Origin of the sequence: Bacillus sp. FSL L8-0199, from assembly GCF_038005705.1 — a bacterium.
In the GTDB taxonomy this organism is placed as follows: domain Bacteria; phylum Bacillota; class Bacilli; order Bacillales; family Bacillaceae_G; genus Bacillus_A; species Bacillus_A cereus.
Genome location: NZ_JBBOTS010000002.1, coordinates 230686 through 346028, shown reverse-complemented (window position 1 = coordinate 346028; position 115343 = coordinate 230686). Strand labels below are relative to the sequence as shown.

The window sequence follows — 115343 nt, the reverse complement described above, 5'->3', positions numbered from 1 at the left end:
TTTCCATAAGTTTTTCTCCACCTAGTATTATTTTTTTCCATTCTTAATTCTTCAATAAATGAGTATTTAGAGTCCTACGTCTCTAAATGCTGCACGTACAGTCTGTGTTGTACCAAACGGCAATTCTCCATCTTTAGTAAGGATTTGTGCAGATCTAACTAATATTTGTACGGCATCTTTGAAATTTGCGTTTGTCCAAAGGTTTTGTAGTGCATGATACCATAGTTTAGCCGATTTTTCCGTTCCAATGTCCATTGCAACTAGATAAAAAGCTCTATTGAATATTCCACTATTAATATGTACACCATGATTGTCTGCAGGACCGTCAAAGTAATTATTCATGTGACTTGGTTGAGGGTCTTTCCCCATTAACGGATTATCGAAAGCTGTTCCGGGTGCTTTCATTGAACGTAAAGCTTCTCCAAATAATTTAGGACCCATAATATCATTTCCTATTAACCAATCTGCATCATCTGCTGATTGGTTATTAGAATATTGTTTAATCGCAGTTCCAAAAACATCAGAGAAATGTTCGTTTAAAGCTCCAGATTGGCCTTCATACATTAAATTTGCAGTATATTGTGTAACCCCATGAGTTAATTCATGACCAATCACATCTTTAGAGTTTGCGAAATTAATGAAGATTTGACCATCCCCATCTCCAAAAACCATCTCATCTCCATCCCAAAATGCATTTAAAAAATTCACACCATAATGAACATTTAAAATTAAATCTAATCCACGATTGTCAATGGAATTTCTATTTAAAACATTCTTAAAGTAATCACGTACAAGACCTGCATATTCATATGCGTGACTAACAATTTCATCTGCGGTATTAGGATCACCTTCAGCGCGAACCATTTTATGACGCAATTCCCATTGATTTTCACAATCGTATACTTGACGTTGCGCTTGTTCATTTGATGAAAATTCTAATGATGGATTTTTACTAATTCCAGCTTCAACTTCCAACACATGAATGTCTTTTTCTTTTCTCTTTAACCTAGAGTCTCTACTATTTTTAATTGTTAATTGTGTTCCATCAATTCCGGATCTAGCCATATTAGATAGAATAGATGGTGGAACAAAACTACATTTACACTTGCTGCGCTTTTGGCACATAAAACCAACTCCTTTTATTAGATAGATTCGTACATCATTCTAACCAATAAAAGGTAAATTATTCCTTTTCGGGTATTCCATTAATTATTTATCAATATATAAATTTTGAATTTAAAAAGATTAAAAAAATATATGTGCTCATAATAAAAAATCGAGTATTTTCTTAATATTTTAAGCTTTTTTTGCTATACGGTCTATAACTTAAAGGAAACGGGTTTAACTATCTCTAGTGAATAATTGATAAAGAAGGGAGCATAAAGGACATTCAAATCAGTAAAAAGAAGCAAGACTATCTGATTATCTATGTTTTTATGAAGGTATCCAGTGAAAACCTTTATGATGGTTTAGCAATATATTAGAAAAGCCTACTTTAAGGATTAACTAGGCTTATTCACTATATAACTGTGTCTTAATTATTGATAAAATGATCTAGAAAAATTTTTTCTTGTTGTTTGTACATGAAGAAGAATAATAGGAAAAATAATTAACTTAAATATATGAATTATTTAGGTATTAAATTAGGCTATGGAAAAGAATGGTGTTTTTTTTTGTATAATGAATTTATTCAGTACCCACATTTTAATAATAATTCTAATAGTGGTTATTCTTCTCAAAATGATAATTATAATAATTTTGATGATACGAAATCTATGCATACTGATTAACATCCTTCTAATTAAAAAATCGAGTTATAAAAAAAGAGGGGGATGGCATTTTTTATTGAAGTTTGTTTATAATAGCTTTTTAAGTTGATAGGGATGAATTTTAAAATCGATTATTAACCTCTTTGATAATTTTTATTTTCCTTATAGTATTTGGCATACTGTATTAAAAATTTAATATTTTGAAAGGAGAGTCAATCAATATAGGCAAGAAAAAATAATAGGAAATAAGTGGTTGCTTATCAAGGTAGAAATTAAACGAGTTTTTGTTCATATAAACTAAATAAAGGGGTGTTCTTTATGTGTACTAGTTTGACATTACAGACAAAAAACGGTCAGCACCTTTTTGCACGAACGATGGATTTTACATTAGATTTCAATCAAGAAGTAATAATCATTCCTCGGCGTTATCAATGGAACAATATAACTGGTGAAAATATCAAGGCGAAACAAGCAGTTGTCGGGATGGGGATTAACTATCAAGGAAGGGTCATTCTTGCAGATGGAGTAAATGAATCAGGTATGACATGTGCAACACTTTATTTTCCAGGATTCGCTACTTATAGTAACAGTATAGATGACAATAAAACAAATCTGGCTTCATTTGATTTTGTGGCATGGAGTCTCACACAATTCAATTCTGTCGAAGAGTTAAAGAAATCTGTAGAGAGTATTTCTTTTTTAGATATATCATTATCTGTTTTAGGAGTTACTCCACCGCTACATTGGATCTTAGCGGATAAGCGGGGAGAATGTATTGTATTAGAGCCCACAATTGAGGGGCTAAAAATGTATGATAATCCGCTAGGGGTAATGACCAATAGTCCTGAGTTTAACTGGCATTTACAAAATTTAAGACAATATATAGGTCTTAAATCGCAGCCATATGCACCAACCCAATGGGGGGATGTATCATTAAGTGCTTTTGGACAAGGTTCAGGTTCGATGGGACTCCCTGGGGATTTCACCCCACCATCAAGGTTTGTAAGGGCAGCGTATAGTAAACAAAATATTCAAGGGATAGATAACGAAGAGGAAGGGATATCGGCCGTTTTTCATATCTTATCAAATTGTGAGCTTCCAAAAGGTGGAGTGATAACGGAAGAAGGTACAATAGATAATACCATTTATACAAGTGCAATGTGTATGGAGTCTGGTATATATTATTATCATACCTATGATTGTAGACAAATTATAGCCATACATCTATTTAATGAAAATTTAGATACGGATGAAATTAAAACTTATCCATTTCAGCGTAAACAAAAGATATATTATCAAAACTAATTAGATTTGGAATAACATCAAAAAGGCAGACTTAATTAAGTTTGCTTTTTATAATAGGCCATACGACATATGGTATAACTTTTACACACTTACACTGATATTTATATATATAGTATTTTTTATTATATTTGTAATCATTTTAAGCGAAGGGTACGTGATTAAGATGAATAATACATATAATGAAAAGACACATACTCTCATTAAACAATTATTGAACAAATTTTCACCCAAATCCCCTGGCTTTGCATATATTGCTAGTTTTAATAGTGGAGTAACGTATAAAGGTGCAGTTGGCTTAGCTTCTATAGAGGAAAATCTACCGATAACCACAAAGAGCGTTTTTAATATCGCCTCAGTTTCTAAACAATTTACAGCGTTTTCTATACTACTCTTAGAACAAGAGGGAAGATTGGGTTTAGATGATTCAATTGTAAAGTTTGTCCCTTCTATAGGAACATATGCTGAACCAGTAACATTGAGACATCTAATTCATCATACTGGTGGGCTAGTTGATTATATGGCGTTGGCTGAAGCAGCAAATATTAAATTTACTGATACATTAACTGTGGAAGAATCTCTAAAACACCTAAATGCTCATCAAATTCCAAGGTTCCCAGTGGGCACAAAATTTGAGTATAGCAATACAGGATATTTTTTATTATCACAAGTGGTAGAGAAGGTAAGTGGCAAGTCTCTACGTCAGTTTACAAAGGAGCGTATTTTTGACCCTTTAAATATGAGAGACACAACAATTATAGATAACTACCCAACTACTATACCCATTACTAGTGGGTATTCGAAGAATGAGCAAGGAACATATAAAATCTATGAAAGTCCTTGGGAACATACAGGTGATGGGGCAGTACATGCAACAGTTGAAGACCTGGTAAAGTGGGGAGAAAATCTAACTACAGGTACTGTTGGTGGAAAAGAACTTGTTAAAAAAATGAGCGAACTAGGTCCGGAAATTTCTCCAACTGGGGAGACGATTATTGATAATGAAGAGTATGCTTTTGGGCTCAGGCTTGCAGAAGGTTTTAACTGTCGATACTTGGAACATTCAGGTAGCTGGGCAGGTTATCGTTCATACTTCATGCGGTTTCCAAAAGTATATTTGTCTGTTGTAGTACTAAGTAACTATGATGAATTTGACTCTAAAAAATATGCTAATGAAATAGCAGGAATTGTTTTAGAAAAATAAAAAATTGGGCTTAGAAGACAGTATCTGGATTTGGTTAATCACACGTTGTTTTAGGTGTAATTGATTTTGGAAGAAGAATAAAACTTCATTTACCGCATTTATAAAAATAATATAAAATTTTGACGAAAGGAACACTGGTGGACAGTCGCCTTTTGATATGTAGATAGAAGAGAGAGGTTAAAAATGATAGTGGAATTAGAATTTCTACATATGTCAAAGACGAGAGTATATGAAAAAGAAAGAGTCTATGATAATTTTGGAGGTCCTATTCTTGATGTAGGGAAATTGTATACATTGAAGGCTATGCATATAAGATAGATAGTAGAGGGTTTATATCTCCATATATTACGTGTGTTAATCTAAAGCTATCATTTTGGTGTGAACAAATAAATAAGTGAAAATTATAAAAGCATTCCTTATGGAGTGCTTTTTATTACGTAAAAAACGTAAATCAAGGCATAAATTAATAACTAACTTTATTTAATTCATGGTTACCCCAGGTAGGCTGTTTTCTTATAAAGAAGCCTTATTTTTGATTGATAAAGCACATTGATAATGATAATTAATATCATGAAAATTGTAAATATCAATAGGGAAGTGACTAAGTATGTATAATAATTATTGGAATCAAAATCCTGTTCCAGTTGTAGGGACTAATTATAATTTGTATCAAAACCCTGTTTCAAGTGTGAACTCTGATTACCAGTATTACCAAAATGATATGTCGACTGTTGAACAGGATTACCATCTATATTTAAATCCTGGTACTAAATATAAAGATGAACGATCTACAAGAAGAGAAATTCAGTTATCACCTGGTTCAGCGTCACAAACCGACCTTGGAAATGGTTTTATATCATTTAGATGGGCAGGCTATGATATTAATACAGACGAATATCTTGTTGCTTTTTTAAATGCGCCTGGAATGAAAGTTATAAATGGAGGATGGGCACCAAAGGATTACGCTCCTTTGTATGCAATGGAGAGTTTTCCTAGAAGAATAGATCAATGGGTAATTACTACGTTTAATCCAACGCCAGGAACAGGGAGTCCAAGACCAATTGAATTTTATTTAATTGCAAAAGCTTAAGGATATTAATTTCTGTAATTAAGTGCAGGATAGTATGCATTGGTGTAGTTTGAAAAGGTTACATGTAATTAATATGTGCTGTTAGTCTGAAAGAGTAAAAACACCAAGAGTTGACATTGAAAGACATAAATCACAATTTAATAAAAAAGAATGAAGATACGTCTAAAGTATATCTAAGCATCCATAATTGGGTGCTTTTTATTTTGGAGAAAATTAAGAGAGGAATGAGGATAATTAGAAAGTGTATTAAACGGTAAGATTGCTGCACTCGGTCTTATACCTATTGATAAAAAAGTATATATCAAATACATTAAACCTCATGAGAAAGCGTACAAGAAGTCTGGGATTGATGTTAATCAATTCAAATATTATAAGTTATATGAACAGAAGCCGATGTTTTATTCTGTAGAATATCTCACACAAACGCCAATAAAAGATTTATTGGAAAGAGATAGAGGGAATCGAATACGCTGGGTAAAGACAGATGAATATAAAACTAAACAACAGAAGCGTAAGTTCTATGACAGTGGTGACGGGAATAGTATACGTGAACAAGTAAAGAAACGTGACAAGTATGAATATCAAGAATGTAAACGTAATGGTCGGATTCGTTTTGATACGAATGAGTACAGTGAGAGTGCCCAGCGTAAGAAGATACAACTAGTTGTTCATCATATCAAAGAGCTTGCACTTGATATAGATAATTTCGAAACAATCTGTGTGGATCGCCATAATAAAGAACACGGTAGAATATTTAAAAAGAAAATCAACAAATGGGAACACTATGAAAAGTGGTAAAAATGATGAATTAAACCAAGTAATCGAAACATCTTGGCAAGAATTAAAGAAAGCCTGGTCAATGATAAAAACGGTGAAAGGTTCTAAGTACATTGAAGCTTCAGCTTCGCAAGCTAAAAAATTGAAAATAATTTGAGTCAGCTTTTTAATTACTATAATCTAGTATCTGTCTAAAAAAATTAATTTTCTGAATTTTCAATAAAAATGATTAGATTATACTAACTTAATGATAATGATTAAAAAGGCTACTATAGAACCCAAACATTAGTAGAAGAAAGACATATACAAGTATTATGAGTTTGAAAATTTCATAAACTCTAAAATCTTATAAAAAGAGGAGCATAAAACATGAGCGAACAATGTCCAATTAATGTACCATGTCAGGTAGCGGGACAAACCCAAACACCATTAAGTGATGAGACTGCAACACCAATTGTTACTCCAGGAGCACCTATTGTAAAGATTCCAGTTGTATTAGCTGAAAGAACGCTTCAAATTGTTGTAGAGTCCGATATTTCATTAGAGCCTCCAGCAGTCGAAATTAAACGCATCTTAAAAAACGTATTTTTAACACAATGTAAGTTAGTGCCTGTAGCATTCGTACCAGTACCAGGTACACCTTACCGAAGAGTTACAAGAGCGAAATTATTTGTACAAGGCTATATTCGTAAAAATATTGAATATGCAAATGACGAGTGTAATGGAGTTCTATATGATCGTATTGCAAATGTTCCATTTTCTGGTTTTGCAGATCTGACAGAAGGTGATTTTCTATCATTAGCTTTAGTAGCTTCTTCTTCGGACACTACTTCTCATTTTATAAATCCTAAAAACGGTGATTTACCACGTCTAGACAAATATTTCTTTGAAAATGCAGTTTTTTATAACGAACAACCATATTGTGAATTAGTAAGCGCTCAATTTTTTGAATTAGACTTTTCACCTTGTCCTACAAACCTAAACGAACCATTTGATACGCTTCGTGAAAAAATTGTACTAGATCTTACTTTAAAAGTTTTACAAGTACAACAAGTACAAGTAGCACTATAAAAATAAAAAGAAATTGTCTTTTTAACAAAGACAATTTCTTTTTATTTTTATACAACATATATAATGATGAAATGGTCACATACAAAAAACAAATTTTTTGAATTTCATCAGACGGGGGGATGGTGATGAAAAATCCATGGATTGGTAAGGGGATATGGGATGAAATTTACAAGTATAAAAAACTGAATATACAAGATAATTTACACGAAAAAAGAGGGGGAAAAGAAGAAATACCACCTGAATTAAAGGGAGAATATGTAGCATCAAAATTAGAGAAAGAAGGTAAAGCGTCTGGATCACAAATAGGGCCTTTAATACGCTCACTGGTGGTCAAAACTCCATTTTCTATTTTTTCAGAAGTAACTAGTTTTAAAATATTTCCAAAAATAAATGTTAAAAATCAAGAAGCATTTGTATTTAGGGATGAAAAAGGTGTAGAAGGGCGTGAATTAGATTGTAAGTTATTAACTACAGTGCAACAATATCATTCGGATAGTTATTGTAAATTAGTTTCTTTAAATCTTCATGAGAAGAGAATTCATTTTGAATTATATAACCAAAAAAATAAAGGGAATAAAGAAGAGAATAAGGTAGAGGCATCTTCATGGATTCCTATTCACAGTATAATATTAGAGAGTGAAAATGGGGAAGACGTAAATAATTTTATTACAGCGAAACTACCAATAGAAATAGGAAGATATAAAGGTGAAATTAGTTTACGAGAAAAGGTTGTATTTAAAGAAAAAGTCATAGGAATAAAAGAGGTTGAACAGGAGATTATTTTGACAAAAACCGAATTTTTAATACCAAAGGTAAAAAAGAATGGGCAAAATACACTTACAGTTGAAAAAGGGAGCTTATTGGTAGAAGGGTATATATATCAATGTATTGAATACATATCAGAACAAAGTACACTTCATGATAATGAGCATCAGTTAATACAAAATATTGTATTGGAGTTAATCATTCAAGTAATACAAGAACAAGAAGTACAAGTGCGAATTAAATAAAAATAATTATATTCCCTCGATTAGCTGATTATTTTTATTCGTAGTGTATCGATGGGTATTCTTTTGTAAATCATTCAGTGCTGCAAACTATTTGTTAAATGGTTTATCCATGATAAATTTAATTTTACATTGTTACTAAATAGTAGGAATCTCCTCTGGTTTATGTTTTAAAAAAGTGCTAACGTACAACATATTGAGAATAAACGAGTATTTAGTTTTATTATGAGTATTAAAGTAAACAGAATAACCTTAGAATTAATTCCGAATAATATGAGATAGATCTAAAGAATTAGTTGCGACAACATACTAAGGTTATTCTGAACTTATTCTTATCTTAAATTCATTGATAGAACTAATATTTAAAAACTTAGATTTATGTTGAAGTTCTTCTGGTAAGGAAATCTTGATTCAATTATGAATCAGATTCCGTTGTCAGGGCGGCAGTTACTCCAATTTCTCACATATTGCACACTCTCAACATCCGTTCATCATTCCAATACATTTAAATATTAATCTATTTAAAAACAGAAAATTTCAAAACCATAGTGATTAGCATATATCACATACCTACAATGGGGATTATGATAAACCATGGAGAATTGTTTAAGGAGTTAAGCAATTATGACTTTTGGTTTTGGGATGCTTTTAACGATAGTCCTCTTCCTTCACTACCATTAAAAATAAAAATAATTTGAAATAATTATTTTTATTTCAGTATATCCAAAATTATTCGTTAAAAATGAGTTTAAAGTAACCAACAATTGTAGTAATCTAAAATTTTCATTTATAAATCCACAAGAGAGAGTCTTTATATACCAATTATAGAAGGATTCAAATTATATATTTTTTACATAATAAAATCAAATTTAAAACGAATAATAAATAGCTTTTAAAGCTTAACTTAAGTATGTAAAAAAATAAAAGTTCAACAATGCAAAATTGCTGAACTTTTATTCCTTATTCTTTCCTATTCTGCCTAAACTATCTTTAATAGTTGTTTCCCCAAGTTGTGTATATAGCAAAGCTGTATCTTGACTCGTATGTCCAAGTTGCTGCATGACTTGTAATGAGTCTTTCTCTTCCATATATAATTTATTTGCCAATGTATGTCTTAATTTATGAGGAGACATTCTTTTTCCATAAGCTTTAGTATATTTTTCTACTATATCTTGGATAGCCCTAACTGAAAGAGGCTGTGCAGTATGTTTATATTTTGATAGAAACACATTTTTCAATTCTTTCCCTGGAGCGTATTTGTTATCTCGAATTTCAATATATTTTTCAAGATCATTTAATGCAATTGGGGTAATCCATACAGAATCTTCTTTGTTTCCTTTTCGTATTACATCAATGAGTCTTTCTTTTAAGTTTATATCTTCCATACGAAGATCCGCCAATTCACTTACACGAATGCCACTGCCAAGAAAAAGCGAGAGGATTGCTACGTCGCGATTTTTATCTCTTAGGAAATAGAACAACTGATGTTTTGTTAAAGATTTTTCGTGCTCATACTTAACGTAATTTAAAAACTCTTGATCATCATTATTATGAAATATTTTAGATCTCATACGTTTTGCACGAGCATTTAATGTTTCTTTATCTTTATGTATTTCGATTTTAGCCATTACATTTCTATAAAAATAACATTCTCCATCTTCATTCTCTGATAGGGAGGTAAGGTATTTAAATAAGGATTTTAAGGCTGAAATTTTCCTGTTAACAGAAGAATTCTGCATGTTCTGTTGTAGTTTTAGAAATCTCATAAAGTTCTCAACATCTTTTTTCTTTAAATTCTCCAAATCAGCGAAGGATATGTCTTTAATGGGTTTTAATTCAATAACTTGTTCAGATAATAGCCAATTAAAGAAGACTCTAAAATCATATACATAATTCAGTAGGGTGGAGGGAGAGGCGTCATGCAATTCTTTGTACTCCACAAATTCTTCTATGTAAAAGGGCATTTCGTTTAGATTTTCGTATAATTTTTTACGATGTACGGATTTTTGACGTTGCTTGCTGTAGTCCATAAAAATCACCTCATATATAATATAACAGAAAACGGAATCGAACACAAGTTCGCGTTAAATTCAATTTTTACACAAACTTATTTACATAATTATATTATTAAATACAAAAATATACTCAAAATTGAATGGTATAGTGCAGTTAGTCAAATGAAAATTATAGCTAACTAAGTGATAAATTTGCATAAGACCATATAAATCAGTGTAAAACTACATATAAATGTACGTAAAATAAAACAATTTTTATATGTAAATTCATACGAAAAATCAATATATAAAAACAGTTTAAAATTCGTTATCTAGCATGAATTGGCTAATTTAATCATGATTATGAGGGGGTAATTAGATCAACATAAGAAAAAATCCTATATATTAAAAGGTAATTTACTATAAAAATTTTTAATGAATAGTTCAGTATTTAATGATTTCTATATAAAGCATGAATTATATAGGTACTTACGAATATACGGAGATTCATGCTATCGAACTTGAAATCCCTAAATACTGTATTAGATTTTTATTTATACTCTTTATTGTTCGTAAAATTGGTATTTCGTGCGAAGTTGTGAGTTTAAAATTTTTTCAATTCTTCTTTTACCCTATTTATGTTTATTTAAGACCATCTTTTGTTTTAGCAGTAAATAGTACACATAATTCTAAATGAAGTACACTGTACAAAGCAATAAATTTCGTGGGAATAAAGATTATAAGAAAGTTAAGTCGAAAAATGAGCATACTAAAACTCCTGAGTTCTCAAAACAAAGACGAATAAAATAGTGACTTTATTAATTAAAGGCAAAGCTAAATTCGTGCCAGTGACCATGTTATTGTTCAATATTAAGATACGTTCAAATTAAATCTAATATTATAAGTTGGTTCTATAATATTATCTTATTATCTTATATAAAATAAGCACCTCCCATGTCTAGTTTAAAATCGAGAAATGAGAGGCGCAATTTCTAGCTCTTCTTAACTAGCTTGCTTTTACATACCCTAACTGTATACTATCTATATTATTTGACTTTATAATTTGATAATATCTTGTTTCTTTTGTTGTCGAATTGAAAAATGAATCCCTTCCTTCTCTAGTAAGCTTATATCGTTCCTTTTCAGTAAACTCCGCTCGTACTTTATATTTTCCTTCTTCTGTCTCAAAATAGTAATGAGCTTGGCCATCTTGTAATCTAGAAACTATTTTTTCTTCTACTATTTCTTCATTTTCATTAATTAAATATAACTTTATTTCCCCCATTTCTGGTGCTATTGTTTGTTCTTCAGGATCAATCCAGCCATCCCCATTTTCATCAAACCAGATATAACCAGATATAGTCCCTTTCTCTGGATCCCAAACCTTATCCATTTCTTCTGCGAATGCTAAATTTTTTGGTAAAAACAATGTAAAAACAAACACTAAAATTGAAAAATATGTCATACGTCTAATTCTTTCCATTGATATCGCCACCCAACCTCAAAATGTTTAACAAGAATATATAAATTTTAATATATAATACAATATACTACAAGTCTGGTTTTATTATCCAAATGCAGTTATAATTATAATAATAAAACCAATTAATTAACAAAGTAAATATCTAATTCAATGAATTACACGCAAGATTACATTTTCTCTAATCAATACTGACTTACCTAATGTCTTAGGATTATGACAAAGCATAAGTAATGTGGGTTCTTCTGATGCAATGTTGTATTCTCCTAAGATGTTGACTTATAGAATTTTTTACGTATTGCCCACTAATCTATGCACTATTAGGAAATATTTTGTATAACTTCTCCTTTTGTTAACTAAAATACTATTGTTCATATTTTTTTATTGTTATATAATATTTCATGTCTTTACTTATATGCGATTAAGATATATCGGAATTAGAAAAAGGAATCTTGAAAGATTCCTTTTTCTATTTAAAATAAAAAATCAGTGAATTTGCTACCTATCCATCTTCCCCGCCTCACAGTAATTACTTTATATTATTTAATTACATCCTTCCCTTTTACATCTTTTTATTCAAATGTTATAATTATAAATACCCACTATCATTTTGAATCGAGGTGACAACCATGAGAAGTTTTGGTTCATTATTGATTTCTACTATTTGTTCAACAATTCTTTTAGTTTGGAATTCCCTTTCTTTCTATACTGGTTTCACAACAGGACATACATACTACTGGATTAACGGCATCATATCCTTAATTTTCCTTCTATTCTTTATCCTAAACATGCGAGATATTATTAAAAAAAACTACAGAATATCTGGAAAATAGGAGTTGATACATATGTGGAAAAAGATTAATAATTATAAGTTTCATCTAAAAGATTTAAAATTTATGACTTGGCTCTTCCCAATTATCGGTTTATTATACACTTATGAATTCTTCTCTGGTCTAATGTTCCACCACGAGGTTCGTTGGCTCAAGTTAATATGCATGACAATAATGATTATAGGATTTATTGATATTAGAAAGAAGCTTAAAAACAAAGATTATAGAGCGGCATGAATCAACAAAAATTTTTGAACTCATTTCTAGTATTTACATTATTTTTTCGGGACTTACTTAATTAAGGAATTATCAGGATAAACTGCATATCTGCAGTTTTTTTTGTAAAGCAAAAAAGCATCTTATCTAGATGCTTTTCAGTCTCTTTTTTTCTACATAATAACAAGACCATACACGATGCAGCCTACTCCTAATAATATGAAAAGTTGTGGAAAATTAAATTCTAAGGAAATAAGGTCGACAAGATGTTCGAAAGTTAACCCAACCTTTTCTTTTAAACTTCCACTTTCTACTTCCCTAATTTCATAAATGAAGGTCAAGCAAATGAGAAATATCCCTAAACCTATTAAGTATATACCCAAAATTAATACATCCTTTTTTATCTGATATTAACATAAAAGAATATATAATATGAGAAAACATTTTTTAAATATAAAATAGCGGTGGATTTTCTACTTTAATTTCTACATAACCCATTTTTCTTTTTCCTTCTTATAAAGAACTTTACGATTTACACCATTAACTTCACATACCTACTTAACTTTATATCTATTTTCTTCATCATTAACAGGCAGCTCAAAAACGTGCTCCATTTTAGGCTTTCCCTTATATACGCAAGTTGTTTAGCAAGGCCTATCCATTCTCGTTAGCGCATCTTAATTTTGTATTCGCTTGTTTTGATAATTATTTATCCACATATTATTTATTTCTTTGCTTCCATACCCCATTTTCTTTACGATAAGTATTCTTGCCATCCATAAAGTCAGCTGTATTACCCGGAATGCTATATTTCTTATTTTTTTTCTTAGCTTTCTTCTTCAACCTCTTCTCTTCTTGAACAGCTTGTAAATCCGCCTTCCATTGTTTCAACAAATCCTTTTCACGTCGCATCCAATTTGTACCCCTTGGTTTAAAATGTGTACCAAATAATTAGATTCTACCTATTTATATAGAATCCTTTAATCAAAATTTCCATTTTGTTCAAATTCACGTTTAATATGTATTTTCTATGTAACTCGGAAAATAGCGCCCGTTATGGATCCTTTCCTTATCTTACCTGCACAATTCCATTGTCATCTTTGCTACTGCCCCGTTACCAACGCTAAAATCATGCACAATGTAGAAATGAACCACAAAATTTTTTTCATCGTATTTCTCCCTCTCTTTTTTTTTCTTCCCTTACATCATAATGGGATTGGAATCATTGTTGGGAAAACTATCGATTTCTATGATTTAGCAAAGATTTATGTTTAAATCCATTGCTTAACGCCTGTACTCTTTCAAACAGGATTTTTATGATATGTATGCAGGATTCCCTCTTACATGTACCGAAACCTCAATAGGGAAACATTCCACTAATTACCAAACTCATTTTATACCATTATATTTTGGAGGTTAAACAGGATGAAAAAAAAGAAGTTACAAAAATCAGCACTTTCTTTTGCCTTACTCTTTTCTTTAGGTGCCTCTTTTTTCTCACTTACAACAAAGATTCATGCAGATACACAAGAGGTACAAACTGCAGAAAAGAAACCAGTCTCTTTAACGGAGCGTACGTCTTTATTTTTTGAATATCTCCAGCAAGATAAATATTCAGAGGCACTACAATTGACGTCTGCTGCTTTTCAATCCAAATTTACGGCAAACATATTACAAAATTGGTGGACACAAAGTGGAGGAAGTAGGATTACAAGTATGGGAACACCTGTTATACAAGAACGAAACTTGGTCCATCAAACAGTTAAAGTTCCAGGAGCTATCAAAGGAACTACTATTCCATTACTCCTTAAATTCACGCCTGGTGGCAAAGTTGATGAAATTGGCGTAAGGACTGGGCCAGAGAAATCTTATACCATCCCAAACCCTAGCTATGACCGACCTGATTCCTACCAAGAACGTGAAATCGTAATTGGAAATGCTACATACCCGTTACCAGCAACATTAACGGTTCCAAAACATACACCTGGCGAACAAGTACCTATTGTTGTACTTGTTCACGGTTCTGGTCCGCAAGATCGTGACAGTACATTTATGGGAGCTAAAATCTTTAGAGACCTTGCAGCTGGTCTTTCATCAAGCGGTATCGCAGTGTTACGTTACGAGAAACGTTCCTTAGAACACGGTTTTAAAATGACTGCAGAACCTGCTACGTTAGACCGAGATACTACAGATGATGCCATCTATGCAGCAAAATCAGCAGCACAGCAGGAAGGTATTGACCCAGATAACATCTTCATTCTCGGACATAGCCAAGGTGCTGGCACCATGCCACGTATACTAAGCAAAGCACCTTCATCACTTGTAAGAGGAAGTATATTAATGGCACCACCTGCACGCCCTTTTACTGACATGCTCCTTGATCAGTATCAGTACCTTGGGGCACCAAAGGAGTATATTGATGAACTAAAAAAACAATTCGCTTATATTGAGGATCCTACTTTTAATCCAGATCACCCACCAGCCGGTTATAATTATCTTTCTCCACATTTCATGTATGATGTGACCCGTTGGCATCCAGTTGAGGAAGCGAAATCACGAAAAGAGCCATTACTGATTCTACAAGGCTCACGTGATTATCAAGTAACAGTAAAAGAAGAGTTTACGAGATGGCAAGAAGGTCTTTCAAGTCGCAGTAATGTTCAGTTTAAAGAATATCCGAAATTGAATCACCTCTTCACGGAGGGCGACGGTGAATTAAGTCACCCTAGTGAATACGAAGTCCCTTCAAATATTCCAGCGTATGTCATCCAGGACATCGCTACATGGGTCAATGCGACAAAGAAATAAAAAAAACAACAAAAGCCATCATGCAATTATCATTGCGTGATGGCTTTTGTGATACTAATGATTCCATAAACGTGATACTGACATATCTTTTATTCTCTTTATTGTTTCAACAGAGCAAAAAAGATGCCACCTCTTTTGAAAGAAGGTTCAGATTCTAAAATATATCCAATTTCATCATTTTCTCGGTCGGAAGTATGCTGATTAATTTGGAAACTGCCTGTTGATTTTTTGTAACCATTAAACTATGCCATTTATGGCCGGTTACATCACTTCGATATTAAATAACGTCCCCAACATTCCCTTCTAATGCTTTCAGACTATAAGTCTCATAAGTTGGTACTCTAGAAGACCAGTAAGTGTAGAAGTTTTCAACTACAGTCCAAGTATGAGAGGTTTTAAGTACTACACGATTTCTATTCGCATTAACAGCTTATGAAACGAAATTCGTGCAATCTTCCCCGTCATTCCAATGCTGTAATTGCCAAATCTAGGATTTCGTCCCTTTGCTCATCATACTGCATAACTAGCAGCTGCACTTCCATTTATATAAAAAAATAATACTATGCTTGTTGCGAGAGATAAAAACAAACGTACGTTCCAATGTGATGTACTCGCTAGCAGGAGTCATAATCTAATTTCTACACGTAATGTATTTATTATCTTTTGTGTTTGTTTGCAAGTAAGTACATCCTAGACTTGATATTTTCACAGCTCTTATTGGCTTCACATCTTGCTATCTCTGGTCCATCAGTGCAAGAATACGAGATTTATTTCGATATGTAAGAATGCATATTATTTCTCTTGGATGTTATGATATACTCTCTTTGTGAGCTGATACAATATTTCTTTAGATTGGAAAACTAAAACCTCATTAACCCAAGTTGGGGGCGCCTTATGGCGTCTTTTTTTAGGTTCGACTACTAGTCTTCTAGAACAATTTATTTTTTCTTTATTATTAGATCATTTTATTATCAATCTTTTTTATTAATAAAACTATATTTCAAATCCTGATTATTTAATCGTGTACTTGCATATTAAAAAAATAAATCCCTTTGTTTGTCTTAAACAAATATTCTTCATAACAGCATGCATAATAACCTCCTGGATCTAAGTTAATCCAATAAACTTCTTCTGGTTCTTGTTTGAATACATTTAATAACTGCTCTATTACATATTCCTTCGAAGTCGATCCATTTAAATCATATCCGTGTGGTATTTTTCCAAACCAATAAGACTCCCCATTGGTATATTGGCAAATTAGGAATTCTTTTTTCCATTCTTTCAATTGTATGAGTTCTAATGTGTCATTACTAGTAGCGTGTGTCGCCTTTTTGGCAAGTTCAAAAATATTATCCTTTTTATTTTCTGACATAATACTAAGCCCATAATAATTACTTACATATTCGTCTGCATTTATTGCAGCAAAATCGCTTAAGATTTTATTGATTGTATTCATTTTTTACTCCTTTTAAATGTTGTTTTCAAATAATGTTTGTTCAAAAACCTCTTATCAACTCACATTATATGACTCATCCCTTTTATTTGCGGTTATTTAGATTCTTTCTTGAAAACCAATTTATTGTAATACTACTTTACTATATTCTTTACCTAGTCTCTCAGATGTTTCTACCCATAAGTTACCTGCTTCTGTTATAACCTCTATAGCTTTATTTGAATTTTTAGGGTCTGGTTTCTTTACATAGTCTATTTGATATTGAAAACCAGTACTGTACATCTGCATAGCTCTATCAATATCTTTATGCACCTCTGCGAACTCTTTTGGTACTTTTAACTCTCTAGCTTGTACTGACAAGTCTATTGATTCTTCTGCTAATTTTAAATACTTATACTTGCTATGTAATGGAAGGTCTTCACCTATAAGTAAATTATCCATCTCAGTTACCTTGTCTTCCATCTCTAAAGCTATGTCTGAAAGAGTATTAATATATTCTTCTATTGAATAGTTACCTACATCTACAGGTTTAACTTTATCTATCTTACTTTTTGATTCTGCCTTACTTTCTTCTAGTGGTTTGCTTTCTGACTTGATGTTTACTTTATCAAAGGAACAAGCACCAAACAATAATAGGATCGGTACAGTAAAACCTATTAGTTTCTTAATCTTCATTTCTCCTACTCCTTGAATGATAGTTTATTGATGCGGAAAACAGGTTACCTATTAACGAGTAACCTGTTAATATCATGACTATTTGCGTCTCTCTGCTGTTACTGTATTACCTTTTTTCGTGTCTACAATCTTTAGATAACCATTCTTAAATTCTTCAACTCTGTAGTCTACTGCTACTTCCATTGTAGTGCCATGTTCCTGTCATATGATTGTCTTCGTAAGAAGTCTTTCCTGAATCATCGTACATCGTGTATGTACCATCTTCTCTCAAGTTTAATCCTGTGTGGAATACAGATTCCCTGTAATTACCCCATTCTCCGAATAACTCTTTACCGTCTGATGCTATTTGTATGGAATCATTAGACTGAGAAGTTGTAGAACTATTAGATTTGTTTGGAAAAGGGTTAACTTTATCTTTTATAGCACCTTGAATTGGCTCAGAACCAGTCTTCCAGAGTTCAGTACCTTGTCTGATTAACTCTTTAAACTCTTTCGACTTCTCTTCATACTTAACTAAATCTTTTGAATCTGACTTGATTATCTCAGCTTGTAGCTTGTATGCTTTACTGTAACAATCTACTGCTTTTACAAGGTCTTTGTGAGTATCTTGATACTCTTTGGGTGGTTCTACCTTGTCAAATTTAACAATAACCTTCTGTAACTCAGCTTCTTCTTTTAGAAACTCTTTCTGAATTGCCTTAATATCTTTAGAAGTGTTTACAGCTACCTCAGTTATCTTTATAACCTGCTTCATTAACTCAGATGATAACTCTGACATATGAGCTGGATACTTCTCTTTAGTTAACTTCTCCTTAGTCTCTACTTTAGATTCAACTTTTTCTTTCGGCTTTGCTTCTGTTTTATCAGTTCCACAACCTATTAACAACATAAATGGTACTGCTAATGTGACTAGTTTCTTTGCTTTCATTATGTATGCTCCCCTTAGGAATTATTGTAATTAATTAACATATTTTACCGTAACATAAATTATATAAATAAGATATGAAGTTTTCTCATCCTTAAGAAAAATTTCAAATGTTTTAACAATATGAAGACATGTATTACGGTTGTAGAAAATCCCACTCCTTATGCTTTTTGAAAAAATCCCCTAGAACTAATAATTTATCCAAAAAATCTCAACTTCTATATTTCCTTATTTAAAGGAGATCATTGAATTAGATGGGGATTTTCTGTACCTGATCGTGCAGAATATGTATATCAAGAAGAGCATAAGAATTATGAATACAATGGATCATGCTTTTTGAACGGTTTACCATTTGAATATGGTTTACTGGATGGAACACTGAAGGTAGACAGCGAGATGATTAAATATAAAAAGGATGATAGAGTTTTAGTACAAGGCAGGAATGCCATTTAAATGTACGAAGAAGGAAAAACTCAATAGGACCAGTTTGCGAATGTACATAATTTCTTTTCAGCTGCTGTCAGGAAAATAAAAGAAATTCCCTTTAAAATAAATAAGATTAAATAAAATTCAGTTCATGTATTATTATAAAAGTATATGAATCTAGAAATTAATACTAATAGGTTCACTTACAAAAGATTTGTGTTTTTTTATTAATAATAAAACATGATAGCATGACGGATTTCCACGAAATTGAGGTACTCCTTATAATTGTTCGTTACTAAAATATCCAAAACGTTTGTCATTTTCTTCTTCCAGCTCTGTATTTTTTGCTTTTTCATTGCTTTGTTTAAGGGAAGCTATCATAACGCTACAACAATCTAAAAATAGTAAAGTTGAAAATGGAACTAGTATTATTTCACATAAGATAAAGCACTAAAAAAAACTGTGCACAAAAACTTGTATGGTAATAAGTTTTTGGCACAGCTCTATTATTTGATCCCTTTCATAAGTACCTGAATCTTTGGAGCCATAAAATATAAAATAACACTGAAAACAATTGATAAACCGCCAATTGCGCCAAAATAAATAATCTCTGTTTCAGGATTATATAATCGAACAAGCTGCGCATTGATAGCTTGTGCAGATGCACTGGTTAAGAACCATAGACTCATTGTTTGAGCAGAGAACGCTGCTGGAGCTAGTTTTGTAGTAATAGATAAACCTACAGGTGATAAACAAAGTTCCCCGATTACGACTAGAAGGAAACTAATGACTAACCAAATTGGGCTAACAAGAGATTCGGTACCATGGATATATGCAGGAATAATCATCACTAAGAATGATAAACCAGCAAATAATAAACCGATAGCAAATTTATTTGCTGTACTTGGTTGGCGTGAATTCAGCTTTACCCAAAGCCAAGCAAATACTGGTGCTAGTAAAACAATATAAATAGGGTTTAAAGATTGGAACCATGAAGATTGAACCTCCAATCCTGCAAAGTTTAACTGCGTACGTTGATCAGCATAACTAGCTAAGATGATTGCTCCCTGCTCTTGAATCGCCCAAAACATTGTAGCAGCGATAAATAGTGGTATGTAAGCAATTAAGCGAGATTTTTCAACTTTTGTCGTCTTTGGACTACGGTACATAAAGACAAAATAGCCTGTTGGAATTAGAATACCTAAGATACTTACAAGTAAAGTAAATCGATCAATCGTTAAAATACCTGTTGGAATTGTTAACACACAAACTAGTGCAATTGCGATAATACCAATGCTAAACTGTATAAGGACCTTTTTTCTTTCCTTGTCTGTTAAAGGATTTGGTACTTGCGCTCCTGCTAATCCTAGATTTTTCTTTTTCGTAAGAACATACAGAATTAATCCAAATAGCATACCAATTGCTGCCACACCAAAACCTAAGTGGAAGTTATACTTTTGACCGAGTGTTCCAATCACAAACGGAGATAATAGTGCTCCTAAATTAATACCCATATAGAAAATACTGAAACCTGAATCACGACGAGTATCTGTTTCACTATATAAATCACCAACAATACTAGATACATTCGGTTTTAATAACCCTGTTCCAAGTACTAAAAATACCATTGAGATAAATAATGTACTAACCGTTCCTGGTAGAGCTAAGATGAGATGACCAATCATTATTAAAACGCCACCCCAAAATATTGTTCTACTTGAACCTAATAGGCGGTCAGCAATCCACCCACCAATAATGCCAGACATGTAAACTAACGAACCATAGATAGCCATAATGGATGCAGCTGTGGCGTGATCCATCCCTAAGCCACCTTTAGAAATGGAATAGTACATATAGTAAAGTAATATTGCTCTCATTCCATAGTAAGAAAATCGCTCCCAAAATTCTGTAAAGAATAGGGTAAATAGCCCTTTTGGATGTCCAAAGAAACCATTTTGTGGAACGGTGCGAATGATATCGCTTTTGTTAAGCTTCTCCATACAAATACACTCCTAATATATAAATATAATAATTCATTGTTAAGTATATACCAAAAAATAGAAAATTTAAATAAATTTTTATTTGTGTAATAATTAGATTTTTAAGAAAAAACTAATTTATGTGTTGTTTTCGATGATAATTTTATGTAAATTATATAATATATATATAATAATTCTGATAGTGATATTGTACAAATATAAATACAAATATAGGAGGATTTATATATTGGCAATAAAAGCAGTTACGATAGAAGAAATTTATCAAGAAATATTGGATGGCAAAAGGAAACGATTCCCTCCAAATACTTGGAAAGAAGATTTGGATAATAAACTCGCCCGCAGAGTAATCACATATTTATTACACAGTATCTTAAAATGGGATAAGGAAGACATCAGAAAAAAATGGAACACTCAATTACTTGTAAAGTATAAATTACGAGGATTACTCAAACATAGATACGAAAATAGCCCTTTTAAAGCAATAAATGATTTATACCCAAGTGAGTTTAAAGAATGGGAGTTTGGTATGACTCCTTTAAATTTTTGGACGAAAGAAAAGGCATTAACGATTTTGAGATGGATGATTGAAGAAAAAAAAGGTTTATCGAACGAAAAGCTCTTACGCGTATACGGCAAAAAATGGTTGGAGAAAAACAAACTTAGTGCCCCTCTGGCTATGTACTGGAATAGTAGTCCGTTTGCAATGATTAACGATTTGTACCCTAGTCGTTTTAAAGAATGGGAATTTCTCATGACGCCCAATAACTTCTGGACAAAAGAAAAAGCATTAGAAGCATTGAAATGGACCATTGAAGAAAAAGAAAAATTAACGCCCGAACAAATACTGGATGTTTACAGTATAAAGTGGCTAAAGACTCACAGATTAGCGTCTCCATGTCAATTAATGTGGGGAAATAGTCCATTTAAAATGATAAACGAATTATATCCAGGTCGCTTTAAAGAATGGGAATTTAAAGTTACACCAGTTGGCTTTTGGTCCAAATGTAAAGCACTAGAAGCATTAAGATGGACCATTGAAGAGAAAGAAAAACTGGATGAAAAACAGCTATTAAACGTATTTAATCAACGATGGCTCATAAAACAAAAATTACGGACACCCTTACAACGCTATTGGAAAGGAAGCCCCTACGGGATGCTTATTGCTTTATATCCAAATCGTTTTTCTAAAGGTATGTTAAAAGGGTATTGTAATAATTAAAGTGGAAATGTAAGTATGCAGAGACGCCCTTTGGTGTCTCTTTTTGAAATCCTATGTAAGTACATTCTTATGTGCCTATCGCTTTATTTATCGAAGAAAGTGAACCTGTTATATTATTTCCCAATCCATCTCGTCAAAGCCATACCAAGAAACCCAGCGCCCATCCCTATCATCCACCCAGTTTTGGCGCCCCCAAACATAGATCCCACTCCCGCGCCAAGAAACGTACAGCCCACGAATACTATCCCCCGATGCCCCAGTTCGGTCGTTCCATGCTTCATCCCCACCCTTTCTTTACAACATATACTATATGCAAGCTAAAATTTCTAGCTTATGAACTGTTCATTTTCTTGACTATAACTATATGTTTCATATCCATTACTTACAGGTCCAAATGTCATTTTTACATCAATTCGTTACTTAACTTCATTGGTTACTTTTTTTCATCTTATAGAAGATTATTTCTCAACACATAACACATGGAATTATATTACCAGTAATGGTAATATAAAGGTACCTTCAATTGTTAACTGTTGTTCCCTTTTTGAAAGTCCTGTCAAAAGACAGGACTTTTTAAATTTACTTCCTACTAATTTGGCTTTTTCGTTAATATCCTTTTACCTTGTATTTATTTGTTTTGTTATCTTTCCTTAACAACAAATAAGACGTCGCCAAAATCAAGGCAGCGCCTACTATAATTCCTATACACTTAATCAAAATCATTTATCCTCAAATTATTAATTACTTTGCTTCAATACCCATCCATTCTCTTTACGAAAAGTATCTTTTCCATTCATGAAGTCAGCTGTATTACCAGGAATGCTATACTTCATATTCTTTTTCTTAGCTTTTTTCTTCACCCTCTTCTCTTCTACAACAGCTTGTAAATCTGCCTTCCATTGTTTAAACAAATCCTTTTCACGACACAGCGAATTTGTACCCCTTGGTTTAAATCTGAATCAAATAACTATATTTTATCTATTTATATAATCATTTAATATAAATATTCATTTTTCCAAAAAATAAAGAGCACCTGACGATTCCAGGTGCTCAAATATATGAAGTGGGGCTACCCCATTCTCTAATATATGCCTGTCCTTATTAAAAAGTGCAAAAAAAGGGTACCCTTCAACAAATAAATATGGTGCTCCAAAGTTTCATCTCATATGATAATTCGTCCCATGAATTCATCATATGCTTGTCTAATTAGAATGTTCACTGGTTCAATGCGGAATTTCTTTTTAACTTTTAACAAATTAAAAACATCCATTTTGGATACTTAATGTACACTAATATTAATATTGAATAGCTTTATTGATAGACTGTCTAGAACAAAAAATATACTAGCTGAAACTGATCTATATCCAATATTCTTTCCTGTAACATTGATAGTAATCTCCGCTAAATGGGTTCGCACATCATCTCTTTCAAAAAGTTTATCTTCGACCTTTTCGACTATTGCTACATTATCCACTTCTTTAAAAGTTTTCAGCAATTTTGTTTCAAGTAAAGTAAAATCGAAATTTTCACCTTTAACCACATCAAATTTAATCTACATTTTTAACTAGTAAATATATTTATATCAATATAATTTTTATATATTAACATTAAATAATTCAAAGGTCATTCTTTATTAAAATCCCCTATTGCTTAAATTTCTTCTTTATTTTCACATAAGGTACGTGAAATTTTATTATCTCATTATTGAATAGGAGAAACTTGAATAGCTAGTATGCCCCCAATCTACTCTGCATGGTTCCACTATCCATTAAGCCTTTAATAATTTACGTGTCTTTTCTATTTGATTAATTCTGTTTTTTTTTGCGATATTTTATATCTATTTCGTATGTGTGTTAACCAGTTCGTTTGCAAACTTGTTTAATCAGCTTGTAAAAGTTATACCCAATTTATTTACGATTGGAAATTTATTGTGCGGTGTTTTCTCAATCACCTTGAATATGAGTGAATATTTGGGAGTAGCCTCCATTTTCATTTTCTTTTCAGCTGTTTTAGATTTTCTTGATGGAAGAATTGCGAGAAAATTAAAAGTGAACAGTGAGTTTGGCGTAGAATTGGATTCCTTAGCTGATATTGTTAGTTTCGGCGTTGCTCCTGCGCTTTTATTTCATACGATAGCAACACCTTCTATTTTAACTTCTTTGGCATTTATCCTTTTCCCAACAATGGGTGCTTTAAGATTAGCTAAATTTAGTATTAAACCAACTATTGGATATTTTAAGGGATTACCTATTCCAGCTGCAGGATTATCATTGACTGTTATGGGATTGTTTTCATATAGCAATGCATGGATTACATTAATTCTGGCTCTCTTAATGGTTAGTCCCATTAGATTTAAAAAATTTTAATTGAGGTCACGCCCAACGTCATTAAGGGAGCATTTCAAATGAATTTAACGCGTCAATTAGTATAAAAAAGCGGGAAAATAATATTAAATTAAATGCCATTCTTAAAAATTGAAACCTTGTTTTTAAGACTATTGGGTTAATTCATCGATATGTTGTTCTGGATACTTTTAACAGGAGCTTCCTTTATCAAGAGAGCTCCTGTTCTTATTTCTTCTTCTTTTCTGTCGGCTGGCTTTGTTTAGCAAAATTAGATGAATCATCAAAATTTGGTTGATTTTTACCAGCATTATTACTTCTACCTTTTCCCATATGTAATGCACCTTCCCTCCCCCTTACTATTCCTAATAAAAAAATTCTCTTGCATCCAAGAGAATTTTAAATTGGGTTCTTATTGATAATACCTAAGTACTTCCAACACTGCCATTCCATAAAAGATGGATCCACTGTTAAATTATTTAATGCTGAAACAAGCATTACATTTTCATATTTAACTGGATAACCAATAAGTAATGTTTTTAAGCAAAATATTATCTAACATCTTAGCTGTTACAATAAGTATATTCGCATAATTCACACCTATAACAAGTATTACATATTACTTATGTTTCGTTACCTTTTTCTGTATATAATAATAAAAAATTGTGAAATTTTATCGCATTATGTAAGACACTTGATATCAAATATATTACTTTTACTATGAACTAAATGTATTTTATAGGATTTTTCTAGATAAACAAGGTGCTAAATTAATTCTTGAGAAGTCATTACTATTACATTTATCTAAAAATTGAAAAAATATGTGTAGATAGATATCATCTTAAATACATATATAATTAACTTTAATTTTCTGACACGATTTCACATTATTCTTAAACTGACTTTTACGTACATTATGAATAAAAATTGTACCGTGTCAATCTTTAAAAGATTATATATCATAACTTTAAGAGAGGAAGGAAAACTATGAAGATGAAAAGAAAAAGCATCATGACAACAGCCCTTGCAGCTACATTAGCTACAGGTGCAATACCTACTACCTCAGTGTTTGCTGCAGAAAAAGAGGTTCCTATTCAACAAAAAGAGGCACAAATGAGTATTCAACCTTTTGCACAAAACAATTTGGAAACAGCCGTTCAAGCTGCCTTAAACGGTCCAGAAGTCAAAAAAATCAAAGTATTTGAGCATGAATTTAATGTGAAAGAAATAGAAGTAGTAAATCTAGGTGCAGGAAAAAAATATGTTAAGGGGCAAATTTCTCATCATTTAAGTTTTCGTCCAGATGATCAATTTTATTATGAGTTTACCGTACAAGATGGAAAAGTACTAGATAAACCTGTATTTAATATTGATAGAGGTGGTTGGACACCATTTGCTGCTCCACTTTTATCAATTCTTGCTGCGTATAATGGAATTCCAGTTAATCCAAATGATTTAAATACACTTGGTCAGCAGATTGGTAAAGTTATAGACGGAAGCTGGGAACATGCAGCCCAATCAATCGCAACTGTAGTTAGTCTAAGTTTTAATGAGTAGGATTTCCCAATTTTTATTAGCATTGTTATAAGAGATTCTAAAACAGCTATTAATAAATTTTTACCACTCAGTCACATTATCTTGATTTGTTTACCACCTTATCATTCATTATATGTCACAAAATAGAAGTCTTTTTTAAGGCTTCTGTTTTGTTTGTATACAATACGAGCAACGGTTGGTTTTTGGAGGCTATATTTCGATTTTTCAAGAATACGTTTGGCTATTAGGTACAATTCATAAAAACAAATTATTAAAGTCTCAAATAACTTACTCCCCCTATTTTTAATTATTATCAACTCCAAAAATTTATTACCTTAAGAATGAAAAACAATAAATATAGTAAAAAATCATCTAGCGATTATTTAAAAATCAGGAGAGATCAAATGAAGAAAATAAAAATGAGAAATTTCATTAAAATTAGCATCCTCACTTGTATTACACTAGCAAGTTTAAGTACACCATCTACTATTTTAGCTGATAGTCATTCAGGTTATTCCTATGAATCCAATATAGGATATCAAAATCCAGCGTGGATGTCGAAAATAGAAGATTCTACAAAATTAAGTGAAATATCTATTCCAGGGACTCATGGTACTATGGCTTTACATGGAGTAAGCTTTCTTGATGAAAATTTGACAAGAAATCAAACTATGAGTCTATCCCAACAATTAAATTCTGGAATCCGATATGTAGATATGCGTGTTAAACGTGTAAAAGATTCTTTTGCAATGTATCATGGCATTGTAAATCAAAAAACTATGTTTGAAGATGTATTAAAAGAGACAATTCAATTTTTAAAAGATCATCCAACAGAAACAATATTAATGCGCCTAAAAGAAGAAACTACTCCTGAAAGCGGCTCTCTATCATTTGAGGAGATATTTTTAAAATATAAAAACGTTAATGCTTCATATTTTTGGAATCCTAATTCCGTATCAACTTCAGATAGAAATACCCCTACTTTAGGAGATACCCGCGGGAAAATTGTAATCTTACAAAACTTTACATCCACTCAATTGTACGGTATTGATTACGAAGGTTTGAATATACAAGATAAGTTTGAAATTGGAAGCGGACCAGATGAAATATATGCAAAATGGACTGAGATAAAAAACCATCTACAAAATGCAAATACTAACTTTAATAATGGAAAAATTTATCTCAACCATTTTAGTGGTACGGGAGGCGCAGCAGCATTTTTAAATAATGTATATCCTTGGTTTATTGCAAGCGGAAAAGAGAGCAGAAATACTGATAGTAGTCCTAAATTGATTCAAACGAATTCCACAAATGCATGGAGTGATTTCCCTCGCGATAGAAACGGACAAGTATACTATGGGGGAATGAATACACTTGGGACCGAACTCTTACAACAAGGCATAATTAAACATTCTGGTATCATCGCAGCTGATTTTCCTGGTCCAGGTTTAATTGATAGTATCATTAAATTAAATGGCATACATTCTAATGAAAAAGAAATATTAATTTCGCAAATTTCATCTGAATCTAGTCCATTATCCGGACAACAAAATCGATCCAGTCAAAACTTTAAAATTGATAGTTTACCTGTAGGTACCAAAGAATTAAAATGGGTTATTGAGCCTTCAGAAAAAGATTATTCTTCTACTATCTCTTTCAATGTAATGATTGATGTTTCCCTAGGAATAGATTCTACTCGTTGGAAAAACATTTCACATGGATCTAGGACTGAAGCTTACACAAATACTAAATATTATATTGCAAGTCCAATGGGTGCCACTAACAAATTCACAGTGAAAATATACGCTATTACAAATTAGAAAATAAAGAATCCCAATGAAATTCCATTGGGATTCTTTTTTAATTTCATTTCGTAAACATTAGGATGGGATTTAAATCTTATTGATTTATCGTTTTCCGAAAGAAGACTCCTTCCTCAAAAATGTGAAGGTGCGAAACACCAATTTTAGGTGGGAGATGAATGTCGGTTGGCATAAGTCAACATATTTGCTATCATTTACTTGTACAGATTGCTCTTCGAAAACTGAAGATATGAGGTTGGTTGCAGAAAAACGTTGCAACCGTAAAATCTTCAACGTTCTATCGCCCCACGCTTCTCAAAATCGCGAAAACCAAGCTAAAGTAGGGAGTGTGGTGAGTCAGCGTACAAGATACTTATGTTCTCACCGTAGGGACTGCGGGTAGAGCCTGCTAAGATAACTGATGGATACATCGGTGTTCGCAGGAATCTCCCACTTCAAACAGTCCGTTAGGACGTTAAGTGGTGAGTAGTTCAACATTTAAATCATAAGATAATTCATATTTGGAACAGCCCTTAATTTTTAAAAGAAAACCCAAAAATGTTAACTACCTTTTCCCACCTGTCACTTATTCAAAACTGGCTTCCAAAGCGATAAGGCAAAAATCCAATTTGAGTCGCCATTTCCTTGATGATCTTGAACTGCTTCATACACTTTTCCCTCATGTATTACTCTATCGCCTTTAGTATATGCTTTTCTTGCATCCCATTTTTCATATGTGGAATCCTCTGACTTTGTTGTTACATTCAAAACATCACTTCTACTAGATTCATTTCCAGCTAAATCAACCGCCGTCACTACATATTTATACGATGTATTAGCCTTCAAATCTTTATCCATAAAGGATGTATTAGCCGCTGTCCCAATTTTATTCATAACCCCAGCGCTTTCTCTATATACAATATAATGGTCAACACCTACATTATCTTCAGACGGACTCCACATCAAATCAACAGTTGTCGCTGTTGTACCCATACTATGTAATCCTTTTGGTTGAGTTGGAGCCTCTATATCTGGGATTGCATGTGTTGTCTTAACCTTTAGTTTTTCACTTTCTTTTGATATGTTTCCAGCAGAGTCTAATGCCTTTATTGTATAGGTATATTCCGTATCTGCTTTTAGTTTTTTATCAATAAAAGTTGTACCTGGTACCGTATCAATTACTTCGCCATTACGTAACACTTGATATTCTTTTACACCTATATTATCAGTAGAGGCCTTCCATGTTATTTCAACACTATTGGCAGAAACTTTAGAGGCATTTAATTCAGTTGGTTGACTTGGAGCTACTGTATCGGGAGTTTCATTATTTACTAGATTTACATCAATTACATTATAAAACGCATTTGACGTATCTGCTACATCCCATACAGCTAAAATGACATGATAACCATTGCGATCAGTTGGTACATTAATTGTATGTGTTAAATTATTTGATGCGGCAGAACCATCATGTTTCACAGTTCCAATTGGTTCTAATTCAGCACGTGTTAATGGTTTATTAGGATCCCATCCCTTTTTTGTAATGTAATAATGCCATTTACTTGTAGGATGTGCAGCTGTATATTTCCATGTAAAGGTATTTGCTCCACCCTTAATCGTGTTTTTGAACCAGCGATTTGATGTTTGTTGGTCAAGAATTCCTCCAAACAGTCCTCCTGCCGAAGCGATTTTTCCATCAATCGGTCCCCCATCTGGGAATCCTTTAGGTGCTTCTAGGCTTTGAGGTTCGTACATTATATTTCCACAATTTAAATTCAATGCTCCATAATTCTGACTACATAAAGCAGCACGGCTACTTGGCTTTTCAACAAATCCATGTGCATAAGCACTTTGAGGAATCATAGTAATAGCCGTTACCCCTGCAGCTAAAACACAAGCACCAATTCCTTTTTTACTTTTTCTTAATCTTTCCAATTTAGATGCAAATTTCAAATTCATTCTTGTCCCCCCAATATATTATTGTTATCGCTAATATAATAGCAATATAGAGATAAACGAACAAATTACTAATAAATATACTAATACCTCTCATACATTGGTACGTTTATTATTATTTTTAATCTCATATAAAAATAAAATAAATACAATAAGTCTATTTTGTAACATTATGTTTTAAAAAAAGTATAAAAACTTCGTTTAATTTCACAAAAAATTCAAATATTAAAACAGATAATTAAATCATGTAGGAAAAATAATTTTTTTATATTACAAAAAAGCAAAAAAAGTCTGGAAGAAACCGATTATATCCGTTTCTTCCAGACTTTCACTTCTTTTATAACACTCACAAATCCCTTAACCTTAAACATATACACTTGAGGTTAAAACCCACATAATCAATATAACCTATATGTTGACTAGCTGCTAAATGTTAAAATTCATAAATTAATAGTAACAGAACAATTAAAACAAGCCATTTAGCAAACACATATAATATTCTTACTAATTCAATCTAACGCTTAATTACTTATAAAATGACTTAAGGTATCTAGCTTAACTGTATTTTCTTTATTAATAACCATTGTCTATCCTGCATTTTCTCACTTTAAACAGATTATCAAGAGATTGTTAATATTTAAGGAGAAAAAGATTTGAAAACCCATTTTTCATTATCATATTCTAAAAATTTATTATATTATTTTTATCTAATAAGGCACAGAAACAACGGGTAAACTTCAGTGTGCTTGAGAAACGTTCTTAGGGTGAAACGTTTAAAGGGTACTTTAGTACTGAGTTTTTATTAAATGTTCCTGTACCTAATATTTAAATTAACGTATGTCAAAATATTTTACAATACGAGTGTTAAACGTTACATATTTCTATATAAAATGATACATTTCATCAGCACGCCTCCCTAATATTTATGCTAAATATAGAAAATTCAGCTCGTTAGGATTTAATTTTAAAATTCTCATAAAAGCATATGATAGATTAGGCACGTAATTGTCACAAATTAATAGTCTATCTACTTTTTAATTACCTATGAAAACTCTATTACCGCTTTATTATTTACTCCTAAACCAAAGCACATCTATACCTACAATTTCTTAAAACTCTTTTAGATAATATTTCAAAAGAGTCGATAGTTTTATTTTTTTTATTTTTTTATTTTTTTATTGTACATTTGTGCATTTGATGTTAGGATTATGCCTATTAAAATTGAATCCTAACGATTCTTCTTTATAATTTCCATATTTTAATTGTTAAATAAAAATATAGATTCTGATATATATTCAAAATCAGACCGAAAATATCTTTATTTTACAATGATGTCGTAGCATACCTTTAGAATGGAAAGATATATGCAACAACGTGTTAAGGGGTTACAGGAGGAACAAAAATGAGAGACTTTTTTGATGATAAGTACAAAAATATTGAATTAAAAAGGAGGTTAATCAATTTAATAAGTGAAATTAGCGAATTCAAAGGAAAATTAGCTGCTTATCAGGAACAAAACCCTGACATATTTAATAGTTTAGAAAAAACTATACCACTACATTACATAAAAAATTTCACAACTATTTATGAGGATATAAAAGTTCCTAATAAAAGATTAAAAGAACTTATTTTAGATGATATAGTACCTCAAAATATTTCTGAAGATGCTATTTTTTGTTATTATCAAACACTTTCTTTTGTACATAAAAACTCCTGTACTTTATCAATTAATCCAGCAACTATACAGGAATTACATTTTCAACTAATACATTACCTTACCTCTGACAGTGCCAAATGGCGTGAAAAACCTTTTATTATTCCAGGTATTCCTGAGCATGGAATGCACTTGAATAGTTACCGCATTCTTCCGCATGAACTCATTCCACAGTTTATGGAGCAATTATGTGATCAATACAACTCATTAAATACTAGTAAGGGGCTACATTCACTTTTATTAATAGCTCGTTTTATATTAAATTTTTATTGCATAGTCCCTTTCAATCAAGGTAATAACAGGCTGGCGTTTATGTTAATGCAATTGCTGTTAATTAAGAGTGGACATACATTTGTAAAATATGTATGTTTGGATAAATATATTAAGAAAAATGAATCTGATTATTACAATTCGATTTATAAATCTTCGGTCAATTGGTACTGCGAGGAACATAATAATAGCTTTTGGTTAAAAACGTTTTTATCAATTATATTAGAGGCTTACAAAGATCTTCATAACACAGTTCTAGATTCTATATGTAAACATACTAAAGTTGAGAGAATTCAAGATTTTATACTTAAACAAAAACAACCTTTTACTAAGGAGAGTATTCGTAACACTTATCCAGACATTGCAGAAAGTACAATCAGTAAGGCTTTAAATTCCTTGCAAGTGTTTGGCCATATTAAGCTAGTTACAAAGGGAAGAAACGCAAAGTGGATTAAAATTTGACCATACTTTCAATACACCTGAGGTTTAAAAATTCAATTATAATCTTATCATTGAATTTCATTTTAATTTTAAGCTAATATTACTTTTTTAGTTATTTCTAATTCCAACAAAACATTTTATAGGAAAAGGTCCGCTTCCCCCGCCTTTTCCTATAATAAAATGAAATATAAACATAAAATAATTGTCGAAAAAAGTCTTATTTTAATATTTTTTCTTTATTTTCTGGTTGTAAACGCTTCTATTTCGTGTTACCATCTTAATCAAACAATAGATGGTCATAAAAATGAAAGTATTTCTTTCCCTTAGAAACATATAAGCGTACGGTAATATCATGAAAATAAGGCCAAAGGAATATTTGATACCTACCAAAATAATTAATAAGAATTTTGCCGCGTTATTTTTCTGATTATTAAGAAAATACATTTTGTCCCTAAACAAAATTTGTTAGTGCGCAAGATTCAAATACACTAGAACACCCAAATAAATGAAATATCCTTTTTCATTGAGCATTAAGGTATGGAAAAAGAATTCTTCCTACAAAATTCAGATGATTAACTTAAAGGCATCTAAATTACTACCTTAATCGCCATCTATTGTTGATAACATATTTACCAACTATGAAAAAGAGCCTATCAATGGTTCTTTTTTGTTATAATCATTGAAATTTTAATTCTATCTTGAAACTTAGATTTTCACACAAATTACCTCTACTTTTTTCCTCTCAATTATTGAATTAATAATATAGCACATCAAATTTATCAATTCTTACATCCAATTCGATTAAATTAATGAATAAAATTCAATTATATAAAAATAATAACTACAACTAATCGGTATATATTAAAGAGGTGTCAATTTTGTCCTTAAATGAAGAGACCTTAGAAACTAAGACATATAAAACCATTGAAAAGATCGAAACAAATAACCTAAAACAACTTAAAAATACACTAGATAATATCTTTGATATTAGTGCAGATTTGATTGAACATCCTTTGCAATTAAAAACAAACACGAATATTTTACTTTATTATTTTGAAGGCCTTACAGATGGTGTTGCATTAAAAGCCAATGTTGTTACACCATTATTACAAGAAGTAAATGAAGACATTCAAATTTTTAATTCTAATATTATTGCTACTCATACAAAAATCGTATATACATGGAATGAAATTAAAGAAGGATTACTTGAGGGTCAATGTGTACTGTTTATGGAAGGAGAAAATCGGTCACTTCTAATAAATACAAAAGGCTGGGCAGAGAGAGCCATTCAAGAACCAATTTCAGAAGTTACTATTAAAGGCTCACATGATGGTTTTATTGAGAATGTCACAAAAAATATAGGCCTAATTCGTCGATATATTCCTTCTACAGAGTTAAAAATCAAAAAGCTGACGATTGGAGAACGAGCCACTTCTTTAGTCTATTTAATTTACTTAGGTGATGTAGCAAACGCAGATGTAGTCCAAGAAATAGAAACTAGAATCTGCAAAATCAAAACAGATGCGGTATTAAGTATTGGAGAGCTATCTAATTATACAAAAGATCAAAATTGGACTCCTTTTCCACAGGCTTATTTAAGCGAACGTCCAGACGCCATTTCAAACCATATACTTGATGGGAAAGTAGCAGTGTTAATGGATAGATCCCCTGGTGCTATGGTTGTTCCTATGAATTTGATTGGATTTTTTCAAACCCCAGATGACTATAATATTCATTGGCTCATTGCATCTTTTTTTCGCTTATTACGATTTGCAGGATTTATTATAGCTATTTTTTTACCCGCATTTTATATTGCTATAGTATCCTTTCACTTTGAGATCATTCCTATAGATTTATACACTTCTATTGCAACGTCAAGAGTTAAGGTCCCCTTCTCTCCCTTATTGGAAGCTTTTATAATGGAAATTACACTGGAAATGCTACGTGAAGCTGGTATTCGCTTACCACAACCTATTGGACAAACTATTGGTATTGTTGGAGGGATTGTAATTGGACAGGCGGCTGTTCAAGCTGGACTTGTGAGTAACGTTATGGTTATTATCGTATCTATTACAGCCATTGCATCATTTATTGTTTCTAATTATGATTTATCAAGTTCTATACGCCTTATTCGTTTTCCAATAATGTTATTGGCATACTTTTATGGGGTTGTAGGTATTGTTAGTGGATTAATGCTCTTATTTGCTCATTTTGTTTCACTGACTTCCTATGGTTCACCATACGGATTGCCAATCGCGCCATTTCGGCTTCAAGAGTTAAAAGATTCTTTTGTAAGGTTTCCTATTTCGATGATTACCACCCGCTCGAGTACTGGACAGCCGAAACAAGAAAAGAAAAAAGAAGGTGGTCCGCATGGGGAATCTTAAATTCAAAAATATAACTTTATTCGAATTTATTATTTTCATCCATTCGCTGCAACTTGCATCTGGTATGTTAATTATGCCAAGCCCACTTGCTACTACTGCTGGTACAGATGGCTGGATTTCGATCATTCTCGGATGGATAGTTACTTCTATAATCGGTGTAATTATTATATTAATGTTACAAAAAAATCCAAAAAAAAATTTCTCACAAATCTTAAAAACATACTTTGGTAAATGGATAGGAACAATTCTTTTTCTTGCATATGCCTCTTATCTATTTTTTGCTGGATTTAATACTTTATTAAAGGCAACTGATATTGTAAAAGTGTGGATATTCCCTTCCACTCCTGCTTATCAAATCACCATATTATTACTATTACCTTTTATTATTTTAGCTCTGAGTGGGTTAAGGGCTCTTACTAGTTATTCTATGCTTGTTTTCTTCTTCACTACTTGGATGCCACTATTTCTTCTTTTCTCACTAAAGACTAACTACAACCCTTTACACCTACTACCTATTTTTAAAGATGGATTATACCCTATTATAAAGGCAACAAAAGAAACCATTACACCTTATGCTGGCTTAGAAATTGCATATTATATATACCCGTTCTTACAAAAAAAACAAAAAGCCATAAAAGGGCTACTAATAGCGAATACTGGAACTATGCTTTTCTATCTATATGTGACTATTCTTTCTTATATATACTTTAGTCCAGAGGGGATAAAAGACGTAATCTGGCCAGTATTTCATCTGTTAAAAGGGGTTCGTTTTTCTTTCATGGAAAGATTAGAAATTATATATATCGCTTACTACTTGATTGTATTTTCCACTACAATATATCCGTATTTATTTTTCAGTTTTGAATCTGTGACCATTTCACTTCAAAAAAACGTTCGTAATTGGGCGCTACTTGCTTTTATGTTATTTATAGTTGGTCTATTTATTTTCCTAAATCCCGATGTGGATCAATATTTGTTTATATATTCTCTTATGGATATCTTAAATGTCGTTTTCTTTATTCTATTACCAATTATTTTTTTCGTTTACAGTATTCTTTTTACTTGGGTTACTAGGAGGAAACAACTTTGATTCGAAAATGGATATGGGTTTTAATTTGTTGTGTATATATAATTGGTTGTAGTCAAAGAATTCCTCTTGAGAAGGTTTCATTAATCCTGTTAATTGGCTTGGATAGAACCGCTAATGGAGACATAAAAGTTGGAACAAGTATACCACTCTTTCATCATAAGCAACAAAAAAGTACTATAGAACATTGGACAAAAGCATCAACTGTATATACTGGATTCAGTAAGATAGATACAAAGTTAACGGGCTTTATGACAGCTTCCAAAGCTGAAATCATTTTAATTGGGAAAAAATTAGCGCAAGAAGCAAATTGGTTACAGGAGCTTGATTCTTCTTACCGTGATCCTTACGCTACCATTAATGCTAAAGTAGTACTTGTAGATGGGCCTGCAGAAGAAATTTTTAAAATTTATAAGCCTAGTAAACCATCACTATCATCTTATATAAATGGTGTAATCGAATCCTCAATTCAAAATAACCAATCCGTCTCTTCTACAATTCAGCAATTAATGAGAGAACAAAATGAAGATGGAATGACGCAAACTGTTCCAATTATCAAAAAAACAAAGAATGAAATCGACACAGTAGGAATTGCATTTTTAAATCGAAAAGGGAAATATTTAACTTATATCCCTAAAAAAGATGTTAAATTTTTCAATCTTTTAAATAAGTCAAAAAGTAACGGGCGAATGATACTACACCTTGCACTGCCTCCTAAAAATTCCAACAAAAAAACAAATACTTCTATCTTCGTACAGAACGCGACAAGGAAGGTAGATGTTACTTTTCAAAACGGAAAGTTTGTATTTAATCTCGATATATATGCTAATGTAGCTTTAATAGAAAAAACCAATCCGAATTTAATTAAGGGGTACTATGATAATAAAAAAAATATATATCATTTAAAAAGTGCTATTCAAAAAGAAATTAATAATAATTTACAAAATATATTAAATGAAATACAACAGAATAAAATTGATCCAATCGGATTATCCCTATATGCTAGAGCTTTTCAATATAAAGAATGGAAAAAAGTAAAAGGAGATTGGTTGCAAGCGTTAGCAGAGGCTAAAATAAATGTAAAGACGCACGTCAAAATAAAAGATACTGGGACCATTAGAAATTAAAATAGACTAGTCTATATTTCTAAGTAGAAATTCCCTCTTTAATAATTATTATGCAAAAGATGCTAACTCGAAAAACTCTTTCCGTTCTCTTAAAAAGGCAATAATTTAACGAATTTCCCGAAAGAATTCTCCTTCCTCAAGCGTGTGAAGGGCGTAGCCCAACGGTAGGTGGGAGATGAATTTCGGTTTGGCGTAACCAAAAGGTTTTCCTTTTTATTTTGCCTCTGATATAAGCAGTCTTATCAATTATAAAGACTGGTATATAAATGAAATTAGATAGTAATAACCATTCAGTATTCTTGTTATATTATCACCTTGTGTTGGTCGTGAAATACAGAAGAAATGTGTTTGATGATGATATGTCAGACTATGCAAAAGATATGTTTGTTCGACTATCTGAAAACTATAACATCTCATTAGTTGAATGGAATCATAATGTAGACCATGTTCATATTTTGTTCAAAGCACACCCTAATACAGAAATGACAAAATTCATCAATGCTTATAAAAGTGCAAGTTCTCGACTTATTAAAAGAGACTTTCCACAAGTGAAAAAGAAACTTTGGAAAGAGATGTTTTGGTCAAGAAGTTTTTGCTTGCTAACTACTGGTGGTTCGCCAATAGACGTAGTAAAAACATATATTGAAAATCAAAGTGAAAAGTGAGGTGAAATGATATGACAAAGCAGAATAAAGCATATAAATTCCGTTTGTATCCAACAGGAGACCAAGCACATCTTATACGTAAAACCTTCGGTTGTGTACGTTTCGTGTATAACAGAATGTTAGCTGAACGGAAAGAAGCGTATGAAAAACATAAAGATGATAAGGATCAACTAAAGAAACAAAATCTTCCCACGCCTGCAAAATACAAAGCAGAATTTGAGTGGTTAAAAGAAGTTGATTCATTAGCTTTGGCAAATGCTCAACTAAACTTGCAAATTGCCTATAAAAATTTCTTTCGTGGTCAAAATGACTTCCCAACATTCAAAAGCAAAAAAGACAGAAAGTCTTATACAACGAATGTAGTGAACGGAAATATTATGTTGCTTAACGGTCATATCAAATTGCCAAAACTGAAAATGGTACGTATCAAACAGCATAGAGAAATACCACAAGGCCATATAATCAAGTCATGTACGATTTCTATGACACCTACTGGTAAATACTATGTGTCCATTTTGACTGAATACGAAAAAGAGATCGTACAAAAAGAAGTAGAAACAGTTGTTGGATTAGACTTTGCGATGGATCAATTATACGTCAGTTCTGAGGATGAGAGAGCCAATTATCCTAAGTTCTATCGTGAAATGTTAGACCGATTAGCAAAGGCGCAACGAGTATTATCAAGACGTACAAAAGGTTCAGGGCGTTGGAATAAACAACGTATCCGTGTAGCTAAGCTGCATGAAAAAGTAGCAAACCAACGTAAGAACTTCCTTCATCATAAGTCTAAAGAGTTAGCTACTCATTTTGATGTTGTCGCTATTGAAGATCTAAATATGAAGGGAATGTCGCAAGCACTTCATTTTGGAAAAAGCGTCGCTGATAATGCTTGGGGTATGTTCACCACTTTCTTAGCTTATAAACTACATGAACAAGGCAAACAACTTGTGAAAATAGACAAATGGTTTCCTTCCACAAAAACATGTAGCAGTTGTGGAAATGTGAAAAATATGTCATTGTCTGAGCGAATATATACTTGTATATGCGGTGTAAATCTCGATAGAGATTATAACGCAGCTATCAATATCAAAAATGAAGCAATACGCCTATTGGTGTTAGCATAGATAGCAATAAAATAACCCTTGGAACAAGGGATTTAGCTCGGCTGTCTTAGGACGAATTCGTTAGCTACCAAAAGTAACGACTAACCGAGAAGCCCCCACTTCAAACAGTCCGTTAGGACGTTAAGTGGCGGGTAGTTCACGAGGAACCATTTATATGCATAATAACTCAAATAAAATCGATACTATACTTAGGTTAGATCTTAAAATCTAAAAACCTTATTCCAAACTTAGACCTAATTGATTTCTCCTCTCCCTTCCCTGGAGCTAAGTAGCTAGCTTTTGCTAGCTGCTTTTTTATTAAACGGATAAAATTCGATATTCTAACAATACTACTCATAATACAACTTGAGCAGTTAACTTTTGGTAGCTGCTCTTTATTTGTACAAGGTACTCAATTGACTGGCGCACATATAATATCCTGAGTTCCTTTCTTTATAAAATAGTCGTTATAAAATGAGACTCGTCACGAGGGCACTTTACTAAGTGCTCTTTTTATACTCCAACTTAATACAAAATGAAAGTTTGATTAAGCTTATTTTTACTACCGCATAACATGTTTAATTCTGCTTATAATATAGTTGTAACTTAAAGTTACATATCTTTTACTTGTAGGGCCTAATTTTCTTTTGTACAACAAGCAGTTAGCTAATTAAGCTGGCTGCTTTGTTTTGCAAAAAGAAGTTTTTATACGATTTTAAACACATTTAAAAATAAATTCATATGATATTACGTATTCCTCTCTTTTACAAAATGGATTTTGGTCAAAAGAGCACTTTTACGAAGTGCTCTTTTCTCATGGAATTAAAGCTCTACAAAATAGCATTTTTGTTTAGTTTCACTCTAAAAGTAAAATTTTCATTTTTTCATTCCACCAAGTTCATAACATATTCTTTTCCCCCAATAAAATAATGATTAGGTGTCCCATGCGCATTTTATCCACTGGAAATAATACCTTTCACGTACTTACGTATTAGAAACTTCATTTCTGCTTCTTCTGCAATAGCAATTTTGTTCACTTTTTTGATACATTTATGAAACATTCACATGTTATCTTCAATATGTTCTATTCTTTTTGAAAAACCATGTGAGAATACCAAAACAAGAAGCCCTAGAGCCCTAACTCTAAGGCTTCTTGTTTTCAAATAAGGATTTTGTATTAAATCTGCACCAAGATTAAGAAGCATACATACCATATCTTGTGCACCTTTTTTACATAAATCTTGATCATTGGGCGCCTTTAAAAGCGCTCTTTTTTGTTGATAAACTACACAAAGAGAAAAAAAAACGCATACAATGTCACGTATTCTTTTTCATTGTAAGTTTGGGTGGAAGAGCGTCCTGGAGGACGCTCTTTATATTTGTTTATAAACAAATAATTTACTTAAAAATACTCACAGTTTGTATAAACCAAACATATATTTACATAGACAAGACATAGCTTTTTATTTAACAAAATAACTATTTTGTTAAATTCTTTATTAGTTCATTGCTTTCATAACTACTTTCTCTAGCTTTTTTAACAAATGAAATCTAATATTAAATTTCTAAATGTATACTGTACTAAACACCAGTTAACACTATATACATAGTGTTAACTATCTTAATTGAATATTAGTAATAGTAAGTATAAACATTATCAATTTACTATATATTACATTTATGTAAAAATAGATGTATGTTAAGCTTATTCAAAATCTTTCCCCTAATAAAGATTTGAAGTAGCATTTCATGATTCTCCTTACTGTTAATATGCCTTGAAAAAGAACCCTATAGGGTTCTTTTTCTTTTCATTATAACCTCAGTAAGTCCTTATTTAGCATGTAAAAAGGACTGCTAATTACCTGCAGCCCTTTACACTTCAAAGTTTAGAAGTATACAATAACAAATCTTTCCCAGCTTCCAGCTACATAACTAGTAGCCGTTAATTCTCTACCACCATTTGCTGATATATACCTACCATTACTGAGTGCTTGTAATACGTATATCCTATTGTCTCCACCATTATATAAGATAAACTTTTCCCATGTCCCAATTGATGTACGATCTGCTACTACTCTACCATTTGGCTCAAACGAAACATACTTCCCATTACTTTTGGCTTTTAAAGCGTACGTATATAATTCTCCAGTCGGAATTAATTCGAATTTCTCCCATTCATTAACTACATTACGATTTGCTGTTACATTTCCCAAAGGCTCAGCAGAAACATATTGTAAATTTGCTGCCTGTATAGCAACTGTCCAACTTCCATTAAATAAATTCACGCCTTTTAATGTAGCTGCTTTTGATAGGTTGGCTGCAGATACATCATTGGATGGTGTAATCATAAATATCATTAAAACCATCGACAACACCATTAAAACTAAATTTTTTGAGACTGTATTACCTCTTGCACGTGTTATAAACCTTTTCATTCCCATTCCTCCCTTAATATACATAGAACTCATTTACATCATATCAAATATGTAAAACATTGTAATATTTGAGAGGATTTATCAATAAATACCCTACTATTCTGTTTCTTTTTTCTCAAATCTATTGCACTTAAACATTTATTAATTCAAAAACATATTTATAAAAAAATGTAGCATTTGATGGCAACGAGAGTATATAAAAAAGAGAGCGTATTGTTAAATAAAAGCCAAATAGCCGTTCATAATGAACGACTATTTGCATCTAACTAATAATTAGAATGTTCTTCATATTAATCTATTTTGTTTAATCCCGTTGAAGTAACTAGATAGATTCTTTTTTTGCCTATATATTCTTGTTTATTATTCTCAAAGTTAATAAGTGTAGCGCGTGTCTTTTCCTTTACTGCTTCCCCTTCTATATGGGTCAACTCAATGTAATCTCCCACTTTTACCGGCACGGTTTGACTTTCAGCAGTTTGTTGACTATTTCCCACTATATCCTTATTGTATACAACACTACCGGTTGAATTCTTTACTGTAATACTTGCATACGTATTATTAAAGTAAGAATGTGGTACGCCTGCTTCTAAATTCACCTGCATTTTCTCTGTTGCCCTATTATAATCAACTTTTGCGATTTCTCTATCACTATATCCTTTTAAAGACCACCCAAAATGATTTCCATCTAAAACTGTTGTTTCTGGCATTTTTTCTACTTTCTTCAAGCCTTCTTTTGTAACTTGGTACATGACTTTTTTTCCAAAGCTTTCTTGTTTACTGCTGTCTACATTTATTAAAGTAGCTCTATGCACACCTTCTAGGTGTGTCAACTCAATATAATCTCCTACTTTAACTGGAACCTTTTGCGATTCAGCATTTTGTTGTTTGTTTCCATAAATGTCTTTATTGTATACTACTTTCCCTGTTGCATTTTGTACTTTAATACTCGCATACGTTTCATTAAAATAATGATGCGGTACGCCTGCTTTTAAGTCGATTTGCATTTCTTCTGTCGACTTATTAAAATTAACTTTTGCAAACTCGAAATCACTAATTCCTTTTAGGGACCATGCAAATTGATTTCCATCTAAAACTGTTGTTTCTGGCATTTTTTCTACTTTCTTCAAGCCTTCTTTTGTAACTTCGTATATGACTTTTTTTCCAAAGCTCTCTTGTTTACTATTATCTACATTTGTGAGAGTAGCTCTATGCACACCTTCTAGATGTGTTAACTCAATATAATCTCCTACTTTGACTGAAACTTTTTGCGATTCAGCATTTTGTTGTTTATTTCCATAAATGTCTTTATTGTATACTACTTTTCCTGATGCATTTTGGACTTTAATACTCGCATATGTTTCATTAAAATAATGATGCGGTACGCCTGCTTTTAAGTCCACTTGCATTTCTTCTGTCGATTTATTGAAATTAATTTTAGCAAACTCAAAATCACTAATTCCTTTTAGGGACCATGCAAACTGCTTTCCTTCTAAAATACTAGAAGAGTTCGGTATATCTGAATTAAAACCTAAGTTATCTAATATAGTTTTTAAATCAGGTAAAACACCTATTCTATCATTCCACGGATCTTGAGATTTTGTTCCTGTATTCGGATTACTTAAGATATTTCTTAATTCTACTGGTGTATAAGGAGAGCCTCGATGTTCTTTAGCAATACCTTGTATCGAAGTTGCTGCTCCAGCAATAATTGGTGAAGCACTTGATGTTCCACTAAATGTTGATGTATATAAATTTGTAGTATTTTGACTTGGATTTGCTGATGTTGTATCAACATTTTCTCCCCATCCATATACATCTAATCGACTTCCATAATTTGAAAACCATAAACGTTTATGTGGAACAGTTGATGATCCCGCCCCAACCATAATAGCACCTGAATCCTTGAAGTCTAGACTATTTCGATTTAAGATCTTTTTTCCATTACGATCTTTAAAATTATCTAAGTCGTTTGAACCATTTGCGCCAGCTTCTATAATAATAATCCCTTTATCTGCACCAACACGAATTGCATCAAAAATATCTGGATGTACTTCTACAGGTAAATATTTATCCCCATACCCATCATACGAAGCTTGTGCCTCTAATAAAAGAATATCTCCCGCTTGTAAATTATGTACAGCACTTAAAATAGCATCCGCCGTATTATAAATTTCATTATCCCTGATCTGGGATATTACTTTTACATTTGCTTTTGGTGCAATTCCAATATTTCCAATTTGATTATCTTCAGATGAAACAATTCCTAATACAGAAGTACCATGAGCTCTATGCTGGCTTATATTTTGTCCCGACATAAGCTTAATACTTTTATTGACTAAATCCTCATGGTTCAATAACCATCCATATTCCATATCCACAAAAGTTGTACCCTTCCCATCACCACCTTTAATGCTCCAAGCATGCGAGGCATTAATTCCCTTTGGTGCCGCTTCAAGATATCCTTGATTTTTAAATCTAGGATCATCGTACGGATTAACAGATAAATTTGGTAACTGTATTTCAGGGGGTGTCAAAATTTGTTTTTCTTGTATATAAGCCTCCTCTACGAGAGAAGATGTTTCAAATTTTTTCAGTAATAATTCTATTTCTATGTTATTAGGAGCTTGTACAATATAATAATTTAATAAATTATTAGCTGATTCATTAGCAACTGATTTAGATTGTACTGATAACTTTTCAATCTCTATCGGATTTACAGATGAGAACAGACGATTTAAAGTAAGTTCTGTATTTTCGGAAAATAACTGCTTTAAATTGTTATCATAATCCCCATTTTTTATTCGTTTCTCAATACCATCTTCATAAGGTAAGTCAATTTGATTTTTAAACTTTACAATTAATCTTTCTTCCTGTGAATCTCTTTCTTTGTATGTGACATTATTAGATTCAGCGTAAACTTTATTATGAATACTATCATTTTGTAGGATTAGATCTGTTCCTACAAATGTGGTCATTGCAATTGATGAAATTAGAAACCCTTTAAATATGTTCATACTATACCCGCCAATCTATATTCTCTTAAGCATTTTTTAATGCGTATAATGGTTAAGATTTTTATATAATATATAAATCTATAATTTAACTTTTGTATTGAAATCTATGGCTTTATTAATAATCCCATAGAGGTAACCTGATATATTCTTTTCTTTCCCATATACTCCTGTTTACTATTCTCAAGATTAGTAAGTGTGGCGCGTGTCTTTTCCTTTTGTGCTTCTCCCTCTATATGAGTAAACTCAATACAATCTCCTACTTTGACTGAAACAGTTTGGCTCTCAGCAGATTGTTGTCTATTTCCTATAATTTCTTTATTGTACAAAATATTACCGGATGAATTCTGGACTTTAATGCTTGCATACGTATTAGTAAAATAAGAATGGGGGATACCCGCTTCTAATTTAATCTGCATTTTTTCTGTTGCTTTGTTATATTCTATTTTCGCGATTTCTCGATCATTATATCCCTTTAATGACCAAGCGAATTGATTTCCATCTAAAACCGTTGTTTCTGGCATTTTCTCTACTTTCTTCAAGCCTTCTTTTGTCACTTGATACCTCGCTGTCTTTCCAATGGTTTCATTTTTGTTATTTTCAAGGTTAGTTAAAGTTGCTCGCGTTTTTTCCTTTGTTGCTTCTCCTTCTATATGGGTAAATTCAATGTAATCCCCTACCTTGACGGGCACAGTTTGGCTTTCAGCATTTTGTTGTTTATTTCCCACGATTTCCTTATTGTACAGAACGTTGCCAGAAGAATTTTGAACCTTAATACTCGCATATGTACTAGCAAAATAGGAATGTGGTACACCTGATTCTAGTTTTACCTTCATCTCTTCTACCGTTTTATCATAATCTACTTTTGCAATTTCTCTATCACTATATCCTTTTAATGACCACGCAAACTTGTTTCCTTCTAAAATTGTTGCTTCTGGCATTTTTTCTACTTTCTTCAGGCCTTCCTTTGTAACTTCGTATATAGCTTTTTTTCCAAAGCTCTCTTGCTTACTATTATCTACATTTGTAAGAGTAGCTCTATGTACACCTTCTAGATGTCTTAACTCTATATAATCGCCTACTTTGACTGGAACTTTTTGCGATTCAGCATTTTGCTGTTTGTTTCCATAAATCTCTTTGTTATAGACCACTTTACCTGATGTGTTTTGCACTTTAATACTTGCATATGTACTATCAAAGTAGTTATGTGGTACACCTGCTTTTAGATCTATTTGCATTTCTTCTGTTGATTTATTTAAATTTACTTTCGCAAATTCAAAATCTCCAATCCCTTTCAACGACCATGCAAATTCATTACCTTCAAAAATGTTTGGAGATTCATTTTTGATTTGTACCTTTTTCTCAACAGTTTGATCAAATATATCCGTTAATACAATTTTTGCATAAGCACTTGTTGGTAATGATATAGATTGACTGATTCCATTTTGATAAGATTTAATATCATCAATTACGCTAATAGGTTGGCCCGTCATATTTTCATTATTATAAATTTCAATTTTCCCCTTAAATTGCGGTGTACTATTTTCTTTTAGTTTCCAAGATACATTTAATTTTTCATCTTCATAATATATAGATTGGATATCATAATCTAGTTTTCCTATTTCAGGTTGAGTAGGTTGATTTAGCGTGAATATTTTTCCTGCCCCAATAGTAGACTGCGTATTACCTCCTGCTTTGACCCATACATATTCTGAAGTAGCTCCTCCATCATATTGATAAGTATTATCATGCGTTCCAGAAATACTTTGATTATTCCAAGAACTCCATTGTTTATCAACTAATTTTCGGCTATAACCATTTTTCAGGCGCGCTTCTCGAACATTCTGTCCACTATCAGCCCAGTCTTCTTGAAACATTCCTAACCCATGATTAAATGCAACATTAGCAACCGGAAAGTCCATAATTGCAATTTGATGCCATTTATTGTTTGTTACATCTTTCATCCATTGTCCAAATTTAGTATGACCATTTTCTTGCCATGAACGCATTGTCATTGTGTACCAATTGTAGTCTTTCCAACCATAAGTTGTTTGAACCTTCATTCCTGTTCCTTCTCCTCCAAAGGGTCCAGCTTGCGAATTCGGAGATAAGTATTCGGCCTTTATTGCTTCTTTAGAGGAAATTGGATCCCATAAGGCAAAATGTAAAGTACGTTTTCCATTTTCATCGAACCCACTTTGTTGTTGAAAACCAGCATATCCTCCAGCTTCACCACCTGCATTCCAGTTGTGTACAGCCCAGTACGTATAAGGTGGTGTCTGAACTGGTGACCAGTCTATACTAATAATATCTGAGGCAGATATATTTTTGGGACTCACATAAACTGCTGGAGCAGCTGAATGTGTTGCAGCTTTAGTGTGCAAAATAGACGTTCCAAACATAGAAAACATGCTACATGCTGCGGTCATTATAATAACTTTATTAAATCTTTTCTTCGTTTTCTGACTAATCACTAATCTACATCCTTTTCTAATTTTTATTGTTTCCCGACAGAAGACTCCTTCTTCAAAAATGTGAAGGTGTAAAACACCAATTTTAGGTGGGAGATGAATGTCGGTTGGCATAAGCCAACATGTTTGTTATCATTTACTTATACAGATTGCTCTTTGAAAACTGAAGATATGGGGTTGGTTGCAGAAAAACGTTGCAACCGTAAAATCTTCAACGTTCTATCGCCCCATGCTTACCGAAGTTGCGAAAACCAAGCTAAAGTAGGGAGTGTGGTGCGTTAACGTACAAGATACTTATGTTCTCACCGTAGGGACTACGGGTAGAGCCTGCTAAGAAAACCGGTGGATACACCGGTTTTCGCAGGAATCTCCCACTTCAAAAAGTCCGTAAGGGCGTTAAGTGGTGAGTAGTTCAATATTGAATAATAACTTAGTAGAGAAATCTATCAAAATTCAAGCAACATCCAGTAAATCTTTAAAATACTGCCCCAATTTTATGTTGTTCTATCTTTACATCTGATTCTTTCATGTTATTTGATTGTAATTGGTTTCCATAAAGATAACGCAAATATCCAATTCGGGTCCCCATTTCCTTGATGACTTTGAACCGCTTCATACACTGTCCCTTGATGTTCAACTTTATCGCCCTTTGTATATGCCTTCTTTGGATCCCATTTCTCATAAGATACATTTTGATCTTTTGTTTTTACCAGAAGAATTTCACTTTGAATTGATGTATTTCCAGCTGCATCTACAGCCTTCACTGCATATTTGTATTCCTTATTAACTGTTAAGTTTTGATCAGTAAACGTCGTTCCTTGTACCGTTTGAATCAATTGTCCATCGCGTAATACCTGATATTCTTTTACACCTACATTATCTGTAGAAGGATTCCATTTTAGCTCTACACTGTTAGAAGTAAGGTTGCTTGCATATAATCCTTGTGGCTGTGTTGGAGATTCTGTGTCCGGTTTCGGATTAACAATTTGATTTACTTTCTTCAGACCTTCCTTTGTAACTTCGTACATGGCTTTTTTTCCAAAGCTCTCTTGTTTACTATTATCTACATTTGTGAGAGTAGCTCTATGCACACCTTCTAAATGTGTCAGCTCAATATAATCTCCTACTTTGACTGAAACTTTTTGTGATTCAGCATTTTGTTGTTTGTTCCCATAAATGTCTTTATTGTACATTACTTTACCTGATGCATTTTGTACTTTAATACTCGCATATGTTTCATTAAAATAATGATGTGGTACGCCTGCTTTTAAATCAATTTGCATTTCTTCTGTTGATTTATTGAAATTGATTTTTGCAAACTCGAAATCACTAATTCCTTTTAGTGACCATGCAAACTGGTTTCCTTCTAAAATATTATTTACATTAGGCATATCTGGTTTAATTGGATTAGAATCCGTACCCTTCCAAATCTCTACTGTTAAAATCGGATATCCTAATGCAGCTACTTTTTGAATTGTATCGTTATTTGGACGTAATCCCCACTTCTCAAAGAAAGGAATTAAATTTTGTTTGGCTACTTTTGATGCTGAAATCATAAATAGTTGTTTTTTATTTTCATCAGTTTGTGGAAGTTCACTTGAAGGCATGTCTCTATACAATTGATGTAATTTAGGATAGAAATCCTCTCCATACGCTAACTGTAATTGCCAAAGCATAACAAGCTTTACAAAAACATCGCTAATTTCATCATAATTTTTATTCACTTGTTCTAGATATTGAAATGCTTTTGGATAAATTCCACTTTTCTCTAAGTTGGATGGTTGATTAAATGCTTTTTCTACAGAAAGGCTGTATATATTATTTTGTACTTCTGTCATATTATAAAACTTCCAGGGCGATTGTTGTCTCAAATGTCCTGCCTCATGCCAAGGGCCCCAGCCATCTGTTATAAATTTATTAATATCTAACACGTATTGGATTGCATCTCCTACATATGCTGTTCGATAAGAAGTTGCATACATATAATAATCAGGAGAATGATTTTCTTCTACGTAATGAACATAATGTTTATCTACTTGTTCTTCAGATAATCCAGCTACTTTGTCTTGAATTCGAGTAGCTTCATCCATCTTTTTTAAGAGTTGTACAGGATCTGTATTAGAACCCAACAAATATTTCTTAACACGTGCAGGGCTAGCCGTAATTAATACACGTTCTCCTTTTAACTCTACTGCATGTGCATTAGGATACTGGTCCAGCATGTTTATTAAATCTTGTTTCGTATGCTTTCCTAGTTCAAAGAAAGGCGTAGTCGTTCCACCTGTTGTAATTGTTGTTCGAATGCTACCACCTTGTTGTTTATTATAAAAATAAATCATCCCCCCATTTGGAGATTGGATTGTGTTTATACCAGGTTTTAATGTAAATGATTTTATCTTAGAATCTTCTCTCCAAGAAGCATCATACGAATACGTTCCAATATACACCTGAATATCTTGATTACCTTCTACATTAATCGTTATTTGTTCATTTGGCTTTGCATATAAACCAGTTGGTTCATATGGACTAAATGCCATACTTTTTCTTTCCTGTTGTTTCAGTACCTCAACATCCCCTTTTCCTGGGACTGTAAATGTTCTATTTTCTGATTTAACTGATTTTTCACTTTGCAGTGATGTCGATAAATTTTTTTGCTGCTGCGTTTCCTCTGCAAAGACATCTGATGAAGAAATCATTCCAGTCGCAAGCATAGTTACTGTAGCAGTAGCTGCAAGTATTTTTCTAGTTTTATGTTTTGAATTATTCCTCATATTATCTCCCTCATTTTTCCTTAGTACTCTTAAGGATTTTTTGTTTTCTTCTTCATGTTTTTACAATCTAAACTATTCATACTATTTAAGTTGTGTCTATTACTCTATATTTTTATATATATATCTCCTTTTCTTTATGTATTATTGTATATAAATGTTATTTGATGACACATTAAATAACAACTTTACGATAAACTCATCGATAACAGCCTATTATGTTTTGATTCTGTATTCTAAACTTCCATCCAATTGGAGAAATATATCCAAATGGAGAAATAAGTAAATAAATTTCAACATTTAAGGGTTGGAATCTCACAAAAAATTCATAAAACTTTTTTCACTTTAAAGGTTTAAACAATTACGACCACATTTTTTTGAAATAAAAAGCATCTAATTCTATTTGAATTAGATGCTTACATTTAGTCCTTAACCCTAACAATCTAAACTATTTATGCGTTTGTAGATCTTTTTTTATTACATCCCAGAGTGAATTATCTTGACGCATCGGTTTACCCTCTTCATCCCATTTTAATTTTCCTGTTCCCAATTCATAATTCATCCCTGTCCATGTGTCTTCACGGAATGCATAGAATGATTTATGCCATCCTTTTTGGTTAAAGATAGAAATAAGATCTTGCATGTATTGGGTAGCACCTGGAACAGTACGGTTAATTCCAAACTCCTCTGCGATAATTCGATTAGATGGTACATGATTTATCTTAGACCTAGGAAACTTTTACGTATAATTTACCTATAGTCCTAAAATTTCTACAATCTGACGAGCTTTAGTATTATCAATATAATAATGCATCTCTAGTCCTTTTCTTTCTGCACGGAGTACGATTCCTCTTAACTTTGCTAAGTGTTGTGAAACAGTGGATTGTGGAAGTTTTAATATTTCTGTTAACTGTGTAACATTGCACATTTTATGATGTATTAATTCACTTATGATTTTTAATCGAACCGGATGCGCCATTACCTTCAATACATCTACATCTTCTTCACGGATTTTAGCTAGATCATTATTAGATATTACTGTTAACATTTCGCATTCTCCTTTATTATTAATTTCTACTTTCCTATTATCCTTATAAGTAATACTTATAGATAATTACAATTTTTCCTGTTGAGAAAATACATTCTACTCAATACAAAAAGACACCTATTCCGAAAACAGTTTTTTACCGTTCCAATGAATTGGTGTCTTATAATTTTTTACCAGACTCTTTTTATTCATATCATAATCTCTACATAACTTTGAATAATGTTTTCTAAGCAAAAACAATACTTCCACTCCTCGTTTCAAGAAAAATTTAATTGAAATATTTACTTTCTCATATTGCTAAACCTATAAGAACCCTCTACTCATCTCACCTTTTACATCATATATTATTTATTTCTCAACATAAAAACATGGAATAAAAATTCCAATAATGGTAATATAATGGTACCTTCAGTTGTTAACTGTCATCCCTTTTTTTAATCCCTGTCTTTAAAGACAGGGATTTTAAATTTCCTTAACTAAAACTGTCTATTAATTATTAGCCTAAAACTTCAATAAGCTGCCATTATAGTAGAGAGAGGCTTTCATATTTATTCATTCCACTTTCATGCAAACATGCTATTTTCCGACTCACTTCAATCACATCACGTTTGCTTGAATTGTTAATGAGAGAACTATAAATCAAATATAATTTGGTTATCATAATTAACTTATTTTTCTGAATTTTATTGAAAAATAAATATAATACAATTAAACGAACTGGATACTTTGCTATAATGGTAATATATAACATTAGTAGGCTTTTATAGGATGGGGGAATATATAATGATGGTTTCAGCTAAGGGGATTAATGAAATTACAAAGCTATTAAACGATTGGTATCTTGAAATCCGCTCAAGGCGTATAGGTAATGCACATCAATTAAAAGAAATAATTGATTCTAAGATGCATAATATTGAAGTGGATCAAGATTTAATACTCTACTACTCACTACTAGATTTTAGATACCAATTTGTAATTGATAATTTAAGCGTTTCAAAAAGCAGTTTTGACAAAGTTGAGGCTTTTGATATGCCTACAGACAATTTCTTAGCTTATTATTATCACTTTTTCAAAGGGATTCATGCCTCTACTATTGGCAAATACCAAATCGCAAAGGAGAGTTATGAAAAAGCAGAAAAACTTTTAGACTGCATTCCTGATGAATTGGAAAAAGCGGAATTTTATTATAAAGTTGGAGCTTTCCATTATGACATATATCAAGGGCTATTATCTTATAAAAAAGTATCAGAGGCAAGAGAAATCTTTGCTCAACATGCTGGGTATGAGATCAATGTAGCATTCTGTGATAATCTTATAGGCTTAGCTTGTACTCATTTGAGAGAATGGGAACTCGCTGAAGAATATTTCACGAAAGCAATGGATATGTTCCAAAAAATAGACGAAGAACAATTTATTTTAATGGTGCGTCAAAATTTAGGGTTAATGTATGCTACTCAAAATCTTTCGCCATTAGCCATTAGATATCTTTCAGAAGTAAATCAAAAAATGCCTAACAATTATAAGGCTCTTTTTATTGAGGCAAGGGAACACATGAAGGAAGGAAATCACTCCGTTGCCAAAGATCTCATAGCAAAAGGATATTCCGTTTGTCAAGAGATTGAAAATATAGAGTATCTACACCATTTTAAAATATTAGATGCAATGAATGGAGGTTTTCCTGCCGAAGCACTTGAAATGACAGTGTTAAAAGGCGTATCATATTTTAAAGAGCAAGAACTTTTCGAATTCATTAAGGAATACGAAGAATATCTTGCTACTGCATTTTATAAAGAGAATAACCATATTAAAGCAAGTCATTATTTCTATTCATGTTCTCAAGCAGGAAAAAAAGTTATTGAGAAGGAGGCATTAAAATGAAAAAGACAATTCTCGGTTTAGTTGGTGTAATTACTATTTTTACTTTAATGTTTGGTGCCCAATCCCCTACAGAAACACATAAAGCTATTGATGTTATTCAATATGCTCATGGAAATCATGGTGGTTAAGATCTTAATTTAGCGAGGATAAAATCATACAATATGCTCGCGGCCATACTAGCCTAAATAAACAAAGGTCTTCACTTCATTGTGAGGGCTTTTATTTTTATTAATAATAAAAAAAGAATCCTTAGTAAAAGGATTCACTCCAGGAAAATATATAGAATGAGATACATCAATAAAAAGAATTGACTATATTATAATATGAAAATAAACGAAATATATTGAGAAACATAAAATAAGATTGAATATTCTTTCTTTTTAACATAAAATCAATATGAGTCAAGTGACAACATCTCTCTAACTCTTCTAAAAGAATCCTTTATGACATGGTGATTCTTTTGCTTTAGACAAATTATTCTTATTTTAACATTTGTAAAAAAACTTTTCTTACCCAACTACTCAACAAATATAAGTAAGGATTTAATTTTATGAATATTTTTATGATCTAAGCAACAGGTAATAGCCTTCAATATTTGTTGGATGTTATTATCAGAAAATAAATATCCTAAAAAATAAAAAGATGCTCTATCAATACTGTAAGAAGATTTGCTGCTAAACATGCATTTTTTCATTGTACCTTTTATAATCTGAGCTTTTTAACACTAAAGAATTAAGTATAGATTTATAGCCATGAATTCTTCTATTTGTACATATAATATTCTTTATATCTCTCAAAATTTGTTTTTTTTGTTCGTGTTGATGTTATGGGTGATTTTAATGATTTAGATACTGCTACCTGCTTTGGTGTTTGTAATGTGCCCCGTTTCTTAAGTTCTCTATACAAACTACTCACATTGCACCTCAGATTTTTTGCAATAGTTGGATATTCCTCTCCTTGATTAAATAATTGTACTGCTTTTTTACATTTTATGTCCCATTTTTCTTCTGACGTTTGAAATTTTTGAGTTTGTTTTTTAACTCTATTTTTTTCTAAATTAATACCCTCTCTTTCTATTTTACATCGCTTGGAAGAATACTGTTCTGCGTCTGCCTTACGCCCGGAATGCTCCTCCTGTAAACGTAACATTTGTACTTTTTTCGCAATTTCTCTCAAGTTAAAGTCACCTCATTTCGTTTAATAAATTCTACCAGTACTTGATCACCCTATTGTCTGTATCCCCCAATCATCGTTTATAAACAAGCTATAAATACTCAAATTCCCCTTATAATAGTTTTCAATCTAATATTTACGGAAAATTATAATCAATTCTATCTTTACATAATTGGAAACTATAGTAAATTGATAATGTTGACACAGAATATTCTAAACTTTAATTCCAACTATACAAATCAGTAAACTAAATATTTTCTTTGCTTAAAAAGTCAAAAATATCGTTTTCGCATAGCAAAACAAAATACTTTATCTATTGTAGCTATGGCACAAAGAAAAAGAATGCACATGTACTGCACTCTTTTTTAGTAACTCCTATATCAATTTTTCACCACAGTCAGCTCCTCCATTATTAGAAGGACTAAACTTTAAGCTTGTGAATTTATCATTCTGCAGTACATCATCTTTTGCAGCTATATTTAACAACACTCTTTCTATCATCCTATTTCGATGTAGAATTAAATACCTAATACTCCGACAATCTGACATGCCTTGGAATTCACAATATGATAATACATCTCTAATCCTCTTCTTTCTGAGCGAAGAATTTTTCCACGCATTTTAGATAAATGCTGAGATACGGTAGATTGAGGCACATCTAATAGCTCTGTTAACTGTGTTACATTACAAATTTTGTGGCGTTCTAGCTCTTTCACAATTTGTAATCTAACTGGATGGGCCATGATTTTTAATAGTTCTATATCCGCCTCTGGAATTTTGTACATTTCATTACTTACTTGCATTGTTGTCATTTTTTATTTCTCCTTTTTTAACTCTTTTTATTTTTTATCTATTTATAGGTATTTTGTGTTTATTCGAGCATATTGTTCATAATCGCTGTATTGTTTATTCTTTTGTCTCTCTCAGATTTAATATATAGAAGTATTATGATAGCTAAAAATCCAACAAAAGATAGCATAGGTATCGAGATGAAACCGAATAAATTTAAGTAATCTTTTGTGCAAGAAACTCCTACTGAACAAATCTGCATCTCACTATTAGGAAACGCTTGAATTGTAATTTGATATACAGATAACATTAAACCGATACACGCAAATGGAAATGCATACGTGCTTACGTGCGAATCTTTTCTATATATCCCTACCCCCAATATTAATACTAATGGATACATGGCCATTCTTTGGTACCAGCACAAATCACATGGCGGCAGCTTCATCCATTCACTAAAAAACAAACTAATTAACATTGCACTAGTAGCTATCGTCCAAGCAATTACAATGTGATACTTTTGAATGATCAACATCTTATTTTCGCCTCACCTATTTTTTAAAATACAAAACATTTGCTAATATATGACTAGTTTATTTCCGTGTTTCGAGTACCCTGTTTTAATAGAAAGTATCCAATCATTGATATCTTCCCAGTCGTATCCCCTCTCATTTAATTCTAGAGGGAAAAGATTTTCAAAATCACCACGCATTTCGTACATGGTTTCTAATGCTTTTTCTAGCAGACCAAATCTATATACCATGTGTGTATGTACTTTTTTGTTTTTCTTTTCTGCTACAACTAAATATACATACCGTCTTTCTTTCGCTAAAACAAACTTTAAAAATCCAGGTACTTGACTCACCTTTCACACTCCTTTTCGGTTTTCCTTACCAAACTTAAAAGAATATGAGTAAGGAAAACTATTTAGCTTTAATTACTAATTTAATAAATGTCCCGTTTTTTTGCTTTGAAAATACAAGAAAACGCTCATCATCACAATATTTATTACACCAGCTGCAGCACCAATTTTTGAGATAACATACACATATTCATTATTACTAACTGGCAATAGACTCGCGAAAATAAATAAAATTGAAATGATAAAGGATAAGAGCATATTTCTTTTGTTTTCATTCATTCAAAAAACCTCCATTTTGCACAAATATTTGTATTGCAATGGGTTAGGGGTTAATCTGCATCATTACGGTTATAATGCCGGTTCTTTTCATCTACAAAGCCTTTAATGCTCCATACACCAACCTTTGATTCTTTTGCTTCGTTTTCTGCTTCTTTCATTTCAGATAGAAATGTAGTATTAGGTCTAGAAATATAGGCTATAATCCCATAACCCGACTTGACCATTAATTCGTTGATGTGTATTCCATCGCAAAATACATAAGCCAATTTCCTACGGTATTTGTCTTCTTTTGGTCCCCGATCATAAACAAATGTTACACTTTTCCCTTCTAGCTGTTTCTTTAAAAAGGAAGATGCTTCTTTTCCCATCTTTTGTGGTGGAATTTTTTGAGATACAGACTCAGGGGTATCTAATAACAGTAACCTTACCGTCTGTCTCTGCCCCTTTACGTTTACGTCTATTGTATCTCCGTCTTTTATATGTAATACCTTCCCTTTAACGGTCTCTAAGTCTTTTAATTTCCCCTTATAATCCCTGGAATATCAACAATAGCTTTCCCTTCTACGTGCTGTTGTATTCCGTTTTGTACTGCTTGGGCAGGTCTCGAATCATTTTTTGTTTGCGTCGAATTGCTACATGCTGTCATTTGAAATACAAATAATGTTATACAAATAGCCTTAATTCATATTTTCATATCGGAATTTCTTCCTCCTAATCAAAATACGTAAATAGCTACATCTAATAAACAAACGGACTCTCTATTGTATTTACTTCTCGATAATTACAACATAGGCAAAACTGTATCCATTTTGGAGAATCATTATAAAGTGCTCTAAATGAGCGTTTCTTACAATTCGGACATATTGACACTATGTTTTTTCATTCTCTTCCTGACTTTTCAATTTTTCAAAAGAAACATTAGTAGATGCTATATTACTGGTACACAATATATATCCCCCTTTTGAGTCTTGAAATCTTAAAAATACATAAAAAAGGACACACCTACGGCATATTTATGCGTAGGTGTGTCCTTTTGCAAGATAGTTTTAGAAGTATTTTGTTACTTTTATCATATCATATTTCGCGTTAGTTTTATATATGAATTTTCCACAGTATTAAAATATTTTTTGGGAAGATAAATTGTCTGATCTAATTTTTTAGTTTTTTAGGGACTATTTTTTCAGTTCTGTCGTGAAGATGAATATAGATCGTGAAACAATAGACAAAGTTAATTTTGATAACTTCCTATATAAAAACCTTCCTACCGCTGTTAGCGATTATTGACAACATCCTGCTTTAGCAAAATAAATGAAAAAGACCACCACCACTAAGGCCGTTTTTATTTCTTATTCAATTTCCTTCCATTTCGTCCAACGCATGCGCCTTCAAATATAAATACACAGTTATTTCTTCTTTCGCCATCCCTCTATCGGCACACATGCCGTCTAACAGGATCCATTCGGAATCCCCTACGAATTCCCGAAACCGTTTCTTATCTTCCTCGACTACCAACATCATCGTTAACTCTTCCATACTTGTTAACACACGTTTCCGTCCTAATTCATCGATATAAAATACAGATATTATTTTATCCAATCGGTACACTTTAAATTGAAACGTCTGCTTTCCTCGTTTTACTTCGATAGGATACCACTTCAACTTTTCGTAACCTGGCATAGATAATTCGTATAAACCTAACGGTATATTATTATCTAACAGTTGAGTGCTTGTCATATTTTGGCTCCTTTTTCGTTATGTAATAATTACAAAACTAAGTTTACCAGAGTACCGTTAAGTCACCTTTAAGCTTAAGGATTGTAGCTTACGTTTATTCTAAGTCAATAATATTGTTAAATTTAAATATTTTTGTTGCGAAAAGCGTAGAATATTATCTCGTAAATTAGACCCAAAGTTTTAAAGTCTGTACGGATTTTGCAGGTGTCTGTCGAACAAAAATTCCGAATACCTTCCCCGCCCCTAAAGAAAAAAGCCGGTATTATTTTACCGACTATATTTTAAACGGTTTTTATTTTCACACACACATTTTTTTACAAATTCAGAAATTCATTTGAGGAATAAGCTCTGTTAAATAACAATTTTAATTAATTTCTTCATTCGGTTTAGCTCTTAGACTCAAGGACTGATAAATGAGCCTCAAGTTTACCTAAATTCGTATGTAACTTTCTACATTTGATTACTTTATAGTAATGCGGGTACTGGGCCCAAATAAGCTTTAATGTTGGAAAATTATCGAAGATATGGTTAAAATGGTTACATATACTAAGAGTTTAGAAGAGTTAGATATCCCACCGGCTGTTGTAACTACTGACATTTTGAAAGAGAAAAAGTTTCCTTTATACAAACGGTTCGATCGTAGAGGCAGTTCGAGTTAGTGTATCTGTACCGAGAGTGTTTGTCCCAGAAAAAACAAATGACCACTTATTAGAAGATACTGAATTAATTGAACACATTCCTGTATCGGTTGTAAAATATTTAGAGGTTGATATTGTAATCGCAGTTGATGTAACTCTGATTAAAGTGAATGGAGAGATTACATCTATTTATGGTGTAATTATGCAACACGAACTTGTTATAAATCGGTAAATAGCAGCAAATTTAATGGTGCGCCAGCAGTAGAACAATTTAGTTCGCCTGCTTTTACACATATTAAGGCCAGGCATTATTTGGGTCTGAGAAGTGGAAGGAGAAATATCATGTTTAAGCGTTTTCAGTTTATATATACAATTTTAATAGGGATTATATTAGCGTTACTACTTGTTTATGTGCGTTTACCATATTATGTGACAAAGCCAGGTATGGCTGCGAAATTAGATCCATACATTCAAGTGGTTGATGGAAAGAAGGCGTCTGGTGATTTTATGGTTGTCACTGTCGCGATGAAACCTGCAAATATGGTAAGCTTAATAGCCGCACAGTTTAATACATATACACACGTTTTAAAAACGGAAGAAATTTTGCAAAAAAGTGAGAGTGATGAAGAATATAAATTCCGCCAAAGGTATGCAATGAAAGATTCGCAAAATGCAGCAATTTATAATGCTTATAAACGTGCAAATCGCACTGTTTCTTTTGAAAATAAAGGTGTATTGGTTACTGGTGTAGCGAAAGGGATGCCGTCAGAAGGAATGCTTAAACTTGGAGATGTCATCGTAGCTGTCGACGGAAAAACATTTGAAAAGACGGAGGAATTTATTGAATATATGACAGGGAAAAAAGAAGGAGATACAGTAAATATTGAGTACAAGAGAAATGGAAAACAGTTAAAAGAAAATCTAAATTTAAAAACCATTCCGAATGGAAATGGACGTGTTGGTATAGGTGTATCTATCGTTACGGAAAGAGAATTAGTGGTAGATCCAAAAGTGAAGATTGATTCTCATGAAATAGGCGGACCATCGGCAGGCCTAATGTTTACATTAGAAATATATAATCAACTTGTAGAAGATGATTTAACAAAAGGACATGAAATAGCTGGAACAGGTACGATTAATGAAAAGGGAGAAGTTGGCCAGATTGGTGGTATTCAGCAAAAAGTGGTCGCTGCAAGTGATGCTGGTGCTGAAGTGTTCTTTGCACCAAATGAAAAAGGTGCGGAGAAATCGAATTATAAAGACGCACTTGAGGCTGCGAAAGATATTAAAACAAAAATGAAAATTGTACCAGTGGATACGCTGGATGATGCGTTAATGTATTTGGAAAAAATGCGTGAGAAAAAGTAAACCTCTCTAAAAAAGAGAGGTTTTTTTTATAAAGATTCTTTATTTATTACTTCATAATGCAATAAGTTGTTAGTTTTCGAACTCTTTTAGGGATACCGCTACATCGCTGTCAAGCTAACAAAACAAAATACCCCCTAAAATGAAAAATACCCTATTCTTTCTGTAGAATCATAGGTGGTCTGACCCCATTTGGTGAGACAAAAAAAACACCTAAATAACATGTTTCCTATAAGCTATAGGTGACATATTATCTAATTTTCTCTGAATCCGTTCATTATTATAGTAGTGGATGTATTCATCCACAGTTTGTATTACACTAACATTATTCGATTGTTTTATATTTTGCTCATAGAATCCTTCGGATTTCAAATGAGAATGAAAAGATTCTATGAGGGCATTATCATGGCAGTTTCCTGTACGAGACATGCTTGTGATAATATCTTTTTCTTTGGCATATGTTTGAAATTGTTTTGATGTATACACTTTTCCTTGATCCGAATGTAAAATCGTATCAATCACATTTCGCTTTCTTAAAGCCTTTTTAGAGTATCTAATATAAGAGAAACATCCTGTGTCTCAGCTATTTTATAACTTACAATTTCATTGTTAACCCCTTCTATAATAGATGAAAAATAAAGAGTCTTATTGCCGAACATCAAATACGTGATATCAGTGAACCATTTTTCATGAACCAGTGGTAGCTTTAAATCTCCGTTATATTCTATTTTTAGCTACCACTGGTTCATGACCGAGCACAAATATCTTTTTCTTTTTTCTAACACGAGATAATACGTTATATTTCTCATGATACGTAATACTTTTTTATGATTCATTACGATGTTAAATTGATCACGTAGACAAGCTGTAACCCGACGATATCCATACCGATATTTATGATGTTGACATATTTCTATTACGGTTTTTTCTTCATGATTAGTTACTGTTCTCTCCTGCTTTTTCCAACGATAATAAATAGCACGTGAAATATTAAATATGGAACACAGTTCTGCAATTGTAAAAATTGATTGCCATTTCTTTATCATTTTCATTATTTCTTCTTTTCCTCCCACCTCCTTAAGATTTCTTGGCACTTTTCTAGCAATATAATTTTTGCCTTTAAATAACGTATTTCTAATTCTTTTTGTTCAAGTTCTGTTAACCTTTTTAAGCCTTTTCCATGTGCAGATTGTCTTCCAATAGATTGTTCAAACCGATAGGTTTCGCCTTCACGATACCATTTCATCCAAGTTTTAATTTGAGCCACATGTCTAATTCCTAAGGCATCCATAATTTCTTTATTTTTGAATCCTTGGTGTTTCATTTCAACTACTTTCCACTTTATTTCGGCGGGATAATGCGCCTTTTTCCCCATACGAAAAACCCCTCCATTAAAATCATAACTGATACTTACGATTTAGAGAGGTGTTTTTTATCGTCCCATTCTCAGGGTTCACTCCAAATAGGAAAGGATGGCGTTTTTGTATGTCTACTTCTGTATCTGATGAATTACAACTATTCGCTCAAGAAATTCAAAGCTTCTTATTTCCAAATATCTTACGAGATTTTGCTAGAGGTATTGGTTTTGTTCAACGAACCAGTAAGTACCAAGCAAAAAATCTAGTCGCTTTATGTGTATGGATGAACCAAAATGTCGCTAAGACGTCTTTAACTTAGTTATCTAGCTGTTTGAAGCATCAACAGAAGTACTCATCAGTCCTGAAGGACTGAATCAAAGATTTAATCAAGCAGCCGTCCAATTTTCACAACACATACTAGCTGAACTACTAAACCAAAAATTGGCCTCATCTATACCGATTTATTCTCCATATACTTCTATTTTCATAGCGTATCCGTATTTTAGATTTAACCGCATTTCAACTCCCAAATCCTTTTTCATTCGTTATGCAGCTATACAACAGGAATAAAGATTCATACACCCAAGAGCTATCAAAGATTCTCATTTGTCTGTTTAACCTCCTACAGCAAAATGGGCGAAAATCTCATCGATATGAGAAGAAAACAGTCTTTGATATTTTAGGTATCGTTTACAATTTTACCATGTCTGATAATCAAGCGGCTTAATTCAAAAAAGGAAACCCATTAGGGTCTATTTCGTAAGCAAATCTTTAAATTCCCTACATGTATCCTCTAGAAAAAAAGAAATAACCTCTACTAAAGTGACGTTGTATGAGCTTAGCTTGATAGTGATGTGGCGGTACCCGATATTAAAATAAATGACTATCAGAGTGTTGGGAAACCCAAAGTATTTCCCAACACTCTGATTTATTTTGGTATACCTATTCTATCCAATGGATAATATTGAAATTTAACTTCTCCTATAATGGATTCCTTAGAAACAAATCCAAAAGAACGACTATCCTTACTAATTATACGATTATCCCCTAATACAAATAATGATCCTTCAGGTACTTTTGTTTCACCAGTTAATTCTTGTAGAGTGAAGTCACCTGTACGCATACCAGATGAATTATTATCTCCCTTAATTCCCTCCAAATAAGGTTGTTCTATTTCTTTTCCATTAATATATAGTACTTCGTCTTTCATTTCAATACTATCCCCAGGTAGACCAATAACCCTTTTAATATAATACTCATTTGCATCCGGTGCGTCGAATACTACAATATCAAATCGTTGTAAATATGATAATTTACTTACCATAACTTTATCTTTATTTTCAAAAGTAGGTAACATTGATTCTCCAATTACGTTCATAGGTGAGAATAAAAATTGACGCACAATAAAAGCTATGATTAATGCCAATGCTAATGATTTAATCCAAGAATAGATCTCATTTCCCACATTCTCTTTCATATATTTCCCATCCCCTTATTTGTAAATAATATTAATATTTCACAACTTTATTTCTTACTTTTTAGAAAATGAAGTCATTTTTATGGAAGTGAAGAATTTTTATATTAAGATTATATCCTACAAATTTTATCGCATTAATCGCTTCGATAATTTTAAAAATAGATATAAAATTAACACTGAGTAAATAAATACCCAAATAAAAGGAAAAAGAGAAAGTTCTAAGATACTTTTACCACTCCAATGAATCAGTGTCGTTTGTGTGCTCACTGCAGGGGGAATGACCCAAACTATATTCTTAAAGGTGGAAGGTAAAAGATCATAAATCCCTATTGCTCCTATTGAAGTCATTACGGTAATTGCTAACCCTCCATAAGAATTCACAGGATTATCTACTATCCACTTACTAAATAAGCTCGCAACACTAATACCTAATGTTGCTAAAGCAATATGATTTACTAAAGAAACTAAGCCAACAATTATAGTTACAGGTTCATTGAACATATTAAAAATAATTGGATATAGAAATGCAAAAACAGCAAGTACAATTGAAATAAGCCATACTGAAATTAATTTAGAAATATAGTAACGATTACTACTTTTGATATGTAGAGTCATTATTTGTTTCTGAACAGGTGAATCAAGGGATAAAAAACTTACACAAATCCAAGAAGATATAATATATAAAATCAATGCAGTTATTGCATAACTACTAATGACTGGGTTAGGTTTGTATGTATAATTAACAACAATTAATATGAAGAAAGTTGAAATAGGTGGAAAATATTTATGGGAACGGATATAATCTTGTAAACTATATTTAATAAATTCTTTCAAAACAATCTCTCCTTTTATATTATGTATAGATCATATTTAGTACAAAATAAAAATACATAGAATTGTAATAACACAGATTTACATGGAGAGACAAACATGATAGTACCAAATGCTTGTCATTACAGCGTCCCTAGTGTGTGAGTCATGCTTGTAGAAATTCCATATCCGACTGATATTGCACTGCATTTTTATTTTACAGAAAACATAGGTCATTATTAGTAAAAGGTTATTCAAAAAAATTAAAAGGAAGACGCTTCATACATCTCGCTCATTATTAATCTTCCTATCGAAGTCTATAGTTGATACACTATTAATACTTCCTTTTAATTGAAGGATTCTTGATAGTATGACATCACTATTTTTTAAATGAACGTAAAGTAACAAATTATTATCCTTCTTTTCCATAGAAATGACTTCATGCCATTGCTTAACATGGGAATCATCTATTTGTTTTACCTCCAATAACTTAATCTTTTCTTGTTCTATTTTTACAGAATTCACCTTAGAAATAAGACCATTATTTAAATCATAAGTCTTTTCTACTAAGCTCTCAAAAATATTAGATTCATGGTATGTCAATAAAATGGTAGTACCCTGTTCTTTTAATTCCTTTAATACTGTCAATAACTCTTGCTGTGCATGTAAATCAAGGCCAGAAATAGGCTCGTCTAAAATTAATAGTTCAGGAATTTGCAAAATAGCCTGAATTATTCCCACCTTTTGGATGTTACCTTTTGACAAATTCATAATCCATTGATTATTTAATTCCTTAAGTTGAAAACGATTTAGTAAATAAGAAATTCTTTTTGTTAAATATTCTTTAGAGAGGCCATCAATTTTTCCTACATAATTTAAATATTCACTTGGTGTAAAACGAAGAAGTTTAGAGAATCTTTCTGGTACATATCCAACCCTAATACTTTTTTTAGGGTAAATAACTTTTCCTGAACTAGGTCGTTCTAGACCAGCTATAATCCGTAATATGGTGCTTTTACCAGTACCATTTCCTCCTAAAATTGCAATGATTTCCCCCTCATCGATTGTCAGCGAAATATCACGTAGTACGTTTTTATTTGTGTACACTTTACTAATATTCTTAAGTTCAACAAGTTTCCCCATAAAATACCCCTTTCTTAATAAATAACGATGATTTGTTAATATGTATTAGATTCTAACGATAAGTTCCTCGAAAGTAATGACGGTTACATTGTCCGGTAATATTGAATTTGCACAAGCAGCCAAACTATAACTGGAATCAAAATGATATAACTTAAATGATAAATTTGGACTTAAAATATTATCATTTTCCATACATAAGATAGAAGATCCATTTATCCTTATCGTAAAAGAATTTAATGGACAGTTTAATCCAGTACCAATACATTTAATATAACTTTCCTTTAAAGTCCATAAATTGAAAAAGTACTTTGTCCTCATGGGTTCAGGCAAAATGATAAGATCTTCATACTCAGTTTGGCTAAAATAACTTTTAACAAGATCCAGGTTTACCTTATCCATTTGTTCAATGTCCACTCCTACTTCTTGATTACCAAATATACAAACTACCCAGTCTTTAGAATGGGATATATTAAATGAGAACGGAAAACCCAAATCGATTTCTGGCTTTTCATATTTATTAAAGGAAATCGTAATTTGATCATTAGGAATAAGGAATTTATCCCATATAAATACACGAACTAATAAATCACCAAGTAGACTTCTATATGCATCTCTCTTATTAAAATATCTACTTAATTTTTCTTTTTTACTAGCTGAAACACAATTAACCAATTTTTCATAATCAGCATCTACTATTTCCTCTGGCACCTTTATTGCATGAATTTGCGACATTAAACCACTCCAATTCAATGAAAACTAACAGTTTCCATAAAATGAAACATTCATCAGTAGGCTTTACCTCCTACTGATGTTATTCACTCCTCTAATGATATAGTCCTGCAGAAGCTATCATCATTAGAGCATTGTCATAAGACTTTACATAAAAGATTTCGAAATTAAGCTAAGAACGAACCCTTTCCTGTTAGTCAGCTAATTTCTTTGTATCTTCCACGTTTGTTACTGATTTCTTACGTAAGAAGAAAAATAATTAACAAACGATTGACTTAACTATAATGTTGTAAAAGTAGAAAATAAGAATGCCAAATAATTACGGTTGCCAATGGTATTTAATAATCACTGAACATTCTAGATTCTAAGGCTAAAGATCCTATTCCTACTACTATTATAATAGTTATCATAAAAATTGGTCTCATTCTATTTTTTCTTGCTTTCACTAATGCACCTTGAATAGAATAACCTTCTTTTATAAGTTAATTCGATCAATCAATAATATTGAGTTTTTTAATACAATTACAATTAGTGTGACAATACCAACTACACACAAGATGCTAAGCTCTATTTGCATGATAAATCATTCTATTAATATTTATCTCCTCAGGATGAACTTCAGTAAATTCATATGCATTCGCCTTTTATATTCGTATATATTTCTGAAATTGTCCCTAATCTATTAATTTCTTTTACTACTTCTCTTTCGTTATCGTGTATAAAAAAATGCCCACCTTCAAAAGCGATAATATTACATGCTCTTGTTGTATAATTTTTCCACTCTTGTAGGTTGGTAAAACTAGTAGAATCATCTTGCCTTCCGTAAAATATTACAACATCTATATCTAGTGGGTTATAATCTCCTGGAATAGAGGACTCAATTAATTGAAAATCATATCTTAATATAGAAATAAAAATTTCAGCTAACTCTTTATTAGAAAAAATGTTTTTTGGTGTACCACCTATCGCAAGAATTTCTTCTATGAATTCCTCATCGGGCAACGTAGAAATTACTTTCTGCTTTCGTAACTTTGGCGGTTCTGCCCCAGAGAAAATAATTGAAATTGGCATTTTCTTATTCGATTCTAATATCTTATATACTAATTCATAAACTAATAGACTACCCATACTATGACCAAATAATATGTACGGCAAATCATCTAGTTCATTTTTGATTGCCTCAAATATGTCATTCACCATTTCTTTATAATTAGAAATTAGAGGTTCATTTATCCTTCTCCCCCTACCTGGTAATTCTATTGGTACTAAATCAATCGATGGATGTAAATGGGTATTCCATTTACCAAATGCATAAGATGATCCACCAGCGTATGGTAAACAAAAGAGTCTTATTTTCTGCATACATTCACCCCTTAATATTGTTTGTAGTACTAACAATTAAAAATAAACTATTCCACTAGTACCATCTACAGTTACTTCATCTCCATTTTTTAAAATAGAAGTAGCTACTTTTGTTCCCAACACAGCTGGAACACCATATTCTCTTGCAATAATTCCAGCATGAGAGAGAATTCCGCCACTATCCGTTATAATTGCACCGACTATTGGAAAGAGGACCGTCCAAGGTGGTGTCGTCGTTTTACTTACTAAGATATCTCCTTTATTAACCCTATGAAAATCCTCCTGTGAATGAATGATTTTAACCTTACCTTTGTATAATCCTTTAGATGCAGCGGCACCTTTAAAAGATTGTTGTTGTTTGTTTATAGGCTCTTGTGGGAAACCTACGATTTGCTCTAACTCATACGCATTACCCATATTTGCAGGGTCTCCTACAAAAGGAACTGGAATATTCTTCATGTTCTCTCGATGCTTTTTCTTTCGTGTCTCGATTAGATCTCTCACATTATTGGGTTGTTCTAACAATTCTTTGACTTCATTTATATATAGATAAAAAATATCATGCTTATCTAAAATCATCTGTTGTTCTACTAAATAGTTACCAACTTCAAGAAAGAAGAGTCTTGATCTAGCTGGAAGCATAGCATCAATATAGAAATGATGATCTTCTTCAATACGCCAAATATGTAAAGTTGTTTGAATCATGCTAATAAACCTTTGTTTTTCTTTACTATCAGGTATCTCAGATAATAATTGATTAAATAATTTATTTCTTTTTGTATTTAATTCGATAAACTTCTCATTAAAGTCATAATTTATATTTAAATATGTTTTTACAATCCCAAGGATATACTTAGGATTTTCAACCCAAGTTTCTTCATTAAAATCATGAAAATTAGCACTTCTATACCCATATTCATTCATGACACGTTGTAAATCTGAAATAAATTCCTGACCCTTTTCTATACTTGCTAATTGTTCAGCAAGACTTTCGATATCTGTCTTTTCAAATACATAATTTAATTTAGTTGAACTCTTTACTTTCCTTGATAATTCCCAAATAGCTTTATCGGTCTCTAATGATTTATTCATTGTTCCAATTAATAAATCATAAATAACCGACTTATCTTCAGAGCTGAACAATTGGCTATACATCTCTTCCAAAATCCAACCAGCTGCTTGTTTAGGAGTTAGTACCTCATAATGGATAACCCAAGCTTGCATAAAAAATTGTTCTAACTCTTTTACAGCCTGAAGAATTAATTGACTGGATTTATTTTTGGTTTGAAATGCTGATAAATTCTCATAAAAAGGATTAAATATATTATCAACATAATCATCTAATTTTTTTGTAATATTTGGAATTTCGTTCATCATAATTGATTTATGTTTTTCATGACTATAATCTTCTTTGCTTCTAGGAACAACCGACTGATAATAGTAGCCATTTAAGGATTTTACATCAACTTTTTTTATTTGCATCTTCATTTTTTCATAACATACCTCTGTACCATTACTCATTGCAGGCATAATAAGGGATGTAAAAAGTGGTGTTAATGGTCTGGGAAAATGGACATCATTTTGTACCCAGAATGCTCTGTCCATATCATCATTAGACAACAGAAAATCTTGTTCTATTAGTTTATTTTTCAAAGTTGACACGCTCCTTTACAGTAGTTATAGGCCTTACTTGTAATACATACATTTCATTTTCATTTATTGCAAATTCAACATCAACTGGATATTGATAATAATTTTCTATTTTCTTCGTTACCTCCGTAATCTGTTCTACTTGATTATCATGCAAACTAAATAGTGCTTTTTCTTGCTCAGTCGTTGGTATTTCCTTTGTACCATCCACTGTTCCCACAACCTTAAATTCTTTAAGTCCTAACTCCTTATACAAAATGGTATTATCTTGTTTTGAAACAATAAACATATCTGGGGTTATGAGACCTGATACAATTGCCTCACCTAGACCATAACTGGCATTAATAATGATTTCATCATATAACGAGGTTACTGGATTCACACTAAATACCACGCCAGATGTATCTGCCTGTACCATCGATTGTACCAAAACACCAATTTTAACCTGTTTTATGTCAATATTGACATTATGTAAATATTGAAGAGCTTGATTAGACCATACGGAGGCCCAGCATTCCTTTATACTCTTCACTAAACCTTCAAAACTTCCAACGTTTAGAAATGTTTCATATTGTCCGGCAAAAGATGAATCATGTAAATCTTCTGCAGCTGCAGAAGATCTTACCGAAACTTTTGCTACTTCTGTTGAAGAAAGCAAGTTATCGTATGCATTTTTTACCTGCATTTCTAAGTCACTTGGAATTTTGTTAACATGAAACAATTCTTTAATACTATGACTAGGATTTTCCATCGTTTTTAAATAGTGATTAATTTGATTAGCTAGATTATTGATTTCAATAAATTCCCAAAAGGATTTGGAGGATATAATAAAACCATTCGGTACTTTTATTCCAGCCTCCATTAATTTCGATAGATTTCTTGCCTTTCCACCTACTAGTGATCGATCTTTACTATATCCTTCTCTTAAAGGAATAATCATATAGAACTCTCCCTTCAAAGTTAGGATGGGAATTTCATGCTTATTTCCCATCCTTTCCATCTAATAAAATCTTTTATTTCCCCTTAAGATACCCAACTTCTTTCATATGTTTAAGCAATTTTCCAATATAAATTGATTCAATAATTGGATAGTTAAAATTATCCAACTGTTGTAAATACTTTCTAGTAAAAGATGAATCAACATGAACATCCCATTTATACTGATTAGATTCCACGTTTATTAATTCAGTAATAATTGTTGATAATTCATCCTTTAGTTCATTGTTTCGATATATTGTATCGATAAATGTATTAAATTTATCTTCTTGAAGCACGTTAATCCTAATTCCTAGTGAATCTAACATTGCTTTGATATCAACCATTTTTACTTGATTGTGATTAAACAGATGAAAAACATTACCACATGATTCCTCTGTTTTTAAAATTTTAACAATAGCTTTACTACATATATCTACAGGCGTAAATTCAATTAATTGGTTTAGAAGATAATCTGGTATCGCTTTAAAATCAACTAAAAATTTAAATTTACGATAAAACGCATTTTCTTCTATATTCTCTTGGAAAACCCCATCAGTAAATCTTCCAGTTAAATTACCAACCCGATAAATACTAGCTTGTAACCCATTTCTCTGCGCTTCAAATATTCGTGATTCAGCTTCAAATTTACTATTAAGATAAACATTGTCAAAAATATCTTGTTTAATATAGAGGTTATTTTCCGTGAAATGCCTTTGATATTGATCCATCGTTCGAGTGCCCGAAATACTAATTGTAGAAATATAGTGAAAATAAATATCATGATTAGAACAGAAATCTATCATTTTTTCCGTTCCCTCAATATTTATTTTGTTAAACTCATCTTTATCGCCATAGTGTTTAACAATAGCAGCAGCATGAATTACTGTATCTATTGTATTACCAAGTTTTATATAGTCATCTTTTACCATCCCTAAATTATCTTGCTTTATATCACCTGCGATAATTTTTATTCTATGTTTGATATCATTCCAGTTTTCCAATAATGTATCATTAAAATATAACCTTATCTTATTTAAAAAGCGTTCTTCTGCAACCGGTCCTCGTACCAAACAGTGGATTGTTGCATCCGTTTCCTCTAGTAACTCTCTAATGATATGAATCCCTAGAAATCCCGTAGCACCTGTTACCAAAATATTATCCATTGTTTTTATATTTCCGCTAGGCATAATTTTCCTATTATTAGGTGAATTTATATTCATTATTTCAGGATGATGTACTACCTCAGCAGAATCTTCTACTAACTTAATTTTTTCAACTAAACTTCGAATTGTCGGCGTTGTGTAAAAATCTTTAACACTAATATTCCAGCCATGAAAATACATTTTAGTTAAAGCTTTCAAAATTGATATGGAATGACCACCCAGCTCGAAAAAGTCATTGGTAACTCCAATACGATTATCTTCAATTCCCAATACTTCTGACCATATTTGCACCAATTTAGCTTCCATTTCATTTCGTGGTGCTATGTATTCCTCTTGATTTAAGATAACTTCTTCTTTAGGTAATGCCTTTCGGTCTAACTTACCATTTAATGATAATGGCATGTTTTCCAAATGCACAAAATTAGTTGGAATCATATATTCTGGAAGCTTCTCTCTCATGTAGTGATGCCATACTTTATTACTCCATTCAACATCCGACACAATATATGCACATAAATATTTTCTTCCATGAGGATCTTCCCTATCAATAACAACTACTTCACGAACACCTTCACGTCGCATGATGCAATACTCTATCTCCCCAATTTCAATACGATATCCTCGTACTTTAATTTGGAAATCTTTTCTACCTAAATACTCAATATTCCCATCTGGTAACCATCTGACCAAATCACCTGTTTTATATAAGACAGTATCTTTTTTGTAAGGATGGGAGATAAATTTCTCCTTCGTTCGTTTCTCATCATTGAGATATCCTCTTGCTACCCCTTCTCCAGCTATACACAATTCACCAGGAATGCCTATCGGTTGTAATTTCCCTTCATTACTTAATATATACACGCCTGTATTATCAAGTGGTTTTCCAATCGGTAAAATTGACATTTCAAGATTATTGTCTAGCGCATACCCTGTTGTATAAATACTCGCTTCCGTTGGGCCATAGAGATTATATAAATCAGTATGCGATAATAACATTCTTGCCGATTTAGCCAATTTGGGCGATAATGCCTCACCAGCAATAAACATATATTTTAAATCTGTTAATTCCTGTAGCTGTTTATCAGGGACCATGTCGACAAATGCTTGAATCATAGAAGGTACAAAATTGACATGTGTCACCCGTTCTTTTTGAATCACCTTATATAGTTCCACTGGATCCTTTTCCATTTCAGGCTCTAAAATAACCAGCCTTCCTCCTCCAAGCATCCAGCCAAATAATTCTGCTACCGAGACGTCAAATATAAAAGGTGTTTTTAATAAATATGCATCCTCTTCTGTAATAGGAAATTTTCTCTGTAATCCGAATAATGTATTTAAAACATTTCGATGTTCAATCATAACACCCTTCGGCTTACCTGTAGAACCTGATGTATAGATGACATATGCTAAATTTTCAAGATTACTAACTCGACTTAAATTAGATACTTCTTCTTTGTGATCTTTTTGGTCATCCACAACGATAACCTTTTCATGATAGAAACTTAGTTTTTCTTTAAACTTATCTTGTGTTAATAATACGCACGTTTGACTATCTTTGATAATTGTTTCTATTCGCTTACTAGGATGATGAGGATCAATTGGTACGTATGCACCTCCAGCTTTTAATATCGCTAGTATGGTCTTAACCATTTCAAACGAGCGTTCCATTGCGACACTAACAAGAAATTCTTCTTCACCTTGTCTCTTTAATTTTCTTATTTTCCTCGCAAGTTGATTCGCTTGTTCATTCAATTCTTTATAAGTCATCGTTCGTCCAGCAAACTGGAGTGCTACCTTGTCTGGTATTCGCTCTACTTGTTTCTCAAATAATTCATGTAATAATGTATTATTATGATTGTCATATTGAGTTTGATTGAAATCATGAAGGAGTAACTTCTCTTCTTCACGATTTATCATCTCTATTTCCGCTAACTTTATATTAGATGATTCGGTAATTTTTTCTAAAATGGCTAAAAAATGTTCACTCAATCTCTCAATACTATCTTTCTTAAAGAGCTCTGTACTATATTCGAATTGTGCATGTAAGCCCTCTTCCACTTCGGTTATATATAAGGAAAGATCGAATTTAGAAGAATTTAATTCGATATCCACCGTTGAGAATTGTAATCCATCTATACTAATTTTTGAGTAACTGGAATCTTGAAATGTAAACATCGTGTCAAAAATAGGATTTCGACTAGTATCACGCTGTACTTTTAATTTTTCCACCAACAATTCAAACGGATAGTCTTGGTTTTCAAATGCATTCAATGTAGATTTTTTTACTTCATCCAAAAATTCCAAGAATGTTTTATCCTTTTTAGGGCGATTTCGAAGCGCAAGAGTGTTTACAAACATTCCAATAACATTTTCAACATCTAGATGATTTCGCCCAGAAATTGGAGTACCTACGATGATATCTTCTTGGTCACCATACTTCGAAAGTAATACATTATATGCTGCTAACAATAACATGAAAAGGGTCGTATCCTTTCTAGCAGCTATTTGATGCATATGACGGGTTAATGTTTTTCCTATATAGACAGAAATACTATCCCCTTTCGATCCTTTTACCGATGGTCTAGGATAATCCGTTGGTAACTGAAGTACAGGATATTCCTCTGAAAATTGACTTAACCAATAATGCTCCTGACTTTGTAATTCTTCAGATTTCAAAAAGCTATTTTGCCACGCAGCGTAATCTTTATATTGAATATGAAGCTCTGGTAATTCTTTTCCTTCATATAATTGAACAAATTCATTTACCAATAACTGAATAGATTGCCCATCTGCAATAATGTGATGCATATCAATTAACAATAAGTGTTTGTTCTCTTTAAGCTCTACAAGTTTTAATCTTATTAACGAATTATTGTATAAATCAAATGGTTCAACAAAATTTGCTATTAATTCAGATATTTTTTTATCCCTTAGATGAAGCAACTCAATTTCAATAGGGTTATAATCATGAATTTGTTGAACAGGATTACCATCCTTAACTTTAAAGGATGTTCTTAATGATTCATGCCTTTTCAATAACATTTGGAAAGTAGATTCAACCCGTTTTATATCAAGCGTCCCTTCAATAATCATTGCTTTTGGCATATTATAACTCGTTTGAAATTTATTTAATGCCTGTAACATATAAATTCTTTTTTGCGCAGAAGAAAGCAAATAATCTTCCCTTTCCTCTACTTTTTCAATTGCATATATCTTTTCACTTTTAATTTGAGAAATGTATGCAGATTGTTCCTTGACAGTTGATAGTTGAAAAATGATATGTATAGGAATAGAGATTTCAAATTCTCGATAAATTCTCGATACGAATGAGGCAATCTTTAATGAATGCATTCCTAAATTAAAAAGATTATCGGACATACCTATTTTTTCTTTTTCAATACCAAGGATTTGACTCCATATGGTAATCAATTTTTCTTCCAACTCATTCCAAGGTGCATGATAGGTTGATTCTCCACTTATTGCTTGTTTTGGTTCTGGGAGAGATTTTTTGTCTATCTTTCCATTTATCGTTAGAGGAAATTGATCAATCTTAACAAAGTAATCGGGAATCATAAAACCTGGGAGTCTTTTTTCAAGGAAATTTCTAAATGTTGACACGGGTATTTCTTCCGATGACATGTAATAAGCACATAAAAAATTCGATTCTTCTGAATCCTTAAGTGCTATAACAAGAACATCATCAATAGATTGATATTCTTTTAATTGATACTCAATATCTTTAAGTTCAATCCGAAAACCTCTAATTTTCACCTGTTCGTCTAATCTTCCTAGATATTCTAGATTCCCATCAGGCAACCAACGCGCAAGATCTCCCGTTCTGTACATTAAACTACCTGAAAAAAAAGGGTTAGGTACAATTTTTTCATTTGTTAAGGATTGATTATTAACATATCCTTTTGCAAGAGATTCACCGGAAATACATAGTTCACCAGGCATACCAATAGGTTGTAATTTCTGTTCATTGTCTAATATATAAACATAGTTGTTTGCGATTGGCTTGCCTATGGAAATCTTAGAATCGACCTTTAAATTTCGATAAACAGTAGTAACAACACTATTCTCTGTAGGCCCATATTCATTCGCAATTTCAACATCTTTCAATTTTTCTGAACTTTCCCTCAAAAGATTTGCTGTAACTTCCTCACCAGCTAACGTAATAATCCTTAAACATAACTGATCTTCATATTGTATCTCAGCCAACAGACTGCTATAAAGCGATGGTGTACTAATAAAATGTGTTATATTATGACGTTGAACAATATTATACAAATAGGGTGGGTTCTTTACATCATCATTTCCTACTAATATTATTTGTGCACCTGAAACAAGCGGTGTAAAGAAACTCGTTACAAATCCATCAAACGAAAAAGAGAAAAGCTGAAGTACACGATCCTTCTCTGTCAGCTTGTATTCATTTTTTCTCCAAAGAATGTTATTTGTAATACTTTTATGCTGAATCATGACACCTTTTGGCTTACCAGTAGTTCCAGACGTGTAAATACTATAGGCTAAATCTTCTCCTTTATTGATTGAAGGTAAATTCCCTTGATTTTTTGTATTCTTTTGTAACACTTCTAAATCAATTATCTCTCCATTGAAGTCTAATTTAGTTCTATCTTCCGTTTCTTTTAATAATAGACCTAAACCGCTGTCTTGGATAATTGCATTTTGACGTTCTAATGGATACTTTGGATCTATTGGTACATAAGCACCACCAGCTTTTAATATACTTAAAAGCCCAATAGCCATCTCTATACCCGGACTAATCATTAATCCAACGAACGTATTTGAAGATACCCCTTTTTGACGTAAAAGCGCAGCCAATTGATTGGCTCTTTTATTAAGTTCAGAATAAGTAATTTCACTTTCCTCAAATCTGATTGCAACTCTATCAGCACTTTTTTTGACTTGTTCCTCTACCAATTCATGTAGCAGTTTTTTATTACCAAAATTCACAGTTGTTTGGTTAAATTCCTCAAGTAATTTTTCCTTTTCTCTCTCTGTAACTAAATCTAAATCGCCGACTTTATATTCTGGGTTATCTATGAATTGTTCGATGGTCATGACAAACTGCGTAGCCAGATTACGTATAAAATCACTACTATATACTTTCTGATAAATAATTTCTCCTGTAATCTGATTATCATCATTTTGAGAAAAATGAAACGCTATTTTAGCTCGTGTATCACTTGTATAATTTTTTTCTCGAAGATTTTCAAAATTAATAAGTACAGGGAAGTAAATGTCCTCTGTCTCTGAATGAAGTAATCCCATGGATGATAATAGAGAACTAATATTTAATTTCTGATGATCAACAGCATCATTAACCGTGTTTTTTACGTTTAATAGAAGTTCTTTCCATGTCATATCAGGCGATACCGTATTTCTGAATAAAGTAAGATCATCCATACCGTTTTTTAATCCGGTTGTACCTATTAATATATCGTTATTCCTTGTATATTTTTGCAGAATAACATTTATAGACGTAATTAAAATTAAGAATGCTCCCCATTTCGAATAATTACTAATCTTATTAATTTTTTTGCTTACCTCTATTGGAATTGGGATGGAAAACTTCACTGTTCCCTCACTTTTAACTGTTTCTAGATCTGGCAGAAAACTACTAAACTCAATATCCCCTGATAATTTTTCTACCCAGTATTGTTTCTCTTTTTCAAGATCTTCATTTATGTATAATTCTGGCGTTAACGTGTTCGGTTTCATAACATTTTCCTTTCTTTTGCTTCTTAGTATGGCCTGTAAAAGGTCATACTAAGAAGTAGTTAATATTAAAATGAGAATGTTAAATCCTCTGGAAACGAAATCTCCTCAGATGCTTGGCTACCTTCTACTTTTATATCAGCGATCTTTATCATTGTGTCTACGGTAACTTGTTTTGCAATCAAATCTATATCTTCTGCAATTTTCTTTATCGTTTCTTGTTTATAGATATTGTCTTTGTATACGATATTTAGATTAAAATAATCTCCACTTTCGACTACATTAACAGTTAGATCAAATTTAGCCTTACCACTCTCATAAGGATATTCTTTTAACTTCAGACCTGCTACATTATAAAAATGATTATTGATTTTATCCTTTTTATAAATAAACATAGTGTTAATAATCCCTTGAGAACTATTCATATTACTAAATTGAAGGTAGTCCAACAGCATTTCATAAGGATAGTCTTGGTTTTCAAAAGCCAACATCGTATTATTCTTAACTTGTTGCAAGAAGTTGATAAATGTTAAATCTGCCTTTGGATTATTACGAATTGCTAACGTATTTACAAACATACCAACTATATTTTCTACATCTGTATGTGTTCTACCAGCAGTTGGAGTTCCAACAATAACATCATCAGAATTGGTATATTTAGAGACCAAAATTGTATACAGGGCAAAAAACATTTGAAACAACGTTATTTTATTTGCTTTTGATAGGTTAACTAAATTCTGACAAACTTCTTGATTTAATTTATAATTAAGAACTCTTCTTTGATTTGAATGAGGATTATTACTAGGATAATCAACCGGAAGCTTCTTTAGCAGAACATCCCCTTTATACAAATTGTGCCAATATGTTTCTTGCTTTCTTAATTGCTCCTGAAACTCGCTACTTTGCTGCCAAACAGCATAATCTTTGTATTGTAGTGAAGGTTCTGAAAGAATATCCCCTTTATAAAGTCGAATAATTTCATTCAATAATAATTGAAGAGAAAATCCGTCAGCAATAATATGATGCACATCAATACAAAGAACAAATTTTGATTTATCCACTTCAAAAAGTTTCGCTCGTATTAATGGTGCTTTCGTTAAGTCAAAAGGTGTTATAAACTTTTCAACATTTAGACGAATATCTGCTTCATTAATCACTTTGTATTCCAGTAAAAAAGGAATATTTGGATGTATCTTTTGTACAAATTCTCCATCTACAAACCCAAACGAAGTACGAAATGCCTCGTGTCGCTTTATAAGTTCATTCAATGTACCTTCTAAGCGATGTCTATCCAATTCACCTTCAATTTCCAATAATACTGGCGTATTATAGCTTGTCCCCATTTGTTTCGTTTGTTCTAAGATAAAGAGTCTTTGTTGAACATATGATAGCGAATAATACTCTTTCTTTTGAGCTTTTGGTATCGGCTTATGCATAAATTCTTTACTATTTATAAGGTGAACTGCTAAGGACTTGATTGTTGACATTTTAAATATATCTCTTAAACCAATTTCTTTATTAAACTGCTTATTTATTTTTGTTAATAATGTTACAGCATTTAAAGAATGACCACCCAACTCGAAAAAGTCATTGGTAACTCCAATACGATTATCTTCAATTCCCAATACTTCTGACCATATTTGCACCAATTTAGCTTCCATTTCATTTCGTGGTGCTATATATTCCTCTTGATTTAAGATAACTTCTTCTTTAGGTAATGCCTTTCGGTCTAACTTACCATTTAATGATAATGGCATGTTTTCCAAATGCACAAAATTAGTTGGAATCATATATTCTGGAAGCTTCTCTCTCATGTAGTGATGCCATACTTTATTACTCCATTCAACATCCGACACGATATATGCACATAAATATTTTCTTCCATGAGGATCTTCCCTATCAATAACAACTACTTCACGAACACCTTCACGTCGCATGATGCAATACTCTATCTCCCCAATTTCAATACGATATCCTCGTACTTTAATTTGGAAATCTTTTCTACCTAAATACTCAATATTCCCATCTGGTAACCATCTGACCAAATCACCTGTTTTATATAAGACAGTATCTTTTTTGTAAGGATGGGAGATAAATTTCTCCTTCGTTCGTTTCTCATCATTGAGATATCCTCTTGCTACCCCTTCTCCAGCTATACACAATTCACCAGGAATGCCTATCGGTTGTAATTTCCCTTCATTACTTAATATATACACGCCTGTATTATCAAGTGGTTTTCCAATCGGTAAAATTGACATTTCAAGATTATTGTCTAGCGCATACCCTGTTGTATAAATACTCGCTTCCGTTGGGCCATAGAGATTATATAAATCAGTATGCGATAATAACATTCTTGCCGATTTAGCCAATTTGGGCGATAATGCCTCACCAGCAATAAACATATATTTTAAATCTGTTAATTCCTGTAGCTGTTTATCAGGGACCATGTCGACAAATGCTTGAATCATAGAAGGTACAAAATTGACATGTGTCACCCGTTCTTTTTGAATCACCTTATATAGTTCCACTGGATCCTTTTCCATTTCAGGCTCTAAAATAACCAGCCTTCCTCCTCCAAGCATCCAGCCAAATAATTCTGCTACCGAGACGTCAAATATAAAAGGTGTTTTTAATAAATATGCATCCTCTTCTGTAATAGGAAATTTTCTCTGTAATCCGAATAATGTATTTAAAACATTTCGATGTTCAATCATAACACCCTTCGGCTTACCTGTAGAACCTGATGTATAGATGACATATGCTAAATTTTCAAGATTACTAACTCGACTTAAATTAGATACTTCTTCTTTGTGATCTTTTTGGTCATCCACAACGATAACCTTTTCATGATAGAAACTTAGTTTTTCTTTAAACTTATCTTGTGTTAATAATACGCACGTTTGACTATCTTTGATAATTGTTTCTATTCGCTTACTAGGATGATGAGGATCAATTGGTACGTATGCACCTCCAGCTTTTAATATCGCTAGTATGGTCTTAACCATTTCAAACGAGCGTTCCATTGCGACACTAACAAGAAATTCTTCTTCACCTTGTCTCTTTAATTTTCTTATTTTCCTCGCAAGTTGATTCGCTTGTTCATTCAATTCTTTATAAGTCATCGTTCGTCCAGCAAACTGGAGTGCTACCTTGTCTGGTATTCGCTCTACTTGTTTCTCAAATAATTCATGTAATAATGTATTATTATGATTGTCATATTGAGTTTGATTGAAATCATGAAGGAGTAACTTCTCTTCTTCACGATTTATCATCTCTATTTCCGCTAACTTTATATTAGATGATTCAGAAATTTTTTCTAAAATGGCTAAAAAATGTTCACTCAATCTCTCAATACTATCTTTCTTAAAGAGCTCTGTACTATATTCGAATTGTGCATGTAAGCCCTCTTCGAATTCGGTTATATATAAGGAAAGATCAAATTTAGAAGAATTCGTCTTTATTTCCCATGGCGAAAATTGTAATCCATCTATATTAAATTTGGAGTAACTGGAATCTTGAAATGTAAACATCGTGTCAAAAATAGGATTTCGACTAGTATCACGCTGTACTTTTAATTTTTCCACCAACAATTCAAACGGATAGTCTTGGTTTTCAAATGCATTCAATGTAGATTTTTTTACTTCATCCAAAAATTCCAAGAATGTTTTATCCTTTTTAGGGCGATTTCGAAGCGCAAGAGTGTTTACAAACATTCCAATTATATTTCCCACATCGGGGTGACATCTACCAGAAATCGGAACACCGACAATGATGTCCTCCTGATCACTATATTTTGAAAGGAGAATATTGTACGCAGCTAACAATAACATGAATAAAGTCATGCCTTTTTCCGCGGCTATTTGATGCATGTTATATGTTAATTCTTTTCCGATATGGACTGATATAGTGTCCCCTTCATAAACCTTTACAGAAGGTCTTGTATAATCCGTCGGTAACTGCAGCACAGGATATTCCTCTGAAAATTGGTTTAACCAATATTGTTCTTGTTTTTTTATTATTTCAGATTTCAGAAAGTTATTTTGCCACGCAGCGTAATCTTTATATTGAATATGAAGCTCCGGTAATTCTTTTCCTTTATATAATTGAACAAATTCATTTACCATTAAATCAACTGAATAACCATCTGAAATAATATGGTGAATATCAATTAAAAATAAATGTTTATTCTCATTAATTTCAATTAACATGACTTTAAAAAGTGGTGCACTTTCTAAATCAAATGCTCGGACAAATCTTGAAATAATAGTTGATAACTCATTTTCTGAAGCATAGATAAAATCAATTTGATAATCTACATTCTCATGTATTACCTGTTTTGCCTCAAATTCTACATATCGGAAGGATGTTCTAAGTGATTCATGCCTTTGAACAAGTGAATAAAAAGCCTTCTCAAATCGTGCTTTATTTAATAAACCTTCTATTAAAAATGCGCCCGGGATATTATAATTCACACTACTTTCATCCAATTTTGCTATAGATAACAATCTGTTTTGTGAAGCTGAAACAGGGTAATATAACTGCTTATTCAAAGGCTTTATTGACTCATATTCTTTTTTTCGAACAGTCTGTATATAAAACGCTAGATTTTTAATAGTAGGCTCCTGGAAAAATTCCCTTATCGGAATCTCCACTTGCAACTCCCTAAATATATTAGCAATTAATACTGTAGCTTTTAAAGAGTGGCCTCCTAACTTAAAGAAATCATCCTCTATCCCAATCACTTCTTCTTTTATTCCTAATACCTCGGACCATATTTTCACAAGCAATTTTTCTGTTGCATTTTTTGGTTTCACTTGGTGTTCTTGGTTACTTCTAACTAAGGTTGGCTTTGGCAACATATTATAATCTAGCTTCCCATTAACTGTACTTGGAAACTTATCCATAGCAATAAATTCTGTTGGTATCATAAACTCTGGTAAATACTCTCTCAAATAATTCTTTAGCTCTACAGTTGATAAATCATTGTTCAAAATATAATAAGCACACAATACCTCATTGCCTATGGTATTTGTCTGAATCATAACGATAGCTTCTTGTATGGCTGGATGATTTAGTAAGTTTTTTTCTATTTCTTCTAGCTCTACTCGATACCCTCTTATATTTACTTGATTTCCAATTCTTCCGATATATTCTATTGTCCCATCATGCATCCACTTTCCAATATCACCAGTTTTATACATTTTTTCACCAGGTATAAATGGATTATCAACAAAATTTTCATTTGTAAGATGCGGCTGATTTAAATATCCCTTTGATAAACCTCTTCCAGATATATAGATTTCACCTGGAATTCCAATTGGTACTAGCTTTTCTTTCCTGTCAAAAATGTATATATGTTTATCAGGAATAGGCCTTCCTATCAGGATTTTCCCACTATCTTCCTTTTTAACTTTATAAAAGGTTGCACACACCGTTGCTTCAGTTGGCCCATAGGTATTATAAACAGTAGAATATGTTAAAAGATTTGAAATATGTTCTTTTCTTAATACATCCCCTCCGCTTATAAACGTTCTTACCTGCTTTAACTCTTCTTGTTTATTAAATTCATTTAGAATTAATGGAGTACAACTTATAATTGAAACGCCTTGTGCTACAATTAATTTTTTTAAGCCTGCTATATCCATTAATTCTTCTTTGCGTGGAACAACCAATCTTCCACCGACCAATAATATTGGAAATAGTTGTTCAACAGATGCATCGAATGCAAAGGATGAATGCAATAGAACATTGTCGTCTTTATTCAACTGAAATTCATGTATAAAATGATTCACATATTGAACGACACTTTTATGATCAATGCATACTCCCTTCGGTGTTCCTGTTGAACCCGATGTATAGATAACATATGCAGGAGCATCTGGATTTGCTAGATTTAAGTCAGTTGATTCTCCCACATAAATATTTTGACTATCTAACAATACAACTTTATTGCTATAATCTAACTTATTCAATTGTTGTTTTAATAGTGATGAAGATAGTAATACACCTATATCACTATCATTCAGCATAAAATTGATTCTTCCGATTGGATATGAAGGGTCTATTGGCACATATGCAGCACCCGCCTTTAATATGGAAAGAATTCCAATGATCATTTCTATTGAATTGTCAATCATAATTCCTACGTAATCACGTTGCTTTACGCCTAAATCTTGTAATTTTCGAGCAAGTTGATTAGCTTTTTTATTTATTTCTTGAAAACTTATTTTTTCATTATTAAAAACTATTGCTATCTGTTCAGAATGATTTGCTACAGATTTTTGAAAGAGTTGATGTAGTGTCTGAGCATAATCAGTGATCTCTGATTTTTTATTAAATTCGTATAATAATTGATTTTTTTCCTCTTCTGTAATTAAATCCAGATTAGATATTTTATCATTTGTGTTTTCACAAAAAGCCTCTAAAGCAATAATAAATTGCTGAAAAAATCTCTTGATAGTTTCGGTACTATACAAGTCCGAACGGTATTGAATAGTCGATAATAATTGAATATCAGTAAGCTGGAAAGAAAAAATCAAATCCTGTTCCATCATATTGTGAATAACATTATGATGTAAATTTTCAAACCTCAAAAGTAATTTATATAGGGAATTATCTATGAAGTTTGTATCAGTGATTACTTTAACTACTTCTTCATAAGGAAAATTTTGATGCTCATTTGCTTCTTTAACGGATTGTTGAATCTGTGTAAGGAGCTCCTTCCAAGTTATATCTTCATTCAGTTTACTTCGAATGACTAGTCTATCATTTATATAATTGCCCACATCTTTTTGTTTAAAAACAGGAATGCCAATTACAATATCTTCGTCATTTGAGTATCGATATAAAATTGCATTCACTAATGTAGCTACAATTAAGAATACCCCAACCTCTGAACCGTTTGTTATTTGATAAATCTTTTTAAACATATGGTCCGGAATTTTAAATTGAATTTCTTCCGTTGTTGGTTTAACCTGTTTTGTATTCTTAAAATCTCTTGGCAACCTACTTGGATGAAAGCTCCCTGATAATTTTTTCTGCCAGTATGCCTTTTCTTTTTGGTATTTTCCGCTATTTAGTAACACTTGCTTAGAAAAACCCATTACCTTCCCTCCCTTATAAGGATGAAATAGAGAGAGGGAGAAAAACCTCTCTCTACTGTTTGCGAGTAAAACAAAATGAGGATTAATAAGATTTCACAAGAATTATTTTCCTAATTATTAAAAGAAAATTCTATGTCTTCCATACTCACTGGTTCTAATTCCTGAATTTCATTTTCTAATTGAACCTCAGCTAACAATATTTGTGGATTCTTAACCAAAATCTCTAAAATTTTCAAAAAGTCTTCTGCTACTTTCTGAATTGTGTCATTCTTAAATAAATACGTATTGTATTCAAACCTGAAAATAAATCTTTCATCTAATTCTTCCGTTTCTAAACTCAAATCAAATTTAGAAGTACCTCTATTAAATGGATACTTTTTGATTCTTAATCCATCCATACTAATCTCATGATTACTTACTTTCATATCAAACATAGTATTGAATAGTGGGTTTCCACTTTCAGATCTCTCAATATGAAGTTCATCTAGTAACTCTTCAAATGGATAATCTTGATTCTCATAAGCATCTAGAATGGAATCATTTAATTCTTCTAAATAATCTAAGAAAGTTTTTTCATTTTCAGGATAACTCCGAATGGCTAATGTATTCACAAACATCCCAACTAAGTTCTTCACGTCCGGGTGCCGCCTACCTGCAGTAGGAGTACCTACAACAAGATCCGTATTACCAGTATATTTTGATAAGAGAACATTATAAACACCGAATAATACTACATATAATGTTTTTTCCAATCTTGCAGCAATGGAGCGTAATGTTGAAGAGGTCTGTTTATCTAGTACTGTTGAAATTGTTTTCCCTTCAACTGTTAAACGGTTAGGCCTCGTAAAATCATATGGTAAATTTAATTGCAAAACTTTATTTTGAAAGACTTTTTTCCAATACATTTCTTGTCTATGCATTCTTTCTGTATTCAACAGATTTTCTTTCCAAAGAACATAATCTTTGTATTGCACCTCAAGCTTTGGTAATTCTGTATCATGATAAAATGCAATAAAATCACGAATCAGTATGTCTAATGAAATACCATCTGCAATGATATGATGCATATCAAATAACAATAGATACTCATTTTCTTCAAGGTTAATTAACTTAACTCGAAATAGCGGGGCTTTATTTAAATTAAAAGGCTTTATAAATTGTTCAATTAGTTTATCAATATCACAATAAGACCCCTTTTCTTCTATAATTTCAAATTTTTTGTTTTTGTGTATCACTTGAATGAGTTCACCATTTTTATAAGAGAAACTTGTTCTTAACGATTCATGTCTGTCCACAAGTCTCTGTAAACTCTCCCTGAACTTTTCTTTATTTAGCACTCCTTTAAGTAACAATACCTCTGATAGATTATAACTAGTGTCCATCTCATTTATCTGTTCTAAGATATACAAACTTTTTTGTGAAGAAGTAAGAGGATAATATTCTCTTTCTTTAGCAATTTCAATTTTGGCGTACTTCTCCCTATTATAATTTTGAAATAATATTTCTGCTTGTTCAATTATCGTTGGTGAATGGAATATATCTTTCAACGATAATTGAACACCAAATTCTTCATATATCTTAGAAATGATGGATACAGCTTTAAGAGAATGACCACCTAATTCAAAAAAGCTATCCGTAATTCCAATTTGTTGTGCATCTATATTAAGAAAATCAGCCCAGAGCTGTGTTAACCTTTGTTCAACATCATTCCTTGGTGCTACGTATTTTCTACTCTTCGTGATATCCTTCAACTGCACCAGGGCTTTGCGATCAACCTTCCCACTTGCATTAAATGGAATACTGTCTATACAAACGTACATAGAAGGCAACATATAATCTGGTAACATTTTAGATAGATAGTTTCGCAACTCCAAATTAGAGATGGGTTGATTTGCAATATAATACACATATAATTCATGACTACCATTTTCATCCTGTACTGGAATTACAACTGCATCCACTATTTCTTCATGTGAAATTAAGTTTGTTTCAATTTCCCCTATTTCCACACGATTTCCTCGTATTTTTACCTGATCATCAGTACGCCCTAAATATTCAATATTTCCATCAGGCAAATATCTCGCAATATCACCTGTTTGATACATTTTTGTTCCTGGAATAAATGGATTATCAATAAATTTTTCATCTGTTAATTCTTTTCGATTTAAATATCCTCTAGCAAGTCCAATTCCCGCTATATACAGCTCTCCTTCTACTCCAACAGGTTGTATTTGATAATGTTTATTCAAGATATAAAGAGACATATTTGATATAGGTTTTCCAATTGGAATAATAGATGTCGTAACATCATCACAATCATAATAAGAAACATCAATCGTTGCTTCAGTTGGTCCATATAAGTTCGTTAATCTCGTTCCAAACCGTTTATTTAAATATTCATAAAACACAGAAACATGAGTGTTCAATAATGCTTCTCCACTAGTAAATATTCTCCTCAAGTGACTAAAGTCATAATATCCTTTATAATTTTTTAGGTGTTCCAAAAACATAGTAAACATTGTTGGCACAAAATGCATAACAGTAATCTCATGCTTCTCAATTGCTTCACAAATCACTACTGGTTCTTTTTCACCATTTGGTGGAAGCATATATACTTTAGCGCCATATAAGGACCACCATAACAATTCCCATACAGATACATCAAAAGTAAACGGTGTTTTTTGCATAATAATATCAGCTTCTGTTAAAGGGTATTTACTCTGCATCCATTGAATCCTATTAATTAGAGATTGATGTTCAATCATTACTCCTTTAGGTTTACCAGTTGACCCCGAGGTGTAAATGACATATGCAAGACTATTAGGTTTTGTAACAAGATGAAGATTTTTGTTATCTAGTTGCTCAATTTTGCTATCATTCATATCTATAATTGATCCTGAAAATATAATATCTTGCTCCACAGAACCATTTGTTAATAAGATGTTTATTTTACTATCCTGAATGATGTAATTCATTCTTTCTAAAGGTAAATTCGGATTGATTGGTAAATAGGCTGCACCAGCTTTTAAAATCCCTAGTATTCCAACAATCATGTCGGATGATCGTTCTAGCATAATTCCAATAATACTCTCAGACGCTATACCATTTGACCGTAAATAGCGAGCAATTTGATTAGCTCTCTCATTTACTTCTTTATAAGTTAGGGAACGATGATTTTCAATTATCGCAACATTATTTGGCGTACGATTCACCTGTTCCTCAAATCGTTCATGATATCCTTTTGATATATCAATTAATTGTTGTGTGTTATTCCACTCATAAATTTGTTTATTTTGTTCCTCTTTGCTTAACAGTTGTATATCCGATAATAGTACAGTTGTTTCATTGGTAACTCGGTCAACAATTCCCATAAAATGCCTTTTCATTTTTTGTATTGTTTCACGATTAAACAGTTCTGTACTATATTCTATTTTCACTTCAAGCTCTTCCGTTTTTTCTTTCACCTCAAAACCCAAATCAAATTTTATATCTTTATTATTTACCTCAACAGGATGAATTGATAAATCTCCCACAGTTAGGGAATCAAATTTTGTATCTTGCATCGTAAACATAGTATTAAATAAAGGTGATTTACTTCTATCAAAAGGTAAATCAAGCATATTGATTAGATTTTCGAATGGATACTCCTGGTTTTCATATGCTTTTAGTAAATTATCTTTCACATGCCCTAAAAATTCTTCAAATTGCATCGTTGAATCTGGATAACTTCTTATAGCTAATGTATTTACAAACATTCCAATAACATCTTTAACTTCATTATTTTTCCTACCAATAACTGGAATGCCTGTCGTGATATCCTCTTGATCACTGTACTTAGCTAACAGGATATTGTAAATTGAAAAAACAACCATAAATAATGTTGCTTCCTGCTTTCTTGCAATCTCTTTTAATTTAGAAAGATATCCACGTTCTATCACGAATGTTAGATGGTCTCCTTCATATGAAGAAATGGATGGTCTTGCTCTATCTATTGGAAGATTTAATTCGGGTATCTCTTTTGAAAAAACATTTAACCAATAATCTTCCTGTTTCTTCATGGCATCTGAAAGTAAATATGTTTCTTGCCAATTAGAGAAATCTTTATATTGTACTTTAAGTGGTGACAAACTCTTACCTTCATATAACTGAATAAAATCTTCAATCAGAATTTTTATGGATGTACCGTCTGAGATAATATGATGCATATCAACAAATAACAACCATTTATCTTTTTGTACATGAATCAAGTACACACGAAGTAATGGTGCTTTCGATAGGTCAAATGGTTGAATCAACGAATGAATCAATTCTGTAGAGTCAAGGTTTTGTAACATTATTGATGTGACATGGAAATTTACATTACGATGAATTTCTTGTACTGTGATACCATCAACAATTCTAAAAGATGTTCGAAAAGCTTCATGCCTTTCAATGATTTTTTGGAAAATCTCATTTATTTGCTCTTCATTCACTTTACCATGGATTTCAAAAACGCCCGGCATATTATAATTTGTTGTATTGTTAGTTTGATTAATAATAAATAAGCGTTTTTGAGAGCTTGAAGCAGGATAATTACTTCTATACGCAACAGGCATTATTTTTCCTCGCTCTACAAGGGCTGAGGATTCTATATATTCTGATAATCGTTTAATCGTTGTATATTGAAATATATCTTTAATGTATAAATCGACCTGAAATTCTTTTTGTACACTAGTTACCAGCTCAATCGCTTTTAATGAGTGACCACCCAAATCAAGAAAATGATCGTTAATACCAATTTCCAAGAAGTTTTTATTAAAAATCCTTGCCCAAATCTTAGTTAATCTTATTTCAATGTCACTCCTTGGGGCTGTATAAACATTCTTCAATTGATTATTTGTATATGGAAGCGGTAAGTTTTTTTTGTCAACTTTACCATTTGGTGTTAACGGCATTTGATTCAGTGGAAAGAAATATGTTGGAATCATCGCACTTGGTAAATTGAACGTTAAGTACCCCCTGATTTCTTCCAATGAAACAGGTTCTTTGGCTATATAATATGCACAAAGATGTTGCTCTTCATTGTACTTTTTAACAACAACAACCGCCTCATCAATTTTTGGATGACTCATAATCTGATTTCGAATCTCTCCTAATTCCATTCGTATGCCATGAATTTTTACTTGATCATCATTTCTACCAATAATTTCCAGTTCTCCGTTAGGTAGCCATCTTGCTAAATCTCCTGATTTATACATTTTTTGGTTGGGTTTAAATGGATTCTCCACAAATTCAGATGATGAGACACCTTGATTTGAAAGGTACCCATTTGCGATTCCCTCACCTGATATACATAATTCACCAATCACTCCTATTGGTTGTAACTGTTCATTTTTATCGAGAATATATATTTCTTTGTTTGCAATTGGCTTCCCAACCGTTATCAGCTTAGGAGAAGCATCCATTTCTTTGACGGTTAACCATACAGTTGTTTCCGTTGGACCATAAATGTTATAAAGCTTCGCATTTGTTCTTTGTTTCAGCTTTTGAACTAGACTTTTTGTCAGCACCTCTCCGCCAACTAGTACCATTTGTAAATGATGCAAAGAATTATTATTTTCATCCTCTAGCAAAAGTTGTAAGCGTGACGGTGTAAGTTGGATAACATCCACTTCATGCTGTCGAATTAAATTCTTTGTTTTCTCCGGGTTTTTCCTTTGTTCTTCATCTGCAATAACAACTGTCATTCCTAAAGACAAAGGAAGAAAAGATTCCACTACAAATGGATCAAAAGACATAGAAGTAAGGGATAGAATTGTTTGATTTGACGAGAAATCTACTGTACGAGTAAATCCATGAATAAAATTATGTAAGGATTGATGGTCAATACTAATACCTTTTGGTCTCCCAGTCGATCCAGATGTATACATTATGTAAACAGCGTCATGAGCTTTCATTAAATTAGGTAAATTTTCTTCACTTTCTTGATCAATTCTCAAATCTGTAAGGTTTATTTTCCAACCATCAAATTCCACATTATGAATCTGCGAATTGATTAATAATAGTTTTATACAACTATTATTAATCATGTAATTAATTCTACCAGTTGGATAATTAGGATCAATTGGAATGTACGTCCCACCAGCTTTCATTATCCCAAAAATAGCGACCAACATTTCAATTGAGCGATCAACCATAACTCCGACACGTGTCAAAGGTTGGACACCTTTTTTTTGCAATAAACGTGCAAGCTGATTTGCCCGATTATTCAATTGTTGATAAGTTAGTTTTTGATGACCAAACACAACCGCAGTCTTGTTTGGTGTTTTGGTTACTTGTTCTTCAAATAACTGATGAATCGTTTTTGTTCTATCATATTCTGACTTCTCACCACTAAACGCCATTAACAACTGGTACTTTTCATCCGTTGAAATTACTTCTAATTCAGATATTCCTTCATCACCATAAGCAAATAAATTCATGATGATTTGAACAATCCTACTAAAATGATTTTCAATTTCCGTTTCCGTAAATAATTCTGTTAAATAATCAAAATCAAGCATCAACTCATTTTTTTCTTCACGATCACTGATATGAATACTTAACGAATTAATCTCATGTCCTGAAAAATGCCATTCTGTTTCATATTTTCCTTTTATTGCTTCGTTTTTATCGAGATGCAATTTTGAATTTTGATAGGTTAAGGATATATCAAATAATCGTTCAGTATGATTATATTTATCTCTTAATTTTCTAGTTAGTAAATCAAACGGATACTGCTGTCTTCGTAACAATGATATTTGCTTACGGCTTGTTTGTTTCATAAATTCCATAATTGTGATATCATCATTCAACTTCACCTTAAACGGCATGGTACTGACAAACATACCAAATGTTTTACGTTCCTTCGGATTAACTCTATTGAGAATAGTTGTACCTAAGACAAAATGATTTTGATCAGTTATCCTTTTTAGATAAATCGATAGAATCGATAGAAAAAATGTAAAAACAGATATCTCATGTATCTTACAAAATTGATATATTTCTGACGTAATCTCAGAAGATAAATTGAAGGTTCTTCGCTTTGCATTCGTACCTCTAAATGCTATATTTCCTTCTTTTAATCTTATTGGCTTAGGTATATCACGAAGTTCCTCCAACCAAAATTTCTCATCTTCTATAAATCGTTTGGAACATTTATAATTATTTTCACGGGTGATAAAATCCATGTAAGAATGATCTTTGTTCATACTCACTTCTAGACCATTGCATAGATCCATATAATCTTTCATAATTTTATCTCCCATTAAATGAATAGACCAAGCATCCGAAATAATATGATGAATTTTGACCATCAATCCACTTTCATTGCTACCATTTTTAAAAGTTATAAATTCAAATAAATCAGAACCCAATAAATTAAACGGTTTACTAGTTTCTTGAGCAATCCATTCATCAAACGTTTTATTATTTTGTTGCAAATCAACAATTCGAATTTTTTTCTCATGATAAGGTGAAATATACTGTTTTACTCCATCATCATTTTCTACTAACCGAATCCGGATAGCGTCATTTTTAAGTATAAATAGATTGATAGCTTGTTCAAATTTATTAAAATCCAATAAACCTTTGATTTTAATTGTTCCAATTAAGTTTGATATCGGAGAATGTTGAACAAACTTTTCAGTTTCCCAAACCCTTTTTTGTGGGTGTGTCAAAGGATATCTCTGTTTAGACACAAAATCCCCTCCCTTTATCAAAATGGTTAATTACTTTCTCTCCATTTAATAAATTTAATAATTAGCAAAATTGAAAATAAACTAAACACAATTAACACGATTAAATCCTGTATAACGGCGGTAGACCAAATACCTTGAAATAGTAGTCGAAGTGCTTCTGACAAATATGTTGTCGGTAATACATATGAAATATACTGTATAATCGAAGGTAGTGATTCAATTTCTACCATTACAGGACTCATAAAAGTAATAAACATCATTGCAACTTGTCCACAAATAGCTGCAACCTGTGGAGTTCTTGACCAAAAACCAATCAAAACTCCGACACCAACGCAACTTAGTATACCAAAAAGTATGACTGGGATTATTCCAATATGAAATTGGAGTGTAATGCCATACATTGATTGGCCAACAATTGCCAAGATGATAATAGAAGGTATAGCAGATAAAACGCCCTTTAATAAAACAGATAAAATAAACGTTATTCTAGAAATAGGTAAAGAAGCATAATAAATAAAATGTCCCTGATTTTTTTCATGGGAAATATCCTGTGCTACACTGGTTAAGCCCATAAGGACAATTGCAAACACAATGTTACCAACGATGATTCTCGTAATTGTCTCTAAAGAAGCATCCTCATTAAAAACTTTTAGAAAAAATAGTGATGTAAAAGGAAACATGGATGCCATAAACACAATCAAATACCAAGTATCCCTAATAATTCCCCATTGAATTCGTGCTAATATATAAAAATCAACAAAATGTTTCACAAACTTTTTGAATACTTTTGTCTTTTTATTTGGAATTTCGTAAGCATGAGATTTCGTATTCATATTAGTCTCTTCCCTCATAATGTAAATAAACATCTTCAAGGCTTGGTGGTATAATTCGATACTCTTCACACCTTACTACTTCTAAATATTGAATAATTTCACCTATAACACTTTTTAATTTTTCATTTGGAATCAACACTCTAAAACGATTTTCAGTTAGGATTTGTATCTCCCCATATTTCGACATATTTGTTTTCAGTTTATCTCCTTCCTCCAACATAGAGGATATTTCTAACTTATATCGTTGATCTACACTCTGCTTTAATCGCCCTACATAATCAACAGCGATCACTTTACCACGATTAATAACAGCGATACGATCAACTATTTTTTCCGCTTCTAGTAGGTTGTGTGTTACTAAAATAATGGTTGTACCTTCCTCACGATTCTTTTTTTGAAGCAAGTTCCATACTATATTTCGCTTAACCGGATCTAAATCATTAGTTGGCTCATCTAATATGAGTATTGGTAGTTTACCTGTAAGGCAAGTAGCAAAACCAACCATTCTTCTTTGACCACCAGATAAATTTTTCACATACATATTCCGTAATTTAGTTAAGTCCAATAGTTCTAGCAGTTCCTCAGTTTCATTTCTGGCCTCCTGATTTTTAACACCTCTTAGCATGGCAGTAAAATAAATTGCCTCATAAACCTTTAATTTATGTAAGGCAAATGTTTCTTGAGAATAATATGCTACATTGTTCATTACATAATAACTATCTTGTAAAACATCTTGACCATATAAATAAATCTTTCCTTTAGTTGGTTTTAATTGTCCTACCATTTGTTTAATTAGAGTTGATTTACCTGCACCATTTGGCCCTAGTAATCCAAAAATCTCCCCTTGGTGTATCGTAAAAGAAACATCAGAATTGGCAACTTTCTTTCCTTTTTTAAATTCCTTATAAATAGAATCAACACGATAAACTTCTTTTTTTAATTGCACTTCTTATACCACGCTATTCGCTAATTCTTCATTTATAATTCTAACAATATTATTATCCTCATCCATTATTGCTATATGTGAGCGAAATTTACCTAACTCATCTTGATGAACTTGAGCATAAGATATTATTATTACTACATCCCCTTTTTGCACAAGTCTTGCTGCAGCACCATTTAAGCATATATCTTTTTCCCCAGGTGGCCCAGGAATAACATAAGTTTCAAAACGTGCTCCATTATTATTATTTACGATTTGTACTTTTTCATTAGGTAAAATCCCCAGTGCATCAATAATTTCACGATCTATGGTGATACTTCCAACGTAATTAAGATTTGATTCGGTTACACGTGCACAATGAATTTTTGATTGCATAAACGTTCTATACATATTTACTCTCCAATCTTTTTATTTGATTTTTCCTTTTTGGAAATTTCTTAGTTTACTAGTTATCTAACTTCATAAAAGCAAGACTATACTTATTTTTATTGAATACAAATACATTACATTCAAATCTTTTTTTCTAAAAGTTCCAATGCTGCCCATATCTAATTCCGTATTTTTCTACAAGTGGTTTTCAGTTGATTATATATTTATTTTAGATTATAAAAATAAACGGATAAAATACACCTTCTATTTTCTCATTTTCTCTTAAATATGTCATTTGTCGGAGTAAGTTGATCCATTTACCCTCCTTTCTTTCTATAAAACTAACAGCCTAACCTATTTATTAATATAGCAAATCTCTTTCACTGAAATATTCAGCATACATTAAAGTATCCTCTATCGTTTAACCTCTTTAAAAAAATACGCCATGGAACTGAGACCCTTTCCCTACATACTCCCAAATGATAAAGTTATAATATAAAATTGAATATGGTAGTTGAAATACAAATCGTGATATTTTCCAATGCTTTTTTTATTAAAAAGTCATTTGTAAAATACTAAATCTTAAGAAAGAGACTACATATTCATGTTCTCATCCTCAATTATCTTTTAGACTTATACCAACCATAAAGTGTCACTGCTATAATCCTTTTTTAAAAAAATTATAATGTCACTATTAACAATAACTACAAACTATATATTCCCATATAAAGTATTAATTATCCATTATTTCTAAACGAAGGAAAAACTTAATATTCACTCTAAATTAAACATACAAAATAGTGTAATCTGTCTGAATTTAACCACATGAATGATTATACCAAAATTTACTAGTAAATATCCAGCTAATATCCAATTTTTAAAAACTTTTTATTCCGACAATAAACGACAAAATCTACAATTGAAGAATGTATCATATTCTATCCATTTAGCCTTTTGGTAAATTTAGATATCTATTAAAAGTATTTTCACACTTAAAGTTACCAAAATAGAAGAAGCTTTTATAATATAAAGGAGAAAACATTCGATTGAAATTAACCAACAGTTAATATACAAAGCTATTAATACGAGAAGTGGACCAAATACTATGAATCTCCCCTTAACCTTATAAACTGATAAAGAACGACCTAATTTAGCTTTAAAATAAAGTTTGATTAAAAATATTGGATGTAGCCTTATTTTGTGGAAAATGAAAAACAGCCATTTCGATCAATCTTTGTTCAAAATGGCTGTCTCTATTTTAATTGTTAATTTGATTTTCATAAAAAAAGATTGATTAAAACTTTTTCTCAAACATTGATCCAAAAGAATTTTTATTAAAATACATGCCATCCTTTTTACACAGTTCTGTTGCAAAGTTTCTTAACAGAGAAAAAGTTAGTATGATTGCAGATGGATTTTATGAAATCGTTAGTAATTGTTGTAATTCATTATACGTCGAAAAAGCGAAGTTTGGTTGTTGCAAACTTCGTTTTCGTTTATATATAGCATGAATGGTTTCAATACCTTTCAAAGTACGTGAAGCATAACGAATGTTTTGGGATCCAGAAGATTTGGTAAAGCGACGTTTTATATGTCGATGATCCTGTTCAATCAGGTTATTAAGATACTTAACGGTGCAATGTTTTGTACGCTTATAAAGGTCGTTCTTTTTCAGTTTTTTGAACGCACAAAATAAGGCTGAAGCCCTGTCTGTTGTGAGAACTGTTGTTTCTCCAAAATCTTTGATCAATCGCTTCATAAACGTATAAGTAGCTTAGTGATCGCGTGTTTTACTAAGTTGGAGATCCAAAGTATATCTATTTCCATACGTTAAAGTCAATTCAGCCCGACAACTATTTATTTACTAGTTTCACAAAATCCTTTGGTTCTCCTTTTAACTTGTAATACTTCATGTTAAGACGAATAGCTACTATGGAGATTACTAAAAACCCTATTACATATAACATCTCTCTTTCTCCATTTCTTATTGTTTAGCAAACTTATTCTGTAAATACTTCACATGTTTATTCTTAATATCCTTATCGGTAATATTGGCTCGCAAAATAGTTTGGTAGATATGCTCGACCTCGTCCTTTGTTAGTTTCACATCAATATAGGATTCGACACATTTTTTTAGATCGTTATAATATAGGACATGTTTATGTTTAGAATGAACATTTACTCTTTTTAGACTGCATTTTGAATGAAACGCTGCAATAGAAATACACGGCAGCTGTTGTTCCATCACCCATTCAATTGCTTTCATGTGTTTATAGTTTTGTCGAAATGGATTTTGAAAAGAGTGTTTCTTTCTAAAAATACCTTGTGTCCATCTTGCTGCCTTCTCACTTCCATAGATCCAGCCCTCATAGTTCTTCGTCTCTATAACAAATATACCTGTTTCCGCGATTATAATATGGTCAATTTGAGTTGTATCACCATACTCTGTATGAACCGTCACATCATGTAACACCCAATACCTTTCGTGATCTAATTTGCTTAATATACGTTTTACCATCTTTTCTCCGGCTTTCCCTTTCCATTTTGGTGCATGTTTTTGACCATAATATTAATCGGTATCAGAAGCACAATTAGAATTAATTCAAATATTAGTACTTTCATAATATAAGCCTTCCTTTCTTGTGTTTCTACGCATTAAACGATATACATGAGTTTCTAATCCTAAAATATAATATGAGATACATAAACCTTTTATCACCATCTCTATGAATCCTAATCCTAATGAAACAATGAGTCCGCCCCGAAATTGAAACGGTCTTGTCACCCTCCGATTCACTGGCTTTTCAATTACTCCAAAATTAGCCCAAGTTGGCAAACGCTTTTCTACATTCTTTATAGTGCCCATTAATCCGTATTTTAATGACAAAATGAAACATCCAATTAGTAAATATACAATAGAAGAAAAATAGATAGATAGGCCCATAGTGATAATTGTGAGCAGCCAACCTATCAAGATAGAATTTCGTAAAGCGGCATATTCTTGATTTCTTTTCAAAACAAGCAATCCTTTCAAAATAAATTAAGTCATTTTTAAACACGAGAAATACTTTTCTAAGTAAAATATTATTTTAGTTTCTATCTTCCTCGTCTGTTTTGTATGCATAACAGCTCTAATACAAGGAGTGTTCATTCTACAAAAGGAAATCCTTTACAACAAAAAACAATTAAAATTGAACGAATTATCCCCTATATCAGAGGAAATATTTGCAAAATACGAAAGGAAAAATCAGATGGGTTGATAAAAGGTACTGAATGTTCATTCAGTACCTTTTATATCTATATATATTTCTTTACATATTCGCAAATAACCATGGAGCCAGTACGGCTAACATACATAGTAAACAAGATCCCGTTATAACGCGATTAGACCAACGATAATACTCAGGTTGTTTTGTACTCTCATGAATTCTTCGTAAACGAATTCCTGCAATTAACATAAAGGGTGTAAAAATAAGTGCTGTTGATTTAAACAGGTCTAAAAAATCCGTAAAAATGTTCATAAACGAAAATACATCCGAACTAAATAAGAAATATACACTTAATCTCATCGCCATCATACTAACGAACGAGAAAATCATACTCCCTGTTGCCCATTTCATCCATTGACCATTCTTTGTAATTAACGCCATAACCATGACAATAACACCTAATATGAAAGAGATAGAAAAGATATTTACCCCTACTTTAAAAGCTGGTGCATACATACCCTCAACTTTTTGTATAATTGATGACCCAAATGAATCGTCTTTCTCTGTCGTTTTTGTTCGATTGTTTAATCCTTCGTTAAAAGATGAAGAAACATCATTTCCTTTCAATTCATTAAAATCCACTTTTACAGATGCATGAGCTGTATGTAAAGGTATGAGTACTAGGATCATAAAAACAAATGTACATAAAACTCCAATCATCCCTTTTTCTCGCTTCACAACACATCACCCGCTAATTTTGGCTTAATGCTCTTTAATTTGATTTCATTTCCTTCTGCAACATAACGGAGATCTGCGGAATAATAGATATTGGCTTTTGTATATGCCCTCATAATCGCATTTGCAATTTCTTCTTTTTCTACTGCTACATATGTTTCATTTTCATTATAAAACTCTATTTCAATTCGATTAATATTATTATTTAATACTGTTATATGTAACTCTTTTAAGCTATTCAAACGATTTCCTAAACCACACACTAGCTTAAATACCTTACTCGCAAGTGTAGGTGGCTTAACATACGTCGTATTAAAATGAATCGTTTCATCATCTATAACACCATCTTCCTCAACTGCGCACGTCATAATGAAAGAATGATTTTGTTTTTCAATTTCTTGTTGATTTAACTTGCGATCAATGACATATTTCAGACTTGTTGATAGATTTTCTATATATTCATCCAGTTCAGCATTTGAAATTTTAACCTCTGAGAATTCTGGGAAAATCATGTAAGCGTGCATATTAGAACTACTTTTACTTACACGTAATACCTGTACCTGTTTCTTTTCATAGCGCACCGTTTGTTCCAATTTTTTTACTACATTGTTGCTTATATGATCTATTATCATATTTCATCAGCCTCCAGTAATTTTAATAAAATAATTTTTACAATCTCATGTATATAAAGCATTGCAATATTTTGCTGAGGTCTCGAAACTCATATTTTATGACTAATAATCACTTTAATCTTAAAACATCTTAATATCACAATGACGTACAGTGTTTCATTATAGTCGAATATTCTTATATGTTGAATCGTTCTGTTTCACTCATTTTCATAAAAATAAAAGGCTATTTTATCCTTATACAAATGAGTGAGAACATACTGTATTTCATGCTATTTATCTAAGAAAATTTAACTGGGAAATGGATGTTATACACTCCCTAGTCATCTATTATTTGATTCAACTAATGTATAGAAATTAGGTGGATTCACCTCAAATTTTATATACATTTATATATTTTCTGGTATTATCCCTCCTTCTATATAAATCCGATAACACTTCTTATTAGATATCTTTATAAATAATGTTAGTCCTTGTTCTCTTTCTGTCACTTTTGCAGTCCACTTTAACGCTTGTGCCTCTTCTACTTCTGATTTTCACTATTTACAAAAAGCACAATTGTTCAAGTTCTAGAAATGTCATTCATGTTCTCACTTAGCATTTACTTCTCCATCCAAATTCTTTTAGACCGATGTAACAAATAAATTGTAAACACTGACAGACCCTTTTCTAATGTAATTTCCATTGTGAGAGTAGTAATACGCTCTTACTCTTTACTAATCATTCTGCATTCCCTTGGTCAGCAAGAAACAAGACGTTTCACCAATACATTTCCCCTTTCAATTATGCAAATGAATCGTACTTAAACTAGCCCTTTATGAATTTGTTTTTTCCTTTTTCTTCTATGTATTGAAATTAAATAAAATTTTTCCGCTAAATCATTTTTATATGCATAATTATTCCTACCAGATTTCTAATTGCAATAAAAAAGGAAGCTCCAAGTATACATATCACTTAGTTCTTCCTTTTCCCCTGTATAAACTACCATCACATGATTTATATCGTAGTTCTTCATTTGTACTCCCTAATAACTTATCTATATCAATCAATATATCATCGGGCTCTTTAGATTACTCTTTTAGATCAACTAATACTATTCAAACATTATTTTATATCTTTTTGTTATGAATCATAAATAATCCCACCTGCAACTTGAAAACAACATCAAAAGGACTTCTTCAAGTCGATTAAAAATGTGCATAACAAAATAAGCTATATATGCACTAATCGGCTCAAAGAAGCCCTTTCAAAATTGAAACAAGAACACAACTTGCTTCTGCAACTCAACCACAACACATAAGGCGTGGGAATAAACGGAATTCAACAAATAACAATATACCTATATATTATACAATTTAGATTTTTGTATCAAGAATTTTTTTATTATCTTTAGTCATTTGTCAGATGTTATACAATCAATAGCATTATCTAATAAGTTAATTCCAAGATCAAATATTATAATATTAATAGTAATCACCAGTGAAGTTTTACTAATAATGATAAATAAAAGACGCCAACTAGCGTCTTTTATTTACTCTTCCATATTTTGATTTTTCAATAATTCAAATTCCTATCTATGAAATATACTCCTCGTACCATTTAGCTTTTTTAGTTTACACTTTACACTCTTTTTCTTCATCTCACTCTTGTATTTCTTCGTACATACGCTGTCTTTCTTTGTTAAGAGCTCTAACTTGATCGTAATCGTAATCAACCGATCCCCTTTCTTCTGTTCTACGTTGTATTTCTTCGTAAATACGCTGTTGCTCCTTGTAAGCTGCATCCCCCTGATCGTAATCAATTAATTCCTGTTCTTCGCCCCTAATTTGTCTTTTTCGCTCTTCTCTCTTTTGTTGTAGTTGATATCTTCTATATGCCTTCTTATCAGTAATTTTTTCACAGTCGTGCGCTAGCTCCTTCGTTTCGTCATGTCCATGTCCGCAAAAATCGTTTGGAATTATAGCACTAGATTTCTTAACAGATTCAGGATTAGGGTCTTCATGTTCTTTGCTAGCCTTCTCATCTTTAACTGCAGTATTGCTAAGACCATTTTGCTCTTTGTTCGTTACATTTCTATTAGAATCAAACTTTATAGTCATCGAACCGTGTCCACCGTGACCTAAATATATATAGATAGAGAACAATTTAGTTGTTTCGCTGGATCCAGGCTTTCCTGCTATCTCTATGACTTTGTCCGCAGGCATTCCAACCTTGATTTGATTATACTGTTCTAGTGATACTGTTGATGCGTCCTCATGTACATCTTTATAATGCGGATATTTGTCATTAATTTCCTCATCTTTATTCTTAGATTCCTCCACTTGTTGTAGCTTTTTTTTCTTCTTAGGTTCTTCTGTATCCTCTTTGACCTTAGGCAGAGTGGACTTCTTCTCTACAATCTTAGGGGGATTAGACTTCTCCTCTTCGACCTTTGCGACTTCTATAGAGTCTTGTTCCTTATATGGCTTGTAATCCCCAACTTCCTTTGCAGAGCAGGCACTGAAAATTGATACAGACGTTGCACTTAATACAAGTAATTTCTTTAATAATTTCGTATTAAATTTCATAATATTATTCCCCCGTTACATATATTAAATTACCCCTCATGCTTCCTCCTATAAACGTTATCCTTTTCCTTCGTACATAGACTCACATATAACTTTGCGTAAGCCTCTTCGATATTCATTACAAATCACTTTTTGGCTGTAGTACTTGTACACCCCTATAACATTTCAAGTTGATTAGTGTAACCCACAAGTCAGCATCTTTCTCATTATTCGCACTCTATTTCTATCAAATGTCTTAATTACGTATCTTATGCTGCGGAAAGAATTGTATATTAAATGTACTTCGTTATTTACCTTACTCCATTAATCAACGGCTAAGCGTTAAATTAGTGATATGTAAATTTTTATCTTTCTATTATATAAATTTATGTATATATAATTATTATAATATTATTTTAGCAAATATTGTTAATCCATTCAACGTTGATTTATAGGTGTTAAAAAACGAATAAGTGGAATTCTTAACGAATAGAGATGAAATTTCGCTTGCTAATTCACGTAATTTTCACACATTAAAACACTGCATGTTAATATTTGTTATATAATGAAACCAAGCCTTAAGTAAGATAGTTTCCCTGTTACGAGTAATGAGATAGTTTGTTTCACCTTTTTATATTATCTAAAAAAGAACTTGTAGTGATGCCTACAAGTTCTTTTTGCATTTTTTATCATTTTAACCAAGGAGACACCTACCAAAATGAAGGTGAATCAAATGATGATTAATAAAGCCTATAAATTTTGAATCTACCCACATCTAGCACGAGCAATTCTAGGCAACAAAGTTAATGTTATCTCTTTTCTATCAAGCGAAGGTTTTATAGTACCCTCAGAACGAAATTTTGTGCTAACTTTTACCCATCCAGCTCATTTTTTCGTTTTAAAATATTTCAAAATATGGGCTGGATGGGTACGTATAGTGACCTCCACTTAATTATCAGAAAAACCTTAGCCTCTAATTGCATACACGCTAATTACGATGCTTTCCCAATTCCAGCACCATAATGAATCTCTCTTTCTCCTCTTTTCATCAGTATTGATAGGTAATAAAGGGGCCAGTCACAAAAACAGGTTGTGAAGAAAGTCTTCTTCACAACCTGAGTGTAAGTTATATATCCAAATATGACCTGTTCTTTTAAGTATTTAGTCTTTTATAATCTGTTATAATCGATATAACTAGAGTCATAATAAATCCACTGACCTGTTCCAATTCTTAGCCAACCATTCTTTTCTTCATATACTGTAACTTTTTCGCCTTTACTTGTCTTTCTAACAATAGAATAGTTTGTACCTGACCCGCTTCGAACATTTACCCCAATACCATTAATTTGAGCCGTTCCAACTACCTTTTCAACACTGCCATTTTCAATTACTTGTAGCATATTTAGAATGAATGTTGCTGTTTCACCACGAGTTGTTGTTCCTTTAGGGTCGTATTGATTTTCACCCTTACCTTTGACAATACCTAAGCCATACAATCTTTGTACATCTTCTTTATAGCTAATTTGGTCTTTGTCTGAGAATGGTAGGTTTACAACTGGTCCCCATATACCTTTATACTGTAAAGCCTTGTTTACAATAATTGCTGATTCTTCTCTTGTAATAGGTGTGTTTGGGTCAAAATAACCATCTCCTCTACCTTGAATGATACCTGCACTTGCAGTACGTTTAATACCATCTCGTAAAGTTGAATTTGCATCGTTTAGGTCTTTAAATGAAGCATCTCCAGCTGGCAGGTTTAGAGATTTAGAGATTAATTGAGCAAATTCGGCTCTTGTTATCGCTCTATTGGGTGCGAAAACTCCGTTTCCTTCCCCTATCATAATACCCCTTCTATTTAACTCTCGAATAGCTTCTTCATACCAACCTCCTGTAATGTCATCTTTTGGTTGATAAAGATTATTATAATATCCCTCAACGCTATTTACGAATACATCCCATTGCCCATTATTAATCATGTTAGCAGGGCAGATTTTACCGCTCCATTTTTGGTGTTTTACAATGTTATTTAACGGTACACCAGTTTCTTTCATTAAATAAGCTACAAGTTTCTTAGCGTTATCTACTGCTTTACTGTAGTTTCCGTCACTGTTAACTGCGATTTCAATTGCAATAGATTCTCTATTACCTGGACCATCACCGTCTCCTGCGTGCCATCCGTTCTCGTTTAATGGTAGATGTTGATAAATCTCTTTATCGTCTACTGTAAAATGCCACGATGCAGCTCGTTCCGTGTTACCTACTGCTTGGTTATATAGGTATTGAGCATGGTTTCTAGCACCTGCTCCTACACTTGTATTATCAGTCTCATGAATTGTAATATACTTTGGACTCATGTAGTTTTGAGGGCGAATATTATCGTTACCTGTTGGAACAATCCATTCAGTGAATGGAACACCGTTTATTGTACTAGAGGTGCTAGGTGATATGGGAGACAGACTACGTTTTGTTCTGTTTGAATTGTTAGGAACAGTTAATGTGCCTGTTTCTTCATGAATATCCTCTGAGCGTTGAAGACTATCTGCTTTCTTATTGTCGACAGTACCTCCACCACGTCCGTCTACCTCTTCAAAACTAGCTTCAATACTTTTTAAAGCCTGTTCATCTGTTGTTTGAATTTGGTCTGTGTTCTCTTGCACTTGAAGGCTTGTAGATTGGTTATTGTTTACTGATTGTTGTTCCTCTGCAAACGATACCAATGGTGAAGATAATACCGTTAATCCTGCCGTGAATGCTACTACTTTTTTATTAAATTTAATGTTCATTTCTAATTTGGTATACCTCACTATTTTAATAGATATACCTTCCTCCTTGTACTTCTTTTAGTGTGAATGTTAGTTTAAATAATGGTAGCCTGAACCTTCAAAATGACGGATTGATTTTACATTTCATATGTCAAACCGACATCTATAAGTCCTACATGAAATGTCAGTACTTTAGAATTATAACACAGCACGGTTGCAATAATTCCAAGACTCTTGCAAGTAATCTCCTAATCTTCGACATGCTGATACGATGACTCTAAAAAAGGACATTATCAGTATGAAAAAGGGAAATTTGTTTAAATGGGGCATTATCACAGCGCTATCAAGCTAAAGTTTTATACCACCCATAAAGCAAAAAAATGTTATCCTTTCTGTAGAATTATAGGAAGGGATAGCATTTCTTTATGAATCTTTAAATGCTTACGTTTACTGAAGAATTACAGCGGCATATGCCTCCCCAGGTTCTATAAAGGACGAAGCACTTGATTATCAACATGATTGATCGCATCTAGTTTCTCAGGATAACATTTTAAGAGTTCCTATTTCAAATGGTGAAGATTACACTATAGATGATAAATTTACAACTTCACTCTTATTATTCATCTGCATAGTTTATCATAATGGAATAGCATTCAAAAAATTCCCTAACAATATAAATCACCCTCTCCAATTCCTTGAATCTGAGCAATCGGTACATCCTTACTGGTCTTTTTGTTTTTATCGTCACCCTTTCAAATCATCTTCATATGTTGTATATAGATATCTCCTTTCGAATTGACAATGATGCCTCTTTCAAGTCCTTAATGGTACGCCTTACAAAGAGCACTTTTGAAAAGTGCTCTTTGTACTTTGTAATACACTCAATCTATAATAAAGTAATTTTAATGTATGAATAATTTACACCTGCCTCTTTGTATGAATTGTAATTATTTGTACACACTATAATTGGAAGGCTTGAATCATTGTCATTGAAAAATGTTCAGCACTTATGTTCAGCACTTCCGTTCCTTAAGAGAACAGTCTACGCAACTGTTCTCTTTCCTTTTTTAACAAATATAACAGGACAAGCATAGTTAACTATCCTACGATCGATTGCATTGCAACAGTCTCAACGTTTCCTCAACAATTTCTCAATATTTTTCATGGACAATAGCACACTTCCTCACCGTTATTAATATCTTAATATTAAATACTGAAAGGAGGTGCTAAAAAATGACTTGGTTCATTATTTTAGGATTTATGCTTATTTTAAGTATAGGCAGCTTTCATACACATAGTATTCATATCATTTTCAAAATAGATTCAGACATAAAAGCTATGCCAAGTTGGTCTTTCATTAATAAAATAAACTTTCAAACATTTAAAGAATTTTTAAAAAACCCAAACAGGAATAAACTCAAAAGCCTTACCATAGGAGAGCTGTTTATCCCTTTAAGTCTATTCAATAAATTATTTGGAAAAACATTAATTTTTCTACTCCTATTCTTCTATTCTCAATACTTCAATTAAATATAATATGAGTTGAGTAAAAGAATAGCAGTCGCCAACCATAACAAACAACAGAATAAGGACACTTTAAATATTCATTATATTCTTATTATTAACGAAAAAAATGGTAGTAATAAGTGCATTAGCATATAGCACGAATAGTTTACATGCACCTCAACAATCTTCTTCTAATGGTGGAGATACACCAGCACCACCAATTCCTAGTGTCTCTGTAGAAGTATCTATTAATTAATGTAATACATTTTTCTTAGTTATAAAATCAGAAAATTCATTTTTCACAAAAATGTTGCATACACTGGATAGAATATTGAATCCTTAGTCCGAAACAAATTTGTTTTGGACTATTCACGTTACTATAATTGTACGTAGAATGATAGACTAAAACTTCCACTTAGTCTTGTTCTGTAATTTCTTCTCTTTTTGAAGTAAGGCCTTTAACTTTTTTAAATAATCGATTTCCATACGTAAACATTCATTTTCATCTTTTAATGTCTCTATACCCCCTTCAATAGTTGCATTATTTAACTTTGATCTTGCCTTTTCCATAACTGCCCACCTTTCTTCTTTTTATATGAGAATTCCACGCCTTTTAAATCATATATTTCCCTTTACCTACTAACTATTTCAATAAATTCTTTAACACAAGCAATTCATTTATTTCATTTGTTTTTATTTTATTTCTCAGAATTTCAAATATATCTTTTGAAAAACCCTGGTATTCCATTCATATTTATCTCTCCTAAATAAATCGTAATACATATTATACCCAACAAATTTATAAGCTTTAATCTTATTTTTAACAAAACCTTCATAATTTTAAATAGACATAACACTTCATGCTGTCAACTCCCCCTATATGGATAAATATGAATAATCTAATTTATTTGACATTTCAATGACTTATGACAGGAAAATATATACATTTAATTAAACCTAATGTATCTTTGGTTTGTAAGTCTTATTTAGTTGGCCAACCTTTAATACAATTTAATAATTAAAAATAAGGGGGATTTAAAAATGAATCAAGTATTAAGGAAAAGTAAGAAAAAAATGATGTATCTAGTCGGTTCACTTCTAATTTCTCTATCAATGTTTTCAACTACAAGTTTTGCAGCTACAGAAGGTGCTGTAAAAAGTGTTACAAATAGTAATTATACTGGAATTGCAGCTGATATAAACCTACCAAAATCAGTTGTTGTTAAGGATGGATATGTGAATTGGTATTTAGGTATTGGAGCATCTAAAGTTGAAGGTGGTATTTCAAAAACACCAAGTGGATATAAAGTATTTCTTAATTCAGGATATAATGAATCAGGTCAAAACAATAAGTATTGGAACACACAATATGATACATCAATTAAAGATGGTGATCGAGTAAACCTTAAAATAATTAATAACGGCAATGGTACGGTTACTATGTATGTAAATGGAATGCCTAGATATACAAATCAGCCTGTATATGGCTCATTTTCTCAATACGAACCAGTAAAAATGGTTCAGGGCGTTGAAGATACTGGACGTAATTCTTTTAGCCAAGCTAGCTTTTCAAACGTACTTCTAAGAGCAGATACATCTGGATCTATCTACAAGAGTTGGAACAGTTCTATTTCTTCCACATTTTCTAAACATGGTACTTATAGTAACAATTTCACAGTTTATTCTCAAGTACCATTAAGCGCAAGTTTACGCTAAGGTTGTTCTTGTATACGAAATTTTTTAAAAAAGGTAGCTGTACTTTTATACAGCTACCTTTTTCATACTTTAATTGCAAAAAGCGTGTCAAAAATAAAAAGATGAAATTGTAAGTATGTTCACTTCTCAATTCCATCTCTTCTAAGAAATTGTATATTACCAATTCTCTTGTTCCTCACTATTCTACCAAATTAATAGCAACACATTATGTAGATATAGGTTTATACTATTCTACATTTAAATACATGTAATATTGCCTATACTTTGTTATTTTCATGTGAAACTAATTCACTATATATCTCTTTCTCTATATTTTTTAAGAGAATTTCCAACCTATTTTTTGTAGCTAGATTAAAATGTGGATTTAATTCTTTTATTATAAATTCAAGTATCTCAAAGCTTATGTAATCTCCTAATTCAAGTGAATATTGATCACCCAAGAAAGTTTTTAATTTTTTAGAGATCTCCACTTTATCTTTTTTGGTAATATTTACCCCATCCGATAACAAACCTCTCTTAGATTAGTCTTAAATACTAATTCAAACAGTTTTTATAACATAATAAAAATATTTTAGGGTTAATATAAATCATATAATGAAATTTTTACAAATAAATAAAAAATATACATTATAATCATTAAACAACATATTATGCATCATAAACATATATTGGCTCGTCATAAAGGCGTAAACATTTTGACCAATTTCCACATAACGTTTCCCATTCACCAGCAGGATATACTTCCGTACGCAATATATGAAGTGGTATACGCAAATTCAATAACCGACCACTAAGCGTCGTACGAGTAACTCCCGCTGGCATTAAAAATTTTGCTTCAATTACCTTTTTCAGTTCCATCAATGAGTATTCTGGATAACTCATCAATATTTCATTTGAATGAGGCCAGACCTCAGTATCATTTGAAAGGCGGCGTACCGTATACTCATGTTGATATAAGCCGACAATACGATGCCATATCTCTAAATGGTTAAATAAATCACTATTTAAATCCCTTGCATATAAAAAATGTTCTTGTTTATTTGCTTCTGTAATTTTTGCAAGCAAACGTTTATTAGCAATAATCTTACCTGACCAAATTATTGTAGGTTCTTTCTTTAAATTATTTACCCATTCCCCCATTGGTAATAAATGATTCCAAGCACGAATTTTTATTTTTTCATCAGGTACTACCTGTACAGCAACGCGTTTACAACCTAATGCCATCATAGCCTTCATACGATGGGCACCATCAAGTAACAGATAATTACCATCACTAAGCTCAGATACTAAGGGAGGGTTCCGTAAAACACCTTCGCTTTCCATTACACGACAAATTTGTTCCAATCGTTTGTGTTCATATGATTCATGAAAGCGAATTTGCTTGGGATGTAAGAGATCTAAGGCCGAAATAATTTCACTCATAAAAACAGCTCCTCAAATAATTCCATAAATTCTAAGCTTATCAAATAACTAATTTACTATAATGATTAGTCGTGTTTACCAATATTTAGCGGATATTAGACAATTATTTCAAACTGCGTTTTAATAATTTTACTAGTCTTCTAATAAAACACCAATTTCATTTTCCCTAGCCCTTTGATAGTAATAAGCAGCAATGGCTACATCAAATATGGCCATACCCATTGGATTAAATAATATTGATTTGTCATAAGGGAAGTTTTGCAGTGCTCCTCGGATTACAACGTCAGCAATTGATACTGTATCTTCTTTTTGTAAACCTCTTTCAAGGTGCATCCTTTCAACATCAGTTTTTTCACGACAGACTTCTTCCCAATTATCAACAACTAGGGATTTTGTATATTCTAAGATATCAGGCTTAAAGTCACGAAGAGAAACATTGAGTAGTAGCGCCCCATCTTTAGGTTTCTTATCAATATAACCTTCTGCAGAAACAGTACAAGTAATAAAAATATCAGCATCATTATAGGCTTCTTCATATGCATTAACCTTTTGAGTTTTAGAATAAATTTCCTCAGGAATTAATTCGTCTTTAATTCCATTAATATCATATAGGTAAACACTTTCGATTTTATCGCCTAATAGGGCAGTTACCATCTTTAAATGCATCTGACCAATAGGTCCAAATCCAATAATTCCAACTTTAACATTATTTAAATCTCTTAACTTGGCAAACTCTCGAATCATTAACCCTGTAACAGAAGCTGTTCGTATTACACTGACCATCGCTGTATTAAGTGTCGCAAATGGTTTTCCAGTCATAGCATCATTTAATATAGTAACTGAATGAGCACGTTGAATACCTTTCTCAATATTCTTCGGAAAACTAGCTATCCATTTGATTCCTGAAACCTTAAATTCTCCTCCAATATAAGCTGGCATAGCAATAATTCTATTAGCCGGATCATCGAAACGTAAGTATGGCTTAATTGGCTGAGAAAAATCTTCTGAATCAAGACTTTTTACTGCCTTTGAAATGACATTTATTGTTTCTTCCCAATTAACACCCATTTCATTGATATGTTTGGTATTTAAATACATCATAATTGCTTCCTCATTTCTATATCATTTTTATAAAGAAACTAATTGGTCTTCTACTGATTTTTGTGTATTAAGCCATTCTACCCATTCTACGTTGTAAATAGTTGATGTGTAAGCTTGTCCATTATCAGGACACAAGAAAACAACATTAGGTGTATTTTGAACATCCTTATTTTCAAAATACTTTTGGATTGCATAATATGAAGTCCCTGATGATCCACCAGCAAATATTGCATGTTTATTAAATAGCTCATAACAACCTGCAACAGTATGGACCTCCGGTACAATCATTACATCATCAATCAATGCTTTTTTAACCATACCAGGTATCATACTGGCACCAATTCCTGGTATGTACCGTTTACGAGGCTTATCACCAAAAATAATGGACCCTTGACTATCTACCGCAATAATTTTAATATTAGGGAATTTTTCTTTTAATCGTGTAGATACCCCAGCGATAGTTCCTCCAGTACTCACTCCAATGAAGGCATAATCTAACTGTTTAAAATCATTAGATATTTCTTCACCAATTCCTTGATAATGGGCTTCAAAGTTATCAGCATTATTATATTGATTTGTCCAGTATGCATTAGGAATAGTATTTAAAAGTTCTTCCACCTTATTTAAACGCGTTAATAAATAGCCACCTGTTTCATCTCGTTCATCCACTTTAGCTACTTGATAGGAAGTTGCTCTCAAAAAATTCTCATAACTATCATTAATATTTGGATCAATAACTGGTATGAATTTCAGGCCGATATACCTACAAAGAGTAGCAAGAGCAACCGCAAAGTTACCAGATGAAGATTCGATAATTGTAGAATTTTCAGTCACTTCACCGCGACTTATTGCTGATTTTAAAATATGGTGAGCAGCACGCACTTTAACACTATTCATTAAATTGTGATATTCTAGTTTTGCATACAGATTAATCTTTTCATGCTCTAATTTAATCATAGGTGTGTTGCCGATTACCCTTTCTAAACTCTCTAATTTCTTGAGCATAATTTGCTTCCTTTCTTGGTTAAAATCTAAAAAAATAATTAAAGATAAATAGTTGTAAATGTTCTTTCGAATGTATTTCAAATAGAACTTATACCTGAAAGACAATAAATGCTAGATTCTTTAGTATCGATAAGCTAAGCACCATTCAAGTACTGCCATAGCACTATTTAGCTTGTTTTCGGCCTGGGTAAATACAATACTTTTCGGTCCATCAATAACTGTTGCTGCTACTTCTTCCCCCCGGTGTGCTGGGAGGTCATGCATGAAAGTAGCTTCCGGATATAAAGTCAAAATTCTCTCTGTCACTGCAAATGGATTAAATGCATCTTTCCATAAAGGATCTATTTTGCTTGTCCCTGTTGTTTGCCACCTTGTTGTATATACAACATCCACTTCACTAGGTAACATTTTTATATCATGACATTCAATAACTTTAGCACCAGATAATCGTGCATATTCTTTTGATTTTTCAAGCACACTTGGAGACACTCCATAACCAGCAGGTGTAAAAAGATATAACTCCGTACCTGGAAAACGAGATAAAGAAAGAGCTAGAGCTGCAGCACTGTTATTACCTTCTCCCATATATAAAACCCTTAATCCAGCTATTTCACCAAATTTTTGTTTCATTGTTGTTAAGTCTGTTAGCGCTTGTGTTGGATGTTCTTCCGTACTCATTGCATTAATGACTGCCATACGACTTTGAGATGCCAGCTTTTCCATTTCCTTTTGACTATCTGCAGTTCTTGCTACTAGTGCATCCAGCATTCGCGAAAGTACTTGAGTAGTGTCTTCTATAGACTCCCCTGTATTTTCTTGCAAATCATTTGGACCATACGTTACAATTTGTGCACCCATCTTTAATGCTGCAACAGAAAATGCCGATCGAGTTCTAGTCGATGTTTTACGGAAGTAAATCCCAATTATATTTCCCGCTAATATTTGATTAGGTTGCGATTTACCTGTGGCAAAATCTACCCCACGAGTTACAATTTGGTTAATATCACTATCAGTAAGATCCTCAAGAGTAATTAAATGTTTTCGAATAGCCATTATTATATTACCTCCCTTTTGAATAATTGCATGTAACAAAAATGTATTTACATATGTATGTAAATACAAACTACTAAACTGCTACAGTAAAAATAATAGATTGGAAATATAATTCATGTGGATCCATTACCACACTTTTCTATATTTGTTTTTAAACTAATGTATAGCAGTTGATATATAGCCTATATGAACTCGAATACTATTTTTACTCAGAAATACTTACATATAATTCTATTGTTAGTCTATATTCCTATTTTTTATGATATAGCTCTGCTGAATATATTACACACTACAACGCCAAAAATATACTCAAAATACAGAATTTTCAGCTTTCTCAATTCTTTTATCAATTTTCTGTCAATTCATACTCAAATTATCTTTTTTACTAATAATATACATACAATGTTGGCTGTTTCTTTTATAGCCCACTTCTAAAAAATCCACCCATTCAAAAATATCGTTTTCCGGATTGTCAGTTAAGATACAAATTACTGCTGCAGTCATTAAAGAGCCCTCTTTAAAAGAGATATACTCCTTCTACTGGCTCGCTATTTTTAGTTATGATAACCTCTTAATTGTTACAGCTATAACGCTAACAATTGTTATTGCAACCATTGATCTAAGTAAACAAACAATGAATGACATACTAATATATACACAAAGTAATCTATTAAGCGTAAAATGATTGCATCTCCAGCAAGTTTAATTACTTATTCAGATCTTTGCTTTTATAATTTTCAAAATTAAATTTCCGAAAATTTTCTTTCCTTAAGGAAATATCGATCTAAACTATGTAAGAATGCTTATCTTCTATAAAGTAATTACACAAATCAACAAAGTCAATTTCAATTATGGATTCTGGAAAACTATCTAAAGAAGCACAACAAGAAAGCTTATAATCTTTACCAATAGTAAACTTTTTATAATAAACCTCATTAGATAGCATGTCACCATAAAATATTGTATTTTTTTTAATAACAAAAGAGTTTAAAGGTATAGTTAGTCCTTTCCCTATCCATTTAACAAAGCTTTCTTTTATAGTCCATAATTCATAAAACACATCTAATTGTTGTTCTACATTTAATGAGTTTAAATAATTAAATTCTTCCTCATTAAATATATTTGTAATCATTGTAGTATCTATGGGCCGGACTTTTTCTACATCTATTCCTACTTCTTCCTCATGAACAGCTCCAACAACCCAACTTTCGGAATGTGATATATTAAAATGAAAATTATTTAACTCATCCACATAAGGCTTTCCGTATTCATTGTATTTATATTTAATATCTTTATTTTCTTTTGAGAAATTTGTAGTAATTAAATATCTTATTATAATGTCTCCAATTAAGGCGCTATATTGGTCGGGCTTTCTTTTATATTTCTGTATTTTCATTTGCTTTTCTTTTGAGACCAAACTCATAAGTTTCTGCATAATATTATGTTCTATATTTCCCGGCACACGTACCGTATATATATTCATTATTTCCTTCCCACCTAACTTCTTATATAAATATAAAAAACTCTCAATGAATAATTCCTATTTATTTTTGATTAGTAAAAAACATTTTCAGAGGATAATATTCTATTTTACATTCATATTTTTGACTTATTTTCTAACCTCTTTATGTTTATTATTGAATGGGCTCAAAGAAAAAAGTCTCATAATATGTTATACACGATTTTATGAGACTTTTAGAAAACTAATATTGTACAATTTCAAATAATATTTCACCTATTTACATTTGCTAATAAGAGCATTTGTTTAAAACTCATTTTTATACTCTTTACCAATTCATGAATATGCGGTTTCTCTAACATACTCAGATGGGAACCTGGCACTTGCAAAGCATATACTTCCCCTGATGTATATTCATTCCATCTGTTATAATCTACTAGTGGGTGAATGTCATTAATAGATGCATTAAATAGAAAGATATCTGCTTTTATTTTTTGTTTACAATTATATTTTAGGTATGCATATCTATTAGCTATCATTACTTTTAACTTATTCATCATTGGATCTTCAAAATTTTGCTGACAACTATTTTCATTCAATGTAAATTTTTTCAGTAAAGATTCTATTAATTGTTCTTCACTCATTTGTTCAAAACTAATTTTCTCAATCCCTAACTGATCATTGAATTTTTCCAATACTTCAAATGCATTCTTAATATTTAAACTAAGAATCTCCTTACCTTGTTCAATAGGATGAACATCAAGTAAACCTAGAAAACTAACTTTATCACCTAGTTCTTCTAATTTTCTAGCCATTTCAAATGCAACTATTCCTCCAAAAGACCATCCTAATAAGGTATATGGCCCTTCTTTTTTTACTTGTTTAATCTCTTCTATATATCTTACCGCCATTTCCTCTACAGATAAGTTTGGAAATCTATTATCATCATATCCTATAGATTGTAACCCATATACAGTCTTATCCTCTCCTAATTCTCTAGCCAAATCATAATAGTTTAATATACCCCCTCCTTGTCCATGAACAATGAACCATTGACTATCCTTGTTTGTCCCATTTTGAATTGGAATTAAACACTCACTGTCTATTCCTTTATTCCTACTTATTACATCACTTAATTGTTCAATAGTAGCCTTTTGAAATAATAAACTTAATGGCAGTTGCACATTAAACATTCTCTTAATATTTTCGAATAACTTTAATCCCTTAAGAGAATGACCACCTAATTCAAAGAAATTATCATTTATACCAATACTATTTACGCCTAATATACTACTCCAAATATCAATTAAACTACTATCTATTTCATTTCTTGGTGGTACATAATTACTATTGCCCAGTGTATTTAGCTTCGGTAACTTACTTCTATCTATTTTCCCATTTTGTGTTAATGGTATATTGTGAATTGGTATGAGTTGTTGAGGTACCATATAATGTGGTAACTTTGTTGCCAAATATGCTCTTACCTCTGGAATAGGAATATCTTTTTCTGTAACTACGTATGCACATAAATACTTTTCCCCAGCTTCATCTTCTTGATCTATTACTACGGCCGTTTTGATTGTCTCATATTTTAACAAACTCGCTTCTATCTCACCTAGTTCTATTCGATATCCCCTTATTTTTACTTGATGATCGACTCGGCCCAAGTATTCAATGTTACCATCAGGTAGCCACCTTGCTATATCCCCTGTTTTATATAGTTTCTCACCTCGTTCAAATGGATGATCAATAAATTTATCTGCTGTTAATTCTTTTCGATTGATGTATCCTCTAGCTAACCCTATGCCAGAGATACATATTTCACCTGGAACACCTATAGGTTGTATCCTATGAAATGAATCCAATATATAAATTTTAGTATTTAACAATGGCGAACCTATCGGTACGTTTTGTGTTGTAATTTCTTTATTACTCTCATATCGATAAGATGTACAACAAACTGTAGCCTCTGTAGGTCCGTATCCATTTAATATTTGGAGGTTCCCCCTAAATAGATAATCGTATTTTGCGAGTAATTCTGTTTTAATGGGTTCTACTCCCACAAGTAGCTTATTTAACACTATCTTCTGGTTATCTCTAACAAAATAATCATATATTTCATTTAATAAAGTAGATGGAATATATGATAATGTAACCTGTTCCTCAAGAATGACTTGTACAAGTTTTGATACATCAAACTTCTCACCTTGATAAATAGTCATTCTTGCGCCATATATCAATGGGACAAATATCTCAAAAATTGTAACATCAAAAGAAATACTACTTGAGAATAGTACATTATCAGTTATCCCTATATCTTGAGAGAAATCTTCATACATTGCACACAAAAAGTTAGTCAAGGATCGATGTTCAATCATTACTCCTTTAGGTTGTCCTGTAGAACCTGATGTATAAATAACATACGCTAAGTTGTGAGGTTCTATCATCATGTGCATGTCTTCTCCTGGTTCTTCTTCAAAAGACATATCCATGAGATCTATTACATTACCTTGGAATTCTATCCCCTTTATAATAGAGTTTTGATGTACTAATACATGTGAACACCCACTGTCTGTCAGCATATATTCCACTCTTTGTTTTGGTAAGTCGGTATCAATTGGTAAATACGCCCCACCTGCTTTTAAGACACCTAATATACCTATAACCATCTCGATGGAGCGTTCCATCATCACACCAACAATGGATTCTCTTTTAACTCCTTGGTCTAATAACCTTCTCGCCAACTGATTAGCTTTTATATTTAATTCATTATATGTAATTCCTTTTTCATTACATACAACGGCTATTTGATTAGGGTTCTGTTTTACTTGTTCTTCAAACATTTTATGCACTAATAAATGATTAGAATTTGAATTCTCGTTTTTGTTAAATTCATTCATAATACAATGTTCTTCTTCTATAGATAACATATTAATATTACGCAATCGTACTCTAGGGTTATTAGTTACTTCCTCAACTATATTTGTAAAATGTACCATTAACCTTTCTATTGTCTCCGCTTTAAATAACTTAGTACTATATTCTACTTTTAAATGAATGTTATTATCTATTTCCGTTGCTACTAATGACAAATCAAATTTTGAAACTGACTGCTTAAACGGATACGGTGTAAATTCTAATTCACCAATAGATATTGGATTCATATCCATGTTTTGAAAAACAAACATGGTATCAAATAATGGATTTCTACTTGTATCCCTATGCAAGTCTAAACCTTCTAATAGTTCTTCAAAAGGATAGTCTTGATTTTCATAAGCTTCTAATGTATTGAGTTTTAATCTACTCAAAAACTCAATAAACTCATCGTCATTTTCTAGATAATTTCTCATTACTAAAGTATTAATAAACATACCAATCATATGATTAGTATCAGAATGAGACCTTCCAGCAATAGGCGAACCTACAATAATGTCTTCTTGACCTGTGTATCTAGATAAAAGTATGTTATAAATGGCCAATAAAATCATATATGGCGTGGTACCAGTTTCAGTTGCTAGTTTATTTACTTTAAAAGTTAAATCTGTTCCCAAATTAAAAGAACAAACATTACCTTTAAAGCTTTGTATAGTCGGTCTTTGAAAATCGGTTGGAAAATTTAAAACCGGGAGTTCTCCGTTTAAAGTTGTTAACCAATAATTCTTTTGTTCACTAATTAGATTCTTATAGTAAGGTCC

75 protein-coding genes and 12 pseudogenes (2 of these 87 only partly in view) are annotated in these 115343 nt (G+C 31.9%); 30 read left to right on the top strand and 57 right to left on the bottom strand.

What is annotated here, in order from left to right; genetic code table 11:
- Both NST86_RS29460 and NST86_RS29455 read right to left on the bottom strand, forming a co-directional pair.
- On the bottom strand, nt 1–7 hold the 5' portion of the coding sequence (locus tag NST86_RS29460) for a protealysin inhibitor emfourin (protein ID WP_086424147.1). 314 nt of this gene lie to the left of the window's left edge; the window shows 7 of its 321 coding nt (coding positions 1–7); its start codon is at nt 5–7; the stop codon falls past the left edge of the window.
- 59 nt (nt 8–66) lie between these two features.
- Nucleotides 67–1125 carry a M4 family metallopeptidase gene (locus NST86_RS29455; RefSeq protein ID WP_086424146.1) on the bottom strand — a complete coding sequence of 353 codons (1059 nt, stop codon included), beginning with the start codon at nt 1123–1125 and terminating at the stop codon, nt 67–69.
- A gap of 962 nt (nt 1126–2087) precedes the next feature.
- Here NST86_RS29455 and bsh point away from each other — a divergent pair.
- The 8 genes and pseudogenes from bsh (at nt 2088) to NST86_RS29415 (ending at nt 8223) form a co-directional block, all read left to right on the top strand.
- Nucleotides 2088–3074 carry a choloylglycine hydrolase gene (gene bsh / locus NST86_RS29450; RefSeq protein ID WP_086424145.1) on the top strand — a complete coding sequence of 329 codons (987 nt, stop codon included), beginning with the start codon at nt 2088–2090 and terminating at the stop codon, nt 3072–3074.
- A 163-nt stretch (nt 3075–3237) separates the two neighbouring features.
- Nucleotides 3238–4275: a serine hydrolase domain-containing protein gene (locus NST86_RS29445; protein ID WP_086424144.1), complete on the top strand. Its 1038-nt coding sequence runs from the start codon at nt 3238–3240 to the stop codon at nt 4273–4275.
- Between the two features lie 607 nt (nt 4276–4882).
- Nucleotides 4883–5365: a hypothetical protein gene (locus tag NST86_RS29440; protein ID WP_086424143.1), complete on the top strand. Its 483-nt coding sequence runs from the start codon at nt 4883–4885 to the stop codon at nt 5363–5365.
- A 258-nt stretch (nt 5366–5623) separates the two neighbouring features.
- Nucleotides 5624–5854 (top strand): annotated as a pseudogene (locus NST86_RS29435) (hydrolase); the annotation flags it as partial.
- Entirely contained in the window at nt 5831–6163 is a 333-nt protein-coding gene (locus NST86_RS29430; RefSeq protein WP_340935144.1) for an HNH endonuclease, read from the top strand. The pseudogene NST86_RS29435 and the gene NST86_RS29430, both read left to right, overlap by 24 nt.
- 4 nt (nt 6164–6167) lie before the next feature.
- Nucleotides 6168–6287, top strand: a pseudogene (locus tag NST86_RS29425) (phage head closure protein); the annotation flags it as partial.
- Nucleotides 6288–6511: 224 nt separating this feature from the next.
- Entirely contained in the window at nt 6512–7213 is a 702-nt protein-coding gene (locus NST86_RS29420; protein ID WP_001294982.1) for a CsxC family protein, read from the top strand.
- A 125-nt stretch (nt 7214–7338) separates the two neighbouring features.
- Entirely contained in the window at nt 7339–8223 is an 885-nt protein-coding gene (locus tag NST86_RS29415; protein WP_016077715.1) for a BC_2427 family protein, read from the top strand.
- Between the two features lie 950 nt (nt 8224–9173).
- Here NST86_RS29415 and xerS read toward each other — a convergent pair.
- The gene (gene xerS / locus NST86_RS29410; RefSeq protein WP_086424142.1) at nt 9174–10250 is read right to left on the bottom strand and encodes a tyrosine recombinase XerS; all 1077 of its coding nucleotides are present in this window, start codon (nt 10248–10250) and stop codon (nt 9174–9176) included.
- Nucleotides 10251–11220: 970 nt separating this feature from the next.
- Nucleotides 11221–11697: an SdrD B-like domain-containing protein gene (locus NST86_RS29405; protein ID WP_086424141.1), complete on the bottom strand. Its 477-nt coding sequence runs from the start codon at nt 11695–11697 to the stop codon at nt 11221–11223.
- A 626-nt stretch (nt 11698–12323) separates the two neighbouring features.
- Here NST86_RS29405 and NST86_RS29400 point away from each other — a divergent pair.
- Both NST86_RS29400 and NST86_RS29395 read left to right on the top strand, forming a co-directional pair.
- Entirely contained in the window at nt 12324–12527 is a 204-nt protein-coding gene (locus NST86_RS29400) for a hypothetical protein (RefSeq protein WP_076775613.1), read from the top strand.
- Nucleotides 12528–12539: 12 nt separating this feature from the next.
- The gene (locus NST86_RS29395) at nt 12540–12761 is read left to right on the top strand and encodes a hypothetical protein (protein WP_000265595.1); all 222 of its coding nucleotides are present in this window, start codon (nt 12540–12542) and stop codon (nt 12759–12761) included.
- A gap of 699 nt (nt 12762–13460) precedes the next feature.
- Here the strand turns inward: NST86_RS29395 and NST86_RS29390 are convergent.
- Nucleotides 13461–13652: a hypothetical protein gene (locus NST86_RS29390; protein ID WP_001250601.1), complete on the bottom strand. Its 192-nt coding sequence runs from the start codon at nt 13650–13652 to the stop codon at nt 13461–13463.
- A gap of 513 nt (nt 13653–14165) precedes the next feature.
- Between NST86_RS29390 and NST86_RS29385 the strand changes: the two genes are divergently transcribed.
- Nucleotides 14166–15548 (top strand): alpha/beta hydrolase family protein, encoded by a 1383-nt coding sequence (locus tag NST86_RS29385; RefSeq protein ID WP_140159113.1) that lies wholly within the window; start codon nt 14166–14168, stop codon nt 15546–15548.
- 1015 nt (nt 15549–16563) lie between these two features.
- On the opposite strand, the gene NST86_RS29380 is transcribed toward NST86_RS29385, so the two are convergent.
- The 4 genes and pseudogenes from NST86_RS29380 to NST86_RS29365 form a co-directional block, all read right to left on the bottom strand.
- Nucleotides 16564–17004, bottom strand: coding sequence for a hypothetical protein (locus NST86_RS29380; protein ID WP_016078416.1), 441 nt, complete (start codon nt 17002–17004; stop codon nt 16564–16566).
- 120 nt (nt 17005–17124) lie between these two features.
- The gene (locus NST86_RS29375) at nt 17125–17676 is read right to left on the bottom strand and encodes a hypothetical protein (RefSeq protein ID WP_016078415.1); all 552 of its coding nucleotides are present in this window, start codon (nt 17674–17676) and stop codon (nt 17125–17127) included.
- 78 nt (nt 17677–17754) lie between these two features.
- Nucleotides 17755–18604, bottom strand: a pseudogene (locus NST86_RS29370) (DUF7018 domain-containing (lipo)protein).
- Nucleotides 18605–19533: 929 nt separating this feature from the next.
- Entirely contained in the window at nt 19534–21027 is a 1494-nt protein-coding gene (locus NST86_RS29365) for a peptide MFS transporter (RefSeq protein WP_000413413.1), read from the bottom strand.
- Between the two features lie 133 nt (nt 21028–21160).
- Here NST86_RS29365 and NST86_RS29360 point away from each other — a divergent pair, with 133 nt between their 5' ends.
- A complete protein-coding gene (locus NST86_RS29360) occupies nt 21161–22246 on the top strand; it encodes a DUF4046 domain-containing protein (RefSeq protein WP_391486229.1) in 1086 nt (361 codons plus the stop codon).
- Between the two features lie 113 nt (nt 22247–22359).
- Here the strand turns inward: NST86_RS29360 and NST86_RS29355 are convergent, their stop codons facing one another.
- The 3 genes from NST86_RS29355 to NST86_RS29345 all read right to left on the bottom strand — a co-directional run bounded on the left by NST86_RS29355 (nt 22360) and on the right by NST86_RS29345 (nt 23798).
- Complete coding sequence (locus NST86_RS29355) at nt 22360–22482, bottom strand: hypothetical protein (RefSeq protein ID WP_002063117.1); 123 nt, start codon at nt 22480–22482, stop codon at nt 22360–22362.
- A gap of 501 nt (nt 22483–22983) precedes the next feature.
- Nucleotides 22984–23175: a hypothetical protein gene (locus tag NST86_RS29350; protein WP_061664234.1), complete on the bottom strand. Its 192-nt coding sequence runs from the start codon at nt 23173–23175 to the stop codon at nt 22984–22986.
- Between the two features lie 350 nt (nt 23176–23525).
- On the bottom strand, nt 23526–23798 hold the full coding sequence (locus NST86_RS29345; RefSeq protein WP_227593391.1) for a hypothetical protein: 273 nt from the start codon (nt 23796–23798) through the stop codon (nt 23526–23528).
- Between the two features lie 322 nt (nt 23799–24120).
- Between NST86_RS29345 and pssA the strand changes: the two genes are divergently transcribed.
- The 3 genes from pssA to NST86_RS29330 all read left to right on the top strand — a co-directional run bounded on the left by pssA (nt 24121) and on the right by NST86_RS29330 (nt 27944).
- Nucleotides 24121–24612, top strand: a complete 492-nt coding sequence (pssA, locus tag NST86_RS29340) for a CDP-diacylglycerol--serine O-phosphatidyltransferase (protein WP_065845733.1) — start codon at nt 24121–24123, stop codon at nt 24610–24612.
- Nucleotides 24613–25575: 963 nt separating this feature from the next.
- A complete protein-coding gene (locus tag NST86_RS29335; protein ID WP_061662966.1) occupies nt 25576–26145 on the top strand; it encodes a hypothetical protein in 570 nt (189 codons plus the stop codon).
- Nucleotides 26146–26528: 383 nt separating this feature from the next.
- Nucleotides 26529–27944, top strand: coding sequence for a phosphatidylinositol-specific phospholipase C (locus NST86_RS29330; protein ID WP_061662965.1), 1416 nt, complete (start codon nt 26529–26531; stop codon nt 27942–27944).
- A gap of 564 nt (nt 27945–28508) precedes the next feature.
- Here the strand turns inward: NST86_RS29330 and NST86_RS29325 are convergent.
- Complete coding sequence (locus NST86_RS29325; RefSeq protein WP_070184295.1) at nt 28509–29885, bottom strand: lytic polysaccharide monooxygenase; 1377 nt, start codon at nt 29883–29885, stop codon at nt 28509–28511.
- Nucleotides 29886–31284: 1399 nt separating this feature from the next.
- Here NST86_RS29325 and NST86_RS29320 point away from each other — a divergent pair.
- The 6 genes from NST86_RS29320 to NST86_RS29295 all read left to right on the top strand — a co-directional run bounded on the left by NST86_RS29320 (nt 31285) and on the right by NST86_RS29295 (nt 38697).
- On the top strand, nt 31285–32328 hold the full coding sequence (locus tag NST86_RS29320; protein WP_061662961.1) for a Fic family protein: 1044 nt from the start codon (nt 31285–31287) through the stop codon (nt 32326–32328).
- Between the two features lie 857 nt (nt 32329–33185).
- Nucleotides 33186–34694: a spore germination protein gene (locus tag NST86_RS29315; RefSeq protein ID WP_086424387.1), complete on the top strand. Its 1509-nt coding sequence runs from the start codon at nt 33186–33188 to the stop codon at nt 34692–34694.
- Nucleotides 34681–35784, top strand: a complete 1104-nt coding sequence (locus NST86_RS29310; RefSeq protein ID WP_061662957.1) for a GerAB/ArcD/ProY family transporter — start codon at nt 34681–34683, stop codon at nt 35782–35784. Before NST86_RS29315 ends, NST86_RS29310 begins: the two co-directional genes overlap by 14 nt.
- Nucleotides 35781–36908 (top strand): Ger(x)C family spore germination protein, encoded by a 1128-nt coding sequence (locus tag NST86_RS29305; protein ID WP_000619992.1) that lies wholly within the window; start codon nt 35781–35783, stop codon nt 36906–36908. The genes NST86_RS29310 and NST86_RS29305 overlap by 4 nt, the downstream gene beginning before the upstream one ends.
- Nucleotides 36909–37174: 266 nt before the next feature.
- Complete coding sequence (gene tnpA, locus NST86_RS29300) at nt 37175–37573, top strand: IS200/IS605 family transposase (RefSeq protein WP_061662955.1); 399 nt, start codon at nt 37175–37177, stop codon at nt 37571–37573.
- Nucleotides 37574–37584: 11 nt separating this feature from the next.
- The gene (locus NST86_RS29295; RefSeq protein WP_061662953.1) at nt 37585–38697 is read left to right on the top strand and encodes an RNA-guided endonuclease TnpB family protein; all 1113 of its coding nucleotides are present in this window, start codon (nt 37585–37587) and stop codon (nt 38695–38697) included.
- Nucleotides 38698–40562: 1865 nt separating this feature from the next.
- On the opposite strand, the gene NST86_RS29290 is transcribed toward NST86_RS29295, so the two are convergent.
- The 6 genes and pseudogenes from NST86_RS29290 to NST86_RS29265 form a co-directional block, all read right to left on the bottom strand.
- Nucleotides 40563–41111, bottom strand: coding sequence for a fascin domain-containing protein (locus tag NST86_RS29290; RefSeq protein ID WP_047387444.1), 549 nt, complete (start codon nt 41109–41111; stop codon nt 40563–40565).
- A 290-nt stretch (nt 41112–41401) separates the two neighbouring features.
- On the bottom strand, nt 41402–44125 hold the full coding sequence (locus NST86_RS29285; protein WP_086423801.1) for a putative mucin/carbohydrate-binding domain-containing protein: 2724 nt from the start codon (nt 44123–44125) through the stop codon (nt 41402–41404).
- 104 nt (nt 44126–44229) lie between these two features.
- Nucleotides 44230–46596, bottom strand: coding sequence for a putative mucin/carbohydrate-binding domain-containing protein (locus tag NST86_RS29280; RefSeq protein ID WP_086423800.1), 2367 nt, complete (start codon nt 46594–46596; stop codon nt 44230–44232).
- Nucleotides 46597–47123: 527 nt separating this feature from the next.
- Nucleotides 47124–49364 carry a M60 family metallopeptidase gene (locus tag NST86_RS29275; protein ID WP_227593332.1) on the bottom strand — a complete coding sequence of 747 codons (2241 nt, stop codon included), beginning with the start codon at nt 49362–49364 and terminating at the stop codon, nt 47124–47126.
- Nucleotides 49365–49809: 445 nt separating this feature from the next.
- Nucleotides 49810–50088: pseudogene (locus NST86_RS29270) on the bottom strand (glycoside hydrolase family 5 protein); the annotation flags it as partial.
- A gap of 27 nt (nt 50089–50115) precedes the next feature.
- Nucleotides 50116–50409 (bottom strand): ArsR/SmtB family transcription factor, encoded by a 294-nt coding sequence (locus NST86_RS29265; protein WP_000958631.1) that lies wholly within the window; start codon nt 50407–50409, stop codon nt 50116–50118.
- 783 nt (nt 50410–51192) lie between these two features.
- On the opposite strand from NST86_RS29265, the gene NST86_RS29260 reads away from it, so the two are divergent.
- Both NST86_RS29260 and NST86_RS29255 read left to right on the top strand, forming a co-directional pair.
- A complete protein-coding gene (locus NST86_RS29260; protein WP_047387458.1) occupies nt 51193–52287 on the top strand; it encodes a Rap family tetratricopeptide repeat protein in 1095 nt (364 codons plus the stop codon).
- On the top strand, nt 52284–52415 hold the full coding sequence (locus NST86_RS29255; RefSeq protein ID WP_000751016.1) for a hypothetical protein: 132 nt from the start codon (nt 52284–52286) through the stop codon (nt 52413–52415). The genes NST86_RS29260 and NST86_RS29255 overlap by 4 nt, the downstream gene beginning before the upstream one ends.
- Before the next feature lie 634 nt (nt 52416–53049).
- Here NST86_RS29255 and NST86_RS29250 read toward each other — a convergent pair.
- From NST86_RS29250 to NST86_RS29215, 8 genes and pseudogenes are all read right to left on the bottom strand, one after another.
- Nucleotides 53050–53463, bottom strand: a complete 414-nt coding sequence (locus NST86_RS29250; RefSeq protein WP_061663133.1) for a hypothetical protein — start codon at nt 53461–53463, stop codon at nt 53050–53052.
- A gap of 515 nt (nt 53464–53978) precedes the next feature.
- The gene (locus tag NST86_RS29245; RefSeq protein WP_000210393.1) at nt 53979–54272 is read right to left on the bottom strand and encodes an ArsR/SmtB family transcription factor; all 294 of its coding nucleotides are present in this window, start codon (nt 54270–54272) and stop codon (nt 53979–53981) included.
- Between the two features lie 59 nt (nt 54273–54331).
- Entirely contained in the window at nt 54332–54784 is a 453-nt protein-coding gene (locus NST86_RS29240; protein ID WP_000905546.1) for a disulfide oxidoreductase, read from the bottom strand.
- A gap of 42 nt (nt 54785–54826) precedes the next feature.
- A complete protein-coding gene (locus NST86_RS29235; protein ID WP_061663134.1) occupies nt 54827–55114 on the bottom strand; it encodes a hypothetical protein in 288 nt (95 codons plus the stop codon).
- Nucleotides 55115–55189: 75 nt separating this feature from the next.
- Nucleotides 55190–55390 (bottom strand): hypothetical protein, encoded by a 201-nt coding sequence (locus tag NST86_RS29230; RefSeq protein WP_061663135.1) that lies wholly within the window; start codon nt 55388–55390, stop codon nt 55190–55192.
- 50 nt (nt 55391–55440) lie between these two features.
- Nucleotides 55441–56036, bottom strand: a pseudogene (locus NST86_RS29225) (thermonuclease family protein).
- 92 nt (nt 56037–56128) lie between these two features.
- Nucleotides 56129–56337 (bottom strand): annotated as a pseudogene (locus NST86_RS29220) (hypothetical protein).
- Nucleotides 56338–56740: 403 nt separating this feature from the next.
- A complete protein-coding gene (locus NST86_RS29215) occupies nt 56741–57124 on the bottom strand; it encodes a hypothetical protein (RefSeq protein WP_253703314.1) in 384 nt (127 codons plus the stop codon).
- A 509-nt stretch (nt 57125–57633) separates the two neighbouring features.
- Between NST86_RS29215 and NST86_RS29210 the strand changes: the two are divergent.
- Nucleotides 57634–58062: pseudogene (locus NST86_RS29210) on the top strand (patatin family protein); the annotation flags it as partial.
- A gap of 42 nt (nt 58063–58104) precedes the next feature.
- Complete coding sequence (locus tag NST86_RS29205) at nt 58105–59130, top strand: SepM family pheromone-processing serine protease (RefSeq protein WP_061663137.1); 1026 nt, start codon at nt 58105–58107, stop codon at nt 59128–59130.
- A 210-nt stretch (nt 59131–59340) separates the two neighbouring features.
- On the opposite strand, the pseudogene NST86_RS29200 reads toward NST86_RS29205, so the two are convergent.
- A pseudogene (locus tag NST86_RS29200) lies at nt 59341–60502 on the bottom strand (IS3 family transposase).
- A 110-nt stretch (nt 60503–60612) separates the two neighbouring features.
- Between NST86_RS29200 and NST86_RS29195 the strand changes: the two are divergent.
- Both NST86_RS29195 and NST86_RS34940 read left to right on the top strand, forming a co-directional pair.
- A pseudogene (locus NST86_RS29195) lies at nt 60613–61032 on the top strand (IS4 family transposase); the annotation flags it as partial.
- Nucleotides 61033–61038: 6 nt separating this feature from the next.
- A pseudogene (locus NST86_RS34940) lies at nt 61039–61212 on the top strand (IS4 family transposase); the annotation flags it as partial.
- 201 nt (nt 61213–61413) lie between these two features.
- Here NST86_RS34940 and lepB read toward each other — a convergent pair.
- The 20 genes and pseudogenes from lepB to NST86_RS29095 all read right to left on the bottom strand — a co-directional run bounded on the left by lepB (nt 61414) and on the right by NST86_RS29095 (nt 102407).
- The gene (gene lepB / locus NST86_RS29190; protein WP_061663204.1) at nt 61414–61962 is read right to left on the bottom strand and encodes a signal peptidase I; all 549 of its coding nucleotides are present in this window, start codon (nt 61960–61962) and stop codon (nt 61414–61416) included.
- 126 nt (nt 61963–62088) lie between these two features.
- Nucleotides 62089–62796 carry a hypothetical protein gene (locus NST86_RS29185; protein WP_061663203.1) on the bottom strand — a complete coding sequence of 236 codons (708 nt, stop codon included), beginning with the start codon at nt 62794–62796 and terminating at the stop codon, nt 62089–62091.
- 255 nt (nt 62797–63051) lie between these two features.
- Nucleotides 63052–63915 (bottom strand): ABC transporter ATP-binding protein, encoded by an 864-nt coding sequence (locus NST86_RS29180; RefSeq protein WP_061663202.1) that lies wholly within the window; start codon nt 63913–63915, stop codon nt 63052–63054.
- Between the two features lie 45 nt (nt 63916–63960).
- The gene (locus NST86_RS29175; RefSeq protein WP_061663201.1) at nt 63961–64647 is read right to left on the bottom strand and encodes a 4'-phosphopantetheinyl transferase family protein; all 687 of its coding nucleotides are present in this window, start codon (nt 64645–64647) and stop codon (nt 63961–63963) included.
- Between the two features lie 624 nt (nt 64648–65271).
- On the bottom strand, nt 65272–66006 hold the full coding sequence (locus tag NST86_RS29170) for a thioesterase II family protein (RefSeq protein ID WP_061663200.1): 735 nt from the start codon (nt 66004–66006) through the stop codon (nt 65272–65274).
- Nucleotides 66007–66042: 36 nt separating this feature from the next.
- A complete protein-coding gene (locus NST86_RS29165) occupies nt 66043–67659 on the bottom strand; it encodes a PEP-utilizing enzyme (RefSeq protein ID WP_061663199.1) in 1617 nt (538 codons plus the stop codon).
- Entirely contained in the window at nt 67649–68596 is a 948-nt protein-coding gene (locus NST86_RS29160; protein ID WP_176543210.1) for a PEP/pyruvate-binding domain-containing protein, read from the bottom strand. Before NST86_RS29160 ends, NST86_RS29165 begins: the two co-directional genes overlap by 11 nt.
- Before the next feature lie 73 nt (nt 68597–68669).
- Nucleotides 68670–75542 carry a non-ribosomal peptide synthetase gene (locus NST86_RS29155; RefSeq protein ID WP_340768450.1) on the bottom strand — a complete coding sequence of 2291 codons (6873 nt, stop codon included), beginning with the start codon at nt 75540–75542 and terminating at the stop codon, nt 68670–68672.
- A 65-nt stretch (nt 75543–75607) separates the two neighbouring features.
- Nucleotides 75608–82642: an amino acid adenylation domain-containing protein gene (locus NST86_RS29150; RefSeq protein ID WP_340768448.1), complete on the bottom strand. Its 7035-nt coding sequence runs from the start codon at nt 82640–82642 to the stop codon at nt 75608–75610.
- A 110-nt stretch (nt 82643–82752) separates the two neighbouring features.
- Entirely contained in the window at nt 82753–90360 is a 7608-nt protein-coding gene (locus NST86_RS29145) for a non-ribosomal peptide synthetase (RefSeq protein WP_061664671.1), read from the bottom strand.
- Nucleotides 90361–90386: 26 nt separating this feature from the next.
- The gene (locus tag NST86_RS29140) at nt 90387–91193 is read right to left on the bottom strand and encodes an ABC transporter permease (protein WP_061664669.1); all 807 of its coding nucleotides are present in this window, start codon (nt 91191–91193) and stop codon (nt 90387–90389) included.
- 1 nt (nt 91194) lies between these two features.
- Nucleotides 91195–92139, bottom strand: a complete 945-nt coding sequence (locus tag NST86_RS29135; RefSeq protein ID WP_061664667.1) for an ABC transporter ATP-binding protein — start codon at nt 92137–92139, stop codon at nt 91195–91197.
- A 3-nt stretch (nt 92140–92142) separates the two neighbouring features.
- The gene (gene panD, locus NST86_RS29130; RefSeq protein WP_061664666.1) at nt 92143–92526 is read right to left on the bottom strand and encodes an aspartate 1-decarboxylase; all 384 of its coding nucleotides are present in this window, start codon (nt 92524–92526) and stop codon (nt 92143–92145) included.
- Nucleotides 92527–93922: 1396 nt separating this feature from the next.
- Nucleotides 93923–94321, bottom strand: a pseudogene (locus NST86_RS29125) (DDE-type integrase/transposase/recombinase); the annotation flags it as partial.
- Between the two features lie 168 nt (nt 94322–94489).
- Nucleotides 94490–95127 (bottom strand): annotated as a pseudogene (locus NST86_RS29120) (nuclease-related domain-containing protein).
- Nucleotides 95108–95521 carry a hypothetical protein gene (locus NST86_RS29115; RefSeq protein WP_061664664.1) on the bottom strand — a complete coding sequence of 138 codons (414 nt, stop codon included), beginning with the start codon at nt 95519–95521 and terminating at the stop codon, nt 95108–95110. The pseudogene NST86_RS29120 and the gene NST86_RS29115 overlap by 20 nt, the downstream one beginning before the upstream one ends.
- Nucleotides 95522–95816: 295 nt before the next feature.
- A complete protein-coding gene (locus tag NST86_RS29110; RefSeq protein ID WP_140159070.1) occupies nt 95817–96452 on the bottom strand; it encodes a hypothetical protein in 636 nt (211 codons plus the stop codon).
- Nucleotides 96449–97081: a hypothetical protein gene (locus NST86_RS29105; protein ID WP_061664661.1), complete on the bottom strand. Its 633-nt coding sequence runs from the start codon at nt 97079–97081 to the stop codon at nt 96449–96451. The genes NST86_RS29110 and NST86_RS29105 overlap by 4 nt, the downstream gene beginning before the upstream one ends.
- Before the next feature lie 1637 nt (nt 97082–98718).
- Nucleotides 98719–99645, bottom strand: coding sequence for a hypothetical protein (locus NST86_RS29100; protein WP_061664659.1), 927 nt, complete (start codon nt 99643–99645; stop codon nt 98719–98721).
- Between the two features lie 1148 nt (nt 99646–100793).
- Entirely contained in the window at nt 100794–102407 is a 1614-nt protein-coding gene (locus NST86_RS29095) for an S-layer homology domain-containing protein (protein ID WP_061664673.1), read from the bottom strand.
- A gap of 1212 nt (nt 102408–103619) precedes the next feature.
- Between NST86_RS29095 and NST86_RS29090 the strand changes: the two genes are divergently transcribed.
- Together NST86_RS29090 and NST86_RS29085 are read left to right on the top strand one after the other, a co-directional pair.
- Nucleotides 103620–103916 carry a hypothetical protein gene (locus NST86_RS29090; RefSeq protein ID WP_000219741.1) on the top strand — a complete coding sequence of 99 codons (297 nt, stop codon included), beginning with the start codon at nt 103620–103622 and terminating at the stop codon, nt 103914–103916.
- Between the two features lie 103 nt (nt 103917–104019).
- The gene (locus NST86_RS29085; protein WP_002006226.1) at nt 104020–104148 is read left to right on the top strand and encodes a hypothetical protein; all 129 of its coding nucleotides are present in this window, start codon (nt 104020–104022) and stop codon (nt 104146–104148) included.
- 146 nt (nt 104149–104294) lie between these two features.
- Here NST86_RS29085 and NST86_RS29080 read toward each other — a convergent pair whose 3' ends face one another.
- A complete protein-coding gene (locus NST86_RS29080) occupies nt 104295–104462 on the bottom strand; it encodes a hypothetical protein (protein WP_000409540.1) in 168 nt (55 codons plus the stop codon).
- A gap of 471 nt (nt 104463–104933) precedes the next feature.
- Between NST86_RS29080 and NST86_RS29075 the strand changes: the two genes are divergently transcribed.
- Nucleotides 104934–105608, top strand: a complete 675-nt coding sequence (locus tag NST86_RS29075; protein ID WP_001077591.1) for a hypothetical protein — start codon at nt 104934–104936, stop codon at nt 105606–105608.
- A 257-nt stretch (nt 105609–105865) separates the two neighbouring features.
- Here NST86_RS29075 and NST86_RS29070 read toward each other — a convergent pair whose 3' ends face one another.
- The 8 genes from NST86_RS29070 to NST86_RS29035 form a co-directional block, all read right to left on the bottom strand.
- Nucleotides 105866–106117, bottom strand: a complete 252-nt coding sequence (locus tag NST86_RS29070) for a DUF2164 family protein (RefSeq protein ID WP_000947505.1) — start codon at nt 106115–106117, stop codon at nt 105866–105868.
- 139 nt (nt 106118–106256) lie between these two features.
- Entirely contained in the window at nt 106257–107030 is a 774-nt protein-coding gene (locus NST86_RS29065) for a ParB N-terminal domain-containing protein (RefSeq protein WP_061663244.1), read from the bottom strand.
- A 132-nt stretch (nt 107031–107162) separates the two neighbouring features.
- Complete coding sequence (gene sbnB, locus NST86_RS29060; protein WP_061663245.1) at nt 107163–108131, bottom strand: 2,3-diaminopropionate biosynthesis protein SbnB; 969 nt, start codon at nt 108129–108131, stop codon at nt 107163–107165.
- 27 nt (nt 108132–108158) lie between these two features.
- Entirely contained in the window at nt 108159–109136 is a 978-nt protein-coding gene (sbnA, locus tag NST86_RS29055) for a 2,3-diaminopropionate biosynthesis protein SbnA (RefSeq protein WP_025967129.1), read from the bottom strand.
- A 120-nt stretch (nt 109137–109256) separates the two neighbouring features.
- Entirely contained in the window at nt 109257–110189 is a 933-nt protein-coding gene (locus tag NST86_RS29050; RefSeq protein ID WP_061663246.1) for an ornithine carbamoyltransferase, read from the bottom strand.
- Between the two features lie 357 nt (nt 110190–110546).
- Nucleotides 110547–110693 (bottom strand): hypothetical protein, encoded by a 147-nt coding sequence (locus tag NST86_RS29045; RefSeq protein WP_000123019.1) that lies wholly within the window; start codon nt 110691–110693, stop codon nt 110547–110549.
- 280 nt (nt 110694–110973) lie between these two features.
- A complete protein-coding gene (locus NST86_RS29040) occupies nt 110974–111672 on the bottom strand; it encodes a 4'-phosphopantetheinyl transferase family protein (protein ID WP_061663247.1) in 699 nt (232 codons plus the stop codon).
- Nucleotides 111673–111920: 248 nt separating this feature from the next.
- On the bottom strand, nt 111921–115343 hold the 3' portion of the coding sequence (locus tag NST86_RS29035) for an amino acid adenylation domain-containing protein (RefSeq protein WP_340935023.1). 3114 nt of this gene lie beyond the right edge of the window; 3423 of the gene's 6537 nt are visible here — the last part of the coding sequence; its start codon lies off the right edge, out of view; the stop codon is at nt 111921–111923.

Excerpts from the sequence above, each read along its gene's own strand:
- NST86_RS29455 (WP_086424146.1), bottom strand. The coding sequence starts at position 1,125 with ATGTGCCAAAAGCGCAGCAAGTGTAAATGTAGTTTTGTTCCACCATCT.
- bsh (WP_086424145.1), top strand. The coding sequence starts at position 2,088 with ATGTGTACTAGTTTGACATTACAGACAAAAAACGGTCAGCACCTTTTT.
- NST86_RS29445 (WP_086424144.1), top strand. The coding sequence starts at position 3,238 with ATGAATAATACATATAATGAAAAGACACATACTCTCATTAAACAATTA.
- NST86_RS29440 (WP_086424143.1), top strand. The coding sequence starts at position 4,883 with ATGTATAATAATTATTGGAATCAAAATCCTGTTCCAGTTGTAGGGACT.
- NST86_RS29420 (WP_001294982.1), top strand. The coding sequence starts at position 6,512 with ATGAGCGAACAATGTCCAATTAATGTACCATGTCAGGTAGCGGGACAA.
- NST86_RS29415 (WP_016077715.1), top strand. The coding sequence starts at position 7,339 with ATGAAAAATCCATGGATTGGTAAGGGGATATGGGATGAAATTTACAAG.
- xerS (WP_086424142.1), bottom strand. The coding sequence starts at position 10,250 with ATGGACTACAGCAAGCAACGTCAAAAATCCGTACATCGTAAAAAATTA.
- NST86_RS29405 (WP_086424141.1), bottom strand. The coding sequence starts at position 11,697 with ATGGAAAGAATTAGACGTATGACATATTTTTCAATTTTAGTGTTTGTT.
- NST86_RS29400 (WP_076775613.1), top strand. The coding sequence starts at position 12,324 with ATGAGAAGTTTTGGTTCATTATTGATTTCTACTATTTGTTCAACAATT.
- NST86_RS29395 (WP_000265595.1), top strand. The coding sequence starts at position 12,540 with ATGTGGAAAAAGATTAATAATTATAAGTTTCATCTAAAAGATTTAAAA.
- NST86_RS29390 (WP_001250601.1), bottom strand. The coding sequence starts at position 13,652 with ATGCGACGTGAAAAGGATTTGTTGAAACAATGGAAGGCGGATTTACAA.
- NST86_RS29385 (WP_140159113.1), top strand. The coding sequence starts at position 14,166 with ATGAAAAAAAAGAAGTTACAAAAATCAGCACTTTCTTTTGCCTTACTC.
- NST86_RS29380 (WP_016078416.1), bottom strand. The coding sequence starts at position 17,004 with ATGAATACAATCAATAAAATCTTAAGCGATTTTGCTGCAATAAATGCA.
- NST86_RS29375 (WP_016078415.1), bottom strand. The coding sequence starts at position 17,676 with ATGAAGATTAAGAAACTAATAGGTTTTACTGTACCGATCCTATTATTG.
- NST86_RS29365 (WP_000413413.1), bottom strand. The coding sequence starts at position 21,027 with ATGGAGAAGCTTAACAAAAGCGATATCATTCGCACCGTTCCACAAAAT.
- NST86_RS29360 (WP_391486229.1), top strand. The coding sequence starts at position 21,161 with ATGATAATTTTATGTAAATTATATAATATATATATAATAATTCTGATA.
- NST86_RS29335 (WP_061662966.1), top strand. The coding sequence starts at position 25,576 with ATGAAGATGAAAAGAAAAAGCATCATGACAACAGCCCTTGCAGCTACA.
- NST86_RS29330 (WP_061662965.1), top strand. The coding sequence starts at position 26,529 with ATGAAGAAAATAAAAATGAGAAATTTCATTAAAATTAGCATCCTCACT.
- NST86_RS29325 (WP_070184295.1), bottom strand. The coding sequence starts at position 29,885 with ATGAATTTGAAATTTGCATCTAAATTGGAAAGATTAAGAAAAAGTAAA.
- NST86_RS29320 (WP_061662961.1), top strand. The coding sequence starts at position 31,285 with ATGAGAGACTTTTTTGATGATAAGTACAAAAATATTGAATTAAAAAGG.
- NST86_RS29310 (WP_061662957.1), top strand. The coding sequence starts at position 34,681 with ATGGGGAATCTTAAATTCAAAAATATAACTTTATTCGAATTTATTATT.
- tnpA (WP_061662955.1), top strand. The coding sequence starts at position 37,175 with ATGAAATTAGATAGTAATAACCATTCAGTATTCTTGTTATATTATCAC.
- NST86_RS29295 (WP_061662953.1), top strand. The coding sequence starts at position 37,585 with ATGACAAAGCAGAATAAAGCATATAAATTCCGTTTGTATCCAACAGGA.
- NST86_RS29290 (WP_047387444.1), bottom strand. The coding sequence starts at position 41,111 with ATGAAAAGGTTTATAACACGTGCAAGAGGTAATACAGTCTCAAAAAAT.
- NST86_RS29285 (WP_086423801.1), bottom strand. The coding sequence starts at position 44,125 with ATGAACATATTTAAAGGGTTTCTAATTTCATCAATTGCAATGACCACA.
- NST86_RS29275 (WP_227593332.1), bottom strand. The coding sequence starts at position 49,364 with ATGAGGAATAATTCAAAACATAAAACTAGAAAAATACTTGCAGCTACT.
- NST86_RS29265 (WP_000958631.1), bottom strand. The coding sequence starts at position 50,409 with ATGTTAACAGTAATATCTAATAATGATCTAGCTAAAATCCGTGAAGAA.
- NST86_RS29260 (WP_047387458.1), top strand. The coding sequence starts at position 51,193 with ATGATGGTTTCAGCTAAGGGGATTAATGAAATTACAAAGCTATTAAAC.
- NST86_RS29255 (WP_000751016.1), top strand. The coding sequence starts at position 52,284 with ATGAAAAAGACAATTCTCGGTTTAGTTGGTGTAATTACTATTTTTACT.
- NST86_RS29245 (WP_000210393.1), bottom strand. The coding sequence starts at position 54,272 with ATGACAACAATGCAAGTAAGTAATGAAATGTACAAAATTCCAGAGGCG.
- NST86_RS29240 (WP_000905546.1), bottom strand. The coding sequence starts at position 54,784 with ATGTTGATCATTCAAAAGTATCACATTGTAATTGCTTGGACGATAGCT.
- NST86_RS29230 (WP_061663135.1), bottom strand. The coding sequence starts at position 55,390 with ATGAATGAAAACAAAAGAAATATGCTCTTATCCTTTATCATTTCAATT.
- NST86_RS29215 (WP_253703314.1), bottom strand. The coding sequence starts at position 57,124 with ATGACAAGCACTCAACTGTTAGATAATAATATACCGTTAGGTTTATAC.
- NST86_RS29205 (WP_061663137.1), top strand. The coding sequence starts at position 58,105 with ATGTTTAAGCGTTTTCAGTTTATATATACAATTTTAATAGGGATTATA.
- lepB (WP_061663204.1), bottom strand. The coding sequence starts at position 61,962 with ATGAAAGAGAATGTGGGAAATGAGATCTATTCTTGGATTAAATCATTA.
- NST86_RS29180 (WP_061663202.1), bottom strand. The coding sequence starts at position 63,915 with ATGGGGAAACTTGTTGAACTTAAGAATATTAGTAAAGTGTACACAAAT.
- NST86_RS29175 (WP_061663201.1), bottom strand. The coding sequence starts at position 64,647 with ATGTCGCAAATTCATGCAATAAAGGTGCCAGAGGAAATAGTAGATGCT.
- NST86_RS29170 (WP_061663200.1), bottom strand. The coding sequence starts at position 66,006 with ATGCAGAAAATAAGACTCTTTTGTTTACCATACGCTGGTGGATCATCT.
- NST86_RS29160 (WP_176543210.1), bottom strand. The coding sequence starts at position 68,596 with ATGATTATTCCTTTAAGAGAAGGATATAGTAAAGATCGATCACTAGTA.
- NST86_RS29155 (WP_340768450.1), bottom strand. The coding sequence starts at position 75,542 with ATGAAACCGAACACGTTAACGCCAGAATTATACATAAATGAAGATCTT.
- NST86_RS29150 (WP_340768448.1), bottom strand. The coding sequence starts at position 82,642 with ATGGGTTTTTCTAAGCAAGTGTTACTAAATAGCGGAAAATACCAAAAA.
- NST86_RS29140 (WP_061664669.1), bottom strand. The coding sequence starts at position 91,193 with ATGAATACGAAATCTCATGCTTACGAAATTCCAAATAAAAAGACAAAA.
- panD (WP_061664666.1), bottom strand. The coding sequence starts at position 92,526 with ATGTATAGAACGTTTATGCAATCAAAAATTCATTGTGCACGTGTAACC.
- NST86_RS29105 (WP_061664661.1), bottom strand. The coding sequence starts at position 97,081 with ATGATAATAGATCATATAAGCAACAATGTAGTAAAAAAATTGGAACAA.
- NST86_RS29100 (WP_061664659.1), bottom strand. The coding sequence starts at position 99,645 with ATGAAATTTAATACGAAATTATTAAAGAAATTACTTGTATTAAGTGCA.
- NST86_RS29095 (WP_061664673.1), bottom strand. The coding sequence starts at position 102,407 with ATGAACATTAAATTTAATAAAAAAGTAGTAGCATTCACGGCAGGATTA.
- NST86_RS29090 (WP_000219741.1), top strand. The coding sequence starts at position 103,620 with ATGACTTGGTTCATTATTTTAGGATTTATGCTTATTTTAAGTATAGGC.
- NST86_RS29085 (WP_002006226.1), top strand. The coding sequence starts at position 104,020 with ATGGTAGTAATAAGTGCATTAGCATATAGCACGAATAGTTTACATGCA.
- NST86_RS29080 (WP_000409540.1), bottom strand. The coding sequence starts at position 104,462 with ATGGAAAAGGCAAGATCAAAGTTAAATAATGCAACTATTGAAGGGGGT.
- NST86_RS29075 (WP_001077591.1), top strand. The coding sequence starts at position 104,934 with ATGAATCAAGTATTAAGGAAAAGTAAGAAAAAAATGATGTATCTAGTC.
- NST86_RS29065 (WP_061663244.1), bottom strand. The coding sequence starts at position 107,030 with ATGAGTGAAATTATTTCGGCCTTAGATCTCTTACATCCCAAGCAAATT.
- sbnB (WP_061663245.1), bottom strand. The coding sequence starts at position 108,131 with ATGATGTATTTAAATACCAAACATATCAATGAAATGGGTGTTAATTGG.
- sbnA (WP_025967129.1), bottom strand. The coding sequence starts at position 109,136 with ATGCTCAAGAAATTAGAGAGTTTAGAAAGGGTAATCGGCAACACACCT.
- NST86_RS29050 (WP_061663246.1), bottom strand. The coding sequence starts at position 110,189 with ATGGCTATTCGAAAACATTTAATTACTCTTGAGGATCTTACTGATAGT.
- NST86_RS29045 (WP_000123019.1), bottom strand. The coding sequence starts at position 110,693 with ATGACTGCAGCAGTAATTTGTATCTTAACTGACAATCCGGAAAACGAT.
- NST86_RS29040 (WP_061663247.1), bottom strand. The coding sequence starts at position 111,672 with ATGAATATATATACGGTACGTGTGCCGGGAAATATAGAACATAATATT.